Source organism: Neobacillus notoginsengisoli, from assembly GCF_003515685.1.
Taxonomy (GTDB): domain Bacteria; phylum Bacillota; class Bacilli; order Bacillales; family Cytobacillaceae; genus Bacillus_D; species Bacillus_D notoginsengisoli.
In genome coordinates, this window is the sequence record NZ_QWEG01000003.1 from 170,113 (window position 1) to 285,455 (window position 115,343).

Annotated in this window: 116 protein-coding genes, 1 tRNA gene, 2 pseudogenes and 1 riboswitch (1 of these 120 running past the window's edge); of the genes and pseudogenes, 64 read left to right on the top strand and 55 right to left on the bottom strand. The window is 44.4% G+C overall.

Features of this window, described 5'->3' with window-relative positions; genetic code table 11:
* Positions 1–130 precede the first annotated feature (130 nt).
* Complete coding sequence (locus D1B31_RS05445; protein WP_118919739.1) at positions 131–979, top strand: MBL fold metallo-hydrolase; 849 nt, start codon at positions 131–133, stop codon at positions 977–979.
* 42 nt (positions 980–1,021) lie between these two features.
* Here the strand turns inward: D1B31_RS05445 and D1B31_RS05450 are convergent, their stop codons facing one another.
* Positions 1,022–2,395: a dipeptidase gene (locus D1B31_RS05450; protein ID WP_118919740.1), complete on the bottom strand. Its 1,374-nt coding sequence runs from the start codon at positions 2,393–2,395 to the stop codon at positions 1,022–1,024.
* 218 nt (positions 2,396–2,613) lie between these two features.
* Here D1B31_RS05450 and D1B31_RS05455 point away from each other — a divergent pair, with 218 nt between their 5' ends.
* The gene (locus D1B31_RS05455; protein ID WP_118919741.1) at positions 2,614–6,066 is read left to right on the top strand and encodes a DUF2339 domain-containing protein; all 3,453 of its coding nucleotides are present in this window, start codon (positions 2,614–2,616) and stop codon (positions 6,064–6,066) included.
* Here the strand turns inward: D1B31_RS05455 and D1B31_RS24130 are convergent.
* A complete protein-coding gene (locus D1B31_RS24130) occupies positions 6,063–6,260 on the bottom strand; it encodes a hypothetical protein (protein WP_118919742.1) in 198 nt (65 codons plus the stop codon). The genes D1B31_RS05455 and D1B31_RS24130 overlap by 4 nt on opposite strands.
* A gap of 137 nt (positions 6,261–6,397) precedes the next feature.
* Between D1B31_RS24130 and D1B31_RS05465 the strand changes: the two genes are divergently transcribed.
* The 28 genes from D1B31_RS05465 to D1B31_RS05600 all read left to right on the top strand — a co-directional run bounded on the left by D1B31_RS05465 (position 6,398) and on the right by D1B31_RS05600 (position 33,612).
* On the top strand, positions 6,398–6,610 hold the full coding sequence (locus tag D1B31_RS05465) for a YkvA family protein (RefSeq protein ID WP_338036455.1): 213 nt from the start codon (positions 6,398–6,400) through the stop codon (positions 6,608–6,610).
* Positions 6,611–6,663: 53 nt separating this feature from the next.
* Entirely contained in the window at positions 6,664–7,335 is a 672-nt protein-coding gene (locus D1B31_RS05470; protein WP_118919744.1) for a TerC family protein, read from the top strand.
* Positions 7,336–8,047: 712 nt separating this feature from the next.
* Positions 8,048–9,001 (top strand): 1,2-phenylacetyl-CoA epoxidase subunit PaaA, encoded by a 954-nt coding sequence (gene paaA, locus D1B31_RS05475; protein ID WP_420846067.1) that lies wholly within the window; start codon positions 8,048–8,050, stop codon positions 8,999–9,001.
* Between the two features lie 41 nt (positions 9,002–9,042).
* Positions 9,043–9,417, top strand: a complete 375-nt coding sequence (gene paaB / locus D1B31_RS05480) for a 1,2-phenylacetyl-CoA epoxidase subunit PaaB (RefSeq protein WP_118919746.1) — start codon at positions 9,043–9,045, stop codon at positions 9,415–9,417.
* Entirely contained in the window at positions 9,386–10,207 is an 822-nt protein-coding gene (gene paaC / locus D1B31_RS05485) for a 1,2-phenylacetyl-CoA epoxidase subunit PaaC (RefSeq protein WP_240035181.1), read from the top strand. Before paaB ends, paaC begins: the two co-directional genes overlap by 32 nt.
* A 29-nt stretch (positions 10,208–10,236) precedes the next feature.
* Positions 10,237–10,743: a 1,2-phenylacetyl-CoA epoxidase subunit PaaD gene (gene paaD, locus D1B31_RS05490; protein WP_275670696.1), complete on the top strand. Its 507-nt coding sequence runs from the start codon at positions 10,237–10,239 to the stop codon at positions 10,741–10,743.
* Positions 10,744–11,063: 320 nt separating this feature from the next.
* Positions 11,064–11,372, top strand: a complete 309-nt coding sequence (locus D1B31_RS05495) for an EthD family reductase (protein WP_118919749.1) — start codon at positions 11,064–11,066, stop codon at positions 11,370–11,372.
* Positions 11,365–12,144 carry an enoyl-CoA hydratase/isomerase family protein gene (locus tag D1B31_RS05500; protein ID WP_118919750.1) on the top strand — a complete coding sequence of 260 codons (780 nt, stop codon included), beginning with the start codon at positions 11,365–11,367 and terminating at the stop codon, positions 12,142–12,144. Before D1B31_RS05495 ends, D1B31_RS05500 begins: the two co-directional genes overlap by 8 nt.
* Positions 12,145–12,157: 13 nt before the next feature.
* Positions 12,158–12,931: an enoyl-CoA hydratase-related protein gene (locus D1B31_RS05505; RefSeq protein ID WP_118919751.1), complete on the top strand. Its 774-nt coding sequence runs from the start codon at positions 12,158–12,160 to the stop codon at positions 12,929–12,931.
* A gap of 34 nt (positions 12,932–12,965) precedes the next feature.
* Complete coding sequence (locus tag D1B31_RS05510) at positions 12,966–14,483, top strand: aldehyde dehydrogenase family protein (protein ID WP_118919752.1); 1,518 nt, start codon at positions 12,966–12,968, stop codon at positions 14,481–14,483.
* A 93-nt stretch (positions 14,484–14,576) separates the two neighbouring features.
* A complete protein-coding gene (locus D1B31_RS05515) occupies positions 14,577–15,440 on the top strand; it encodes a 3-hydroxyacyl-CoA dehydrogenase (protein ID WP_118919976.1) in 864 nt (287 codons plus the stop codon).
* 15 nt (positions 15,441–15,455) lie between these two features.
* On the top strand, positions 15,456–16,664 hold the full coding sequence (locus D1B31_RS05520; protein ID WP_118919753.1) for a thiolase family protein: 1,209 nt from the start codon (positions 15,456–15,458) through the stop codon (positions 16,662–16,664).
* 45 nt (positions 16,665–16,709) lie between these two features.
* Positions 16,710–17,585, top strand: a complete 876-nt coding sequence (gene paaX, locus D1B31_RS05525; protein WP_118919754.1) for a phenylacetic acid degradation operon negative regulatory protein PaaX — start codon at positions 16,710–16,712, stop codon at positions 17,583–17,585.
* A 233-nt stretch (positions 17,586–17,818) separates the two neighbouring features.
* Entirely contained in the window at positions 17,819–18,778 is a 960-nt protein-coding gene (locus D1B31_RS05530; protein WP_118919755.1) for an NAD(P)H-dependent flavin oxidoreductase, read from the top strand.
* A 289-nt stretch (positions 18,779–19,067) separates the two neighbouring features.
* The gene (locus D1B31_RS05535; RefSeq protein WP_118919756.1) at positions 19,068–20,072 is read left to right on the top strand and encodes an ABC transporter substrate-binding protein; all 1,005 of its coding nucleotides are present in this window, start codon (positions 19,068–19,070) and stop codon (positions 20,070–20,072) included.
* Positions 20,073–20,164: 92 nt separating this feature from the next.
* Positions 20,165–21,196 (top strand): ABC transporter permease, encoded by a 1,032-nt coding sequence (locus D1B31_RS05540; RefSeq protein WP_118919977.1) that lies wholly within the window; start codon positions 20,165–20,167, stop codon positions 21,194–21,196.
* The gene (locus D1B31_RS05545; RefSeq protein WP_118919757.1) at positions 21,171–21,965 is read left to right on the top strand and encodes an ABC transporter ATP-binding protein; all 795 of its coding nucleotides are present in this window, start codon (positions 21,171–21,173) and stop codon (positions 21,963–21,965) included. The genes D1B31_RS05540 and D1B31_RS05545 overlap by 26 nt, the downstream gene beginning before the upstream one ends.
* A gap of 49 nt (positions 21,966–22,014) precedes the next feature.
* Positions 22,015–22,401, top strand: a complete 387-nt coding sequence (locus D1B31_RS05550; RefSeq protein ID WP_118919758.1) for a thioesterase family protein — start codon at positions 22,015–22,017, stop codon at positions 22,399–22,401.
* A 233-nt stretch (positions 22,402–22,634) separates the two neighbouring features.
* Complete coding sequence (locus D1B31_RS05555) at positions 22,635–23,741, top strand: Leu/Phe/Val dehydrogenase (protein ID WP_118919978.1); 1,107 nt, start codon at positions 22,635–22,637, stop codon at positions 23,739–23,741.
* A 26-nt stretch (positions 23,742–23,767) separates the two neighbouring features.
* Positions 23,768–24,835: a pyruvate dehydrogenase (acetyl-transferring) E1 component subunit alpha gene (pdhA, locus tag D1B31_RS05560; RefSeq protein ID WP_118919759.1), complete on the top strand. Its 1,068-nt coding sequence runs from the start codon at positions 23,768–23,770 to the stop codon at positions 24,833–24,835.
* Positions 24,836–24,862: 27 nt separating this feature from the next.
* The gene (locus D1B31_RS05565; RefSeq protein WP_192894741.1) at positions 24,863–25,831 is read left to right on the top strand and encodes an alpha-ketoacid dehydrogenase subunit beta; all 969 of its coding nucleotides are present in this window, start codon (positions 24,863–24,865) and stop codon (positions 25,829–25,831) included.
* Between the two features lie 13 nt (positions 25,832–25,844).
* Positions 25,845–27,083, top strand: coding sequence for a dihydrolipoamide acetyltransferase family protein (locus D1B31_RS05570; RefSeq protein ID WP_118919761.1), 1,239 nt, complete (start codon positions 25,845–25,847; stop codon positions 27,081–27,083).
* Entirely contained in the window at positions 27,084–28,520 is a 1,437-nt protein-coding gene (locus tag D1B31_RS05575; protein ID WP_118919762.1) for a dihydrolipoyl dehydrogenase family protein, read from the top strand. It begins immediately after the preceding gene.
* 97 nt (positions 28,521–28,617) lie between these two features.
* A complete protein-coding gene (hppD, locus tag D1B31_RS05580; RefSeq protein WP_118919763.1) occupies positions 28,618–29,733 on the top strand; it encodes a 4-hydroxyphenylpyruvate dioxygenase in 1,116 nt (371 codons plus the stop codon).
* Positions 29,734–29,796: 63 nt separating this feature from the next.
* Complete coding sequence (hisC, locus tag D1B31_RS05585; protein ID WP_118919764.1) at positions 29,797–30,906, top strand: histidinol-phosphate transaminase; 1,110 nt, start codon at positions 29,797–29,799, stop codon at positions 30,904–30,906.
* A gap of 3 nt (positions 30,907–30,909) precedes the next feature.
* A complete protein-coding gene (locus D1B31_RS05590) occupies positions 30,910–31,539 on the top strand; it encodes a flavin reductase family protein (protein WP_118919765.1) in 630 nt (209 codons plus the stop codon).
* Positions 31,536–32,462 carry a fumarylacetoacetate hydrolase family protein gene (locus D1B31_RS05595; RefSeq protein ID WP_118919766.1) on the top strand — a complete coding sequence of 309 codons (927 nt, stop codon included), beginning with the start codon at positions 31,536–31,538 and terminating at the stop codon, positions 32,460–32,462. Before D1B31_RS05590 ends, D1B31_RS05595 begins: the two co-directional genes overlap by 4 nt.
* Positions 32,463–32,466: 4 nt before the next feature.
* Entirely contained in the window at positions 32,467–33,612 is a 1,146-nt protein-coding gene (locus tag D1B31_RS05600; protein ID WP_118919767.1) for a homogentisate 1,2-dioxygenase, read from the top strand.
* Between the two features lie 65 nt (positions 33,613–33,677).
* On the opposite strand, the gene D1B31_RS05605 is transcribed toward D1B31_RS05600, so the two are convergent.
* Positions 33,678–34,532 carry a DegV family protein gene (locus D1B31_RS05605; protein WP_118919768.1) on the bottom strand — a complete coding sequence of 285 codons (855 nt, stop codon included), beginning with the start codon at positions 34,530–34,532 and terminating at the stop codon, positions 33,678–33,680.
* Positions 34,533–34,775: 243 nt separating this feature from the next.
* Between D1B31_RS05605 and D1B31_RS05610 the strand changes: the two genes are divergently transcribed.
* Both D1B31_RS05610 and D1B31_RS05615 read left to right on the top strand, forming a co-directional pair.
* The gene (locus D1B31_RS05610) at positions 34,776–35,183 is read left to right on the top strand and encodes a cytosolic protein (protein ID WP_118919769.1); all 408 of its coding nucleotides are present in this window, start codon (positions 34,776–34,778) and stop codon (positions 35,181–35,183) included.
* A gap of 157 nt (positions 35,184–35,340) precedes the next feature.
* Positions 35,341–35,988 (top strand): phosphatase PAP2 family protein, encoded by a 648-nt coding sequence (locus tag D1B31_RS05615; RefSeq protein ID WP_118919770.1) that lies wholly within the window; start codon positions 35,341–35,343, stop codon positions 35,986–35,988.
* A 41-nt stretch (positions 35,989–36,029) separates the two neighbouring features.
* Here D1B31_RS05615 and D1B31_RS05620 read toward each other — a convergent pair whose 3' ends face one another.
* Together D1B31_RS05620 and D1B31_RS05625 are read right to left on the bottom strand one after the other, a co-directional pair.
* Positions 36,030–36,329 (bottom strand): spore coat protein, encoded by a 300-nt coding sequence (locus D1B31_RS05620; RefSeq protein WP_118919771.1) that lies wholly within the window; start codon positions 36,327–36,329, stop codon positions 36,030–36,032.
* Positions 36,326–36,532 carry a hypothetical protein gene (locus D1B31_RS05625; protein WP_118919772.1) on the bottom strand — a complete coding sequence of 69 codons (207 nt, stop codon included), beginning with the start codon at positions 36,530–36,532 and terminating at the stop codon, positions 36,326–36,328. The genes D1B31_RS05620 and D1B31_RS05625 overlap by 4 nt, the downstream gene beginning before the upstream one ends.
* A 158-nt stretch (positions 36,533–36,690) precedes the next feature.
* On the opposite strand from D1B31_RS05625, the gene D1B31_RS05630 reads away from it, so the two are divergent.
* The 5 genes from D1B31_RS05630 (at position 36,691) to D1B31_RS05650 (ending at position 40,005) form a co-directional block, all read left to right on the top strand.
* Positions 36,691–36,915 (top strand): spore coat protein, encoded by a 225-nt coding sequence (locus D1B31_RS05630; protein ID WP_118919773.1) that lies wholly within the window; start codon positions 36,691–36,693, stop codon positions 36,913–36,915.
* Positions 36,915–37,277, top strand: a complete 363-nt coding sequence (locus D1B31_RS05635) for a spore coat protein (protein ID WP_118919774.1) — start codon at positions 36,915–36,917, stop codon at positions 37,275–37,277. Before D1B31_RS05630 ends, D1B31_RS05635 begins: the two co-directional genes overlap by 1 nt.
* 17 nt (positions 37,278–37,294) lie before the next feature.
* On the top strand, positions 37,295–38,434 hold the full coding sequence (locus D1B31_RS05640; RefSeq protein ID WP_118919775.1) for a zinc-dependent alcohol dehydrogenase: 1,140 nt from the start codon (positions 37,295–37,297) through the stop codon (positions 38,432–38,434).
* A gap of 138 nt (positions 38,435–38,572) precedes the next feature.
* The gene (locus tag D1B31_RS05645) at positions 38,573–39,628 is read left to right on the top strand and encodes a mechanosensitive ion channel family protein (RefSeq protein ID WP_118919776.1); all 1,056 of its coding nucleotides are present in this window, start codon (positions 38,573–38,575) and stop codon (positions 39,626–39,628) included.
* A 98-nt stretch (positions 39,629–39,726) separates the two neighbouring features.
* Positions 39,727–40,005 carry a DUF2188 domain-containing protein gene (locus D1B31_RS05650; RefSeq protein WP_118919777.1) on the top strand — a complete coding sequence of 93 codons (279 nt, stop codon included), beginning with the start codon at positions 39,727–39,729 and terminating at the stop codon, positions 40,003–40,005.
* A 252-nt stretch (positions 40,006–40,257) separates the two neighbouring features.
* Here the strand turns inward: D1B31_RS05650 and D1B31_RS05655 are convergent, their stop codons facing one another.
* The 3 genes from D1B31_RS05655 to D1B31_RS05665 all read right to left on the bottom strand — a co-directional run bounded on the left by D1B31_RS05655 (position 40,258) and on the right by D1B31_RS05665 (position 43,035).
* A complete protein-coding gene (locus tag D1B31_RS05655; RefSeq protein ID WP_118919778.1) occupies positions 40,258–40,584 on the bottom strand; it encodes a hypothetical protein in 327 nt (108 codons plus the stop codon).
* Between the two features lie 120 nt (positions 40,585–40,704).
* Positions 40,705–41,040 carry a hypothetical protein gene (locus D1B31_RS05660; protein WP_118919779.1) on the bottom strand — a complete coding sequence of 112 codons (336 nt, stop codon included), beginning with the start codon at positions 41,038–41,040 and terminating at the stop codon, positions 40,705–40,707.
* 825 nt (positions 41,041–41,865) lie between these two features.
* Positions 41,866–43,035 carry an MFS transporter gene (locus tag D1B31_RS05665; RefSeq protein ID WP_118919780.1) on the bottom strand — a complete coding sequence of 390 codons (1,170 nt, stop codon included), beginning with the start codon at positions 43,033–43,035 and terminating at the stop codon, positions 41,866–41,868.
* A gap of 271 nt (positions 43,036–43,306) precedes the next feature.
* Between D1B31_RS05665 and D1B31_RS05670 the strand changes: the two genes are divergently transcribed.
* Positions 43,307–43,867 carry a GNAT family N-acetyltransferase gene (locus D1B31_RS05670; protein ID WP_118919781.1) on the top strand — a complete coding sequence of 187 codons (561 nt, stop codon included), beginning with the start codon at positions 43,307–43,309 and terminating at the stop codon, positions 43,865–43,867.
* Positions 43,868–43,890: 23 nt separating this feature from the next.
* Here the strand turns inward: D1B31_RS05670 and D1B31_RS05675 are convergent, their stop codons facing one another.
* The 4 genes from D1B31_RS05675 to D1B31_RS05690 all read right to left on the bottom strand — a co-directional run bounded on the left by D1B31_RS05675 (position 43,891) and on the right by D1B31_RS05690 (position 48,945).
* The gene (locus D1B31_RS05675) at positions 43,891–45,531 is read right to left on the bottom strand and encodes a PhnE/PtxC family ABC transporter permease (protein ID WP_118919782.1); all 1,641 of its coding nucleotides are present in this window, start codon (positions 45,529–45,531) and stop codon (positions 43,891–43,893) included.
* Positions 45,524–46,285 (bottom strand): phosphonate ABC transporter ATP-binding protein, encoded by a 762-nt coding sequence (locus tag D1B31_RS05680; protein WP_118919783.1) that lies wholly within the window; start codon positions 46,283–46,285, stop codon positions 45,524–45,526. The genes D1B31_RS05675 and D1B31_RS05680 overlap by 8 nt, the downstream gene beginning before the upstream one ends.
* Before the next feature lie 14 nt (positions 46,286–46,299).
* A complete protein-coding gene (locus D1B31_RS05685; RefSeq protein ID WP_118919784.1) occupies positions 46,300–47,190 on the bottom strand; it encodes a putative selenate ABC transporter substrate-binding protein in 891 nt (296 codons plus the stop codon).
* A gap of 204 nt (positions 47,191–47,394) precedes the next feature.
* The gene (locus tag D1B31_RS05690; RefSeq protein ID WP_118919785.1) at positions 47,395–48,945 is read right to left on the bottom strand and encodes an ABC-F family ATP-binding cassette domain-containing protein; all 1,551 of its coding nucleotides are present in this window, start codon (positions 48,943–48,945) and stop codon (positions 47,395–47,397) included.
* 187 nt (positions 48,946–49,132) lie between these two features.
* Here D1B31_RS05690 and D1B31_RS05695 point away from each other — a divergent pair, with 187 nt between their 5' ends.
* Positions 49,133–49,438, top strand: a complete 306-nt coding sequence (locus tag D1B31_RS05695; RefSeq protein WP_118919786.1) for a hypothetical protein — start codon at positions 49,133–49,135, stop codon at positions 49,436–49,438.
* Complete coding sequence (locus D1B31_RS24135) at positions 49,423–49,578, top strand: N-acetyltransferase (RefSeq protein WP_158587472.1); 156 nt, start codon at positions 49,423–49,425, stop codon at positions 49,576–49,578. The genes D1B31_RS05695 and D1B31_RS24135 overlap by 16 nt, the downstream gene beginning before the upstream one ends.
* Before the next feature lie 173 nt (positions 49,579–49,751).
* On the opposite strand, the gene D1B31_RS05700 is transcribed toward D1B31_RS24135, so the two are convergent.
* Positions 49,752–50,327 (bottom strand): xanthine phosphoribosyltransferase, encoded by a 576-nt coding sequence (locus D1B31_RS05700; RefSeq protein WP_118919787.1) that lies wholly within the window; start codon positions 50,325–50,327, stop codon positions 49,752–49,754.
* A 118-nt stretch (positions 50,328–50,445) separates the two neighbouring features.
* Positions 50,446–50,547: riboswitch (purine riboswitch) on the bottom strand.
* Positions 50,548–50,829: 282 nt separating this feature from the next.
* On the opposite strand from D1B31_RS05700, the gene D1B31_RS05705 reads away from it, so the two are divergent.
* Together D1B31_RS05705 and D1B31_RS05710 are read left to right on the top strand one after the other, a co-directional pair.
* Positions 50,830–52,023, top strand: a complete 1,194-nt coding sequence (locus D1B31_RS05705) for a glycine C-acetyltransferase (RefSeq protein ID WP_118919788.1) — start codon at positions 50,830–50,832, stop codon at positions 52,021–52,023.
* Positions 52,024–52,076: 53 nt separating this feature from the next.
* Entirely contained in the window at positions 52,077–53,024 is a 948-nt protein-coding gene (locus D1B31_RS05710; RefSeq protein ID WP_118919789.1) for an L-threonine 3-dehydrogenase, read from the top strand.
* A 46-nt stretch (positions 53,025–53,070) separates the two neighbouring features.
* Here the strand turns inward: D1B31_RS05710 and selD are convergent, their stop codons facing one another.
* Positions 53,071–54,123: a selenide, water dikinase SelD gene (selD, locus tag D1B31_RS05715; RefSeq protein ID WP_118919790.1), complete on the bottom strand. Its 1,053-nt coding sequence runs from the start codon at positions 54,121–54,123 to the stop codon at positions 53,071–53,073.
* Positions 54,124–54,305: 182 nt separating this feature from the next.
* Here selD and D1B31_RS05720 point away from each other — a divergent pair.
* Together D1B31_RS05720 and selA are read left to right on the top strand one after the other, a co-directional pair.
* Positions 54,306–54,491 (top strand): annotated as a pseudogene (locus tag D1B31_RS05720) (Rdx family protein); the annotation flags it as partial.
* A gap of 118 nt (positions 54,492–54,609) precedes the next feature.
* Entirely contained in the window at positions 54,610–56,016 is a 1,407-nt protein-coding gene (selA, locus tag D1B31_RS05725) for an L-seryl-tRNA(Sec) selenium transferase (protein ID WP_118919792.1), read from the top strand.
* A 48-nt stretch (positions 56,017–56,064) separates the two neighbouring features.
* On the opposite strand, the gene D1B31_RS05735 is transcribed toward selA, so the two are convergent.
* Positions 56,065–56,199, bottom strand: a complete 135-nt coding sequence (locus tag D1B31_RS05735) for a small acid-soluble spore protein P (protein ID WP_118919793.1) — start codon at positions 56,197–56,199, stop codon at positions 56,065–56,067.
* 157 nt (positions 56,200–56,356) lie between these two features.
* On the opposite strand from D1B31_RS05735, the gene D1B31_RS05740 reads away from it, so the two are divergent.
* Positions 56,357–56,617 (top strand): hypothetical protein, encoded by a 261-nt coding sequence (locus D1B31_RS05740; RefSeq protein ID WP_118919794.1) that lies wholly within the window; start codon positions 56,357–56,359, stop codon positions 56,615–56,617.
* A 194-nt stretch (positions 56,618–56,811) separates the two neighbouring features.
* On the opposite strand, the gene sspO is transcribed toward D1B31_RS05740, so the two are convergent.
* Positions 56,812–56,961 carry a small acid-soluble spore protein O gene (sspO, locus tag D1B31_RS05745; protein ID WP_118919795.1) on the bottom strand — a complete coding sequence of 50 codons (150 nt, stop codon included), beginning with the start codon at positions 56,959–56,961 and terminating at the stop codon, positions 56,812–56,814.
* Positions 56,962–57,218: 257 nt separating this feature from the next.
* Between sspO and acnA the strand changes: the two genes are divergently transcribed.
* From acnA to D1B31_RS05780, 7 genes are all read left to right on the top strand, one after another.
* Positions 57,219–59,927, top strand: a complete 2,709-nt coding sequence (gene acnA, locus D1B31_RS05750; protein WP_118919796.1) for an aconitate hydratase AcnA — start codon at positions 57,219–57,221, stop codon at positions 59,925–59,927.
* A gap of 217 nt (positions 59,928–60,144) precedes the next feature.
* Positions 60,145–60,672 carry a redoxin domain-containing protein gene (locus D1B31_RS05755; RefSeq protein ID WP_118919797.1) on the top strand — a complete coding sequence of 176 codons (528 nt, stop codon included), beginning with the start codon at positions 60,145–60,147 and terminating at the stop codon, positions 60,670–60,672.
* Between the two features lie 189 nt (positions 60,673–60,861).
* Complete coding sequence (locus tag D1B31_RS05760; protein WP_118919798.1) at positions 60,862–60,993, top strand: FbpB family small basic protein; 132 nt, start codon at positions 60,862–60,864, stop codon at positions 60,991–60,993.
* 65 nt (positions 60,994–61,058) lie between these two features.
* Positions 61,059–61,202, top strand: a complete 144-nt coding sequence (locus D1B31_RS05765) for an acid-soluble spore protein N (protein WP_118919799.1) — start codon at positions 61,059–61,061, stop codon at positions 61,200–61,202.
* A gap of 153 nt (positions 61,203–61,355) precedes the next feature.
* Entirely contained in the window at positions 61,356–61,589 is a 234-nt protein-coding gene (tlp, locus tag D1B31_RS05770; protein WP_118919800.1) for a small acid-soluble spore protein Tlp, read from the top strand.
* 142 nt (positions 61,590–61,731) lie between these two features.
* A complete protein-coding gene (locus D1B31_RS05775; protein ID WP_118919801.1) occupies positions 61,732–62,157 on the top strand; it encodes an acyl-CoA thioesterase in 426 nt (141 codons plus the stop codon).
* Between the two features lie 15 nt (positions 62,158–62,172).
* Complete coding sequence (locus D1B31_RS05780) at positions 62,173–62,466, top strand: hypothetical protein (RefSeq protein WP_118919802.1); 294 nt, start codon at positions 62,173–62,175, stop codon at positions 62,464–62,466.
* A gap of 43 nt (positions 62,467–62,509) precedes the next feature.
* Here the strand turns inward: D1B31_RS05780 and D1B31_RS05785 are convergent, their stop codons facing one another.
* The 5 genes from D1B31_RS05785 to plsY form a co-directional block, all read right to left on the bottom strand.
* Entirely contained in the window at positions 62,510–62,797 is a 288-nt protein-coding gene (locus D1B31_RS05785; RefSeq protein WP_118919803.1) for a HesB/YadR/YfhF family protein, read from the bottom strand.
* Positions 62,798–63,015: 218 nt separating this feature from the next.
* Positions 63,016–64,158, bottom strand: a complete 1,143-nt coding sequence (locus D1B31_RS05790) for a CapA family protein (protein ID WP_118919804.1) — start codon at positions 64,156–64,158, stop codon at positions 63,016–63,018.
* Positions 64,159–64,621: 463 nt separating this feature from the next.
* Positions 64,622–64,837, bottom strand: coding sequence for a hypothetical protein (locus D1B31_RS05795; protein WP_118919805.1), 216 nt, complete (start codon positions 64,835–64,837; stop codon positions 64,622–64,624).
* 108 nt (positions 64,838–64,945) lie between these two features.
* A complete protein-coding gene (locus D1B31_RS05800) occupies positions 64,946–65,860 on the bottom strand; it encodes an ATP-binding protein (RefSeq protein WP_158587473.1) in 915 nt (304 codons plus the stop codon).
* Between the two features lie 440 nt (positions 65,861–66,300).
* Positions 66,301–66,894 carry a glycerol-3-phosphate 1-O-acyltransferase PlsY gene (plsY, locus tag D1B31_RS05805; protein ID WP_118919807.1) on the bottom strand — a complete coding sequence of 198 codons (594 nt, stop codon included), beginning with the start codon at positions 66,892–66,894 and terminating at the stop codon, positions 66,301–66,303.
* Between the two features lie 219 nt (positions 66,895–67,113).
* Between plsY and D1B31_RS05810 the strand changes: the two genes are divergently transcribed.
* The 6 genes from D1B31_RS05810 (at position 67,114) to D1B31_RS05835 (ending at position 75,931) form a co-directional block, all read left to right on the top strand.
* Complete coding sequence (locus D1B31_RS05810) at positions 67,114–67,524, top strand: CoA-binding protein (RefSeq protein ID WP_192894735.1); 411 nt, start codon at positions 67,114–67,116, stop codon at positions 67,522–67,524.
* Positions 67,525–67,986: 462 nt separating this feature from the next.
* Positions 67,987–69,975, top strand: a complete 1,989-nt coding sequence (gene parE, locus D1B31_RS05815) for a DNA topoisomerase IV subunit B (protein WP_118919808.1) — start codon at positions 67,987–67,989, stop codon at positions 69,973–69,975.
* The gene (parC, locus tag D1B31_RS05820) at positions 69,972–72,407 is read left to right on the top strand and encodes a DNA topoisomerase IV subunit A (RefSeq protein WP_118919809.1); all 2,436 of its coding nucleotides are present in this window, start codon (positions 69,972–69,974) and stop codon (positions 72,405–72,407) included. Before parE ends, parC begins: the two co-directional genes overlap by 4 nt.
* Positions 72,408–72,553: 146 nt before the next feature.
* Complete coding sequence (locus tag D1B31_RS05825; protein ID WP_118919810.1) at positions 72,554–73,246, top strand: RDD family protein; 693 nt, start codon at positions 72,554–72,556, stop codon at positions 73,244–73,246.
* Positions 73,247–73,389: 143 nt separating this feature from the next.
* Positions 73,390–73,860, top strand: a complete 471-nt coding sequence (locus D1B31_RS05830) for a staygreen family protein (protein WP_240035195.1) — start codon at positions 73,390–73,392, stop codon at positions 73,858–73,860.
* Positions 73,861–73,984: 124 nt separating this feature from the next.
* Positions 73,985–75,931, top strand: a complete 1,947-nt coding sequence (locus tag D1B31_RS05835; RefSeq protein ID WP_158587474.1) for a glycoside hydrolase family 15 protein — start codon at positions 73,985–73,987, stop codon at positions 75,929–75,931.
* Between the two features lie 178 nt (positions 75,932–76,109).
* On the opposite strand, the gene D1B31_RS05840 is transcribed toward D1B31_RS05835, so the two are convergent.
* Entirely contained in the window at positions 76,110–76,481 is a 372-nt protein-coding gene (locus D1B31_RS05840) for an rRNA methyltransferase (protein WP_118919813.1), read from the bottom strand.
* 32 nt (positions 76,482–76,513) lie between these two features.
* Positions 76,514–77,284 (bottom strand): LAGLIDADG family homing endonuclease, encoded by a 771-nt coding sequence (locus D1B31_RS05845; protein WP_118919814.1) that lies wholly within the window; start codon positions 77,282–77,284, stop codon positions 76,514–76,516.
* 262 nt (positions 77,285–77,546) lie between these two features.
* Here D1B31_RS05845 and gndA point away from each other — a divergent pair.
* Positions 77,547–78,956 (top strand): annotated as a pseudogene (gene gndA, locus D1B31_RS05850) (NADP-dependent phosphogluconate dehydrogenase).
* Between the two features lie 42 nt (positions 78,957–78,998).
* Here gndA and D1B31_RS05855 read toward each other — a convergent pair.
* From D1B31_RS05855 to D1B31_RS24145, 6 genes are all read right to left on the bottom strand, one after another.
* A complete protein-coding gene (locus D1B31_RS05855) occupies positions 78,999–79,664 on the bottom strand; it encodes a hypothetical protein (RefSeq protein WP_118919815.1) in 666 nt (221 codons plus the stop codon).
* Positions 79,665–79,808: 144 nt separating this feature from the next.
* Positions 79,809–81,173 carry an amino acid permease gene (locus D1B31_RS05860; RefSeq protein ID WP_118919816.1) on the bottom strand — a complete coding sequence of 455 codons (1,365 nt, stop codon included), beginning with the start codon at positions 81,171–81,173 and terminating at the stop codon, positions 79,809–79,811.
* A gap of 81 nt (positions 81,174–81,254) precedes the next feature.
* Positions 81,255–81,608: a hypothetical protein gene (locus D1B31_RS05865; RefSeq protein ID WP_118919817.1), complete on the bottom strand. Its 354-nt coding sequence runs from the start codon at positions 81,606–81,608 to the stop codon at positions 81,255–81,257.
* Between the two features lie 144 nt (positions 81,609–81,752).
* Positions 81,753–81,944: a YbxH family protein gene (locus D1B31_RS05870; protein ID WP_118919818.1), complete on the bottom strand. Its 192-nt coding sequence runs from the start codon at positions 81,942–81,944 to the stop codon at positions 81,753–81,755.
* Positions 81,945–81,957: 13 nt separating this feature from the next.
* Complete coding sequence (locus D1B31_RS24140; RefSeq protein ID WP_158587475.1) at positions 81,958–82,098, bottom strand: hypothetical protein; 141 nt, start codon at positions 82,096–82,098, stop codon at positions 81,958–81,960.
* A 20-nt stretch (positions 82,099–82,118) separates the two neighbouring features.
* Complete coding sequence (locus tag D1B31_RS24145) at positions 82,119–82,268, bottom strand: hypothetical protein (RefSeq protein WP_158587476.1); 150 nt, start codon at positions 82,266–82,268, stop codon at positions 82,119–82,121.
* Between the two features lie 163 nt (positions 82,269–82,431).
* Between D1B31_RS24145 and D1B31_RS24595 the strand changes: the two genes are divergently transcribed.
* Positions 82,432–82,587, top strand: coding sequence for a hypothetical protein (locus D1B31_RS24595; protein ID WP_192894736.1), 156 nt, complete (start codon positions 82,432–82,434; stop codon positions 82,585–82,587).
* A 47-nt stretch (positions 82,588–82,634) separates the two neighbouring features.
* Here D1B31_RS24595 and D1B31_RS24150 read toward each other — a convergent pair whose 3' ends face one another.
* A complete protein-coding gene (locus tag D1B31_RS24150) occupies positions 82,635–82,775 on the bottom strand; it encodes a hypothetical protein (RefSeq protein ID WP_158587477.1) in 141 nt (46 codons plus the stop codon).
* Between the two features lie 166 nt (positions 82,776–82,941).
* Here D1B31_RS24150 and D1B31_RS05875 point away from each other — a divergent pair, with 166 nt between their 5' ends.
* Positions 82,942–84,117, top strand: a complete 1,176-nt coding sequence (locus tag D1B31_RS05875) for a glycosyl hydrolase family 18 protein (RefSeq protein WP_240035183.1) — start codon at positions 82,942–82,944, stop codon at positions 84,115–84,117.
* A gap of 33 nt (positions 84,118–84,150) precedes the next feature.
* Here D1B31_RS05875 and D1B31_RS05880 read toward each other — a convergent pair whose 3' ends face one another.
* Together D1B31_RS05880 and D1B31_RS05885 are read right to left on the bottom strand one after the other, a co-directional pair.
* Complete coding sequence (locus tag D1B31_RS05880) at positions 84,151–84,429, bottom strand: DUF1292 domain-containing protein (protein ID WP_118919819.1); 279 nt, start codon at positions 84,427–84,429, stop codon at positions 84,151–84,153.
* A gap of 84 nt (positions 84,430–84,513) precedes the next feature.
* Complete coding sequence (locus D1B31_RS05885) at positions 84,514–84,774, bottom strand: hypothetical protein (RefSeq protein ID WP_118919820.1); 261 nt, start codon at positions 84,772–84,774, stop codon at positions 84,514–84,516.
* Between the two features lie 148 nt (positions 84,775–84,922).
* On the opposite strand from D1B31_RS05885, the gene D1B31_RS05890 reads away from it, so the two are divergent.
* A complete protein-coding gene (locus D1B31_RS05890) occupies positions 84,923–85,222 on the top strand; it encodes a hypothetical protein (protein WP_118919982.1) in 300 nt (99 codons plus the stop codon).
* A 50-nt stretch (positions 85,223–85,272) separates the two neighbouring features.
* Positions 85,273–85,357, top strand: a tRNA-Gly gene (locus D1B31_RS05895).
* Positions 85,358–85,452: 95 nt separating this feature from the next.
* Here D1B31_RS05895 and D1B31_RS05900 read toward each other — a convergent pair.
* The 17 genes from D1B31_RS05900 to glgB all read right to left on the bottom strand — a co-directional run bounded on the left by D1B31_RS05900 (position 85,453) and on the right by glgB (position 105,267).
* Positions 85,453–86,529 (bottom strand): tartrate dehydrogenase, encoded by a 1,077-nt coding sequence (locus D1B31_RS05900; RefSeq protein ID WP_118919821.1) that lies wholly within the window; start codon positions 86,527–86,529, stop codon positions 85,453–85,455.
* Between the two features lie 13 nt (positions 86,530–86,542).
* The gene (locus D1B31_RS05905) at positions 86,543–87,547 is read right to left on the bottom strand and encodes an NAD(P)-dependent oxidoreductase (RefSeq protein ID WP_240035184.1); all 1,005 of its coding nucleotides are present in this window, start codon (positions 87,545–87,547) and stop codon (positions 86,543–86,545) included.
* On the bottom strand, positions 87,544–88,746 hold the full coding sequence (locus tag D1B31_RS05910) for a thiolase family protein (RefSeq protein ID WP_118919823.1): 1,203 nt from the start codon (positions 88,744–88,746) through the stop codon (positions 87,544–87,546). Before D1B31_RS05910 ends, D1B31_RS05905 begins: the two co-directional genes overlap by 4 nt.
* A complete protein-coding gene (locus D1B31_RS05915) occupies positions 88,743–89,894 on the bottom strand; it encodes an acyl-CoA dehydrogenase family protein (protein ID WP_118919824.1) in 1,152 nt (383 codons plus the stop codon). The genes D1B31_RS05910 and D1B31_RS05915 overlap by 4 nt, the downstream gene beginning before the upstream one ends.
* Before the next feature lie 23 nt (positions 89,895–89,917).
* The gene (locus tag D1B31_RS05920) at positions 89,918–90,577 is read right to left on the bottom strand and encodes a 3-oxoacid CoA-transferase subunit B (protein WP_192894737.1); all 660 of its coding nucleotides are present in this window, start codon (positions 90,575–90,577) and stop codon (positions 89,918–89,920) included.
* A complete protein-coding gene (locus D1B31_RS05925; protein WP_275670697.1) occupies positions 90,561–91,268 on the bottom strand; it encodes a CoA transferase subunit A in 708 nt (235 codons plus the stop codon). Before D1B31_RS05925 ends, D1B31_RS05920 begins: the two co-directional genes overlap by 17 nt.
* Before the next feature lie 22 nt (positions 91,269–91,290).
* Complete coding sequence (locus tag D1B31_RS05930) at positions 91,291–92,775, bottom strand: aldehyde dehydrogenase family protein (protein WP_192894738.1); 1,485 nt, start codon at positions 92,773–92,775, stop codon at positions 91,291–91,293.
* Complete coding sequence (locus D1B31_RS05935; RefSeq protein WP_118919826.1) at positions 92,756–93,961, bottom strand: LL-diaminopimelate aminotransferase; 1,206 nt, start codon at positions 93,959–93,961, stop codon at positions 92,756–92,758. The genes D1B31_RS05930 and D1B31_RS05935 overlap by 20 nt, the downstream gene beginning before the upstream one ends.
* Positions 93,962–94,113: 152 nt before the next feature.
* The gene (locus D1B31_RS05940) at positions 94,114–94,968 is read right to left on the bottom strand and encodes a manganese catalase family protein (protein ID WP_118919827.1); all 855 of its coding nucleotides are present in this window, start codon (positions 94,966–94,968) and stop codon (positions 94,114–94,116) included.
* A gap of 117 nt (positions 94,969–95,085) precedes the next feature.
* The gene (locus D1B31_RS05945; RefSeq protein ID WP_118919828.1) at positions 95,086–96,078 is read right to left on the bottom strand and encodes a zinc-binding dehydrogenase; all 993 of its coding nucleotides are present in this window, start codon (positions 96,076–96,078) and stop codon (positions 95,086–95,088) included.
* 101 nt (positions 96,079–96,179) lie between these two features.
* A complete protein-coding gene (locus D1B31_RS05950) occupies positions 96,180–96,626 on the bottom strand; it encodes a DUF6376 family protein (protein ID WP_118919829.1) in 447 nt (148 codons plus the stop codon).
* 71 nt (positions 96,627–96,697) lie between these two features.
* The gene (locus tag D1B31_RS05955) at positions 96,698–97,279 is read right to left on the bottom strand and encodes a YdcF family protein (RefSeq protein ID WP_420846069.1); all 582 of its coding nucleotides are present in this window, start codon (positions 97,277–97,279) and stop codon (positions 96,698–96,700) included.
* Between the two features lie 83 nt (positions 97,280–97,362).
* Positions 97,363–99,762, bottom strand: a complete 2,400-nt coding sequence (locus tag D1B31_RS05960; protein WP_118919830.1) for a glycogen/starch/alpha-glucan phosphorylase — start codon at positions 99,760–99,762, stop codon at positions 97,363–97,365.
* Positions 99,752–101,203, bottom strand: a complete 1,452-nt coding sequence (gene glgA / locus D1B31_RS05965) for a glycogen synthase GlgA (protein ID WP_118919986.1) — start codon at positions 101,201–101,203, stop codon at positions 99,752–99,754. The genes D1B31_RS05960 and glgA overlap by 11 nt, the downstream gene beginning before the upstream one ends.
* Positions 101,200–102,228 carry a GlgC family sugar phosphate nucleotidyltransferase gene (locus D1B31_RS05970; protein ID WP_118919831.1) on the bottom strand — a complete coding sequence of 343 codons (1,029 nt, stop codon included), beginning with the start codon at positions 102,226–102,228 and terminating at the stop codon, positions 101,200–101,202. Before D1B31_RS05970 ends, glgA begins: the two co-directional genes overlap by 4 nt.
* A gap of 20 nt (positions 102,229–102,248) precedes the next feature.
* Positions 102,249–103,391: a glucose-1-phosphate adenylyltransferase gene (locus D1B31_RS05975; RefSeq protein WP_118919832.1), complete on the bottom strand. Its 1,143-nt coding sequence runs from the start codon at positions 103,389–103,391 to the stop codon at positions 102,249–102,251.
* Positions 103,309–105,267 carry a 1,4-alpha-glucan branching protein GlgB gene (gene glgB / locus D1B31_RS05980; RefSeq protein WP_118919833.1) on the bottom strand — a complete coding sequence of 653 codons (1,959 nt, stop codon included), beginning with the start codon at positions 105,265–105,267 and terminating at the stop codon, positions 103,309–103,311. Before glgB ends, D1B31_RS05975 begins: the two co-directional genes overlap by 83 nt.
* Before the next feature lie 355 nt (positions 105,268–105,622).
* Between glgB and D1B31_RS24155 the strand changes: the two genes are divergently transcribed.
* Entirely contained in the window at positions 105,623–105,772 is a 150-nt protein-coding gene (locus D1B31_RS24155) for a hypothetical protein (protein WP_158587478.1), read from the top strand.
* A gap of 416 nt (positions 105,773–106,188) precedes the next feature.
* On the opposite strand, the gene D1B31_RS05985 is transcribed toward D1B31_RS24155, so the two are convergent.
* The 6 genes from D1B31_RS05985 to D1B31_RS06010 form a co-directional block, all read right to left on the bottom strand.
* Positions 106,189–108,786, bottom strand: coding sequence for a helicase-related protein (locus tag D1B31_RS05985; RefSeq protein ID WP_118919834.1), 2,598 nt, complete (start codon positions 108,784–108,786; stop codon positions 106,189–106,191).
* A 105-nt stretch (positions 108,787–108,891) separates the two neighbouring features.
* Positions 108,892–109,560, bottom strand: coding sequence for a TerC family protein (locus D1B31_RS05990; RefSeq protein WP_118919835.1), 669 nt, complete (start codon positions 109,558–109,560; stop codon positions 108,892–108,894).
* Positions 109,561–109,896: 336 nt separating this feature from the next.
* Positions 109,897–112,566, bottom strand: a complete 2,670-nt coding sequence (gene ppdK / locus D1B31_RS05995; protein WP_118919836.1) for a pyruvate, phosphate dikinase — start codon at positions 112,564–112,566, stop codon at positions 109,897–109,899.
* Positions 112,563–113,384 carry a pyruvate, water dikinase regulatory protein gene (locus tag D1B31_RS06000; protein ID WP_118919837.1) on the bottom strand — a complete coding sequence of 274 codons (822 nt, stop codon included), beginning with the start codon at positions 113,382–113,384 and terminating at the stop codon, positions 112,563–112,565. The genes ppdK and D1B31_RS06000 overlap by 4 nt, the downstream gene beginning before the upstream one ends.
* Before the next feature lie 24 nt (positions 113,385–113,408).
* Positions 113,409–114,062, bottom strand: a complete 654-nt coding sequence (gene ccpN, locus D1B31_RS06005; RefSeq protein WP_275670698.1) for a transcriptional regulator CcpN — start codon at positions 114,060–114,062, stop codon at positions 113,409–113,411.
* 132 nt (positions 114,063–114,194) lie between these two features.
* Positions 114,195–115,343: the 3' portion of an FAD-binding domain-containing protein gene (locus D1B31_RS06010; RefSeq protein ID WP_118919839.1), read on the bottom strand. Its footprint extends 258 nt past the window's final position; 1,149 of the gene's 1,407 nt are visible here — the last part of the coding sequence; its start codon lies off the right edge, out of view; it ends in the stop codon at positions 114,195–114,197.

Sequence of the window (115,343 nt, forward strand, 5' to 3'; positions counted from 1 at the left end):
CCGGCATAGCAGAGCAAATAGCTTTTTCCATAATGGATAGAATATGAACAATCAAACAAACCTAAACCGTGAATGATGACAGGACAAGCTGGGTATTAGATAAAAAGAGTGAAGAATTGGAGGTTAGACAATGAAAAACAAAGCAGAAAACAGATTCATCCCAATGACGAGTATTGACAGCGGCATTGGCCAACAGGTGATAAGTGACTTGTATTACTTCCCCTTTCAGATTGTCAATGTCGTATTCTACGGCCAGCCTGGCGAAGGGAATGATTGGGTCTTGATTGATGCCGGTATGCCAAGATCCGGCGATAATATTATCAAAGAGGCCGAAGAGCGTTTTGGCAAAAACAATCCACCAAAAGCACTTATTCTCACACACGGTCATTTTGATCATATAGGCGGCATTACGGAATTAATAGAGAAGTGGAAAATGCCAGTTTACGCACACGAATTGGAATTGCCGTTCTTACAGGGTGAGCAGGATTATCCTGAGCCGGACCCAACGGTTGAAGGAGGGCTGCTCGCCAAAATTTCGCCGTATTATCCAAACGAAGCAATCGTTGTTGAGGGTGATCTTCGGGCTTTACCGATGGACGGTTCAGTTCCGTTTATGGAAGGCTGGAAGTGGATTCATACCCCTGGACATACTCAAGGCCATGTATCCCTTTATCGTGAGTCGGACGGTGCTCTAATCGCCGGGGATGCGTTTGTCACGGTAAAACAGGAATCCCTTTATAAAGTATTTACTCAAGAACAAGAAATTAGCGGACCGCCAAGGTATCTAACCCCAGATTGGGAAGCCGCCAGAACGTCGGTCGAAAAACTGGCGTCGCTGCATCCAACCATCGCCATTACCGGTCACGGCAGGCCAATGGAAGGGGAAACCTTGCGAGAAAATTTACAAATGCTCGTTGAAAAATTTGACGAAATCGCCATCCCTGACTACGGAAAATTCGTCGACGGGAAGAAGGATTAATAAAATGAGGCAGCCATCACTTCTATGGCTGCCTCTTCATATTCAAAGTCCGTTGCTAAGCTTAAACAAATAACGGATGATCACTTCCAACCCTTTGTCAAAATTCTCCAAGTTAAAGTGTTCATTTGGCGCGTGAAAATTTTCATTCGAAAGGCCAAAGCCCATCATGACCACCGGAATTGAAAGGATTTCGCTGAACGCGGCCACTATTGGAATCGAACCACCGCCTCGAACATATGCGGTCGGAACCCCATAAACTTCTTCATATGCTTGTCCCGCAGTCTGAATGGCGGGATGATCGAAAGGTGTAATGAAAGGAGCCCCTTTATCGAATTGGGAAACAGAAACCGTAACACCAGCCGGAGCCGCCTTTTTAACATGCTCCTCGAGGAGGTCGGCTATTTCCTGGGGATCCTGGTCGGGAACGAGCCGGCAGGTGATTTTGGCATGGGCTTCAGACGGAATGACCGTTTTGATTCCTTCGCCCTGGAATCCCCCATAAATGCCATTCACTTCAAGGGTAGGCCTTGCCCACATTCGTTCTAGTGCAGTAAAGCCTTCTTCACCATGGAGATCCGGAACGCCAAGTTGCGTTTTTAGATTTTCCTCACTTTGCCCCAAGCTTGCAAATTCTGCCCGTTCTTCTTCTGTCAATTTTCTCACCTTGTCATAAAATCCTTCAACAGTGATGACTCCGTTGTCCGCGCGCATTGTTGAGAGAATTTCTACAAGGGCATGAATCGGATTTTGCACAGCGCCTCCGTACAGTCCTGAGTGAAGGTCACTGGCCGCTCCCCTGACATCAATCTGAATGCCGCAAAGGCCGCGCAGCCCATAGACAATGGCAGGTTTCCCACGTTCAAGAAGGGTTGTATCGGAAATAACCAAAACATCCGCTTTAAGAAGCTCTTTATTTTTTTCAACAAATGAAGGAAGAGTCGGGCTTCCGATTTCCTCTTCTCCTTCAATAAGGAACTTGATGTTCACTGGCAACGTGTCGCGCGTTTTTAAAATGGTTTCAACAGCTTTCAAATGCATAAAAACCTGGCCCTTGTCATCACTGGCGCCGCGCGCATAAAGTTTATTATCGCGTATTTCAGCCTCAAAAGGAGGGCTCTCCCACAGCTCAACCGGATCCACTGGCTGCACATCATAGTGTCCATAAACGAGGACAGTCGGTTTGCCTTCTGCTTTCATCCATTCACCGTAGACGATGGGATGACCTTTCCCTGTAAAAATATCAACACGATCCAATCCAATGTCCTTCATCATTTCTGCAGTCCAATGTGCTGCCTTCCTCATTTCAACCTTATACGATGGCAGGGCGGAAATGCTTGGAATCGCTAAAAACTTTTTTAATTCAGTAAGTTGCTTCTCCCTGTTATGTAGTAAATAGTCCCGAAGCTGCTGATCCATGAATTCTCCCCCTTATGGTTCTTCAATTACTATTTCTATTCCGTAAACACTAATTCCTTTTTTCTTTCAAAATAACATCCTTTACACTTGCGAAGAAAAATTTTCTACAAAAAGATTGAGTCTTTTCTTACAAAAGTGTAAAATTACACTACAGGATGTAAATTTTGGAATTATTACCATCTTTACAATAAAATTAAGCTCTTATAGGGGGAAATGAAATGGAACCTCATTTCAGAAGTGAAGCCAGAAGGATCTTCAGGCGCGAACTATTTAATATGAAAGAGGAGGGATATTTACCTTCCGACGTTGTGGATGAAGTTGCGAAAGCGCATGTTCATTACCACCAGGATCTTCTCGCTGAGGACCGGAAAAGAGAGGCAGCCCGTGTGGCCGAACGGAAACAGCAAATTCCAATCCAAAACCCTCAAACTGTCAAGGCTGCCGCGCCAGTGCAAAGACCGCCAGTCCCAATTAAGCCAAAAAGGATATTAACAAGTGAACAAATCAGGGAGCGGAACATCTCCTGGCTGCTGAATATTGGGGTCATATTTCTTCTGATTGGCGGTTTGTTTGTTGCCACAAGCAATTGGGAAACAATGACGCCCGTAATGAAAAGCAGTTCAATCGCACTTGTTTCACTTCTGTTTTATGGCTTTGCGTACTTGTCTGTAAAAGTTCTTAAAATAGAAAAGACTGCTTTCGCCTTCATCGTGTTGGGGAGTTTATTCCTGCCAATTTACGTCCTTTCACTAGGCTGGTTTGGGCTGCTCGGCCCATACTTGTCAGTAAACGGGGAAGGCCGCTATTTACTCGGCTTTTCAGGGAGTATCCTGCCAGCGTGTGCATATGCTTTTTTTGCAAGTAAATTGAAATCTCGATTGTTCGTTTGGTTTACGTTTATTGCAACATCGGTTGGAACAGGGTTTTTATTAGCAGCCTTGGACATGCCAATTGATTATTTTTACCTCGGTATCATGGCCTATAATGCAGTGATCATTTTCCTATTCTTCAAAGTGAGGGGCCGGGAGCCGTTTCGATTATTTGCAAAAGAATTTCCTGTTTTCATCCAAGCGAATCTTGTCATTTCCACACTGCTACTGTTATTTTTCTTCGACAACCAACTTGTTTATAGCTTTAATTTGCTGCTTACAGCTGTCATTTATTTATCAATGATGTATGTTAGCGGAAGAAAGGAATACCACTTTATTTTTAGCGCAATGCTAGTGTATGGTGCATACCAGTTGATCGAAAATTCCTTCCTTGAATCGGGCAGTGCCATATTTTATGCTCTTCTCGCATTCGGGTTTGTGCTTGTTCCAAAAGCCTTAAAAGGTAATTTGCTGCTCGAACGGGCATTTCGTTTAACGAGCGCCGCCATATCGGTTCTAGCCTTTCTCTACATTACGATTGAGGGAATCTCGCTCCGTTCTGGTGAGCCATCATTTATCCTGGTTATTGCATACTTGATTATAGCTGGCAATTTCCTTTATTTAACTCATGCTGAAAAAGAGAGGCTGTTTCCGTATTTAAGCGCGCTTTTCCTTGGAACGGCCGTACACGAGGCAATTGCTTTATTCTCAAAACACGTTTATCCACTTAGTCAGCAGACCGCCATTTTTACGGCTGGCCTAATGGTATTCTTTCTCATTGGTTTTATGCGAGCAAATAGAACGATAGCTCCTTTAAAGAATCCTTCGAGAGACCTTGGGCTTGCGACAATGCTTCTGGCGGTCGTGTTGACACAAGGAGTACAAAATTGGTTCGAGCTTGGGATTATGCTGGCTATTCTCGCTGCCGCTGCCCTGGCCGTTACTTTTGCCGAAAAAAGATTTACACTTCAAAAAATGGCTGTGTGGGCAGTCCCGGTTTCGCTCGGGCTTTCAGTACTGGCATTTGGCCAAGAGGCTGGTTTAATTTGGCCTGTGATCTGGGAGAAATATAGCCATCCAGTCTATTTTTCGACAGGCGGCGTACTCCTGCTTGCTCTAACCGCCCTATGGAGGAAGCGGGGCAGCATGGAACTTACCGGATCATTTTTTTACACAGGGCAATTGTTCTATACTCTAGGATTGCTCTTATCCGCTATAGGAGAGTGTGACCCAGTCATCGTCCGGCCTGTACTTGTATTTGGGGCATTGGCTGTTTATTGGCTATTATATAGAACACACAGGCTGAATGCCGTTGCTTTTTTGCTAAGCGCCGTTTCACTAGGTTTTTATTATTCAATCATGTCTTCCGCATCCAACCTCATGCACCTAAGTGGTTTTGCAAAAACAATTCTTATTCCAGGAGGCGCTGCATTCCTTTTATTGCTCGCACTTGGTTTTAAAAGAAGGGACGGCCTTTTATTTCAGAGTTTTGCCTGGACTGGGCATACTGTTCTTCCGGCTGCATTGATGCTAGTATGGGCAGCCTATCCGGATTGGTGCATTTACAGCCTTGCAGTGGCCGTTGCCATTTACGGCGTAAGCAGCTCGATTGCCAAAGAGGATTGGAAGGAAATTGTGTTTATGTATGCTGCCTTTACTTCGGGTTATTTATCTTTAAGTAAAGGATTTGAACTTGCATGGTCGGAAATAACAGCCGTTTATGCGTTTCCGGTAACGAGCCTTATGGTCCTGATTGTTTGGTTCGCGTTAAAGGGAAATCTGAAAAAATGGGCTGCATATTATTTTACAGCTTTTTCAATGCTAGGCATCGCTTTCCTTACATTTACTTACCCTTTTACAATGTTTCCGTATGCAGTCACAATCCTATACGCCGCGGGAACCTTGGTCTTTTTGCATAAGATGAAATGGGATCTGCTCGGCATCGTTCCAATATCGTTTGTCATTTTTGCAACGATGGAATACTTGACAGGGGCTCGTTTCACGAAAGAAGCAGCTTTGGCACTGTATGGTACTCTTGGCCTTATCCATCTTTTCACTGGAAAATTTGTTTATCGCCAACTTGCAAAACTTACAAGCCAGATTGAGAACTCAATTATTGATTGGTATACCATTGCTTCGCTATTCTTTTTCGGCTCAATGTATGCTTTTAATGATTCATCCATTTGGTTTGCACCACTGCCGGGTTTGCTGCTATCGTTTGCAATTTGGCTTCAGCGTGACAGGGTTGGGACAAAGGCGGGGTTCTTTCTTCCAATCGGTGCAGGAGCGTTTCTGCTTCAACCATATTATGAAGTGATTGGACATCTGGATATTCCGTCCTTATTCGAGATGGAAGCAGTTGTTCTTCCATTCGTAGCACTTGTAATTTTTCTAAGGAAATCGTTGAAAGGACGCTACACGAATCTGACTGGAAAGCTTCAGTGGGCTGTACTCGTTTTTACAGCACTGGTCCTCATCCAGGACGGCCTACAGAGCAATACGATTTATGATGCTCTGCTACTTGGAACCCTTTCACTTATTTCAATGCTTGCTGGAATGTTCCTGCGCATAAAGTCTTATTTCTTCACTGGCGCTGGAGTCCTGTTGCTAAATCTCTTCCTGCAGACACGACCGTTCTGGGGCAATCTGCCTTGGTGGGGCTATCTTCTTGCCGTTGGGTCGCTTTTGATCGGAATCGCTAGCTATAACGAGTGGAAGAAAACAAACCAGGGAGAAGGGAAGGAACCACTCGGAACCCGCTTCAAACGAAAGTTGGAAGTCTGGCTCAAGGATTGGCATTAAAAATCCTTGACGAAACAAGGATCTTTTTCTAAAATTAACCCATAGTCCTTAAAGGGGAGTAGCTTGTACAGCAAAGTCGTCATGACGGGAACATTCCCCGGCTTTGCTGGCAACCAACTGTTGTTAGCGAGACCTTTACCGCCTGCGGTAAAGGTCTTTTGTTTTGGCTGTGTTAAACCAGCAATAATTGGCAATATATGCACTTTTAACCGAAGCGGATAACGGGAAATAGTCCAGTATATATTGCTGAAAAAAATTGAGGTGAATGAAAATGAGGAAATTTTGGAAACGAATAAGATTAGTCTTCCAAATAAAAAAGTTTGGTCCCTTTTTGTTAGATTTTTTTAAATCCTCTCACGTACCTGTCAAAAGAAAGATTCTTTCGGTTGGGTTATTCGCAGGATACCTGCTGTTTCCTTTTGATGCAATTCCTGATTTTCTGGTGGGATTCGGTCTGATAGATGATGCCGCGGTCCTGTTACTCGTTTTACAGCAGATCATTAAATTGGCACCTGCTTCCTTAAAGGATAAACACGGAATGTAGCAGGAATAGTTTTAAGGCTTAAGCCAAAAATAGTTGTATGGAGTGATTTGTGTATGGAGTTATTTTCACCTGAGTTTTGGTCGGCCTTATTTTCGCTCGTCATCATTGATCTTGTCCTGGCAGGGGATAATGCCATTGTAATAGGGCTCGCGGCAAGAAAGCTCCCGAAAAACCAGCAGAAAAAGGCAATTATCTGGGGAACGGTCGGTGCGATTTTTATCCGGGCGACAGCAACAATCTTCGTTGTATGGCTCCTTAAAATCCCTGGCTTGCACTTGATTGGCGGTATTTTGCTTGTCTGGATTGCGTACAAGCTTCTTACCGATGAAAGTGAACATAATTTAAAAGCTGGCACGAGCTTCTGGGCTGCAATTAAAACGATTATTATTGCAGATGCCATGATGGGCCTTGATAATGTGCTTGCTGTGGCCGGAGCGGCAAACGGGCATCCACTTTTGGTCATCATCGGACTTCTAATCTCTATACCGATTGTGGTCTGGGGAAGCACGATCATTCTTAAGTGGATGGAAAGGTACCCGATTATTATTACGTTCGGAGCTGGCGTCTTGGCCTTTACCGCATCCAGGATGATTACGCAAGAAAATTTCTTGGCCGGGTTTTTTGAGGACAACCCTATCCTTAAATGGGGATTCATCGCCATTGTCATAATCGGGGTGATCTTTGCCGGCAAGTTTAAGCAAAGAAGGCTGGCAGAGCAGCACTAAAAAACCGCAAATTCATGGATGGTATCTGCATCAAAAACTTAGTAGAGAAAAAACAGCAAAATTTTTTGCTGTTTTTTCTTTTACCCCCAAACAGGGGATAGCGCTTCCGAATCCTATGTCAAAAGAAAGTTTGGAGGTTTCGGCATGGATATCACTCCAGTAGATATTGACCGACTGCTTGATTCATATAATAAACCAGACGATCATCACATGGAATTTGATTTAGTCCATGTTGAACTTGACACATTTTTGGAAAACAATTAATTTCAATGCGTTTCTCACCCTCTTTCTATAAATTTCCGCCCTCTGCAAAAACTGTAGAGGGCATTTTTTTATTTTTAAGGCTTTGTTATACGTGGCTGTTGATTTCCTCTCCGGGCACACGCTTTCCGCGGGGCGTCAGTGGAGCCTCCTCGGCGCTAAAAGCGCCTGGGGGGTCTCCACCTTGCCGCTACATCCCGCCGGAGTCGGTGCCCTCCGCTCCAATCAACGCAGGTGAAAATCAAGTTTCGTCTTTAACACAGCCATTTTTAAAAGAGTATGAAGCATAGAGTAGATGTGATGGATGAAAGAAAAAGTAATATAATCAATTTTCAGAATTATCATTTGACTTTTCACTATGAAGGGGTTATTTTTGAAGTAATTATATAACACCATTACTCTATACCGGTAAAATACCGTTATATGAGGCAGACTGGAGGGGTTAAATTTGGTGACTGCTGGCCACTTGTCTGAAGAGAAAAAGCTTGAGAGGTTCATTGAGCGAATTAATGCCGGCGAGAAAATCGAGGCGGACGATTGGATGCCGGAAGAGTATCGGAAGACCTTGATTAAACTGATTTCGATGCATGGAATCAGTGAAATCATGGGAGCTCTTCCTGAAAAAGAATGGGTGCCTAAAGCACCTTCCCTGAAAAGAAAGCTGGGCATCATGGCAAAAGTCCAGGATGAAATGGGCCATGGACAGCTTTTGCTTCGGGTTGCCGAGGATTTGATGAAGCCTTATGGAAAAAACCGTGAGACAATCATGGAAGACTTGTTCAGCGGGGATCTTAAATTTCACAATGTTTTCCATATGGAAGCGCCGACATGGGCGGATGCGGGACTTATCGGATGGCTTGTCGACGGCGCCGCGATCATAACGCAAACGAATATGCTTGATGCTTCATATGGCCCTTATGCAAGGGCACTTAAAAGAATTTGCGCGGAGGAAGTTTTCCATGCGCAGCATGGTGAGTCGATTATCATTGCCCTTGCGGAAGGGACAAAAGAACAGCGGGCAATGATTCAGGATTCGCTTAACCGTTGGTGGGATTCACTACTGATGTTTTTCGGCCCGGGGGATGCATCGACAACAGGAACATCCAAGCAGGATACTACAATTAAATATAAAATCCGCACGAAAACAAATGAACAGCTGAGGCAGGATTTCTTTACGAAATACATTCCTAGAGTCCTTTCACTTGGCTTGACGCTGCCCGACGAAACGATACGGTTTGATGAAGAAACCGGAAAGTGGGTATACCTTCAGCCTGATTGGAGCCTATTTAAGCAGATTATTAAAAACAAAGGCCCTAAATCAGAAGAAAGGCTGAGGCTCAGAAAAATATCGTATGAAACGAACGCCTGGGTACGCGAGGCATTAGGATCTGAGGACGTCTCTTGAATGGTAATAGAAGTGATGGAACTGTGAGGGGAGTGGGTGCTTTGCCAGAAAACAATTTTTATCAGGAGTATGAGGTGTTTAGCAGAAGGTCGGATACTGCGCCGATGCAGTACCAGTTTTCCCTGCTGGCTCCCAACCAGGAACTGGCCCTCGTCATGGCGCAGGAAAATTTTATGCGCCGCGAGCCTGTCTCTGATATTTGGGTTGTAAAACGGACTGCAATCCGCAAGATGACCATTGAAGAAAAGGAAACGTTGAAAAGGCTGGATAACAAAGATTATAGGAATACAAAGGGATACGGATATTTAAAGAAAAAATGGCGCCAGTATGAACAGGAAATGCTGGATGAAAAGGAAATCATGTCATGGGGAGGCGGTGGATGCGGTGCAGATCAAAACACCAGAAGCGGCAGCTGAAAACTTGAATTACAAAGAAGCCTTGATCAATTTGTTATTCCAGTTGTCAGACGATGATTTCATTGTTGCTTACAGAGGCTCTGAGTGGCTCGGACTCGCGCCTCATATTGAAGAAGATGTTGCTTTTGCCTCAATCAGCCAGGATACGATGGGCCATGCAGCTATGTTTTATAAGCTGCTTGAGGATTTGGGAGTTGGTCCGGTTGACAGCCTTGCACACGCAAGGACTGCCGCGGAACGAAAAAATGCTGTTTTGCTTGAACTCGTGAACGGACCCGGAACCTATATTAAGGAGCCCCAATATGACTGGGCGTTTGCCGTCGTCCGCCACTATTTCTATACTATTGCAAAAAAAATAAAGATGGTGGCATTGATGAGTTCTTCCTATAGCCCGCTGGCCGAAGCAGCTGCACGGGTAAATATCGAACTCTATTATCACCACCTTCATTGGAAAACGTGGTTCAGCCAGCTCATGTCTGCTGGAGGCGAAGCGAGGACACGGATGGAAGCTGCCATTAAAAAAGCGTTTGACACAGCTGGCGACCTGTTTTCTTATGGAAATATGGCAGGAGACATCACGGGTTTCAATTTGATTGACGAAAGTTCGGCACTTCAGGAGAAATGGCTGGAACAGTTAAAAATGGTATTCGATTCTGTCGATTTTGCCTTGCCGGAGCAACTAGGAATCAAAATGGGCAATGGCCGAGATGGCCAGCACACGAAAGATCTGGAAGAGGCACTCTCTGTGTTAAGTGAAGTTTACAGATTTGATCCTGCGGCAGCATGGTAACGTAAATTTTTGCAAAAGGGATGACCGCTGTGGAAGCGAAAAAGGTGCCAGACAACCTGGCGAGGGACTTAGTTTTGAAAGCGCTTTATTCTGTCATGGACCCGGAAATTCCGTCTGTTTCGATTGTTGACCTCGGCATGCTCCATGACATCAGTATTGATGGGTCAAGGGTCGAGATTTCACTGATTCCAACCTTCCTAGGCTGCCCAGCGCTTGACATCATAAAGGGAAATACCGAAAAAGCGTTAATGGCACTAGGGGAATTTACAGAAGTGGATGTGCGCTTTATTTACAATCAAATTTGGACAACAGACCGGGTAACAGAGGAGGGACGGTTACGGTTAAAGGAATTTGGCATCGCCCCGCCGCCGAGGGAGCTTAAAGATGGCGGCTGGGAAGTTGATTGTCCGTTTTGCGGTTCGCCTTATACGACACTCGACAATATTTTCGGCCCGGCTGCCTGCAGAAGCATCCTATATTGCCGTTCCTGTAAAAATCCATTCGAGGCAATGAAACCAGTCTCGAATTTAATGTAAGGCTTCATCAATTCAAACTTCTAATCATGTTTTCACTAAGTTGATTGGAGTGAAGGGCACCGACTCCGGCGGGACGTGGCGGCAAGGTGGAGACCCCACAGGCGCCAAAGCGCCGAGGAGGCTCCACTGACGCCCCGCGGAAAGCGTGTGCCTCGTGACAGGCAAAAACCGCCTGTCCCTGCGATGACTATTCACAGGAGCCTTCCTTTGCGTAGCGGAAATCAACAGCATTTACAAATTGGAATGTAGATGTCCATTCGGCAGTAAGGGCGAAACCGAATACCTAGTTTGCCCTATAAATGATAAGGGAGAGAAGCTAAATGATAAAAATGATTGCGCTTTACAAGCATCCGGAGAACAAGGAAGCATTTGACGAACACTACTTTAAAACCCATGGACCGTTAACAGCAAAAATTCCAGGCCTAAAGAAAATGGACGTAACGAGGATTATTGGCAGCCCAATGGGCGGGGAAGGCAAGTATTATTTGATGTGTGAAATGTATTATGAAGATATGGCCTCATTTAAAGCTGCAATGAAAACCGATGAAGCGAGGGCATCCGGAAAAGATGTCATGAGTTTCGCCGGCGACCTTGTCACAATGATGATTGGTGAGGAAGTGAATGAGTAGTAAGCCAAGGTACATCGAAACGCGAACGGATGGCCCTGTAGGTTTTATCGAACTGAATCGCCCCGAAGTCCTGAATGCATTAAATAGAGTCATGGTTGCTGAAATCCTAGCCTCTATGGAGGAATTCGACAGGAATGACACAATCAAAGTCATTGTTCTGAGCGGAAAAGGACGCTGTTTTGCAGCGGGTGCGGACATCGATGAAATGGCTGAAGCCGATTCAGTGGAAATGGAGCTCCTCAATCAATTTACAGATTGGGACCGGCTTTCTTGGATTAAAAAACCTATAATTGGCGCTGTCCACGGGTTTGCCCTTGGCGGTGCTTTCGAGCTTGCTCTATGCTGTGATCTCCTTTTTGCTGCTGAGGATGCTGAATTCGGATTTCCTGAGGTGCTTCTCGGGATTATGCCTGGAGCAGGCGGAACCGTTAGGCTGACGAAACTTGCCGGAAAAACAAAAGCGATGGAATGGCTGTTTACCGGGAAACGGATTTTGGCAAAAGAAGCCCGTGATTTCGGGATTGTCAACCAGCTCTTTGCAAAGGAAGCGCTCATGGAGGAGACAGCGAGATACGCTCACCAGCTGGCAAAAATGCCTCCGCTCTCGGTTCGGTATATTAAGGAATCCGTGCTTAAAGCGGTTGACGCATCTATTTATGAAGGGATGCAATTCGAGCGAAAGAATTTCTCACTTTTATTTTCATCCGCTGACCAGAAGGAAGGCATGCGAGCTTTTATGGAAAAGAGAAAGGCGAATTTCAAAGGCCGATAAGGAGGTACATAGCGTGTTTGAAACAGTTATCTATGAAATGCGGGATTCCACAGCTTGGATTACGCTCAATCGGCCGGATAAACTGAATGCTTTCACAGCCCAGCTAAACAAAGATGTTGCAACAGCCGTCCGATCAGCCGCAAAGGACAAAGAGGTCCGGGCCATTGTAATTACCGGGGCTGGCAGGGCTTTTTGTTCCGGACAGGATTTAGGGGATGTAGATGAAACGACCGATTATGGCGATGTCCTTAGGAATCGGTACAATCCAATGATTATGGAAATTGAAAAATGTGAAAAACCGGTGATTGCAGCTGTCAATGGTGTTGCGGCAGGAGCCGGAATGAGTCTGGCCCTCGCATGCGATTTCAGGGTTTTATCAAATAAGGCAAGTTTTGTTCAGGCTTTCATTCACGTCGGGCTTGTGCCGGATGCCGGAAACCTGTATTACCTGCCAAAGCTCGTCGGCCACGCAAAAGCCCTGGAGCTTGCAGTTCTAGGCGAAAAAATTTCCGCTGAGGAATGTTTACGACTTGGATTGGCGACGAAGGTCGTAGCGGCTGAGTCCTTTTCTGATGAGGCAGAAGCATTTGCGGGCAGGCTGGCTGCGATGCCTACAAAAGCAATCGGTCTAATCAAAAGGAACCTTAAGTCGAGCTGGGAAACAGGGATGGCCGATTTCCTTGAAAGGGATGCCCAGAGCCAGCGGATTGCAAGCCAGTCCCATGATCACAAAGAAGGCGTCCAGGCCTTTATGGAAAAGAGAAAACCAGAATTCCAAGGATTTTAATCAGAATAATTTTGCCATAAAAGGAGCTGTTACTATGTCGACAATAAAAGAGCAAAAGCTTGAACCGCTTGAAATGAAGCGCGATTACTATCGTCTGATTATTAACGGGGAGAGGGTGGATAGCCAGTCGGGTGAAACGTATGCGGTTGTTAATCCCGCTACAGGTGAAGAGATTGCCAGAGTTGCAAAAGCGTCGATTGCCGATGCCGAGCGGGCCGTTGAAGCTGCTAGGCAGGCGTTCGACAACGGGAAATGGCGCAGATCCCCTGTCAATAAACGTTCACGTACGTTAAATAAAATTGCATCTATCATGCGCTCCAGATTTAATGAATTGGTAGAGTTGGAGATTCTTGATACAGGGAAATCACTTTCAGCCGCACAGGGGCAGGTGATGCAGGCAATTGAGGATTTCGAATTTTATGCGGGAGCGATTGTCAGCCATCGCGGCGCGGTGAACAGCATGCCGGGCGCTTTCCAAAATATAACCGAAAAAGAGCCGGTGGGCGTCTGTGCACAAATTATTCCGTGGAACTACCCTCTTATGATGGCGGCTTGGAAAATCGCCCCGGCGATCGCGGTTGGCTGTTCAATCGTCGTTAAGCCAGCGTCGCTTACGCCTTTAACTGCGATCGTTCTTGGAGAAATCTGTATTGAGGCAGGCGTATCGGAAGGAGTTGTCAATATACTACCAGGTGCCGGTTCTGAAGTCGGAAATTACCTCGTCGAGCATCCGAAAGTCAATAAAGTGGCATTCACAGGCTCCACACCGATTGGAAAAGATATTATGGCAAAAGCTTCGCAAACGCTGAAGCGTGTGACGCTAGAACTGGGCGGCAAGTCCCCGAACATTGTCTTTGAAGACGCGGATATTGATGCGGCGGTTGATGGTTCCCTGTTCGGCATTTTCTATAATAGCGGCCAATCGTGTGAAGCACGGTCTCGCCTTTATGTTCACGAAAGTATTTATGATGAGTTCATGGAAAAGTTTATTGGCAAAACGAAAAAGTTGAAGCTTGGCAATCCATTTGAGAAAGATACCCATGTAGGGGCGATTATCAACCGCTCACAGCTTGAAGTAATTGACGGTTATGTGCAATCCGCCATCCAGGACGGAGCAAAAGCAGAAGTTGGCGGAAAAGAAGCGGTTGTGGAAGGCTATGAAAATGGCTTCTGGTATGAACCTACCATTCTTACAAATGTACACCATGAAATGAAAGCTGTCAGAGAAGAGATATTCGGGCCGGTTGTTGTCGTGATGAAATTTTCGGACGAAAAGGAAGCAATTAAACTTGCAAATGACAGTGATTACGGCTTGGGCTCAGCTATTTGGACAAAGGATTACGGCAGGGCGACAAGGGTCTCCAAGCAAATCCAAGCAGGAATTGTCATGGTGAACTGCCCGTTTTCAGCGTTTCCGGGAACGCCTTTCGGAGGCTATAAGCAGTCAGGATTCGGAAGAGAGCTTTCAATTGAAACGCTTGACCTTTATACAGAAACGAAGAGTATCATTTCCTATTATGGTCCAAGACCATTAAACCCGCTTGGCGTGTAGGGATTTGTTTTCAATGAGGTAAGCAGCCGGCACTTTGCAAAAGGTGCCTGGCTGTGTTTTTCATAGTCTGCTAATGGGGAGTGGGACATGAGGATGGAACATGTGGTTGTCATTGGGTCGGGAGTCATGGGGCGCGGCATTGCTTATGTAAGCGCGGCGGGAGGCTTCACTGTTACACTTGTCGATATCCGCCAGGAACAGCTTGATACGGCGAAAGAGGAGATCATGGCAATTTTTGAAGGTGCCAGGAGGCGCGGGAAGCTTTCACAAACGGATATGGAAAATGGTATCCAGAGGTTATCCTACTCGATTGAACTTAGGACAGCAGTTGAAAAAGCTGATCTCGTTATTGAGGCTGTTCCGGAAGTGCTAGCAATAAAAAGAGACATATTTGAAAAAGTAGACCGGCATGCGCCAGATCATTGTTATTTTGCAACGAATACATCAACGATGAGCCCCACCGAAATCGGTTCATTTACGAACAGGCCTGAAAGAGTTATCGCGATGCATTTTTTTAACCCAGTCCATAAAATGAAGCTTGTTGAAATTGTCAGGGGACTTGAAACGAGTGATGAAACTGCCGCTGCAATCAGGGCGGCTGCCGAAAAGATGGGCAAAGAAACAGTAGTCGTCAATGAATTTCCAGGCTTTGTAACGAGCAGGATCAGCGCATTGGTCGGCAATGAGGCCTTTTATATGCTTCAGGAAGGAGTTGGCACCCCTGAAGAGATTGATAAGGCGATCAAGCTTGGTCTTAATTATCCAATGGGGCCGTTTGAGCTCGGTGATTTGGTCGGCCTTGATACGAGATTGAACAATTTAAACTATCTTCATGAAAAGCTTGGGGAAAAGTACAGGCCAGCCCCGCTTCTTGAGCAATATGTGAAAGCCGGCCGGCTCGGCAGGAAAAGCGGGCGCGGTGTGTATGATTACAGAAATGGAGATAAACTCCAATAAACGGGGGTTGCCGGTTTGAAACAAAGAGAAGCAGTCATTATTGATGCCGTACGGACACCGATTGGCAAATATAACGGCGCATTGAAACATGTCAGGCCAGATGATTTGGGAGCTGTGGTGATCCGAGAACTCATTGAAAGAAATCCAACAGTCGATTTAGAAGAAATTGAGGAAGTAGTGTTCGGAAATGCCAACCAGGCGGGTGAGGATAATCGGAATGTCGCGCGAATGTCGGCACTTCTGGCCGGTTTGCCGGTATCGGTTGCCGGAACGACAATCAATCGTCTCTGCGGTTCAGGGCTTGATGCCGTCAACTATGCTGCCAGGGCGATTATTGCAGGTGAAGGCGATATTTTTATCGCGGGCGGAACGGAAAGCATGACTCGTGCCCCGCTAGTGATAGCAAAACCTTCAGCAGGTTTTCCTAGAGGCAATATGGAACTGATCGACACAACGATCGGCTGGCGATTCATTAACAGGAAGCTTGACGAACAATACGGGACTGACAGCATGCCTGAAACAGCCGAAAATGTTGCCAGGGAATTTTCGATCAGCAGGCTGGAGCAGGATGAATTTTCATATCAGAGCCAAATGAAAGCAAAGGAAGCTGTTGAAAAAGGGATCTTTCTTGACGAACTGGTTCCGGTTCGATACCGTGACAGAAAAGGAAATGAGATCGTCGTAGGGAAAGACGAACATCCACGAAGTGACACTTCTCTGGAAAAGCTCGGTCAACTTCGGCCACTTTTTCCAGGTGGGACTGTAACCGCGGGCAATGCTTCGGGTGTGAATGACGGGGCCTCGGCGCTTCTGATTATGAGCGCTGAAAAAGCGGATGAGCTCGGTTTGAAGCCGCTCGCAAAATATGTGGTGTCGGCTGTTGCCGGACTTGAACCGAGAATAATGGGGATTGGGCCTATTTATGCCACCCGGAAGGCATTGCAAAGGGCGGGCCTTCAACCCGGTGATATTGGACTCTGTGAATTAAATGAAGCTTTTGCTTCTCAATCCATCGCCTGCATCAATGGAATGGGCATCGAGCGCGAGAAAATAAACGTCAATGGAGGCGCGATTGCCTTTGGGCATCCCCTTGGCGCCAGCGGCGCCCGCATTCTGACTACACTCGTCCATGAAATGAAAAGAAGGGACACCCGATACGGCTTGGCGACAATGTGTGTCGGCGTCGGACAGGGGATTACGACCATTATTGAAAGTATTAAATGAATTTTAATAAGACATAGGTGCGCTGACAGAAAAGGTGAATAGACAGTGAATACACGCTCAATGATTTTTACATTATACGGTGACTATATTTCCCATTACGGGAACAAAATTTGGATTGGCAGCTTAATCAGGCTTTTGGAGGAGTTTGGCCATAATAGCCAGTCTGTCCGCGCCGCCATTTCACGAATGAATAAACAAGGATGGGTACAGGCGGAAAAAGCAGGAAATAAAAGCTATTACTCTCTTACTCCCAGGGGAGTAAGACGGATAGAGGAAGCCGCGAAAAGGATTTTTAAGCTGAAACCGGAAGAGTGGGATGGAAAATGGCGGATTTTTATGTACTCCATTCCTGAGGAAATCCGCAGTGTTCGTGATGAACTCAGAAAGGAACTGATTTGGAGCGGTTTTGGCACCCTATCAACTAGTTCCTGGATCTCCGCCAACCCGCTTGAAAATGAAGTGTATGATTTGATAGACAAGTATGGCATCGAGGAGTATGTCGATTTCTTTATCGCTGAGTATAGCGGACCGAGGGAGAATATCCGTCTTGTGGAGAAATGCTGGGATCTCGAAGAAATTAATAAACGGTATCAGGAATTTATTACGGAGTACAGCCAGAAATATTTTATCGAGAAAAACAAGATTTCGAAAGGGCTGATGACAGACGCGGATTGTTTTGTTGAAAGGACGAAGCTTGTCCATGAATACCGTAAGTTTCTTTTCATTGACCCGGGGCTGCCGGAAGAGCTGTTGCAGGAAAAATGGCTGGGTGGGCATGCAGCTTCGTTATTTGCGGATTATTATAAGGAGCTTGCCACGCCGGCTTCCCGGTTTTTTGAAGCTGTCTTCATAGAAGGAAATGAGATTGAGGAACGAGATGAGGATTACGACTTCCTGGAGCATCCGTTTATTATCGAGTAGGCTGTTGATCTCCGCTGCGCAAAGGAAAGCTTCTGAGAATAATCATCGCAGGGACAGGCGGTGTTTGCCTGTCACGAAGGCGATTCCGCTTTTCATGGGGTCTCCACCTTGCCGCTTCATCCCGCCGGAGTCGGTGCCCTTCGCTTCAATCAACCAGTTTAAAACAACATACTTCTTAGCCTGCTATAGAATAAAATTATCTATCACGTTTTTTATACGGAAGGATGGAATTTGTGAATAGGCTTACAGATTTGCTCGGAATCCGTTATCCCATTATTCAGGGGGGGATGGGCAATATTAGCAATGCCCATTTAACCGCTGCGGTTTCTGAAGCGGGGGGGCTAGGCACAATAGGGGCGGGTACGATGGCGCCCGATGAAGTGGAGAGCATCATCCTCGAGACTAAAAAACAGACCACGAAACCGTTTGCTGTTAATGTGGCGCTCGGCGTTTCGCCTCATGTGAAAGAAATATTGGCAATGGTTTTAAAACATAGAGTTCCTGCGGTCTCCCTCTCCGCAGGTAATCCGGCACCATATATAAGCAAATTGCAAGAAGAGGGAATAAAGGTCCTTACTGTAACTGCCTCTGTTAAGCATGCGATGAAAGCAGAGGCGGCAGGGGCAAATGTGATTGTTGCCGAGGGTTATGAGGCGGCAGGGATTAACTCCCCCTTTGAAACGACCACCCTGGCCCTTATTCCACAGATAACTCGTGCTGTCGAGATCCCAGTTGTTGCAGCAGGGGGAATAGCCGATGGTAGGGGCCTGGCCGCGATGCTGACTATAGGTGCGAGCGGCATTCAGATGGGCACAAGGTTCATAGCAGTAAAGGAAGCTCCTTTTCATGAGGTCTATAAAAAGCTTATTATCGAAGCAACAGACACTTCCACCCTCGTTGTCGGAAGGAGTATCGGAATGGTCAGGAGGCTTCTTGCCATTTCTTATGCAAAAAAACTGCTTAATGAAGAGAAATCAGGGCTTTCGACACAAGAATTTATGGAAATGACAAGCGAGTATTATCACAAAAAAGGAGCCGTCTGCGGCAATATTGAAGAGGGGTTCCTCAATGCTGGCCAGATAGCGGGTTTGATTAAAGATATACCCTCTGCTCAGGAATTATTGGACAGGATGGTTGAAGAAGCCAGAATAGCCTTAGTAAACTCGCAAAAGCAAATAGAACAGTTAAGCTAAACCTAAAATTCTGGACTTTATCAGATTAACGGGTTGAAGCGTTAATTTTGCGAGAGATTAAAAAGTCTCTTGCTTTTTTTATTTTATAGCAATATAATTTTAATAATATTCTATATAATTAAATATTTAGAAAATTATTTGACTTTAAAAGATTGCGAATGTTAGTATAACGGTATAAATACGGTGTCAAAGTTATTTATCACATTCGCAACTTTTGGAGTTCACATAATTCACATTTTTTTCACTCATCTGAAGAAAGATGAGCCATTAAAACAAAGGGGGAAACGAGATGAGAAAGTACGCAAAAGCAATGTCTTTTGCACTTGCAGGCATGTTGCTGCTTGCTGGATGCGCAGACAAAGAGTCCGCTGGCGGGAAAACCGGCGGGGGAGAGGAAAAGGAAAAGAAGTACACAGTCGGTGTCTCCCAGTTTGCGCCGCACCCATCATTGGATGCCGCAACGGAAGGATTTAAAAAGGCACTCGAGGACAAAGGGCTCAAAGTTGAATTCATTGATCAAAATGCACAAGGAGATCAGAACAATACCCGGTCGATTGCCCAAAACTTTGTCGGGGATAAGGTTGATATGATTTTTGCCAACGCTACGCCAAGCGCCCAGGCGGCACTCAGCGTGACCAAGGATATTCCAATCCTGTTCACATCGGTCACCGATCCGGTAGGTGCGGGTTTGGTGAAATCATTTGATAAGCCTGGGGACAACATTACCGGAACAACGGATAATCACCCAGATGCAACAAAAAAGACGATTGATTTCATGACAAAAGAAGTTGGCGCAAAGAAAATCGGGATTGTTTACAACTCCGGGGAGCAAAACTCTGTGGTCCAGGTGGAAGCAGTCGAAAAGCTTGCTAAGGACAATGGAGCTTCGTTAGTAAAAGTATCTGTTTCCACATCGGCTGAAGTAAAGCAAGCCTCTGAATCACTTGTGGGACGTGTTGATGCAATCTATATTCCAACAGATAATACAGTTGTTTCTGCGCTTGAATCCGTAATATCAGTCGCCAACAGCAAAAAGATCCCTCTTTTTGTCGGCGAGCTTGATTCCATGAAAAAAGGCGCTGTTGCAGCGAGTGGTTTCAGCTACTATGACCTTGGATATGAAACCGGAGAGATGGCAGCTGAAATCTTGACTGGTAAGAAGAAGGCGTCGGAAATACCTGTTGCCCTGCCGCAAAGCCTGACTCTGATGATTAATAAAAAGGCCGCAGAGGCTCAAGGATTAACAGTAAAAGATGAGTGGAAGAATGCCGGCGAATTCTATGATGGCGAGTAAAGTCGGTTAGTTGGCTCTGCATTTAACGGCCGGATGGGGCGGGGGATTCAATCTCTCCCCCGGCCCCGGCATGTACAGGAAGGATGATCGATGTGTTTACAGCAATATTCGGGGCATTTGAATCAGGAGTTATTTACGCAATCATGGCACTGGGGGTCTATCTATCCTTCAGGATTCTTGACTTCCCGGACCTGACGGTAGATGGGAGCTTTGTTACCGGCGCTGCGATAGCTGCGACTATGATTGTGAATGGCCATAATCCGTTCATTGCGACTGCGGCAGCCGTTGTAGCAGGATTCGCCGCGGGATGCATCACAGGGGTCCTACATACTGCCGGGAAAATCAATGCTCTCCTTTCAGGAATCCTCGTCATGATTGCGCTTTACTCGATTAATCTCCGAATTATGGGGAGATCGAACGTCGCCCTGCTGAATAAGGATACTTCCCTAACAGCTGTAAGCAATGTTTCCGAAAAATCAGGGATTGATTCATTCATGAATGGTATCCTGTCTTCGATGGGCCTTGGAAATAGCCTTCCGTCAACGTGGGGCATCCTTCTGTTCATGATTGTGGCCACCTTGTTCATAAAATTATCTACTGATTGGTTTCTTAAAACCGAAATTGGGCTCGCAGTCCGTGCAACAGGCGATAATAAGAGGATGATCAGCAGCTTTTCAGCAAATACAAATCTGCTCATTATTCTTGCTCTAGGGATTTCTAATTCCATGGTGGCATTTTCAGGGGCAATGATTGCCCAACAGGCTGGTTTTGCAGATGTGGGAATGGGAATCGGGATGATCATCATTGGTCTCGCCTCCGTTATTATCGGTGAGGCTTTATTTGGCTCAAAAACAATTGCCAGGGCAACGCTCGCAGTATTGGGCGGAGCTATTGTCTACAGGCTCGTCGTTTCCATTGCATTAAGATTTGATTTCCTTGATCCGGGAGATATGAAGCTGATTACGGCGTTGATAGTCATTACTTCTCTTGTCGGTCCTAAAGTTCTTGCCGGCTACAAAGAAAGAAAACGCAAAGAAAGAAAGAGAGCGGAAAGGCTCACTCTCATGGAAAAAGTGAATGCCGGAAAGGGGAATGGCCATGCTGCGCTTAAATCAGATTCATAAAGTCTTCAATGAGGGCACCCCTGATGAAAAAATTGCGATTGACCATGTAGAACTTGAGCTGAAAAGCGGAGATTTTGTAACAGTGATTGGAAGTAACGGGGCCGGGAAATCGACTCTGATGAATATTATTTCTGGAGCGTTGCAACCTGATATCGGAGAAATCTATCTTGATGGCAAAAATGTCACTTCAATGACGGAATATAACCGTTCTAAATTAATTGGGCGCGTTTTCCAGGATCCGATGGCCGGAACGGCTCCAAGCATGACGATCGAAGAAAACTTGGCAATGGCTTATTCAAGGAACAAAACAAGGACGTTCCGCCAGGGCGTAACAAAAAAACGCAGGGAACTGTTTAAGGAAGTATTGGAAACATTGCACCTTGGCTTGGAAAATAGACTTAATGCCAAGGTCGGTCTCCTGTCCGGAGGCGAACGCCAGGCGCTGTCACTTCTGATGGCAACATTTACGGAACCTTGCGTCCTCTTGCTTGATGAGCATACGGCGGCCTTGGATCCGTCCCGCGCAGAATTGATTACGAATCTAACAAAGCAGATTATTAGTCAATATGGTTTGACAACCTTGATGGTCACCCACAACATGCAGCAGGCGATTGATCTTGGGAACCGGCTGATTATGATGGATAAGGGGCAGATTATTTTGGAGGTCAATGAAGAGGATAAGAAGAAGCTGACAATTGAAGGTTTGCTGGAGGAATTCCAGCGTATCCGGGGTACGCAGATGGCGAGCGACCGGGCGCTTCTTTCGTAGAATTTGGGCGAATGTTGATTTTCCCGACTCAAAGGCAGGTTGATAGACCGTGAAACCGGGTATGCGAATTGGCCATCAGGAATCCGTCCAGGTGACTGTGACGGAAGAAATGTTCGCTGAATTTGGTGGAGAGGTGGTCCACCCAGCCTACTCAACCGCCTGGATGGTTTATCATATGGAATGGGCTTCCAGGAACATCATCTTGCCTTACCTTGAAGATGAAGAGGAAGGAATGGGTGCCTCCGTTTCGGTCAAGCATGTAGCGCCAGGGCGGCTTGGCGATGAACTGACGGTCACAGCCGTTGTTACATCCATTTCCGAAAAAGCGATTGTAACTGAAGTAAAAGTGAATGGACCAAATGGTTTGATAGGAATAGGCGATGTTAAACAGGCAATTTTGCCAAAGTTGAAAATTCAGAGTATGCTAAAAACATAGACCGGACATCCAAGAATAAAAGCATCAGCGGGGACAGTAAAGAAACAACTCTTTTGGGGTTTGTTTCTTTCTTGCTGTTTAGGGGGTTAATTTGCTTTAAAGCGGTGAAGTGAATTAGTCTTTGTAGCAGCGGAAGGCACGAACTTTTTCAGGACTGCACATTTTCTTCAAGCGATCTGAAGGGAGAGGTAAAAATGAAAGCGTTGCCATTTGCGGAAGGAGACATCAAGAGCATGGATATTTTTACAAAAATTACTGAACATGAACAAATTGTCTTTTGCAACGATGAAACAACTCGCCTTAAAGCAATCATTGCCATACACAGTACGAAACTGGGGCCCGCACTGGGTGGATGCCGGATGCGGCCATACGCAAGCACGGATGAGGCACTGGAGGATGTTTTGCGGCTTTCCAGAGGTATGACATATAAATGCGCCGCAGCCGATGTCGATTTCGGCGGAGGAAAGGCAGTTATCATCGGTGACCCGATGAAGGATAAATCACCTGAATTATTCAGGGCTTTTGGCCAGTTCGTCGATTCCCTGAATGGGCGGTTTTATACAGGAACGGATATGGGAACAAACCCGGAGGATTTTGTCCATGCCTTGAAAGAAACAAGCTGTATCGTTGGTGTCGACGAAGCGTATGGGGGGAGCGGTGATTCTTCCATCCCTACTTCACAAGGAGTCCTATATGGGATTCAGGCAACGAATAAAGTCATCTGGGGAACGGATCAGTTTGCGGGAAGAACCTATGCAATACAGGGTCTTGGAAAGGTAGGGTATAAAGTTGCCGAACGGCTTCTTGAGGAAGGTGCCGATCTTTATGTAACGGATATTAACGAACAAGCAGTGGCAAGTCTTGCTGAGCGGGCACGGTCGCTTGGTACATCCATTAAAGCTGTGGCGAGCGACGAAATTTATGCACTGGAGGCGGATGTTTTTGTCCCTTGTGCGCTCGGTGGGATACTGAATGATGACACAATTCCCTTCCTCAAATGCCTTGCAGTAGCGGGTTCGGCCAATAATCAACTGGCTGAAGCGCGACACGGACAGGTGCTCCAGGAAAAAGGAATTCTTTACGCGCCAGATTACATCGTGAATGCGGGCGGCCTCATCCAGGTTGCTGACGAGCTTTATACGCCAAATAAAGAACGGGTCATGCAAAAAACAAGAGCCATTTATGATTCCTTGCTTGATATATACAGGCATGCAGCCGAGGAAGGGGTCACAACGGTGGAAGCGGCCGATCGTTTTTGTGAGGCGAGAATGGAAGCCAGGGTCAGGAGAAACAGCTTTTTCTCCCATCATAAACGGCCTAAATGGGCAGTGCGTTACTAATGTTCCTGTTAAGGAGGGCGATAGCAGTGAAAAAGGACTTTCCGATGATTCAGCTCATGGACGAACAAGGCAATGTGGCAAAGCCTTCCATAAGGGAAAAAATCACCCCAGAGCTGGCCATACAGTTTTACAAGGAAATGATCAGGATTAGGCAGTTTGACAGGAAAGCGGTCAGCCTGCAGCGGCAGGGAAGAATAGGGACTTATGCGCCGTATGAAGGACAGGAAGCTTCTCAAGTCGGCACCGCATTGGCGCTCGGGAAAGACGATTGGCTGTTCCCGACTTATCGGGACCATGGGGCGGCTTTTGTTTTCGGCCATTCACTCCGGAACATCCTTTTATTTTGGAACGGACGGAATGAAGGATGCGTTCCTCCCGATGGCAAAAAAATCTTCCCGCCTGGCATTCCGATCGCGACGCAAATTCCACACGCGGCCGGCGCGGCACTTGCCGAGAAAATGAAAGGAACAACTTGTGCGGCGATTGCCTATTTTGGCGATGGGGCAACATCAGAGGGTGACTTTCATGAGGGGCTTAATTTTGCCAGTGTAACGAAGGCACCGGTTGTGTTTTTTAATCAAAATAATGGGTACGCGATTTCTGTCCCGATTGAAAAACAGATGAACTCGGAAACGATTGCCCAAAAGGCTGTCGCCTATGGGATACAAGGAGTCCGGATTGATGGGAATGATGTGTTTGCCGTTTATTTCGAAACACTTAAAGCGCTTGAACGCGCGAGAAAAGGCGAAGGGCCGACTCTAATTGAGGCGGTTACGTGGAGATATGGCGCCCATACGACCGCAGATGACCCATCAAAGTACAGAGACCAGGAAGAAAGCCATGAAAAACGGAATACAATCGATCCGATTTTGCGGCTTGAAAGATTTTTGAAAAATGAAGGCTTATTTAATGAAAATGATCGGATTGTATTTGAAGAAGAAGCTGCTGCAGAAATTGACTATGCTGTAGAAGAAATGGAACAGTTTCCTGCTGCCAATCCGGCTGACATATTTGATTATGTATATGAAAAGCCTGTCTGGCCAATAGAAAAGCAGAAACAGGATTATCTTCAGCTGATTGGGGGCGGGAAGTAAGTGGAGACGGCAACGAAGACGAGAACGATGACAATGGTCCAGGCAATTAATGATGCAATGGATGTGATGCTTCGCGAACATAGCGAGGTGCTCCTGCTGGGTGAGGATATTGGCAAAAACGGAGGAGTGTTCCGGGTAACAGACGGGCTTCAGGAAAAGTACGGCGAGATGAGGGTGATGGACACCCCCTTGTCTGAAGCAGGTTTTATCGGCGCTGCTATCGGAATGGCAGCCGCCGGTTTCAAACCAGTCGCTGAAATTCAATTCCTCGGGTTTATTTATCCCGCTTACGAACAAATCATGACACATGCATCCAGGCTAAGGATGAGGACATATGGGCATTTCACCGTTCCGATGGTCATCCGCGCTCCTTATGGCGCAGGAGTCAGGGCACCTGAAATCCACTGTGACAGTACAGAGGCGATTTTTACACATATGCCGGGCATTAAAGTCGTCTGTCCATCAACGGCACACGACGCCAAAGGGCTTTTGATCGCATCGATACTTGATCCTGATCCTGTATTATTCCTTGAGCCGATGAGGCTGTACCGTTCCGTGAAAGACAAGGTTCCGGAAGGGGTTTACTCAGTCGAGATTGGAAAAGGGAATCTCCTTCTAGAAGGTGAAGATGTCACCGTCCTTTGCTGGGGAGCAATGGTCCCGATCGCAAAGAAGGCTGCCGAAACGATGGCAGGAAAGGGCGTCAGCTGTGATGTGATCGACTTAAGAACATTGTATCCACTCGATAAAGATATCATAGCGGAATCCGTCCAAAAAACGGGGCGAACGGTCATCGTCCATGAAGCGCATGCCACTGGCGGGGTTGGAAATGACATTCTTGCAATTATCAATGACACGTCGTTTTTGTATCAAAAAGCGCCAGCAGAAAGGGTTACAGGCTTTGACACGCCCGTCCCGTATTTCGGATTTGAGGACCATTATTTGCCGACCTCAAAACGGGTCGAAGCAGCAATTGAAAAAGTGATGCGTTTTTAGGAGGTGAACGAAAATGGAGGTTAAGCTCCATGATATTGGAGAAGGGATGGCAGAAGCTGAAATCAATTGTTTTCTCGTAAAACCAGGGGATTATGTGAAAGCCGATGACCCTTTAGTCGAAGTGCAGACAGATAAAATGACGGCGGAAATCCCTTCACCATCAACAGGGATTGTCAAGGAGTTTCTTGTAGCCCCCGGGGATACTGTTCCTGTAGGAACTACATTGATAATCCTGGAGACTGAAGGAAAGGGGTCTAGTGGGGAAATCCTGCGTGATAAGGTTATGGCCTCGCAGCCAGAACAGGCCTCGGTTGCGATTTTGCAAAAAGAAGAAACATACAGTCCGATATTCCCAAGAATCCTTGCATCTCCCTACACAAGGAAGATTGCGAGAGATAATTCCGTCAAAATCGAACATGTAACCGGGACAGGTCCGGCTGGGCGGATCCTCGATGAGGATGTCTACCAGTACATTGAACAGAGCCAGACCAAAACTAGGAAAACTTCTCAACTAGAACAGCCTCAAAAGGAAAAACAAACTGTACCGGCCGCTATACAAGGAAAAACAATTCCGTTCAGAGGCAGGCGGAAACAAATTGCGAAAAACCTTCTTACTTCCATCCAGACGATACCTCATTGCACCCATTTTGAAGAAGTAGACGTTACGAATCTGATTGAATTTAGAAAAGACTTAAAAGCTGCCGGAAAAAGTATTTCTGCATCCGCATTTTTCATCAAGGCCCTTTCAGTCTGCCTGAAGGAGTTTCCTATTTTCAATGCTGTTCTCGATGAACAAAAAGAGGAAATCGAGCTTTTGGAAGAGCATCATATCGGAACAGCAGTGGACACAGAAGATGGCTTAATTGTTCCTGTCATCAAATCAGTAGAAAAAAAATCACTGCCTGAAATCAACCGAGAAATGAAAGCGCTAACAGAAAAAGCACTTGCTAATGAATTGACCGTATCAGACATCCAGGGCGGAACGTTCACGGTCAGCAATGTCGGACCGCTTGGCGGAAGCATTGGTGCGACGCCTATCATCCAGCATCCGCAGGTTGCGCTCGTATCGTTCCATAAGACGAAGAGGATGCCTGTCGTGAACGATCAGGATGAGATTGAAATCCGATCAATCATGAATATCTCCATGTCATTTGACCATCGGGTAGCCGATGGCGCAACAGCGGTGAAGTTTACCAACCTCTTTGCCGGCTATATGAAAGACCCAAAAATGCTTTTGTTGGAGCTGGTCTAAATGGTTGTAGGGGAAATAGCACTCCAGGCGGATTTCATGGTCATTGGAGGCGGTCCGGGCGGCTATCATGCAGCGATCAGGGCGGCACAGCTCGGCAGGCAGGTTGTCTTAGTGGAAAAGGAAGAAATGGGCGGAATTTGCCTGAATAAAGGCTGCATTCCTTCTAAAATTTTAACGGCCGCGGCTGCGAAACTTGAAAGTTGCAAAAAAAGCTCTATCTTTGGCATAAAGGTCGGTCCTGCTGAAATGGATTTTGATAGTTTAAGAGATTATCAAAACAAAACAATTTCCGGGTTGCGGGCTGGGATTGAGGCCCTTTGCAAAGCGAATAAAGTGGAAATTGTAAAAGGAAATGCTTTTTTCCTTAGCGAATCAAGAATTGGTATAGAGGATGGCGATAAATACGAGATTTATGAATTTCAAAATGCCGTCATCGCAGCCGGCGTAAGTCCTGAAGAACCAAAGGATATTCCTATTGGAAGCCGGGCTTACAGCCAATGGGACATTTCTTTTCTTCATGACATTCCAGGGCATTTGGCGGTGTACGGATCTAGTGCGATCCATTTAGAGATGGCGATGGCTTTCCGCGCTTTGGGGGCTGAAGTGACTGTTCTTTTGCCAGGTGATGCCTTTCCCTTTGATTCATCTATTGCAAAGGAGCTAGCCAGGATTTTCAAAAAGGAAAGAATACAGCTTGTTAAAGATTGCAAGATTCATGGTGTGGTAGAAAAAGCAGATGGCATCGAGTTGTCCGTATTGACTCATTCTGGAGAAAAAGCAATTGAAGCGAGTCATTTATTTATGGAAGCGAATCAGCAGCCGAACAGCGGAAGTTTGGGAGTGTCACGGATTGGAATGGAAATGGATGAGGAAGGGTTTATTCTTGTCGATGAACAATGCCGGACGTCCATTCAAGGAATCTATGCGATTGGCGACATTACAGGCGGTACTTTCCTCGCCGCTAAAGCAATAAGGCAGGGCAAGGTCGCAGCCGAAGCGGCATGCGGACAAAACTCGGTTGCCGATTTCCGTTTCCTGCCCACGTACTCTTTCACAAGACCGCCAATTGCTGCCGCGGGGCTGACTGAGGAGCAGGCAACTGAAGAAAACATCGCGATAAAAACAAGCCAGTTCCCTTTGGCTGCAAACGGATTTAGCGGGTTGAATGGAAGCAAGGACGGATTTGTCAAAACCATTTCAGAAAAGGAGACGGATGTCCTGCTTGGTGTGCATATCATTGGAGAAGGGGCACATGAGCTTATTATAAGTGGCATCCTTGGCCTGGAAATGGCTGCCCGCGAAGAAGATATCCTGTTTCCTGCCTATCCGCATCCCGGAATAGGAGAAGCTTTGCTTGAAGCCGCAGAAGGATTGGGAGAAAAAGCAGTCCATATTATGCCGGCCAAGAAGAAAAACCGGCCAGTGGAAGCAAGGTGACACACTATCAAAATTGAAGCAGTGGAACCGTCCGCTTGCTTCCCCCTGCTTCACTTTGTGGAGTGGAAATCAAAAAACATATTCAGGAGGGATTTTTATGCAAGAGCAATCTGTTAAGGCGAATGAGTTAGTTGAGGATTTTTTCCCGGTCAGGGACGTGGATTATCTTGAAATTTTTACAGGGAATGCAAAGCAGGCCGCATACTTTTTCTGCCATGCTTTCGGATTCAGGACTGTTGCCTATTCCGGTCTGGAGACAGGCAATCGCGAAACAGTTTCGTATGTTCTGCAGCAGCGGAATATCAGGCTGGTCATTACAGGTTCGCTCGTGGAAAATAGTGAAGTTTCTTCTTTTGTCAAAAAACATGGAGATGGAGTAAAAGACGTCGCTCTTCTCGTTGATGATGTAGAACAAGCTTTTTCAGCCGCTGTAGACCGCGGGGCAATTGCTTTAATGGCACCGACGGATTTCAGCGATGATAACGGGACGATTAAAAAAGCAGTCATTGGTACGTATGGCGATACGATCCACACACTCGTTGAAAGGAAAAATTACCAAGGGGCTTTCATGCCGGGCTATGAAGCCTACACGCTATTCAATCAAGTGCCGGATACGGGCCTGATTGGCATCGACCATGTCGTTGGCAACGTGGAAAGCATGGACGAATGGGTGGAGTATTATGAAAAAGTCATGGGCTTTAAGGAAATGAAACACTTCTCAGATGAAGACATTTCAACCGAATATTCCGCTTTGATGTCCAAAGTCATGCATAACGGAGGCAGAATTAAATTTCCGATCAATGAACCTGCAAAAGGAAAGAGGAAATCGCAAATCCAGGAATATCTCGAATTTTACAATGGGGCCGGTGTCCAACATCTTGCCATCCTCACAGAGGACATTATCTCGACCGTCGCAGCCCTAAAAGACAATGGGGTTGAATTCCTGTCCACACCAGATACGTATTATGAGGAACTTGCTGAGAGGGTTGGGGAAATTGATGAAGAAATTTCAAAACTCCGAGAGCTGAGCATTCTTGTCGACCGGGATGATGAAGGATACCTCCTGCAAATTTTCACAAGGCCGATTGTTGACCGGCCGACGCTTTTTGTTGAAATTATCCAGCGAAAAGGCGCGCGAGGTTTTGGGGAAGGAAACTTTAAAGCTCTATTTGAATCGATTGAGCGTGAACAGGCAAGGCGCGGGAATCTTTAAAAACTCCTTCTGCAAAACAATATGCGAAGGAAATGAAACAACTTACGAAACTCGAAAGTGGGAATGGGTATGGCAATGATAAAAGCAAGGGATGAACTGGCAGCAGTCATCCCCTATCCCCTTGGCCCGCCTCCGGAGGCTATCCAAAAGGAATTGGGGTTTAAAAGAATCATCAGGATGGGGGATAACGAAAATCCGTATGGGGCTTCTCCGCTTGCCCTAGAAGCAGCAAAAAGGGCATTGGAGAACCGTTCATTTTATCCTGACGGGACGTATTCACTTCTTTATCAGGCACTCGGACGCTATCATGGCCTTCCCGAAGGGTATTTTGTTGCCGGGAATGGTTCGGATGAGGTAATCAGGCTGTTGACGAGAGCATTTATCAGCAGGGAAAATGAGGCGGTCATGGCTGATTGCACATTTCCGAGATATAAAACGAATGTTCTGATTGAAGGGGGCGTTCCCGTTGAGGTGCCGCTGAAAAATGGTATGCACGATTTAGAGGGAATGCTTGCCAAAATTACCTCAAAGACCAAAATGGTGTTTGTTTGCAATCCAAATAATCCAACAGGAACGATTGTCGATAAAAAGGACCTTATCGAGTTCTTCAAAAAAATACCCGAAAATGTCCTAATTGTCATTGATGAAGCGTATGTTGAATACGTCACGCACGGCGAAATGAATGATGCAAAGGTAATTCTTAGCCAGTATCAAAATGCTGTTATATTAAGGACATTTTCAAAAATACATGGTCTTGCCGGCTTGCGGGTTGGCTACGGGATGATGGACCCAAAAATAGGCAATGAATTGAAAAAAGTACGGGATGTCTTCAATGTGAACAGAATTGGAGCAGCTGCGGCAGCTGTTTCCGTGAATGATTCTGCGTTTATTGATCTATCCGTAAAGAAAAATAAAATCGAACGGGCGTTTGTGACAGAAAGGCTTGAGCAAATGGGTTACACTGTCCTGCCGTCGCAAGCAAACTTTGTGTTTGTTTTGCTCAAGGGGCCTGCTAAGCAGGCAGAAGCAGCTCTTGCGCAAAAAGGGATTTTTGTAAAAGGGATTGTGGCGCCAGGTTACCCAAGCGCGATGAGGGTAGCATTCGGAACGAGGGAAGAGAACGAGCTTTTATTGGAAGCAATCCGTGAATATTCTGTTGAAGGAGTGATGTAGAAGATGGACTTTACTCCTGAAACAATGCAGTGGAGGGATGCGTATAAACTACTCATTGGCTCTGTTTTGCCGCGGCCAATAGCCTTTGTCTCGACAATGAATAAAGCTGGGATTGCGAACGCCGCGCCTTTCAGTTTTTTCACCGTGATTAGTGCTGATCCGATGCTCGTCTGCTTTTCACCTATGAGGAGGGGAAGCGATGGCGCCAAAAAGGATACTTTGCTAAATATAGAAGAAACCCAAGAGTTTGTAATTAACATTGTCAGCGAAGGAATCGCGGAAAAAATGAACGTATGTGCGACTGAATTCCCTTCTGATGTTGACGAGTTTGAAGTTTCGGGTCTTACAAAAGAACCTTCTGCAAAAGTTCAGCCGCCAAGAATAAAAGAAGCCAAGGTTCATCTCGAATGCGAACTGTACGAAGTCCATCATTATGGAAATCAGCCTGGCTCAGGAAGCCTTGTCGTTGGAAAAGTTGTTCATATCCATGTTGATGACCACCTTTATGACCGGGGAAGAATCCTGACAGACCAACTTAATCCTATCGGGCGAATGGCCGGTAATATTTATACTAGACCGCTAGCTTCCATATTTGAAATAAAACGGATCGTTCAGCAGGGTGATGGAAAATGAGGTTTATTACCTTTCGAAAACAGAACGGACAGACCGCAGCCGGCTGGATTTTCGATGGCCGATTTGCCGTTGATATGCATGAGGCATCTAAAAGGGAATTACCTAAAACCATGCTTGAGTTTCTCGCTGATTCTGCCGTGAATCAGAAAAAAGCAAAATCACTTCAGCTTCACCCGGACTCACCTGGAGTGTACCCGCTAGAATCTGTCAGGCTGCTGGCACCATTGCCAAACCCGCTAAGTTTCAGGGATTTTTATGCATTCGAGCAGCATGTGAAAACAGCCCGAAAAAACAGGGGCTTGGATATGGTTCCAGAATGGTATGAGATGCCTGTTTTTTATTTCTCGAATCATCTTGCCTTTCGCGGACCTGGTGAAGAAATTGAACGGCCGCCCGGCTGCACGAAGCTTGACTACGAGCTTGAAATAGCATGCGTAATCGGGAAGAAAGGGAAAGATATCATCGCCGAGAAAGCAGAGAAGCATATTTTTGGCTATTGTATCCTTAATGACTGGAGCGCCCGTGATTTTCAGCAGAAGGAAATGAAAGTGGGTCTTGGCCCCGCGAAAGGAAAAGATTTTGCGACGTCGATTGGCCCATGGGTTCTGACTGCCGACGAGCTGGTTGGGCTGCAAACCGGAAAGGGCTATGACTTGAAAATGAGCGCTTCCGTGAACGGTAAGTTGATTTCAGAGGGGAATTTCAAGGATATTCATTTTTCATTTGCTGAAATGATTGAACGAGCATCGACAGGAACAACCCTTTACCCTGGCGAAATGATTGGGTCAGGAACGGTTGGGACCGGCTGTATCCTGGAGTTGGGGGAGGAAGTGCATCGCTGGCTCAGACCAGGTGATCTTGTTGAGCTCAAAATCGAAAATCTGGGAGTTTTGAAGAATAAAATTGTTGGTGAAAAGGGGTGAGGGAGTGTTTTACCGACAAATGGGGAAAATTCCCCAGAAAAGGCATACGATGTTTAAAAAAGTAGATGGATCGCTCTACAGGGAGCAGGTAATGGGGACAAAAGGCTTCTCGGGAACCCAGTCGATTCTATATCATGAACACATGCCAACTGAGGTAGTTAGAGCGAATAAAGTCATTCCGTTTCTGCCGGAGTACGAGGAACAGGGACCACTAAGGCACAGACATTTTTATACTCCGGAAATTATGAAAACGGGTGATGCCCTGACCAGCAGGGAATACTTAATGGGAAACAGTGATTTATTGATAGGAACGGCAAACGCGGATAAACCGATGGAAAGGTATTACCGGAATGGTGACGGCGATGAAATGCTCTATGTCCATTACGGCAGCGGTAAGCTTGAAACGATGTTCGGCACGCTTTCCTACCGGAGAGGTGACTACCTCGTCATCCCAATTGGCACAATATACAGGATAATCCCTGAATCTGAGACAAAAATTCTGTTTGTTGAGTCATTCTCTCAAATCACAACACCAAAGCGTTATCGAAATGAATATGGCCAACTGCTTGAGCATAGCCCGTTTTGCGAGCGTGACCTGAGAGGACCGGAGAAACTGGATACTTTTTCTGAAAAAGGGGAGTTCGAAGTCCTGACGAAGACGAGAGGGTATATGCACGAGCATATACTGGGGCATCATCCATTTGATGTTGTCGGTTGGGACGGCTACTTGTATCCGTGGGCATTCAACATTGAGGATTTTGAACCGATCACAGGCAGGATTCACCAGCCGCCGCCAGTCCACCAGACGTTTGAAGGGCACAATTTTGTTATCTGCTCCTTTGTCCCGCGGCTTTACGACTATCATCCGGAGGCCATTCCTGCTCCGTATTTTCATAGCAATGTGAACAGCGATGAAATGCTTTATTATGTGGAAGGGAATTTTATGAGCAGAAAAGGGATTAAAGAAGGATCGATCAGCCTTCATCCAAGCGGGATTCCTCATGGGCCCCATCCTGGCAAGACGGAAGCCAGCATAGGCAAAAAAGAGACACTTGAGTTGGCGGTCATGATTGATACGTTCCGCCCGCTGAAGGTTTTTAAAAAGGCTGCGGAAATAGAGGATAAAAATTATATGTATTCGTGGACTTGAGGATATTCCTTATCCAGTGCAAAAGAAGGTTTCCCTTAGGCGGAAACCTTCTTTTTTTCGAGCTATTAAGCCTCGTTTTGCCAAATGATTGCTAGTGTTCCTTCACCGGCATGGGCCGCAATAGTGGAACTGATTTCACCGATGGATGTTTTAAGCCCTGGGAACGCCGCTTTGAGGGCGGTTTCCATTTCCCTCGCCTTATCTGGCACGTTGCCATGCATCACCCACACTTCTTGAATCCGTTTTTGCGCGTATGCTTCGCCAAAGAGCTCAACAAGCCTGGCGGATGCCTTTTTTTCTGACCTGACCTTTTCAAAAAGCTCGAACTCACCATTTGTATTGATCCGAATAATCGGCTTTATTTTCAGGATGCTGCCAAGAAGATATTGCGTGCCGGACATCCTGCCTCCTTTGTAGAACTGATCCAAATTACCGAGAAGCATATAATTTTGCGAATTGCTTGCTTCATCTCTTAGATTCATAGCGATGTCAGTAGCACCAAGCCCTGACTTTTCAAGCTCAATTCCCTTTTCAATAAGAGCTGTGATTGCATAAGACAATGATTTTGAATCAACCGGTTCCAAAGGAAAACCGGCTAGTTCAGCACCTGCTATACAACTAGAAAGAGTGCCGCTAAGTTTGGAAGAAATATGGACGGCCACCGCATGATCGTAATTCTCTTTCAGTTTTTCGAAAAGAGCCGCGAACTTCCCTGATGATGGCTGGGAGGTTTTAGGAACGTTCTTTTCATTGTTAATACGATTATATAATTCATCAGTTTTCAGGGTAATACCATCCTCAAAAGCTTCATCGCCAAAAATGATTTCAAGCGGGACTACATAAACGTCGGGGCTGGCTTTTAGTTTGTCCGTTAAATATACTGTGCTGTCTGTAACCCAGGCAATCTTTTTTTTACTCATAGAATCGTAGTTCCTTTTCAGATTTTATTTTTAAATCTTTCCTATCATTTTACCATTTAAACCAGATTTAAGTAATTAATTTATTATTCTCCCAATAATTTTTTAACGGGGCTTAAGCCTGAGAATGTTTCCATTTCAATTAACCGATGTGGAGGCTGGGCAGAATTGTATGAATCCGGATAACATCTTCCTTTTAGGGGTATATTTACATGGTGAGATATGAATAAAAGGAGGAAATTTATTATGCAATCTTTTGTCGTTAGTTTCCATAAAGAGGACAACGTCGATACAATGCAAATACAAAAACTGAACGAAGCAGATTATCAAAAGGCGACCGAAGGAGGCACTAGGCATCTTTTCGAATTGGATACGAATATCGGCTTTTTTATATTTTTTGACGCCGAAGATGTAGACGGGACTGTTTCCCATCTCATTCTCCAATATGAAGAAGAGAGCGAAGATCCAAGTGCATGTTATTCTTTTGCAATGAAGGATTTTTATGAATTCATGGCGCTTTACTTGAATGATTTGGAATTCAACGAGGAAACTAGCGTAGAAGAAGAGGAAGAGGAAGAGACATACGGTCCAATCCATCATCTCGCACATCTCCTTTACCATATCGTCGAGGAAGGCCAGGCGATAGAGGAGTAACTTGACGAAAAGCAGCCAAACAGGTTGCTTTTTTTTCATTTTTAGTGGAAAATTACAACAATTAAGGGTATTTTATGTTATAATAATAACGCTTTATGATTGGGGACAAAGGGTAAGAAGGCATAAATAACAAATTGGGGGGAGCCCGTTTATCTTTATGAATACGTATATTAAGAAATCTCCATATTTGCTATTTTTGCTTGTCATGCCTTTACTCGGCATGGTTTACAAATTCCTGAATACTCATCCGCGGGAGGCGGTCCATATTTCGACTGCCGCAGACGGAATGATCCCATTTTTGCCTATTTTCATCATTCCCTATATCTTTTGGTATGGATATGTTTTTTTCTATCTTGTCTATTTTTGCTTTAAGGACACGAAAGTCTATTTGAAAACGTTAATCCTGATTGTAGTAGGGGAGATTATTTGCTTCCTGGTTTATTTCTTTTTCCAGACGATCGTTCCAAGGCCGCAGTTGCATGGCGACGGCTTTTTGATAGAAATGGTCAAGTTTATTTATGCAAACGACGAACCATACAATTGTTTTCCCAGTATACACGTCCTGACAACGTTCGCGATTATGCTTGGTTCCCGGCATATATATGATAAACATCCTATAAATACGATGTTTATCCATATAGCCGGCTCTCTCATCATCATATCGACACTGTTTGTCAAACAGCATGTTGTGCCGGACATGATTGCATCCATGTTCCTAGTATCGTTCCTGTACGGTATCCTGTTCGAGCTTTACGAGGTTGCTGTGAGCAAAAAGGCCGATACCGTTTTTGCCAAAAATAAATAAGGTGTTCTAACTGAAAGGAGGCTATTCATTTAGCCTCCTTTTTACTTTTCACCTAGTTGAATTGCTGTTTCAGCTGCGTTCAAATCAACGCTGAATTGTCCGTTCAGATCATTTGGAAGATAATATCCTTTTGCAATCATATAGTCACTGATTGCTGTGTGCGTACGGATCGCATCCTTCAATTGCTCTTTCAGTGCTGCCCTCAATTCCGGTGTTGCTGTTTCGGCTATGATTGCCGCCAAGTTTCTGACACCCGATTTTGTAGAGATTAAAAAATCGGAGGCAATAACTTGGTCTGTCATTCCGCTCATCCCTACCATTTTTTGAATGAATTGGTTCACTGCTGCATCCCCCTGTTCGCGATGAACTGCTGAAGTGTTTCGATATGGCGGACCCCCATCTCGGCATCTTGTTCCAATATCGTTTTCAATTCACCATCCTGAACAAGTTTACTCATTGTGGCCGATTTAGTAAGAGTAATATTTTTAAACACAAGGTATTCATGCAATTCCAGGGCTTCATGTGTTCCTAAATTCTTCGTCAAGTCTTTCCTCCTCCAAAAAAATCCTCCAATTTTGTTAACTCCATTTTATCTTGCGCATACTAAATATCATTATTCCTCTTTACGTTTATCCATCTTGCATATTTAGCAAGCCGCATTGAAAAACTAAATCTGATTAGGGAAACCTGGAGGTATTTACGGTGAATGAAAACAACTTGGCCAGGCATGAAACATTTGATACCCATGAGTTGATCAACTTCAAAACAATCTGTCTCGTACGTTCGAAGCTTATGCAGGGCATATGTTTTGATAATGAGTTAAAAGCATTGATGGAAAAGGATGTCCAGCAGTCCATTACGGCGCTGAATGAGTTAAAGTCCCTATATATCGGGGCCAGTAAAATTTCGAACGGGAGGAAGCATTAGTGAACCAGGATTATTTGGATCCAAAGTATGCAGAAGGGATGCCTAAAATGGCTGATGCATCCTTTGCGATGGATTTTTTGCTGACAGTTAAAACCGGGATACGAAATTACGGTTTTGCAATCACTGAGGCTTCCAGTCCGGAGCTTAAGGCGGTTATGGAAAGGCAGCTAATGGAAGCAATTGACTTGCACGAGGAACTTTCCAATTTAATGATGGCAAAAGGATGGCTTTATCCCTATGACCCGGGCAAGCAAGTGGAACTCGATATTAAATCGGTGGACATGGCTTTGGCAATCGGAGATATGAATCTTTATCCAACCGATACAGACAGGCTCGGAACCTTTGCCACGCCTAATTATTAATGGGAGGAGGGAACTAGATGAAAGCAGTCACTTATCAAGGTATTAAAGATGTTGAAGTAAAAGAGGTTTCCGACCCGATAATTGAAAAAGCAGATGATATTATTGTTAAGGTAACCACGTCAGCCATATGCGGATCGGACCTGCACCTTATTCACGGGATGATTCCGAATACGCCCGCCGATTATATTATTGGGCATGAACCGTTGGGAATTGTCGAGGAAACAGGCCCCGAAGTAACAAAAGTAAAAAAGGGGGACAGGGTCATTATTCCTTTCAACGTTGCCTGCGGCCATTGCTGGTTTTGCGAGCATGACTTGACTAGCCAATGTGATAATTCCAACCCCCATGGGGACGGCGGTGGATTTTTCGGTTATTCTGAAACCTTCGGCGGCCACCCCGGAGGCCAGGCTCAATATATGAAAGTTCCATTTGGCAACTTCACCCCATTTCGCATACCGGATAATTGTGAAGTCGAGGATGAAAAATTGGTTTTAATCGCTGATGCAATGGCAACAGCTTATTGGTCGGTCGACCATGCAGGTGTAAAGAAAGGCGACACCGTCGTTGTTCTGGGATGCGGTCCTGTAGGTTTACTCTCCCAAAAATTCGCCTGGATGAAAGGGGCCAAGCGGGTAATAGCCGTTGATTACATCGATTACAGGCTTGAGCATGCAAAAAGAACAAATAAAGTTGAAACAGTTAATTTTGAAAAATACGAGAACACAGGTGAGTATTTATACGAATTAACAAAGGGAGGGGCCGATGTAGTCATTGATGCGGTCGGAATGGACGGCAAGATGACACCAATGGAGTTTCTGGCAACTGGGCTTAAACTGCAGGGCGGAACACTTGGCCCGGTCATCATGGCTTCGCAGGCGGCGAGGAAGGGCGGAACTGTTCAGCTCACCGGTGCTTACGGCGCCAGATACAATGCATTTCCATTAGGAGATTTTTTCAACAAAAACATTGATATTAAAATGGGCCAGGCACCTGTTATTCCGTATATGCCTTATTTGTATGACCTGGTTGCGGCCGGTAAAGTTGACCCCGGAGATGTCGTGACCCATATTCTCCCGCTTGAAGAAGCAAAGAGAGGGTATGAGCTGTTCGACACGAAAATGGATGATTGTATAAAAGTTGTTTTAAAACCTCATTAAAAACGGGCGGGCTGGAATAACTGGCCTGTTTTTCTTTGTAAATTCAAGGTTTCTAGTTAAAGCAGTGATATCCGCCAAGGTTTAGCCGACACCCCTTATAGGTATAGGTTTGTATAATTGTCTTAATGGGTGGGTGCAATGAAAGAGATCGAGCTGCTTTTTAAGGATTTTACACTATGGAATATTTTGCTTTTCCTTTTCTATACAGGTTTGATTCTTTTTGTTAATTGGCTGATTAAAGGGATTGCTAAAGTGCTAGCTATTAAAAGGCCAAAGCTTAATAAAAGGTATATACCCGCTGTTAACTCCCTTATCAACTGGATAACCTTTTACTCCATCATTTTACTATTCATTACGTATTTCTCTGAAACGGATTGGATGTTTAAAACCCTTTACTCAAAAGGAGAAGTAAAAGTCACTTTTTTTCTAATTATTACCGCTTTCATGATTGTCAGTTTTGCTAATAGGATAGTGAAGCTATTTACCAAATATGTTCTTACAAACTTTTATGAGCATTACAACATTGACAGAGGGCTAGGATATACAATTAGCCAAATGATTTATTATGTTGTGATGATTGCTGCTCTCGCATTCAGTTTTACACGTGTAGGAATTGATTTGACAGCTCTTGGGGCAGTATTTGGCGTTTTAGGGATTGGAATCGGTTTCGGAATGAGGAACGTGGCCGGGAACTTTGTATCTGGAATCATCATGCTTTTTGAACGGCCGGTGGAAGTTGGCGAGGTCATTGAAATTGACGATAAAATTGGCAGAGTGGAGAAGATTCGCTTAAGGTCGACGCTTGTTCGAACGGCTAAGGAAGGCAACCTGATTATCCCTAACCAGTATTTTATCGAGCATATTATTAAGAACAGAACAACAGCGGAGATGAGGGCACTCGTAAAGGTAAGTGTCAGCTATGGGGAAGACTCCAAGATAGTTCAACGGCTGCTGGAGGAAGCGGTTGACTACGTGAATCAAAATTGTGCGGGGATTCTGGAATCGCCGCATCAAGAAATACGGTTTGTTGACTTCAGAAACAGCGCGATGGACTTTATGATTGAACTTCCGGTTACGAACTTTGAAATCAAAGAGAGAGTTGAAAGTGAACTGCGCCACTCAATTGCAAGCCTGTTAAATGAAAGGGGTATTAAGATGCCCGCAATTGTAACTGAGGCAGAAAAGGAAAGTTAGGCAGTTCAACCAGGTATTAACTTGAAGAAAAATATTCCTGTTTTTAATCCATTAAGAAAAGGGTAGAGCATAGTAAAGTAGATAGAGGAGGAAATGCATTGGCTAATAAAAAGAATGATCATATCCATTCTGAGGAACAAGCACAATTTTTTAAAGAACGCGCAGGGACGGACGAAGCCCGTTTTCATGTCGTCCCACATGATGAAGAAGGTTGGGCTGTAAAGCGGGAAGGCCAGGACGAGCCCGAGATGACGGCAGATTCGAGGTCAGAAGCAGTGAAAGAAGCGAAAAGGCTCGCTGAAGAAGCTGGCACAATGGTCTATATCCATAATGATGAAGGACGGATTGAAGAGCAGCACAATTACCAGGATAGATAACTTATAAACGTGGCATCCATATGTTCATGGATGCCTTTTTCTTTATATTGGAATAGTGAGGATAGAGGAAAGTATGGGGGATGATGATACTATGTAAAGTTGAGCGGCTTCGGAAAGCGTCTGCAGCTGGGATTCTATTAATCAATCACATCTCGTCAGCAACTATACCCGAAAGCTTAGGGAAACCGCTCTTCCCGACATGCAAGTCCGTTGAATCCACTTTACGAGAGTCCGGTTAATGTATACTCAATTCTAAATATAATGTGGATAATCATGGCTATTCCGGACTTTGGCGTTGGTATCCCTATGTCTGTTTAAATAAAAAGCGAGGCGCATACTCATATGTGTCACCAAACCTAAAAAGAGCCCATTGAATAATACCCCAAAAGCCTGGTTCATTTCACTTTTCACTGTCAAGATCCACCAGAGGCTTGAAATTCCGATGAAAGTAAAACTCAGGAAAAAGGCATGCAGGACAATTTCTCCTGGAGATGTTTCCAATTTTGATTGCCTAAAAACGTGAATCAATGAGCAAACCAATGCGGAAACTAACAAACTAAAATAAATCATCATTCTCATTGCTTATCGTTCACCTCCTCAATTGAGCCTCATTATTATTATTATAGCAAAATATATATAAAGGCCGCACTACTTTTTCAATAACCTTATAAAAAAAGGACAGCCACCCCAAGAAGTTCCCTAAGGTTCCAGTCCAAAAGCAGCATCCCTGTACTTAATTTCCTCTAATTTGGAGGTTGGTTTACTTTCAATAATCTTTCCTTCATTATCTTTTTTTACTTCATATTCTCTATATGTTTCGATGATCAAGCCGTTCCTTTGCTGTATGTCCTCTAGTTTCATTTCGTACTCAACAAGATTACGCACTGGCTTTTGAAGGAAAGCATTCGTTTGTCTTACCCCTTCTGTTTTATAATAATAGTCATTGTTGAGAATGGAATAGGGTGAATCCAGATAAGCAGAAGTCACGAGTACTAATCCCAGACCAACTAAAGATAAGCCTTTTAAACGGTCCATAAACATTCCTCCAGTTAGACATATTCTTTAAACTATATGCAGGAGGACAAGATTTAAGACAAGAACAAGGAATTCCTTCCCTTTTCAGGCGTTGAAGAAATACTCTACAAATTCAAACGTACAAAGAGAAAAAAGAATCTTTTATTGTATTGTCTCTAGAATAGTATACTGATCTGGCTCTTTCGCGACAGCAAAAGTATGGATGAGTGACAACTTTCAGGAAAAAACCAGTCTGGTTGTCACGCAAAGCACGGATGAGTGACAACTTACAGCAAAAAACCAGTCTGGTTGTCACGCAAAACACGGATGAGTGACAACTTACAGCAAAAAACCGGTCTGGTTGTCACGCAAAGCACGGATGAGTGACAACTTACAGCAAAAAACCAGTCCGATTGTCACGCAAAGCACGGATGAGTGACAACGTTCAGGAAAAGACCGGTCTGGTTGTCACGCAAAGCATGGATGAGTGACAACGTTCAGGAAAAAACCGGTCTGGTTGTCACGCAAAGCACGGATGAGTGATAACGTTCAGGAAAAAACCGGTCGAGTTGTCACGCAAAGCACGGATGAGTGACAACTTTCAGGAAAAAACCAGTCTGGTTGTCACGCAAAGCACGGATGAGTGACAACTAACAGCAAAAAACCAGTCCGATTGTCACGCAAAGCACGGATGAGTGACAACTTACAGGAAAAAACCAGTCCGATTGTCACGCAAAACTAGGGAATTAAGTATTTTATAGTTTAGCTAGACAATCAAATAGGCAGCCAGTTACGGCTGCCTATAATGAAGCATTCATTAAATTAGAAAGTCATTTTCGATAAAAATTAAGACAAAGCACTTTCCTTTAGTTTCCTGCTGTAGATGATATAAAAACCTAATGCAATTAGGGAAAGGATCGCGCCGCTAATATATGGTAGTCCTGCCGTAATTGAAAACAGAAATCCTCCAAGCGGAGGGCCAATAATCCTGCCGAGCGAGTCAAAAGAAGAGAGGAGCCCGGTGACACTCCCATGCCCAGAAGTGACTGTCTTTGTCAGTATCGACGAAATACTAGGACGAATGACACCATTACCAACACCGAATATTGTCAGGAAGATCGCCGCTGTCGTGAAATTATTAACGAGTAAGATGAGCGAAAATCCAATTGCTGAGACAATAATTCCTCCTTGGATGACTTTTCCTTCACCGAACTTTTTGGTCAATTTTCCGATCAGGCCGCCCTGGACAAATGCTCCCGCCAGCCCCATAATCATAAAAATATATCCAAGGCTTGCCGGATTCAACCCTGCCTTTTTAGCGGCAAAATAAGCAAATGTTGATTCCAGTCCTGCCAGTGACACGGAGATAAAGAACTGAAGGAAAAACAGCAAACCAGAAATGCCTTTTATCGCTTTAAGGAAAGGAGCCTTTTTCTGGACTGCAGAGGCACGGCTTTCTTTCGTTGAAGATTCTTTCAATAACATCGCTACAAGTAAAATAGTTACAACCGAAGAAATGCCTGCAATAATAAAGGGGAGGCTAAGGCTGTTCTTTGAAAAAACGCCCCCGATCGCAGGTCCAAACACAAAACCAAGGCCAACTGCCGCCCCAATCATGCCCATTCCTTTGCTTCGGTTTTCCGGGGTGGTTATATCCGCCACATACGCCATTGTCGTTGGCATATTCGCCGAAGATAAAAAGCCTCCGATAATCCTGGCTGCGAACAGCATCCAAAGTGAATCTGCAAAGGCCATCAAGAAAAAAGAAATGGCCAGACCTGTAATCCCCGCAAGCATGACAGGTTTTCTGCCAATCCTGTCTGAAACTCGGCCCCACATAGGCGCAAAGAGCAACTGCATCGATGAATAAACAGCCATTAGATAGCCAAGCTGCGTGGGACTGGCACCAAGCTTTTCAGCGTAGAAGGGGAGGACAGGAATAATAATTCCGAAGCCCACCATAACAAGAAACATGACGAGAAATAAGATCGGCAAAGCCTTTTTTGTATCAACCATTATGTATGCTCACTCCCAGAACCAAATACCTAATAGCCAGCGCATAAAAAGCTGGCAATCTTAATAGATAAGATAATCTTATATTTTATGAAAGAAAAGTCAACCTAAACGAATTTCTTTGAAACGCGTTTAAACGGTAAATGATTATAAAAAATTTGGCGGCTTGATTCCATATCTATTAAGATGAAGTAAGGGAGGATTCAAACATGAAGGATTATTTTGCAGGAGAGCGAATTAGCTCAGTACGAAAAAACACTTTTATGGAGAGGCTATGATTAGTGGAGAAAAAGTGCTTCTAAAACCATTTGCAAAAGATGACTTGCCAATATTGTGGGAATGGATTTATGGAGATGACAACCCGGAATGGAAGAAGTGGGACGCACCTTATTTCCCATTAAAGAAACGCGAAAAGGATGAATTTATCATCAGTATGGAAATCCTTTTAGAAGAAGGTCTCGAAACAAGATGGGGGATTTGGGCTGATGAACGGCTAATTGGAAGCGTTTCGTATTACTGGGAACACAAGCCTTCAAACTGGCTGGAAGTGGGCATTGTCATCTACGATCCTTCCTTTTGGAATGGGGGCTACGGATCCGAAGCATTCAGGCTGTGGGTCGGACATTTATTCGAATCACTCCCAATTCACCGGATTGGCTATACAACTTGGTCTGGAAACAAAAGAATGATACGGCTGGGGGAAAAGCTCGGAATGAAAATGGAAGCCCGAATTAGAAAGGCCAGGTTTTTCAACGGCCATCATTATGATTCTATAAAAATGGGGTTGCTGAGGGAAGAATGGGAAGAAAAGAATGATACCAAAAACCGCCATTGATTTTTGATCAACGGCGGTCTTTTTCATTTTACTGATTTTCTGGCAGTTTCAGATACGAGATCGGCAATGATTACGAGCAGCATGTAACAGATTAGCAGAAGAGTGAGTTCTGAATAGTGGAAGAAACTCATGCTCAGTTTGAATTGCTGGCCAAGCCCGCCCGCGCCTACAAAGCCGACGACAATCGTTGTCCTCATAATAACTTCCCATCTGTAGAGAATATAGGTCAGGAATTTTGGCATGACCGCGGGAACAACGCCGTAAAAGAGGCTTTGCCATTTCGAGGCACCGGCACTGGCCAGATTCCTTACCGGCCTTGAGTCCATGTCTTCAATTACTTCCGCCCAGAGCTTACCAATGATTCCAAAGTTATGGAGCGCCAGGGCGACCGCGCCCGGAAGAAGTCCCGGCTTTAAGATAAATACAATTAGCATTGCCCAAACTAGTTCGGGCACGGCTCTTGAAAAAATATAGGAAATGCGGACAATTCCAAACACAATCCAACTGTACCAATGCCTCTTTGCCGTCAGGCTTCCATCTGCGATATTCCTGGCTGCTGGAATAACCGTCAGGAAGGCGGCAATCGTGGCAAAACCAATTGCCATAATACTCATTTCAAGTGTTTCAAGTGTCATCCTGAGGGCATTTCCCCAGCTTTCAGCCTGAAAGAATGCGGGTGACTCTTCGCCAACTCCAAGCATCCCACCGAAAAATTTAGCACCATATAAAGCATTTTCTTTAGTAAATAGAGAAGCCAAGCTTGCGCCTTCCCATATATTGATGTAACACCAAGAGACGATCACGAGGACAGCAGCCACAAGGGCGGAAATCCTGCCGCTCACAAAAATTCGCTTTTTTCCTTTCTCAAGCATCGCGCTGCGGACAAGAGAGCTCCAGCCATCAATTAGAATGACTAATAGAATCAAAAAGAAAACATATGTCCAAACTTCATTGTATTTCAGGTCAGCCAGGGCCAATTGAATCTGATAGCCAAGGCCGCCAAGCCCTACAAAGCTCATGATGGCAGATGACCTTATTGCGCATTCATACCTGTACATCGTATAGCTGATAAAATCAGCCCGGACAAGGGGGAGATAGCCATAGAACAACAGCTGCAGCCTTGATGCACCGGACGTTTTAAGCGCCTCAATCGGCTGGCTTGGGAGGTCAGTTAGCATATCGGCAAATATTCTCCCGAGAATGCCGCCATATGGAATCGCTAAAGCAAATATCGCTGCAAAAGGGGAAAGTCCAATTGCGGCGACAAACAGCCAGGCCCAGACGAGTTCATGAATGGATCTTGTAAACCCAAGGATTCCCCTGAAAAATATTCTGCTGAAAAATTTCGCGCCTCTCCCATCGGACAGGATTCCCGAAGCAAGTACTCCTGCAATAAAAGCATAAACGATAGCGATGGCCATCCCAGCCGTTGCGTAAGTAAGCGTCAGCCAGGATGCTTTTAGTCCGAGCAGAAGCACATCGGGTGATAGGGAAGGGGAAATAAGACCCTTTGCAATTTCAATGATCATCACAACGCCGCCGGCATGGACCAGTTCAGGACTCCATTGAACAGAAAATAGGCTCCACGCAAAAACCAGTATTAAAATGGCTGTCAATGTAAACCGCTTATGTTTGCGAAGCGGAGAGATAACCGTTCTAACCATGGCCATCGGACCCCTCAAGTTTGTAAAGATCGTCTAATAGCTGATCCGTTACTTGGTCTGTCGGGAGGTCAAAAAAGACTTTACTATCCTTAAGCGCGATAATCCGGGTAAAATACTTCCTTGCATACTCGACTGAATGAAGGCTGGCAATGAGTGTCTGGTTTTCTTCTGTTACAATCGAAGAAAAAATCGCCAAGACATCCTCAGCGCGGGCAGGGTCAAGTGACGCCACTGGTTCGTCAGCCAGAACAATTTCCGGCTTTTGGACGAGGAGGCGGGCAAGCGCGACCCTTTGCTGTTCCCCACCCGAAAGAGTGGAAGTTTCCTCAACCATTTTATCTTCAAGACCGACTCGTTTCAGCGCGGCGACGGCCATTTCCTTGTCCCGTGGGAAGAGAAGGGAAAAGAGCGATTTAACTAGTCCCCATTCTGCAAGCCTTCCAGCCAGGACATTGTGGATCACTGCAAGCTGGCCGACGAGATCGAATTGCTGGCGGATCACGCCTACTTTTTTTGCAAAAGCTTTCCCGCTTTTGTAGTCCGTTCTCCGTTTACCTGCTACGATCCATTCGCCTGAATCCGGCTCCACAATACCGGCAATGGTATTGAGAAGCGTGGTTTTTCCAGCTCCGCTTGGGCCAATCAAAGCAACCTTCTCACCCTTATGAATAAAAAAAGAAAGGGAAGAAAGTGCTGTCTTCTTCCCGAAAGTTTTCGTAATCGTGTTCGCTTCTAAAATCGTAGTTCGTTCCATTTATCTCACACCTGTTACTTGATAATCTTCAGCTCTTTTGCCACTTCCTCGATTGCTTCGTAATTTCCATTTTTCGTTTCGATAAATCGATCGGTTGCAAACATATTTAGTCCTGATAGCTGTTCAGGAGTCATCGAAAGAAGGGCTGCCTTTACTTTTTCCTTTGTTTCCTTGTCTACTTTATTGATCGTCCAATGATAGTCGTAGTAGGCAGGAGTTGTGTAGAATACACGGACTTTATTCGTATCAACCTTTTTCTCTTTAACGGCTGTTTCCCACACAGCTTCATTTAGGGCACCAGCTTTAAATGCGCCAGATTCAATCAGCTTATAGGTTGTGTCATGGGAACCGGAGAAATTCGGCTGCCCGTCAAAATCCTTGGCAGGGTCAATGCCTTCCTTCATTAAATAATAACGGGGCATTAAATGTCCAGAGGTTGAACTTTCACTACCAAACGTGAATGATTTTCCTCTTACATCTGATAGGGATTGAATGTCCGAATCAGTCTGTGTAATAAATACCGAATGGAATTCCGCATCTCTCGGACGCTGGGCAATTGCTTCTGCTTCAGACACAAGATTCCTCGCCTGGACTCCTGTCAGCCCGCCAAAAAAGGCAAGCTGGATTTCCCCGCGTTGAAAAGCAGTGACAAGCGCCGCATAATCAACGGAAGGGACAAATTCTACTTTCATTCCTGTTTCTTCGGAAAGGTGCTTTGCAACGGCATCCATGCTCGTTTTCATTTCAGTGGCGCTTTGATCTGGTATTGCGCCGATTTTTAATACTTCATCACTCTTTTTTTTATCCTTTTGATCACCAGAATTTGAAGATTCATCTTTACTCCCGCATGCTGCCATAGACAGGACCAAAATTGCGGTAAGCAATAACGCCAACCATTTTTTCATTGAAGTTTCCCCCAGTTTCGTCTAGTAGTTTTACTGTTGTTAATTTTATAGTAAAAAGGGGAAAGTACAACGGAATTAACAATATAGACACCATTCAAAATATCGATAGGATAAATTTAAACCTATCTAGATTTTCGATAAACTCGTTTTTGGGCAAAAAAAACCCCGCTGTTTTTCCATCCAGCAGGGAATATTGTGGGCTTATTAAGCTTTAGCTGACCATTCTTCAACATTCCAAACCCTGGTCACCCAGCCTTCATAAAAATCAGGCTCGTGGCAGACAAGGACAACCGTGCCTTTGTAATTTTTTAATGCCCGCTGAAGTTCTGCCTTGGCGGTAACATCCAAATGGTTCGTAGGTTCGTCAAAAAGGATCCAGTTGCTTTCATGCATCATCAGCTTACAGAGGCGGACTTTGGCCTGCTCGCCGCCGCTTAGTTGGCTGAGTGGGCGGGAAATATGCTCGTTTTTCAATCCGCACCGTGCTAGGGCAGCCCTAACCTGATGCTGGTCAAGACTCGGAAACTCATTCCACACGTCATCAATCGGCGTGATTTCGATTGCTTTTACTTCCTGTTCAAAATAAGAAGGGAAGAGGAAATCACCTCGCTCGACTTTGCCGCCAAGCGGGTCGATTTTGCCAAGCATCGTTTTCAGCAAAGTCGATTTACCAACTCCATTACAGCCAGTAATCGCGATTTTTTCGCCCTTTTCAATGACCATGTCCATTTTTGGCAATAGGGGATTGGTATAGCCAATTTCCAAGTCCTTTGCTTCAAACACAAAGCGGCTGCTTGAGCGCGCTTCTTTAAATTCAAAAGTAGGCTTCAGTGCAGACTCGGGGCGGTCGATCCGCTCCATGCGATCCAGTTGTTTCTGGCGGCTTTTCGCTCTTCCTGTCGTTGAATAGCGTGCTTTGTTTTTTGCAATAAATTCTTCCTGCTTCTTAATAAATTCCTTCTGTTTTTCATAGGCGTTGATATGCTGGTTTTTATTTATTTCAGCGAGTTCCAGAAACTTCTCATAGGTCGCGGTATAACGCGTAAGCCTTGAAAACTCGAGATGAAAAATGGTATTTGAAACTGAGTTCATAAACTCCGTATCATGTGAAATTAACATAAATGCGTAAGGATATTCCTTTAAATACCCGGAGAGCCAACGGATATGCTCGACATCAAGAAAGTTTGTCGGTTCGTCCAGCAGAAGGACCTGCGGCTGCTCTAACAAAAGTTTTGCAAGCAGAACTTTCGTGCGCTGCCCGCCGCTAAGCGCCGCCACATCCCTGTCAAGGCCAATCGCATCAAGGCCTAGCCCACGCGCGGCTTCCTCTATTTTTATATCCAGTGTATAAAACCCTCCCGCATCAAGGGCATCTTGGATCTCTCCCATCCGTTCAAGCAAGGCTTCAAGTTCCTCGGGAGTCGCATCAGCCATTTTTGCCGTCACTTCGTTCAATTCCCGTTCCTTTTCAAAAAGAGGGAGGAACGCGTCCCGCAAAACATCGCGCATTGTCCGGCCTGCAGTCAGGACGGTGTGTTGGTCAAGATATCCATAATGAACACCAGATGTCCATTCAACTTTCCCGCTGTCATGAATCAGCTGGTTTGTCATAATATTCATTAATGTTGACTTACCGACTCCGTTCGCGCCAACAAGGCCAACATGATCTTCCGCCAAAAGCCGGAAGGAAACATCTTTAAAAAGGGTACGGTCCCCAAATGTATGACTTAAATTATCGACTGTTAAAAGCGCCATTTTAATCGAATTCCTCACTTTGTCTAAAAATACACCTATTTTCCTATCATACAAGATTTTAAGTGAATCGGCTATAACTCCATAGTGAAAATAATAAGGCCTACCATTCTTTTTGTTTCCTTTTAATCTTCCTGTAAAAGGAAAATAAAGAAGAATAAAGAATTAAATAAAAAAGGGGGAATTTAAAATGAATTTGAAACTCGTTAAACTAACAAGAGATAACTGGGAGGAATGCGCTGCCTTATCAGGACAGGACAATCAAAAGGGTTATATGGCTCCCAATCTTTATTCCATTGCCGAAGTTCAATTCCTCGAACATTTCGAAGCGTTGGGCATCCATGATGGAGAAAAGATGGTGGGTTTTGCATTGGCAGGACTGGATTCGGATGATCATAACTATTGGATTTACCGGTTTATGATTGATAAAGGCAGCCAGGGGAAGGGAAATGGGGAAATGGGAAAAAGGGACTCGTTGCATTGGTCGATAGGCTGAAACAGAAGGAAGGGTGCAAGCTAATTATGGTTTGCTACCATCCTGAGAATTCTGCAGCAGAAGCGCTGTACAAGTCCGCGGGGTTCAAGGATAGGGGAATGGCGCCTTGGGGAGAAAAGCTTTCTGGATTGAGTGTTTAAGGCACATCGGATGGATTGAACATTAATTCCTCTCAGGCTGAATTTATTTTCAGGTATATTGAAACTCCTTTCAAAATTTAGTGAAATAACTTTCATCAAACAGAACATTTGCTACATCCGCAAAATAAAACAGTGGAATCCTTTTTGAAAAGGTATTCCACTGTTTTCGTTGTCTATTCATTTATAAAAGTAACCTGGCCATTTCCCAGTGAGAGAATCCTGGCTAGCGATTCCACCCAGAAACCTTTTTTCTCAACGAGTTTTCTTCCCTCCTGGAACGACTTCTCGATGACAATTCCAAGCCCCGCCACCTTAGCTCCCGCCTCTTCAGCCAACTGAATCAGCGCGAGGGCTGCCTGGCCATTTGCCAAGAAATCATCAATAATTAGGACACAATCATCCGTATTCAGGTACTTTTTTGAAATGGATATCTCAGAGGTTTCCTGCTTTGTGAATGAGTAAACACTGGCAGTCAGTAGACCCTCTGTCATTGTCAAAGATTTCCTTTTTCTCGCAAAAATGACTGGCACGTTCATTTCAAGTCCCGCCATTACAGAGGGAGCAATTCCTGATGATTCAAGTGTGAGAATTTTTGTTATCCCTACGGAAGCGAATCGCTCAGCAAACTCCTTGCCAATCTCTTGCATGAAGGCCGGATCAATTTGATGATTTAGGAACGAATCCACCTTCAAAACTTGGTCAGATAGGACACGGCCTTCCTCCAGAATTTTTTTCTTTAAGCTTTTCATATATAGTTTCCCCCTTCGAATGAAATAAAAAAGCCCAACGGTCTCGCATCCTTAAAATTAAAGGAATTCGATAACCTTTGGGCAATTTACGAAAAGAAAAAGAAGAATGCGCACAATACGCCATCCGTCCATCGCCCATAGTCGGATTATTTACGGTAATCCGGTAGAAACTTGCAGGCCATATCCCTGCGATTATACGAGTGACTAGTAAAAATAAAGCTAATTATATCACGAGGGACGTTAAAAGCAACGAAAGGTTTCGTTCAATTTTGCCAATCTGAACGACTTTTTATGTAAGCGCATCCAAAAATACTTTAAATATGGTTAAAAAGAGTGTAAACTGTCCTTGTAGTATGAACATTTTTTAAACTGTGCTATAGTGAAAAAGGGATGAATCCCTTTGCAAACCTGGAATTTAAAGGTTTAAGATTGTCCGCTCCACAAAGACAACTGTCTACATACCGATTACTTTTTGAATAATGAAAACAAAGGAGAGATAAATATGTCCAGCAAAACACTGGAACAATTCTTGATTTCAAATCTGAACGAACTGAAAGAAAAAGGCCTTTATAATGTCATTGATCCGCTAGAAAGCCCAAACGGTCCTGTTATCAAAATCAAGGGCAGGGAACTAATCAACCTTTCCTCCAATAACTACCTTGGCCTCGCAACAGCTGATCGGCTAAAAAAAGCGGCTGAAAAGGCGATTGAACAATTTGGAGTCGGTGCAGGTGCGGTAAGGACAATCAACGGTACACTTGAACTTCATGTCAAATTAGAGGAAAAGCTCGCCGAGTTCAAGGGAACTGAAGCAGCTATTGCTTATCAGTCCGGATTCAATTGCAATATGGCGGCAATTTCGGCAGTCATGGATAAAAACGATGCCATCTTGTCTGATGAACTGAACCATGCATCCATTATCGACGGCTGCAGGTTGTCGCGCGCGAAAATCATCCGATTTAACCACTCGGATATGGATGATCTCCGCGCAAAAGCTAAAGAAGCCAGGGAATCGGGCTTATACAAAAAATTGATGGTCATTACCGATGGTGTCTTCTCGATGGATGGGGACATTGCCCTTCTTCCCGAAATCGTCGAAATTGCCGAAGAATACGACTTGATGACATATGTTGACGACGCACACGGTTCAGGTGTCCTTGGAAAAGGAGCAGGGACTGTTAAACACTTTGGGCTTCAGGATAAGATTGATTTCCAAATCGGCACACTATCGAAAGCCATCGGCGTTGTTGGTGGTTATGTTGCTGGTAAAAAGAATCTAATTGATTGGCTGAAGGTCCGCAGCCGGCCATTCTTGTTTTCGACTTCCCTGACACCCGCAGATGTGGCTGCTTCAATCGCATCCATTGAAGTTTTGACAGAAAGTACGGAGTTGGTTGAGCGTCTCTGGGAAAACGGCAACTACTTAAAAAAAGGCTTGAAGGATTTGGGCTTTAATATCGGAAACAGCGAAACTCCGATTACGCCATGCATAATCGGCGAAGAAAAGCTGACGCAGGAATTCAGCAAGCGACTGGATGAAGAAGGCGTTTACGCAAAATCGATTGTATTCCCGACAGTACCAGCCGGAACAGGCAGGGTACGGAATATGCCAACAGCTGCCCATACGAAGGAAATGCTTGACAAAGCCATTTCCATTTATGAAAAAGTAGGAAAAGAAATGGGCGTCATTAAATAATTTAAATGAACTTTGACTGAAACAGGCTTTGCATACGGGGGAGGAAAACGACAATGAAACGAATTCTAATAACAGGGGCGCTTGGCCAGATTGGTTCCGAGCTGACACTCCGGCTGCGTGAGATTTACGGAAATGATCATGTCATCGCAACAGACATTAAAGTAAATCCGCAAAAGGAAGCGGCAACAAGCGGCCCCTATGAAATTTTGGATGTTACCGACGGGAACAGAATGGTGGAAATCGCTAAGAAATATGAAGTCGATACCGTTATGCATCTCGCTGCGCTACTTTCTGCCACAGCTGAAGCAAATCCAGTTTTTGCTTGGAACTTAAACATGGGCGGCCTGATGAACGCTCTTGAAACAGCAAGAGAAATAGGAGCGCAGTTTTTTACTCCAAGCTCAATCGGAGCATTCGGCCCATCTACACCAAAGAATGGGACACCTCAAGATACGATCATGCGTCCTACAACAATGTATGGTGTCAATAAAGTAGCCGGTGAGCTTTTATCCGATTATTATTATCATAAATTTGGAGTTGATACACGCGGTTTACGTTTCCCCGGGCTGATTTCCTATGTTGCTCCTCCGGGCGGCGGTACGACCGACTATGCGGTAGAAATTTATTATGAAGCTGTTAAAAACAAAAAGTATAAATCTTTCATCGATAAAGGGACTTATATGGATATGATGTATATGCCTGACGCCTTGAATGCAATCGTCAACTTGATGGAAGCTGACCCTGCTAAGCTTGTTCACAGGAACTCCTTCAATGTAACCGCTATGAGCTTTGATCCGGAAGGTGTTGCGGCTGAAATCAGAAAGCATATCCCTGAATTTGAACTGTCCTATGCGGTTGATCCGATTCGGCAAAGAATAGCCGACAGCTGGCCGAATTCGCTTGATTCTTCAGCGGCTTCCGAAGAATGGGGCTTTAAGGCTGAATACGACCTTGTTTCCATGACAAAGGACATGCTTGATAAAATTAGCAAAAAAATATAAAGAAAGGAGCCTTCCGGCGTATCAAAAACCGGACAGGCTCCTTTTTTTACTTGCTGATATAGATAAGTTTTTCTTTCTGTTTTATCACTTTTCCAACGATAGAAGCTTCATGGAGACCTAATGTATGAAGGTCCGCCACATAATTCCCCGCTTGATCTGCTGGCATTGAAACGAGCAGACCTCCGGAAGTAATCGCATCACACACTAGAAGCTGCTCCTCAGTGGAAAGCCCGTTGTACTCAATATCTTCTTTTAACCAGGCGTGGTTGGACTTCGTTCCGCCCGGTACGACGCCATCCCTGGCTAGTTCCAGAGCGCCGTTCAAAAATGGCACGGCAGCAAAATCAAACTCAAAGCTCACGGAACTTCCGCGGGCAATTTCGCTTCCATGGCCGAGCAAGCCAAATCCGGTCACATCCGTAACGGCATGGGGATGATATTTTTTCAGCGCTTCTGCTGCTGTTTTATTAAGCATTGCCATTGTTTCAGTTACCTTTTCTTCCTGTTCCGGTGAAACTGCACCGCGTTTAATCCCAGTTGTCAGGATTCCCACACCGAGTGGTTTGGTTAATACAAGAGCATCCCCCGGCAAGGCACCGACATTCTTCCATACTTTATCCGGATGGACGATACCTGTGACGGACAAGCCGAATTTCGGTTCCTGGTCATCAATCGAATGGCCGCCGACTGTAAGAGCCCCAGCTTCTTTTACCTTATCTGCGGCACCGCGCAGTATTTCAGACAACATCTCGGCGCCAAGTTTTTTGATTGGATACCCTACGATATTGAGGACAGTTTTGGGCTCGCCGCCCATTGCGTAAACGTCGCTTAACGAATTGGCAGCGGCTATTTGGCCAAACATATAGGGATCATCAACGATTGGGGTAAAGTAATCAACCGTCTGGATTAAAGCAATTGTATCTGTTAACTTATAGACTCCCGCATCATCCGAAGTTTCATGTCCAACCAGAAGCTCAGGGACGGGGTCTTGCTTTGGCAAAAGACGCAAAACTTGCGCCAGGTCCTCAGGACCAATTTTGCAGCCTCAACCTGCTTTCGTTGATAAAGAGGTCAGGCGGATTTTTTCCTGTTCGCTCAATTTGTCCACCTCCAATCATTAGTATACCTTTAACAGTGGATTTCTGCATGCAGGCAGGCAGATGATTTGCGAATTATTTTAAGGATATACTACAATTATCATCAACTGACAATAATGGAGGTTTTTTTATGAAGACTTTTGAAGTTAAAGTCGAATTTTGCATGATGTGAAACTATGCGCCTAAAGCCGCGAGTGTCGCGGAAGAATTGTTTACACATTTTCGCCACAATATTAAGAAGATGGAGCTGGTACCGGCTTCCGGTGGTGTGTTTGAGGTAACAGTAAATGGAGAGAATCTTTACTCCAAAAATGAAACCGGCCTTTTTCCGAAGGCAGAAGAACTCATCAATAAAATGGAATCTTTATAAACAGCTTCCCGGCCTGTTCCCGGGGAGTTGTTTTTGTTTTTGCCCTAAGCTTCCATTTCCTTCTTATGAAAAATGGTATAATGGAAGCGCATAATTTTGTATGAAGGGGTTTTTCCTAATGAAACAGTTGCTTCGATCTATTCCGCCTGTCCATGAGCTTCAGCAGGACAGCCGCTTTAAAGAGTTGTTACTAAGAACGAATATTGATTCCACCCAGCTTGTCGCGCAAGTAAGAGTTATCGTTGATGAGGTAAGGGAAGCGATATTAGTGGGGAACTGGGTAGGACCGGAACCCGGCACAGCCGCATTTACAGATGCCTTATTCGACCAACTCGTTCAAAAAGTTGGAAAGGTGTATTCCTTTACCCTCAAAAGAGTTATTAATGCGACTGGGACTATTTTACATACAAATCTAGGAAGAGCCAGACTTAGCGAGGAAGCAATTCGGCATGCCGCAGAGGTTGCCGGGAATTATTCCAATCTCGAATACAAGTTGGAAGAAGGCGAGAGAGGGTCCAGGCACAGCCATATTGAATGCTTATTAAAGGATATTACCGGTGCCGAAGCGGCAATGGTGGTCAATAATAACGCTGCTGCTGTCTATTTGATTTTGCGGGCGCTCGCGAAAGAAATGGAAGTTATCGTCTCACGCGGTCAGCTTGTCGAGATTGGTGGTTCATTCAGGATTTCATCCATCATGGAAGAGAGCGGGGCAAAGCTCGTTGAAGTTGGTACGACAAATAAAACCCATCTTTATGATTATGAACAGGCTGTCACTGAACATACAGCGATGATTATGAAGGTCCACACAAGCAACTTTAAAACAATTGGTTTTACGAAAACAGTTGAAACCGATGAACTTGTCCAGCTTACATCCAGCCTTGACAATATTGTTTTTTATGAAGACCTCGGCAGCGGGGCACTTTACGATTTCAAAAGACATGGAATTGGCGAAGAACCCCATGTGAGGGAAGTCCTCAAAATAGGGGCTGATATCGTTTCTTTTAGCGGGGACAAGCTGCTGGGCGGCCCGCAGGCGGGGATTATTGCCGGTAAAAAGAAATTAATTGATACGTTAAAGAAACATCAACTGGCGAGGGTTGTCCGGGTTGATAAAATGACTTTGGCGGCACTCGAAGGGACATTGATCGACTATGCGAAGGGTGAGGCAGGGATAAGGAATATTCCTACTGTACGCAGCCTTTTGACAAGCCAGGATGAATTAAAAGAAAGGGCAGAACGCTTTATTCAAAACCTTATTGCAAAATCAAATAGGTATAAAGCAGCTGCCATTCCTTCAACTGGCCAAGTTGGCGGAGGAACGATGCCCGATGTTAGCCTTCCATCCTATTCTGTTTCTCTCACGCACGAAACCCTTTCTGCCGGACAGCTGGCGGATAAACTAAGGCTGGAAGCTGAGCTGCCAATCATTGCCCGTATCCACGATGGTGAAGTTATTCTCGATTTACGGACGGTTACCCGTGAAGAGGAGAACATCATTCTTACTTCGTTATCACAGTGGTAACAATGCTCGAAAAGCCCCTGCGTTTTTGAAACGTCAGGGGCTTTTTTATCACATATCATGATGGGAATTATGCTTTTGCCGTGAGTGCTGCCGGTTTTTCACCTTATGGGAACCGCTCATAGGTTCCGGCTGGCTAACATTTTGCACATCTTTTGCATTTTTTCGGTTATCTTTTTTCGCCATATCCATCCCTCCTGTTCATAGGATGTGATTCCAGCATGAATTTATCCATCAGGTACTGACATGGAGATTCCAAAAGGTTATTGGTTTTCGCCTGAATATTTCACATGATTTCGCACATTTTAACGGTACACGCTACCATCATGAAGGAGTGGACATCATGCCGTATCATAAAAACAAACAGCAGGCTTTTCAGGCTGCCCAGCAGGGAGTAGAGGAAGCAAGGGAGCTTTATTCCGAAATTGTCCGTGATAGCGCAAGCTACGGACATCAGCTGAAGCATTTAAAAAATGAAGTGAATGAAGCGTATCAGCAAATTGAAAACGCTTTGGAAGTCGCATCAGAACATCAGCGGGCAGAATTGGAAAGGTTCCAGCAGGATTTAAAGTCAATTGTGGAAGAGGTAAATCACTTTCAATGAATAAAAAGAACAGGCTAACGATCCTAGCCTGTTCTTTTTAAGTTTGTCTAGCTCCAGCGCCTAGCGCCTAGTGTACTTCGGTCCCCTCGCTACGATAAGTCAACATCGATTCGCTAACGCTCATCGTGTTTCCTTTATCTCCCTCGGAGCCCTCCAGTCCATACGGCGCTAAACAGGCGCTTCCGCTTTTATCCTTATTGATTCTTTTTTCTTTTTTTATTATTTTGCCTTTCCATTTCGGTTAGAGGGTCATTTCCTGCTTCTTCATTATATCCAGCGCCCATTCCTTGGGCTTTTGCCGCATTCATTCCCGGACGTACGTGGTTGGCTCTCCGTCTCGGCATTTCATCACCTCCCGTCATTAGTGTTTCCACTTTATGAAGAAGTTAATTTTGGCATGTGAAGATTCTGGTGATAAGAAAAACTTATGTTATAAGAAAAACTTATGTTATTTTATAATTATCAAGTCATTTACAGAGGGAACTTATTATACTACGATATAATTGTGAGAAAAGTCGTTTACATCCAATTAAATTCAAACTTTTCGACTTTTACAATTTTTTGATTTATCATTAAGGTATGGAAATAAGGGGGTAAGTATATGTCGAAAACTGATGTATTTAATGCCCGCTCTTCATTTGAAGCGAACGGTAAACGCTATCATTATTACCGTCTCGCCGCCCTTGAAGATGCAGGCGCAGGCAAAGTTACAAAGCTGCCATACTCTATTAAAGTTTTATTAGAGTCAGTCCTAAGGCAATATGATGGCCGCGTCATTACTAAAGAGCATGTTGAAAACTTGGCAAAATGGGGAACGAGCGAAGTAAAGGATGTTGATGTTCCTTTCAAACCGACCCGGGTCATCCTCCAGGATTTTACCGGGGTGCCTGTTGTTGTTGATCTTGCTTCATTACGTAAGGCAGTCGCTGACCTTGGCGGAGATCCCGATACGATTAATCCTGAAAAGACAGTGGATTTGGTCATTGACCACTCTGTCCAGGTTGACCAATACGGCAATCCGGGTTCTCTCGAAGCCAATATGCTACTTGAGTTTGAGAGAAATGCTGAGCGTTACCAGTTCCTGAACTGGGCACAAAAAGCCTTTAATAATTACCGCGCGGTTCCGCCGGCAACAGGGATTGTCCATCAGGTAAACCTTGAATTCCTTGCCGATGTTGTCCATGTCGCGAAAAACTCTGAAGGTGAACTGGAAACTTTCCCTGACACTCTCGTTGGGACAGATTCACATACAACCATGATCAATGGTCTCGGAGTCCTTGGATGGGGAGTAGGCGGGATTGAAGCTGAAGCAGGAATGCTGGGTCAGCCGTCCTATTTTCCTGTACCTGAAGTAGTCGGGGTAAAACTCACTGGCACGCTTCCTAACGGGGCAACCGCAACGGACCTTGCTTTAAAGGTTACCCAAGTTCTAAGAAGCAAGGGGGTCGTTGGAAAGTTCGTGGAATTCTACGGGCCTGGCGTTTCAGCCCTTCCGCTTGCTGACCGGGCAACAATCGCCAACATGGCACCAGAATATGGCGCTACATGCGGATTTTTCCCAATTGATGACGAGTCGCTTGATTATCTCCGTTTAACCGGCCGTGATGAGGAACAAATAAAAGTTGTTGAAGCATACTGCAAAGCAAATGGATTATTCTTCAATCCAGATGAAGAACCAGTTTACACAGATGTCGTTGAAATCGACCTCTCCACCATTGAAGCCAACCTATCCGGTCCGAAACGGCCACAGGATTTGATTCCGCTTTCCAAAATGAAGGAAGAGTTTGTAAAAGCGGTGAGCGCCCCACAGGGAAATCAGGGCTTTGGATTGAAAGAAAAAGAACTTGACAAAGAAGTAAAAGTTTCCTTCCATAACGGTGACCAAACCATTATGAAAACAGGAGCCGTCGCAATTGCAGCGATCACAAGCTGTACAAACACCTCCAATCCTTACGTCCTTGTAGGTGCTGGATTACTTGCTAAAAAAGCGGTTGAACTTGGAATGGAAGTACCTAAATTCGTTAAAACCTCCTTGGCGCCTGGATCTAAAGTCGTAACAGGCTATCTGCGCGACTCGGGACTGCTTCCTTATCTTGAGCAGCTAGGCTTTAACCTGGTCGGCTATGGATGTACGACATGTATCGGTAACTCCGGACCGCTACGGGAAGAAATTGAAAAAGCTGTAGCGGATAACGATATGCTTGTCACTTCAGTATTGTCCGGTAACCGTAACTTTGAAGGCCGCATCCATCCACTTGTAAAAGCGAATTACCTGGCTTCGCCGCCATTGGTTGTCGCTTATGCTCTTGCAGGAAATGTGAATATTGATTTCCGGACGGAACCAATTGGGAAAGATCGTGACGGGAACGATGTTTACTTTATGGATATTTGGCCGGCTACCGATGAAGTGAATGAAGTTGTTAAAAAGACGGTTACCCCTGAATTGTTCAGAAGGGAATACGAGAATGTTTTCAGTGATAACGAGCGCTGGAATGAAATTAAAACGAGCAATGAGCCTTTGTATTCCTGGGATCGTGATTCGACTTATATCCAAAACCCGCCTTATTTTGAAGGGCTTTCACCTGAGCCAGGCCAAGTTGAGCCACTCAACGGCCTCAGGGTAGTTGCCAAATTTGGCGATTCGGTTACGACAGACCATATTTCACCTGCAGGCGCAATTGGCAAAGATACACCTGCCGGCAAGTACTTGCGTGAAAAAGGTGTTGAGCCGCGTGATTTCAACTCTTACGGATCTCGCCGGGGCAACCATGAAGTCATGATGCGTGGAACATTTGCGAATATCAGGATCAGAAACCAAATTGCCCCTGGAACAGAAGGCGGTTTCACTACTTACTGGCCAACCGGGGAAGTAACAACCATTTATGATGCCTGTATGAAATATAAGGAAGCAGGAACCGGACTGGTCGTCATTGCCGGCAAGGATTATGGAATGGGCTCCTCACGTGACTGGGCTGCCAAAGGAACAAACCTACTCGGCATCAAAACAGTCATTGCTGAGAGCTTTGAACGGATTCACCGTTCCAATCTCGTCATGATGGGCGTTCTGCCGCTTCAGTTCAAAGAAGGAGAAAATGCCGAATCACTTGGACTGTCAGGGAAAGAAACATTTACTGTACAAGTTGATGAAAACGTACGCCCTCGAGACGTTGTCAAAGTGACTGCAGTTGACGAAAACGGTAAATCAACCGAGTTTGAAGTACTTGTTCGCTTCGATTCGGAAGTTGAAATTGATTATTACCGCCATGGAGGAATCTTGCCAATGGTTCTCCGTGAAAAGCTTAAAGCTTAATCAACCCAAAACACCATGCGGCATTTCGCATGGTGTTTTTTCTGCTGTCTTTATGTTCAGCTTTCCCCTTTTGAAAGAGAGTTGAGGTAGATTTAATCGTCAATTGCCATGAAGGAGAGAAATGTCACATTATCGGCATTTTTTTAGACGATAGGCATGTTATTTCCCCAGTCTGTATAGTGTAAAATCGAATTAGAGGATAAAAGGAGGGGCGCAAATGGCAAAAAAGTGGATTGCCGCCGGACTACTGATTGCATTGACCGCCATTGCGATATTCCAGGCAGTTGATAAAAAAGAAGAGACTGGGGTTAAAAGTGAGGCAATAGTAGATGGGCTTAAGCCAGGAGTCAAAGCACCGGATTTTGAGCTAAAAACATTGAAAGGCGATACAATCAAGCTATCTAGCCTTAAAGGGAAAAAAGTTATGTTGAATTTTTGGGCAACTTGGTGTGGCCCGTGTAAAGCAGAAATGCCAGCTATGCAGCAGCTATCTACTGAAGTGGGCGATGATGTCGTCATTCTTGCTGTTAATATAGATCCTCAGCTGGATGTACAAGGATTTGTCGATGAGAATGGAATTACCTTCCCGATCCCCTTGGATGTAGATGACAAAGTAAACGCACTTTATCAGATCATTGCTATACCGACAACCTATTTTATCGACAGTAATGGAATCATACAGGACGTGTTTAAAGGGGCCATGCCTCACGATGCCATGGTCCAATATGTAAACGATTTGAAATAAACATGAGCCGACCAGTGCAATGGTCGGTATTTTTTATATAACTGTCTATATCAATTGTTTCAAAAAATAAACACTTATTACTTTTCCTTATAAAATAAAACTTTCGATTAAATTTTCGAAAAGTTGTAATAATTGAAACCGTTTCCGGGCATAATTACTGTTAGAATAGTAATTAAGGAAGGTGATACTATGCGAAAGCCACGTAAACGCTCATTTGCTGAGCTTGTATCTGAGAATAAAAACCAAATTATGAAGGATGAGGCGTTAATGGAAAAAATCGAAAAGCGCCTTGAGGCAAAGCGAATCGAAAGAGCTGAATAGAAACATTGTTTTACCATATATGATTTTAGCTGTTCCTGGCAAAAATATTGTCAGGAGGGATGGCAATGGGAAATCCTAAAAAAGACAGCAAACATTTTACCCCAAAACACTTGGGCACACAGCCAAGGGGATTCAGCGGCAATAAAGGGAAGAAAATGCAAGACACTTCCGGTGAACACGCCCAGGTAATCCAGACAAAAGGGGAATAACTTCGCTTGCTTTGCCAGCTGGAATTTAACAGGTTATAAAGGATTAAACCCGGCCATGTAGCCGGGTTTATCTTTTGCTCGCATTGACCACTCATATTTTTTCACCTATTGATGAAAACTATGAAATGCATCAAAGAAATAGGAGGAATGAGAATGGCCGATCAAACAACCCCAAAACCAGATGACCGCAGCGATAATGTTGAAAAGCTGCAGGAAATGATTCACAACACAATTGAGAATATGGAAAGAGCTGAAGAAACTCTTGCCTTAAGTGACAGTGATGAAACGAAAAGGCAAGTTGAAGAAAAAAATGCCCGCAGGCGTGAAAGCATTGAAGCAATGAGAATGGAAGTCAAAGATGAAGCAAGGTATCAAGGACAAGATTAATCATTAAACGAGAGGACCTGTTTTTGCACGGGTCCTCTTGACTTTTATTTAAAGCAGGATTTTAGCGGGAGCCCGTTCAATATGGTACCATGGGGAAGAAAAACTGTATTGTGAAACGCTAAAAGGAAGTGGAATTTAGTATATGGTAATCAGTGAAGCAAAGGTCGACGTACGCTATGCCGAAACAGATCAAATGGGCGTTGTATACCATGCCAATTATCTAGTATGGATGGAAATAGGGAGGACCAGTTTTATTAAAGAACTGGGCTTCAGTTATGCGAAAATGGAAGAAGACGGCATCATCTCGCCAGTTATTGATATCCAGGCGTCCTATAAGAAACCATTAAGATATGGACAATCCGCTGTTGTAAGAACGTGGATTGAGGAATACGATGGATTCCGGGTGAAATATGGATATGAAATCCTCAACGAAGAGGGGGAACTGGCATTGACTGGCAGTTCAGTTCATGTGTGTGTAAAAAAAGAAAATTTCCGGCCGGTTTCTTTAAAGAGGAAATACCCCGACTGGCACAGCGCCTACGAGAAAGCCGCCGGAAAAGAGGATTAAGGAAGGGGAAAACGGGTGGCATTCGGAATTAAAAAGAAAGAGATAATTGAATGGAAACGAAAGATAGACCATGGAGAAATTGCTTTTTTAACTCACTACTGGCTGGATGACAGATTTCCTGGTTGTAAAACCGTCACGAAAGCAGGCTGTAAGGATCTGAAGCGATTGGCTGAATGGGGACGGAAATACGGGCTTCAAAAAGAATGGATTCACTACCGCCCAGATGGATATTCCCATTTTGACCTGATTGGAAAACGTCAAAAGGAAATTTTGAATGCCGAAGGGCTGCATGAACATATTTGGGAATGATGAAAAGCGGCCATTTAGGCCGCTTTTACTCGTTAAATTCGTCTTAATGATGGTTAAATATTGGTTCATTACTCTTTTTATCCAAAACAACTTCAACGTCTCTCTCGTCAAAATACCATAAATCTTTCTCTTCAATATAAAATATCAGTCCTTCTGATTCCGCTGTGACAGCTGGATCAACTGGTTCTTCAACAGAAACCCCTAGAGAAAATCCCGATTGGAGCTGGCTGAATCCCCCGTAGCGGACATAAAAACGGATGAAAGTTCCCGCTTTGAGTTCCATTTCTTCTTTATACCATTGAGCTGCCGTGTCGTTTACCTGTAAATTCATGTTGAATCCTCCTCGTGTAACCCTTTTGGCCAAAAATCCAAGGTTCGTTTTCCCTAAACCATATGTAGTTTCAGTTCCAAAGTAAGTGTATGTGTTCCTTTTCCCTTAACCTCCGCTTCGGAAACAAATCCAAAACTTAATACAGTTTCATCTATATTATTTCCTTTATCCATAACAAAATCAAAGAGAAGGCACAGCGAACAAAAAAAGCCCCGAATTTACCGGAGCCACTGAGTCATATGTTCGATTGTTTCCAATGTCATTTGTTCAGGGGTGGATATTCCATACGCACCCGTTTTTTCCATCGGCACAACCCTAAAATTGCGGCCATTTTTCCGGTATACGAATGTCGGATGGAAGGAGGGATTGGCCAGTTCAACCGTTGTACCCTTTTCACTAATCGTTTTTGTGATTTCCAGGGTGACTAGGCCGCCAATATCTTTATAATCACGTACTTGTGCGGAGATGAAATTCCCCAAAGAGTATACGACAAAAGTCTTTTTCCCATCAGACCGTTCAATCCACTCCATTGGCTGCAGCACATGGGGGTGGGACCCGAAAATAATATCGACGCCTTCACCGGCAAGGAATTTCGCCAAATCCTTTTGTTCATCAGTCGGATAGCGCTGATATTCGTTTCCCCAGTGCATGCTGGCTATAACCACATCACTTTCCTGGCGTGCCTTGGCAATATCCTTTTTCATTAACTCCCTGTCAATCAGATTGACAGAAAACGCCTTACCTTGCGGGATTGGGATACCATTTGTTCCGTAAGTGTAAGATAAAAAGGCAAGTCTGATCCCATTCTTCTTCAGCACAGTCACTTTGTCGCGGCCTTCTTGGCTGACGGCTGTCCCTACATAAGGCAGACTGATTTTTTCAAAATAAGCAATTTGTTTTTCAACGCCTCGATAGCCTTTATCAAGCGAGTGGTTATTGGCCGTAGAAACGATATCAACCCCGCTATTGATCACAGCTTCCGACAACTCGAAAGGGCTGTTGAATGATGGGTAGCTGGAAATACCCAGTTCTGTACCGCCAACAAGGCTTTCCTGATTTGCAGTCAGTATATCTGGAGCCTGCAGCAAATCTTTTACAGGTTCAAACATCGGATTAAAATTGTAGCCATCTGATGATTTTGCATCTTCATACACAAGGTCATGGATCAAAATGTCACCTATTGCCCCTATGGTTAATGATTCCTTTATTGATTTCCCTTGGACTTCAAACGGTCTGTCCGCATGAGATTTTGGTACGGGCCTTGATTCCGTTTCAGATCCATTCGTGCATGCAGCTAGGAGCGTAGTCAAAGACAATGCTCCAATTACTGCTATCGTTTTAAAAAGCGGGTATTCCTTCACATGGAATCCTCTCCTATAAGCAAAATATTTTTCCCGAGGGGCTTTATGTTTTATGATAAATGTTAGTTAATAACATTCCACCTATATTTTAACGTATAAACATGATTTTAAAAGAAAAATTTTCCCAATGAGGTGATTCTATGTTTAAGTTGACAGATGCTGCCTTCCGTGTACTATCTAAGGCGCTTGATAATGAAAAAAAAACCGACGGTGAACAATTGTATATCCGGCTGACTATGGGCATCGGCTGAGGCGGGCCACAGCTGAATCTGTCTCTGGAAGAGCAGAAGTTACCGAAAGACCAGGAATTTGAATTTGAAGGACTTAAGATTTTAATTCATGATCAGGATTTTGTTTATTTTAACGATACAAAACTTGATTATGTAAAAGACGTGTTCGGAAGCGGAAAGTTCCAGTTGCTGAAAGTATAAAAAATGGTGTCCCGATGAGGGACACCATTTTATTAGGAGTTAAATGCAGGGTTAGAGGCGTTCTCCAATTCTTCCATTTCCTCAATAAAGTCAATCAATTCCTCGAAATTCCTCGTTATTTTTATTGGTTTTCCATTGCATTCTAAATCGGGCGTACAGGGATAGAATTCTACAATAAACTCCTCTTTGGAAGGATTCGGTGTGACGGAGGTAGAAAAAACAAAGTCAAACTGTTTTGTTCCTGGCATTGGAAGTCTCCCTTCACTGTAAAGTGCTTACTACTATTGTAAAGGAAGACCCTCTTATCTAATTGTAATGATATTGAACGATTCGTGAAAATTGGGAAATTGCCATATTCACGTATTGGAGTTGGTAACAGAAATGCAGAAAACACTGCCTTTCCCAACATTGCTCTTTACTTTAATCGTCCCATTATGATCTTCAATGATTTTTTTACAAACATTCAGGCCAATCCCATTACCGTTCTGTTTAGTTGAGTAAAAAGGGGAGAACAATTGACTTAGTGTTTCAAGATCCATTCCGCAGCCACTATCTTCTATTGAAATTGAGAAACCATCGGCTGCTGTATTTGTATTAATCCTAATTTCGCGTCTATCTTTGTTTTCTGATGATTCAATCGCTTCCATAGCATTTTTTATTAGATTGACCAGTACTTGTTTCATGCGGCCTGAATCAAGTAAATAAACATTATCATTTTCATCATACCTGGAGACAAGTTTAATGTTTCGCAAAATTGATTCGCTTTCATAAAGCATAATGACTTCTCTGACCAGCCCATTGACAGAGGTTTCATTTTTTACCCTGGCTGACGGCTTTGTCGCATTCAAAAACTCGCCTATAATCATATTCGCACGATTAATTTCTTCAATGGCGACATTTGCATATTGCTCTTTCCCCATCTCCTTTAGCTCGGGTTTAAGCAACTGAATAAACCCCTTAACAGTCGTAAGAGGGTTCCTTATTTCATGCGCGATTCCAGCAGCCAGCTTACCTAAATCTTCAGAATAAACTTTTCCTGCCTTTAGTTCCTCTGCCTGTTTTTCCATATCTGCTTTTTGGCTCGCAAATTCAATGTTAAAAGCAAGAACTCTTTTTTCCAGCCGATCCATCGCCATCTTAAGCTCAGCAGCCCTATTAGAGATAGGAAAACAGTAGACGACTAAATTGCCATAGGAGTCCTTCGATTTATAGAATTGATAGTAATGTGAGGCTTCTTCTTCTTTCATTGCCACTTCTATTGAGCCTGACATTCTAGACGCAGAGAGGAATTGACTTGTTTTTAGCCTATATTCTTCTGCAATCAAGTGGAGAAATGTTGAGGTTTCTGAAAAGATTTCCTTAGCACAGAGCGAAGCGGATTCTATTTCAAAATGTTTATTTAAGATAAAACATGGAAAGGGCAAGTTTTTAAATGCTAATTCCATTTGTTTTTGACCCTTGGTAAATTATTTTTAAAAACCTCTCAAGTTAGTGGTTTAAGGCGTTAAATAAAGGGTATATAAACTAGTTACGCTTCAATCATACAAAAATTCCAATATTTTTACAAATTTATACCTAGCAATTTCTTCCTTACTTTTTGCTATTTTACGTCAAAAACCACCTACAAAAGAAAATATCATACCAGCATCGACAATATTCCCAATTTCAAAAAGCATTTTACGAAAAAAAAAGCTATGAAGGAAATGTCCCTTCATAGCCATTTTATTTTAGGTTCGGTCTTATTCAAGATTCTTTTAATATTTTCTCTGTGCCTGTAAAAAACAAAAGTAGTAAGAATAATGACAATGATAATCAACGGAATATCCCTTGGCTCTACTAAAATAGAGTAAGTAACAGCACTGATTCCGGCAACCATCGAAGATAGAGAAACATATTTAGTAAGGAACAAAGAAATGAAAAACATAGCGAATATAACCAAAAACATGATTGGAACATAAAACAGGAGAACTCCGCCGGATGTCGCAACCGCTTTTCCTCCCCGGAACCCCGCAAACACAGGATACATATGTCCAATAACCGCAATCATCCCTGGTATCAAAGCATTTATTTCCGCCACTCCTAATAATGCCGGAAGAGATGCTGCCAATGTCCCTTTCAGTATATCAGCCAAAGTAACCGCAATCCCGGCCTTGACTCCGAGAGTCCTGAATGTATTTGTTCCGCCAAGATTTCCACTGCCATACTGGCGGATATCTTTCTTATAAAAGACCTTACCGACAATCAAACCGGAAGGAATTGAGCCGATTAAATAGGCCAGGATACATAATAAAACCGTTTCAGCCATTCCAATTCTCCTTTTTCTAAATCTAATACTCAGCGTGTTTTGTTGGAAGTTACACTTTATTGTACCATTTTCTTTTGAAAACGCCATATTTCTATTGCTATTTTATCACGTGGCACTAGACATATATCTATTAAGATTTTGACCCCAAGGCAAATAAATGGGTATTTCAACCTTTCCAAGGTAAACTAGAACTAATAGGAGCTGAGGAGGGAACTAAATATGATCAAAAATCCCAGCCGGGAAGAAATGAAAGAAATTTTCGGGAAATCTAAACGAATTGCTGTTGTGGGACTGAGTGATAATCCTGCAAAAACCTCCTATATGGTCTCGGAGGTCATGCAAAAAGCCGGATATGAAATTATCCCGGTAAACCCTCAAATAGAGGAAGCCCTCGGAGTAAAGGCAGTTGCTTCACTGAAGGACATCGAAGGCCATGTTGATATTGTCAATGTGTTTCGCCGCTCAGAATATTTACCTGAGGTGGCAAGAGAGTTTGCAGAGATAGATGCAGATGTGTTCTGGGCTCAGCTAGGGCTTGCCAATGAGGAAGCGTATCAATTTTTGAAAGAAAAAGGGTATACGGTTGTTATGGATAAATGCATTAAAGTTGAACTTGCTATGATTCAATAGATCCCCTCTAAAACAGGCTGCCATCATCGGCAGCTTTTCTTATCTCATTGGCTTTGTAAAACGTTTGTTGATTTCCGCTCCAAAAAGGAAAGCTTCCCTGAACTTACATCGCACGAAATTATGCGATAGCATCATTGAGGATTTTCGAGGAGTCTACGCGCCTTCCGCTCTAATCAACTCTATAATAAATAATCAAAATTCCCTTTAAGACAGCAATTTTATTATTTAAAAAAGTATTTCATTCCTCACAAAATAGACATTTCTGCAGGTTTTTTTCTTTTTACGCATTTGCCAAAACGAAATAAATCGATACAATAAAGCATAGACGGCAGGGCAAGTTATGGTAAAATTAACTTACGAACACCTGTTCACTTGTGTGTTTTCCTTTAATTTTAATATAAAAAATGAATTTTGGAGAGAGCAGTATTTCTTTCTTTGGCATTTTATGAAAGGGGTATTTTAGTGGTAACAAACCAACAGGCTTTTAACTATGATGATGATGCCATCCACGTTCTTGAAGGGCTCGAAGCAGTCAGGAAACGACCCGGCATGTACATCGGAAGTACTGATGCCAGGGGTCTTCACCACCTGGTATATGAAATTGTCGACAACTCGATCGACGAAGCGCTTGCCGGTTACGGGAGCGAAATCACTGTTAAAATCCATAAAGATAATTCAATCAGTGTAAGTGATAAAGGTCGGGGTATGCCGACTGGAATGCATAAACTTGGCAAGCCTACGCCCGAAGTAATCTTGACAGTCCTCCATGCCGGCGGAAAATTTGGACAAGGCGGCTACAAAACAAGCGGCGGTTTGCATGGTGTCGGGGCATCTGTCGTGAACGCTTTATCCGAATGGCTGGTTGTGACGATAAAAAGAGATGGTTTCATTTACGAACAGCGTTTCCAAAACGGCGGAAAACCTGAAACAACTCTTGAAAAACTAGGCAAAACAAACCAAACTGGCACAACGATCCATTTTAAACCGGATCCGACTATCTTTTCCGTTACAGCATATAATTTTGAAACCTTGAGCGAGCGGCTAAGAGAATCTGCTTTCTTGTTAAAGGGAATGAAAATAAACATAGTCGATGACCGGAATGGAACCCAGGAGACATTCCATTATGAGAATGGAATAGAAGCGTTTGTTGAATATTTAAATGAAGGAAAAGAAGCTTTACATCCTGTCGTAAGCTTAGAAGGAATCCACAGCGATATAGAGGTTGAGTTTGCCTTCCAATTTAACGACGGATATTCCGAAAATGTCCTTTCCTTTGTCAACAACGTCCGTACAAAGGACGGAGGAACACATGAAGCAGGGTCAAAGACCGCGATGACACGAATTTTTAATGACTACGCCCGGAAGGTTTCCCTTTTGAAGGAAAGAGATAAAAATCTGGATGGCGCTGATATTCGCGAAGGGCTTTCAGCCATTATTTCTGTGCGGATTCCTGAAGGGATGCTTCAATTTGAAGGGCAGACGAAAAGCAAGCTCGGAACAAGTGAAGCAAGATCGGCAGTCGATTCGGTTGTATCCGAACATCTTTCTTATTTTCTCGAGGAAAATCCAGACATCAGTTCATTACTGATAAAAAAATCGATTAAAGCGTATCAGGCGAGGGAAGCTGCCCGAAAAGCCAGGGAAGATGCGAGAAGCGGCAAAAAGCGCAGGCGGACTGATGCTGTATTATCGGGCAAGCTTACCCCGGCACAATCTAGAAACCCACAAAAAAATGAACTATATCTTGTAGAGGGCGATTCGGCCGGCGGTTCAGCAAAACAAGGGCGCGATCGCCGTTTTCAAGCTGTCCTGCCTTTGAGGGGAAAGGTTATCAACACAGAAAAAGCCAAACTCCAGGATATCTTTAAAAACGAAGAAATCAACACGATTATCCATGCAATTGGCGGTGGAGTCGGAACAGATTTTAACATTGGCGATATCAATTACGACAAAGTCATTATCATGACAGATGCCGATACAGATGGAGCACACATCCAGGTTCTCCTGCTCACTTTCTTTTACCGGTATATGAAACCGCTTGTGGAAGAAGGAAAGATTTTTATCGCCCTTCCTCCCCTATACAAGGTCAGCAAGGGAGCCGGGAAAAAAGAAGTCATTGAATATGCTTGGAATGAGGATGAACTTCAGGCGGCTATGAAAAAGGTCGGAAAAGGCTATATGATCCAGCGTTATAAAGGGCTAGGTGAAATGAATGCCGACCAGCTGTGGGAAACGACAATGGACCCGGAAACGAGGACACTCATTCGGGTAAAAATAGATGACGTTGCCAGGGCCGAACGGAGAATCACCACTCTTATGGGTGACAAGGTAGAGCCGCGGCGAAAATGGATCGAGTCAAATGTCGCATTTGGATTGGAAGAAGAAGCGGAGCTAGACAGTATACTTGATAATGAAAATATTACAGTTACCGAGGAGGAGACCGGACTATGACCATGACAGAGAAATTCCGTGACCTTCCTCTTGAAGATGTCCTTGGCGACAGGTTTGGAAGATACAGTAAATATATTATCCAGGAAAGAGCCCTTCCGGATGCAAGGGACGGATTGAAACCTGTCCAACGGCGGATTTTATATGCCATGCATGTTGAGGGCAATACACACGAAAAAGGCTTCAGAAAAGCCGCGAAGACGGTCGGGAATGTAATCGGTAACTATCATCCGCATGGCGACACGTCTGTTTATGAAGCAATGGTCCGGATGAGCCAGGATTGGAAAGTTCGTAATGTACTTGTCGAAATGCATGGAAACAACGGCAGTGTCGACGGCGACCCTCCGGCAGCTATGCGTTATACAGAAGCGCGCTTGTCGGCGATTGCAACAGAGCTGCTAAGGGATATTGAAAAGCAGACAGTAGACTTCATTCCTAACTTCGATGATACATCGAGTGAGCCAACCGTTTTACCTGCCATGTTCCCGAACTTACTCGTCAATGGTTCAACAGGAATATCAGCTGGTTATGCCACTGATATTCCTCCTCATCATCTCGGAGAAGTCATTGATGCGGTCATAATGAGGATGGACAACCCTAATGTGACGGTCGATGAGTTGATGACTGTCATTAAAGGACCGGATTTTCCGACTGGCGGCATCATCCAGGGGATTGACGGAATCAAAAAGGCCTATGAAACTGGCCGGGGAAAAATTATCGTGCGAAGCAAAGCTGAAATTGAGGATATACGAGGCGGCAGACAGCAAATTGTCATCACTGAACTCCCTTATGACGTCAATAAGGCTAACCTTGTTAAAAAAATGGACGAATTCCGGCTGGACCGGAAGCTTGAAGGCATCTCGGAAATCCGTGATGAAACTGACCGGACCGGCCTCAGAATCGTGATTGAATTAAGAAAAGATGCGGATGCTTTAGGTATCCTAAATTATTTATACAAAAACAGCGATCTGCAGGTTTCTTATAACTTCAATATGGTGGCCATCCATAATAAGCGCCCTGTGCTGATGGGGTTAAGGGAACTGCTCGATGCCTATATTGGGCATCAGAAGGAAGTTGTGACAAGGCGGTCCAACTATGAACTAAAAAAAGCGAGGGAACGCCAGCATATCGTAGAAGGGTTGATGAAGGCACTTTCCATTCTTGACCAGGTTATTGCCACCATCAGGGCTTCAAAAGATAAGCGGAATGCGAAGGATAACCTTATTGCCAAGTTCGCCTTTACGGAGGCGCAGGCTGAAGCCATCGTTTCTTTACAGCTTTACCGCCTGACTAATACGGATATTACCGCCCTCCAGAAGGAAGCGGAAGAACTCGCAAAAAAAATAAATGATTTAACCTCCATTCTTGAAAGCGAAAAGAAGCTGAACTCTGTCATCAAAAAAGACTTGAAGGATGTAAAGAAACGTTTTGCCGACAGTCGCAAGTCCAGCATTGAAGCAGAGATTGAAGAACTGAAAATCAACCTCGAAGTGATGGTTCCTAGCGAGGATGTTATCGTGACGGTTACAAAGGAAGGCTATATCAAGAGGACAAGCCTCCGTTCATACTCCGCGTCAAATGGCCAGGATCTTGCCATGAAGGATTCCGACAGGCTTTTTGTCCAGCTTGATATGAATACAAAACATGTATTAATTCTGTTTACGAGCAAAGGGAACTATTTATACCTGCCTGTTCATGAGCTTCCTGATATCAGATGGAAGGACATGGGTCAGCATGTCGCGAATATCATTCCTATAGAACGTGACGAAGAAATCATTAAAGCTTTGCCTGTCCAATCGTTCGAGGTCGAATCCTTCCTCGTGTTTGTCACAAGGAATGGAATGGTTAAGAAAACAGAATTGAAGCTCTATCAGGCCCAGCGATATTCAAGACCACTAACAGCCATTAATCTTAGAGGCAACGACACAGTTATTGATGTCCATGTGACAGATGGCAAACAGGACCTGTTCCTTGTCTCCAATCTTGGATACGCCCTTTGGTTTAGTGAGGATGAGGTCAGCCCAATCGGGATCAGGGCAGCAGGGGTCAAAGGCATGAACCTGAAGGATGACGATCTCATTGCCGGCGGGAAGGTGGTAAACCCTGAAGGCAAGGAATCGATAGTGGTGGTCACCCAGCGGGGTGCCATTAAAAAAATGAGGCTGAGAGAGTTTGAAAAGGCTACGCGCGCAAAAAGAGGTGTGGTGGTCTTGAGGGAATTGAAAGCTAATCCCCACCGGGTTGCGGGCATTGAGACCGCATTGGAGTCAGATCTACTGTCCGTTTTGACAGAAAAAGGACAGATCGTAAATGTAAATACGAATACCCTTAAATATAACGACCGCTACTCTAATGGATCGTTTATTGTCGATGAAGGAGAAAGCGGGAGGGTTGTCGCTATTTGGAAGCAAGCCGCCACGCCGGTAAAAGAATAAGGATTGAAGCAGGCTGTCCATATCGGACAGCCTGCTTTTTATGTGCTATGACAATATGTGACAAAAAACCGACAAATTATTCTAGTAATATTTCTTTCTGTTTATTATACTATTAAGTAACAAGAGCGTTTTAAGGGGGTTATTCATTGTACTGTCCAAATTGCAATACACTAAATGATGATGCTGCCCGTTTTTGCAGCAAGTGCGGGGAATATCTCGAAAAACAAGCTCCCGAGGGCTGTCCGGATTGTGGAGCCGCACGTAAACCGGAGGAATCTTTCTGCTCCACCTGCGGCCACAAATTCAATGGTGCTTCCACTGAACCTATTTCAAGTCCACCCACGGTTGCTCCCGAGCAAAAAGCACCAGGAAACCATGGCCAGTATGGAGGGGGAGGGCATTCACCTCAATACGGTAGTCACGGATCTACTATTTATGCAAATGAACAGGTGCGTTTTGCCAACTTCGGCGAGCGTCTCGTTGCACTTATCATCGATTCTATCGTGTTGTCCATCGCGGGATATATCCTTGGTGCAATTTTAATGTTATCGAACGGCGATTTATTAAAGAGTTTCTTGTCATTCATCATCGGTATCGGCTATAAAGCTGGTCTTGAAGGTTCAACAAAACAGGCCACGCTTGGAAAAATGGTTATGGGAATTAAAGTAATCGGCCCGGATGGGGGACGAATTAGTTATGGGCGGGCCATTGGAAGGTATTTTGCCAATTTCCTTTCTGTTATTACACTCGGTATCGGTTATTTGATGGCACTTTTCACAAGAGAAAAACGCGCCCTGCATGACTATGTCGCTGGTACGTATGTAATAAGAAGTAAGTAAATAGTATGAAAACCCTTTTCTTCTTGAAAGGGTTTTTCTTTTGCCAACAAGTTTGCCTTCAAGTAGGCAATTGTCACGAATCGTAAAAGGACGCATACACTATATCAGCAGGTATAAAGGAAAGGAGTATGCGTGCCTTGAATGTGTTTAAGCCTTCCATGCTGACTGTAACATTTATAGCCCCCATTACCCCTTTCAGGCCACTCGAAAGCAGAAGATACACACTTGCCCACTCGGATACAACCGGAAAACTATTCTTGACTATAGGACCTGAGTACGGTTTTTCAACATCTGATCAAATCAAGGATGAAGTGAAAGCCGAATGGGTTCAAAGAATGGGCGAATATTCATTATCTGGAAAAGTTCATATTAGTGGCGGGGAATATGACGAACAATATTCCAAGGTTCGTTACATGATTTTCAAAAAAGAAATGGAATTGGCCTTAACAGCAATTGTGTATGGCGATCAAGTGTTCTACAGCTGTTTTCCATGGCTGCTGGATGCCCCGATTTATGTAACATTCGAGTCTATTTACCCGGAATTTCAGCAAACCGTCTATTACGGAACACCGAGAAAATATTTAACAGCCGCCCTTAGCCAGGCCGTAAAGTGACAGCGCTAATCATTAGCGCTGTCTTTGTTGTTTTTTTATGTATTTTTGCAAAAAAAAGTTTGTACATAGGGGGAGCGGGGATAGATAAAGTAGGTTCGTCCCAAGAGCTGATAGGAGGATGTGGATGAGGAAGAAACCATACTTGACTGATGCCATTATCGGGAATTCGAAAATGCTTGCCTCGATTACTAAAGATGGCCAGCTGCAGCGGCTTACTTGGCCTGCCATAGATTTCCCACAGCATGTGAACCGGTTTTATACGGGGGTACAACTTTCGGGGCCAGATTCCGAGACGGATTTTTTACATGAAAAAGGATGGGAATACAGGCAGGTATATGAGGAAAATACGAACATTCTTGTGACGAATGGATTTAACAGTGAACTTGGAATTGAAGTAACCCAAAAAGATTTCATTGTCCCTGGCAAGGATGTATTTGTGAGAGACTATTCCATTATGAATCACTCAGCTTCAGCTCGAAATCTATCTTTTGTTGTTTATTCCGACTTCATGGTAGACGACCGAAAACGCTATAATACGGTCCTCTATAATTTTTCAGAAGACTGTCTAATCCATTATTTTCGTCAGTATGCATTTGCGGTCGGAAGCAGCAGGGAGGCAGCACAATACCAATGCGGAAATGCATGGGAAGCTGCCAAAGTGAATCATTTGAATGGAAACCAGATTATGAATAAAACGGATGGAGCCTTATCATGGGACCTTGGACTGCTTCGGCCTGGTGAACAAGTTCATTTTCCGCTTTTTATCGCTGCCGGTGCAGACATTGGAGAAGCTGCTTCCGTGCTTTCTACTGCAAAAGAGGCAGGGGCAGAGGAGCTTTCCATGATTACAGCCAGCTACTGGGAAGATTTTTTGAAGCAGGCAAAAAAGATGAACATTGAAAATGAACAGGTAAAGAAAATATATAATAGATCATTGCTTACATTTAAACTATTGAACAATGAAGCGACTGGCGCCTTTATCGCAGGCCCGGAAGTGGATGAGGATTACGATTACTCGGGCGGTTATGCCTATTGCTGGGGCCGAGATGCAGCCTATATCGCCACTGCTGCAGACAAGGCAGGCTATCATGATCTCGTTTCAACATTCTATTATTCTACGGTGACCACGCAAAGGGAGGACGGAGCATGGGAGCACCGTTTTAATTCAGACGGAGTGCTGGCGCCAACATGGGGCATTCAAATTGATGAATGCGGCTCAATTCTTTGGGGAATCCATCATCACTACATGTTGACGAAGGATGAAGAGTTTCTAAAAACGATATGGCCAGCCGTCGAGAAAGGCGCGGATTTTTTGCACTCATATATTGATCCTGAAACAAATTTACCGTATCCTAGCAATGATTTATGGGAAAAACGGAATGGAGAACATACGTACTCATCTGCAGCAGTATATGGAGGACTGAAGGGAGCGGCAGAACTAGCCAGGATACGAAATAAAGGGACGTTAGCTGAAAAATGGGATGAAACAGCCAACTTAATCAAAAAAACAATAGAGGAAAGGTGCTGGAATGAAGAAACCGGCACTTATTTAAGAGCATTGAAACTGGCAGTAGACAAGGTAAAATACGAGGAAGCAAAATCCACGGGCAAAGCAGTTCTAATGGAAGAAAATCAAAAAGGCTATAAAACATTTAGGCTGATGGAAGATCCAGTCGTAGATATTTGCTTGCTCGGTCTATCTGTGCCGTTTAATATGATTGATGCGGAAGATGAGCGGATGGAGAAAACTGCGGAAACAATTGAAAAGTTGCTGACATCACCGGTTGTCGGCGGCATCGAGCGTTTTCCAGGAGATGTTTATATTGGCGGCAATCCGTGGATTTTAACGACATTATGGCTCGCTCAATACAATGTAATAATTGGTAAATTCGAAGAGGCTCGTGAATATCTTAATTGGGCTGTTAAACATGCAAATCATCTTGGATTATTGCCGGAACAAATCGATAAAAACACCGGTGAGCCTGCATGGGTCATGCCGCTGACATGGTCACATGCGATGTTCGTGTTAACTGTTATTGCACTTGATGAAGCTGGGGAACTAAATAAATAAATTAAACCATCAACAGCCGCAGATTGGGTGATTGCCGCAGTTGATGGTTTCTTAGTGAAAATTTCTATTTCGTCTCACTATCCAGAGTTTACTTGATTAACGAGACACTAAACCTCTCTTCGGATTTAAGTTCCTAGAATATATATTATGGTCGGGGCGTTGTTAATTAAACTAAGATTTATTCGATCCTATGTTTGTACCCTTCCCCCTTTGCCTTATTTACATCTATGTATCCGGCACTATACTCAATAACATCATTAATAAACAGATCATGGTCTTTTGCAAAAGCTTTCACTTGTTCAAGTAAATCCTTATCATAGGTCGTTTTATATTGAACTCTGTCCTTTGGTCTGTTTTCTTTAGTAAATGTTATAACACCTTCATTAAGAACAGCTTCTAAGCCTGTTTCCAAAAGATAATTAACGCGAGTATCATGTTGATTTGCAAGATCAGTTAGTTGATTCAAAAGACTTTTACTAATATTCGTTCTAAATTTCACCCTAGATTCATCGGTAATTTGAATGAGTCTTCCGTTAATATTTTTCCACATTTGTCATGCACCTTCCGATAAATTATTTTACATCATAAATATTGAGACATTCGTTCTCTTTTCTTAATGTTGCAATCATCCTTACACTGTTCGTAAATAATCCTCGCTAATTGAGCGACATCTTTTTTCCCTTTAACCCATACGCGGTAAATAATAGTGCCCTTTAAAGAGCTCTCTGTAGTGATTTCAGTGTTCAACTTCCATAATCGAAAAATAGTTTCTAACCCTTTGGCGAATTCTGGGCTAGCCGTAGTAATGTTCATTACATACCCTCGGTTTTGCACCCAGCCATCTCCATCAATAACTCCTCTGATAAACGATGGCAGGTAGACTTCCGGCACTGGTGGAAATAAAACATTGGATGACTTATTAGCTGAAATGCCTAATTGATTTAATTTTTTTCGGATCTTTGCCGAATGAATAAAAAGTGTCGGAGTTTTCCTAGTTTCATAGATTGCTCCAATATTATAATCTGTCCCCATATAGTTAGCTATTAGCTTCAAAATTCTTTCATCTTTTTGGGTAATTGTAATAGTAGAATAGTTTTTCATGGGTATATTGCCATCTGTAATAATAATTCCTAAAACCCATGCCATTTCGTGACTCCAAAAGTCAAAAAAATCTTCATTAACGCTGTGTTTTCTAGGTGGGCCCAATCGCTTTACATCAATACCTTTTTTGTAGAGAATATTCCTGATAGCCCTATCGGTAATGCCGATTATTTTACTCATTTGTTTATAAGGCATTCCATCTTTATACATTTCAACGACCATATCGTCAGTTATGCCAGCGTTTCTTGCCATAGTATCCTCACCCCCCAGTATTCCTTCACCAATACTATACAATTATCTACACATTACGTTCAAATTTTACTCTTGATTTTGGATCACTTTCAAAACATCCCTGGAGTGTACAGGTAGGGTGCAAATATGCATGCCCATAACCTTCCCTGATCAACCCAAGGCTTTAATTCGGTTACTTGTGGCAACCTTTGGTATACTAAGGACAGAGTGTCAAAATGTTCATCATGCGACAGATATCAACTGGGAAAGGAAGTTATTCAATATGGCAAAGCAACAAATTGGCATCATCGGTCTTGCTGTTATGGGCAAAAACCTTGCCTGGAATATGGAAAGTAAAGGATACAGTGTGGCTGTATTCAACCGCTCTTCTGAAAAAACAGATGAAATGGCAAGGGAATCAGAAGGAAAAAACATATTTCCGGCCTATTCAATTGAAGAATTTGTAAACTCGCTCGAAAAGCCGCGCAAAATCATGCTGATGGTCAAAGCGGGCGCCGCGACTGACGCAACCATCGATCAGCTATAGCCTTATCTTGAAAAAGGCGATATCTTAATTGACGGCGGAAACACATACTTCCCCGACACACAAAGGCGCAATAAAGAACTGAGCGAGCTTGGCCTCCATTTTATCGGTACAGGCGTCTCTGGCGGTGAGGAAGGCGCTTTGAAAGGCCCATCCCTCATGCCAGGCGGCCAGAAGGAAGCATATGAGCTTGTTGCCCCAATATTCAAAGACATCGCCGCAAAAGTGAATGGCGAACCTTGTACTACCTATATCGGGCCTGATGGCGCCGGCCACTATGTAAAAATGGTCCATAACGGCATTGAGTATGGGGATATGCAGCTTATTTCCGAGGCATACAACATACTTAAGAATGTAATGGGGATGAATGCCGATGAACTCCATGAAGTATTTTCAGAATGGAACAAAGGCGAGCTCGACAGCTACCTGATCGAAATTACAGCAGATATCTTTTCAAGGAAAGACGAAGAAACCGGCAAACCGCTCGTTGACTTGATCCTCGATACCGCCGGCCAAAAAGGGACTGGCAAATGGACAAGCCAAAGCGCATTGGATCTTGGTGTCCCCCTTCCGGTCATCACTGAATCAGTTTTTGCCCGGTTCATTTCAGCAATGAAAAATGAACGTACCGAGGCGAGCAAAATCCTTCGGGGCCCTGCCGCCAAGACGTTTACAGGTGATCGCCAGGCTTTCATTGAATCTGTCCGAAAGGCCTTGTATATGAGCAAAATCTGTTCCTATGCACAAGGGTTCGCCCAGCTGCGAGCCGCTTCCGAGGAATATGGCTGGGATCTCCGCTACGGGGACATCGCGATGATTTTCCGCGGCGGCTGTATAATCAGAGCGCAATTTTTGCAAAAAATCAAAGAGGCTTACGATCGTGAACCTGGCTTGAAAAACCTTCTCCTCGATCCTTACTTCAAGGAAATTGTTGAAGGTTACCAAGATGCATTAAGGGAAATCATTGGTGTCGCCGTTCAACACGGCATTCCTGTACCATGTTTCTCCGCCGCTGTCTCCTATTACGATAGCTACCGTTCGGAGACACTACCGGCCAACCTGCTTCAAGCGCAGCGCGACTACTTTGGAGCGCACACCTACCAAAGGATCGACAAGGAAGGAACCTTCCACACTGAGTGGATGAAATAAGAACATCGCAAAAACAACGGGAGCCCGCTTGGCTCCCGTTGTTTATTTAGTATGCCGTTGTTTAATCAGAAACTCATGGAATGGAGGATTATCCAGTTCAAAATATGGACTTGAAACATATTGGATATTTCCGTCCCTCCCATTTATATAAGTTGGTTCATCAAACACAATTAATTCTCTGATCGCGAGCTGTGCCATACTTGTCATCATAAAAACTTTATTGTAAAGAGGTTCATCTTTAAACAAGGCTTGTATGAGCATAGAAAATCGTTCCATAATATCTATTGGCTGAAAGTCATCGAATTCCCTTACCTCTGCAAAAAATCGTTTCGTGTGATTGTTATGAAGACCCAATAGGATGTACGGCTTTGTCGTAAAAAACGGTTTAATGATGACTTCAAAATCGTACTCTTCCGAATCCAACCTATTGTTCCCATCCCGATCCGGGAAAAAGCCCCTTTCAAATGAAATGGAAATGTTTAAAAAATCCGCTTCATCGTTTGCAAGGTAATCCTCTTCTGAGTATTCCTCGTCAGTACTTGTTTCATAAACTGTTTCCCCTATGTCGTCGTATACTTCCCAATCATCTTCAGCTTCCAGGTCTAGTTCCATTATTTGGCTCGACATATCGTTGACAATCATTGGCAGATAAGGATGAAGCAGACCAAGTACATGGTCATAAAATGGGAACTTGGTGTCAGTAGTCAATTAAACTCCTCCCTGCTTGGCATCTATATGCTCCATTTGGCAATAAACTTATCCTGTACCTTTAATCTACCCACTCTCATTAGAATCACACCTCTTTAGGAGAAATACAAAAAACGCTCACGTTGAGCGTTTTTAAATATCTGGTTAAACAGTCTTTTCTTTATTCCACACTTTGATTTGCATGATGAGCGTAACAAGAGCGATAACGGCCACAAAACCGATGCTCACAAAAAATCCAAATCTGATATTGCTTTCGAGAATCGTCCCGCTCACAGCCGCGGCCAAAAGGGCAATCCCAATAAATCCGAGTGCCTTCCCCCCTCTTTTTATTTCAAGGATTTTAAAGGAAGACATGATAATAAACGACCAATTGAATAAAATCAGGATTCCTGCTGCGGTGGTAATATATTCATAAATTTTTCCGGGAAGCAACAGTGCGGTGATAATCGATGCGATCAGCCCGGCGGTTGCAAGTCCAAGTGATGGGAGCGGCACACTTTTCCACTTGATTTTTTTTGCAAAAAGAGCCGGTGCATCTTTGCTCTCTGATAATGTCACCAGCAGGGTTGTCACGCCGAATAATGAAGCGGTCATAGTTGAAAAACCAGCCATGATGATGGCCGCATTGAATACATGTGGGAAAAATGGCAAGTTATAATGCTCCATAGCGGTGACGAACGGGCTTTCCTTTTCCGTAAATTCAGTATGATAAGCCATAATAACCGCAAATCCGACTGCCAGGACATAAATAACCGCCAGGACGATAAGCATAATTACCCCCGCTTTTGGAGCGTCTTCCTTCCTTTTCAGTCTTGTCGCCATCAAGCCGATTACCTCTATCCCTCCGTACGCATAGTAAGCGTATATTAAAGATGACCAAAAACCTGTCAGGCCTGCTGGAAAGAGTTTACCCATGGAAGAAGGGATACCCGGATGCTTCACATCTCCATGCAACACGCCGAACAATGCCAGTGCAGCAAGGATGATGAACATGACGATTGCCGATGTTTTTATTACAGCAAGCAAGTTTTCCACCTTGTCAAACCCTTTATTGCCGGTCAGCACTACAAGGATTGCCAGGACTGCATAGCCCGATGCAAAGAGCCATAGCGGAATACCAGGAAACCAAAATCTCGATAAAATGGACAAAGCCGTCAATTGACTTCCCATAATGAGGATATTTGAACTCCAATAGTTCCAGCCGCAGCTGAATCCCGCCCAACGCCCGAACGCCTTGCCCGCATAATAACAAAAGGAACCGTCCTGCGGGTCTTCAGCGGTCATTTTTGCTAGCAAATTATAGACGGTGTATGTGCCAAAGGCAGCTAACAAAAAAGAGAACACGATTGAAGGGCCCGTCGTTTTTATACCGATTGCCGAGCCAAGGAAAAAACCGGTGCCAATTGTACAGCCTATGCCAATCAGGGACAGCTGCCACCATTTTAAATTTCCTTTGTCCGAACCGCTGCTCATCTTGGCCGATTTTTCCGAGGGGATAAAAAAGTCCATGGTCTGCCTCCTAGAAAGATGATCGGTTACATGCTGTTCGGTCAGTTGTTATACTAGCTGCCAGAAAAATAATCCAGGAATTTAATCCTTTTCCTTCCCTTCCTTTTCTACCGGCTTTCCGCTGTTTCTTTTTACTTTCCTGAACATGGATGTTGACATGCTGCCCTGGACCATCATTTCCAAAAAGAATGGGGTGAAAATTTCTTTATATTCCTCATCATCGAACATCTTTTTGTTTTGAATCTCCATTTCTGCCAGTCCTTCATATTCAGATAAAAGGACATACGTATAATCAGGGCCGACGATTGGAGATAAAAGCTTGATATGATGGCTGTAATTTTCATTTCTGTACTGAACAATCTTTTCAAGGCTCTTAAATGCTTCGACGAATTTCTCTTGTTTTATATCAAATGTCTGATATACGTATACAGTCATGGCAACCTCCTGAAATATCACGATGGATCTTTCTGTTCTTTTGAAAAATAATCTTCCCAAGACAACTGTTTTTGATACGATGATCTTTCCGTCAACCTTATAAAAAAAAGGCCTCCCAGGCCCAAAAAGAATACTAGAGGTTGTTTAGATTCCTTTCTTATGGCAGTATTCATCAACAAGTTGTTCGATTTTATCCACTACAGGAAATTTCCCGTTGAAGGAAAACGTTATTTCTTCAACAAAATCGCCATTTTTGTATACATGAATCGCACCTTTTTGGCTTATGACACTAAACTCCGGTTCAAATCGGTAGCCGTGTTTGTCAATAGCACCCATGCCAACATCATCCTTACCGTTTTTCTTGATTCTTCTTCTGATCCACTTTCATGTTTAAGCTGCTTTTTTCAGGACTGGCTGGTACAAACCCGTATCCTGTAGGACTGCTTTCCATATCGTCCGCCGGTCCTTTTCTTCCTGTCTTTTCAAGCATAATTGTCCACTCCTAACCGATTACTGATCCTGTTTTTTATTATTGCCCCTTACGCCCTTTTTCGATGATTGCGGAGAATGATGGTTCTCACTGCCGCCATTTGGCGGGCCGTATACATGACTGTCTGAGGTGATCTTGGCCCCTTTTAAAAAATCATCCTTCGTTTTCATTTCTTATCCTCCTTTAAAGATCCGAGTGACTTTAGGATATGCCACAGGAAGGATTTCTATAAGGCGCGATTTTTTTCTATCTTCATTACGACACCCCTGGCTAAAACAAATGTTTTTGAGAAAAATAATTGGGAAACGTTAGAATCAGCAAGGAGTGTTTCATATGGAGAAAAAGCGCAGTCCTGAAAATGCCCCGACCATAGCACCGGGGCTTGACACGGATGCGAAGCTAAGCCAGTCAGCATCTGAACGGGAAAAAAGAGAAGGCGAGTCAACAAGGGTCACAATCGCATCATGGGATGAAGTTGATCCGAGTTAACACAAAAAAATCCGCCGGATTCAATTTCGGGCGGATTTTTTGGCGTTTTATTCCTTTAAGTCAGAATTCTCAGTTGTCGCAAATTCAACAGTTAGAAGGCTTTCGTCATGATCGAGGCCATATAAACCTTTTTGTTTGTCTTCTTTCATATCTTTATTTAGCTGCTTTCTCTCCTGCTTTTTTTCCATCTGTACCCCTCAATCCTATTTAGATTCTGTTAATCTGTTCCTTGCTGATAGTATTTACGCATTAAAGGCATATACAACCTCCATGCTATGTAGGGTTAAATTACCACCCCCTCCGCTCTCGCTTTTTTGCTAGACTTTTATGGTAAGAGACGAAGGAGGAACCAGATTGGCTCATATCAGAAAAATCATGACTGCTCTTATGATTATTATTATCTTCATGTCCGGTTTTATGACCGGATCATTTTATACATCACATATGAAAGATAAGAAAACAGTAATGAAACATCATTTGGCACCTGAATCAGAAAAATCTTTGCCTGGCAAAAAAATGCCTGAATCCGCTTCCTCTAAAGTTGTAATGGGATATGTACAAGACTTTCGAAATCCGGATCTAATAAATGTTCGAAATTTAACACATGTCATTTTTTCTTTCGCTCATCCCTCTGAGGACGGTGATGTGTTGCTGAACGGAGATATGGCCTGGGAGAACCTCCGCAAAACGGTAAGGCTGGCTCATGAAAACGGGAGCAAAGTAATCCTTTCTGTCGGTGGCTGGTACCATCTTAATGGCGAGGAATCTTATCCCTATTTTAAGAAAGCAATCAGTAATCTTGATTCACGAAAAAAACTTGTTGAGAGCCTTATTAATATTGCCGATCAGGAAAACCTTGACGGCATTGATATCGATTTTGAACACCCAAGGACAGAAGCAGATGCCGCGAATCTGGCTGCTTTTATGAAGGAGTTGAGTGTGAAACTTCATGGACAGAAAAAGGAACTGTCTGTTGCCGTAAATTCCAAAATCAATGCGATAACTGGAGCTGAAGTGGAATCGGTCATTTTTAAACCTGAAATGTTCCATTTTGCCGATTATGTAAATATTATGGCCTACGACGGCCAGTGGGACGGCGGCTATCATGCCGAGAATCTTGCTCCCTACCATTTTACTGAAAATGTGGTTCATTACTGGTCGAGGCTTTTTAATTCATTGGAAATTCCAAAAAGCAAACTAGTCCTAGGGGTACCACTATATGCACAGCCTGAAAATATAAATGCAAAACAAATTTCTTACGCAACAATTATTAGCAAAAACCCTGATTTTGCGAATAAGGATATGATTATCTTGAACGGTACTGCTTACTTTTATAATGGTCAAAAGACAGTGAGGAAAAAAACCGCACTTGCCCTGTCAAATGGTTTCGGCGGCATGATGCTATGGGAGGCTGGGCATGATGGCGAAGGAAATACTAGTATGGCCAAATCTATTCGGTCGGCCATAAACGATCATAGTCATAATTCTATAAACATTCATAGTCAAAAAAAGACCAGAAGGGAGCGCTGATCACTCCTTCCTGGTCTTTTCCCGCTCACAGTTTTAATCTTCAATCTCTTCCTGGTCCATCAATTCTTCAAAAGCTTCAGCGACCTTGTCGAATTCCTCATCCGTTTGAATTGCATCAAGATCACCTTCCTGATCCACTTTAAGGAAGAAAATATCAATGTCGTCGTCCGTTTCTTCCTGGAGGTCATCCAAAAAGCTGACGGCCACATATTCCGTGCCTTCAATATTCATTACAGCCAGAACTTCCACCTGCTGTTCCTGTTCGTTCTCGTCACTGATTGAAAAAATTTCGCCAACTTCAATTTTTTCCAACACTTTCCCCTCGCTTTTACTTTAATGGACGTACCTTCATTGTTTTCCCACAAATGGGATCAATAATGCACCTGAAATATACATTCATGTGTCAAATTCAATGATTTTTTCCAGCCTTTCAACTAACACCATACACCTTTTTTCACCGAGTTCAAAGATGTACATCGAATTTTCTTTTTCAACTAGCAATTTTCTGAATTGGATATCGCCGTTTATATGATTTTCTTCCATGAGTTCAAGCAATTTATTGTGGATTTGTTCTTTATTCGGCTCAATGGTTGAAGCAATTTTAATCGGCATAGGTATACCCGGAATTTTATAAGTTACTAAAATTACTGTCTCCAATGGCTTCACTCCTTACAAGAGCAATTCGACATGAATGGAAATATCCCTTCAAATTAAGGAAAGTTTTTATCACTCTTTCTTTTTACATGCCTTCATTCATTAAAAGCATTATACTATAAGGAGTCTTACATAGATGAAGGGGATACAAATGGATAATAAAGAGCTTCAGGATAAAATTATTGCAAATTACCAAGCTGATGAAAAAATGATGATTCTTGTCTTTGCCCAGTGGTGCATCAATAATGGGCTTGATCCCGAAGAGCTATACTTTAGGGCCTATCCCGGTCAGGGTTCCAACCAGGCATTAAAGGATGCACTTGAGCTCACAGTCCCAAAAGAGGAAGCCGGCGAAGTTCCAGACCAGACGTTGCTAGGCGTTTTGTCCTTATTCGGCAATGACGATCTTGCTTTTATTGTTACCGAAGAAATCAGCAATCGGAAGAAGTAATTTCTTTTGGATAGAATATTCTTCCTCTTCCTGGTTAAACTACTCCCAGAAGGCTTGTAGCTCAATGGAAGAGCAGCCTTCAGCCTGCCAGCCGGGCTGAAGTGCATCTTGCGGGTTCGAATCCCGCCGGGTCTTCTTAACCATTTCCATTTTAAAAAGGCATGCTATTTCAAGCACGCCTTTTTGCAAGAGTACATAACGGCCAATTTTCATGGCAAAAATCCCGCGGTTCAGCCTAATCGTTTGATTTTCCCGCAAACTTCCTCACCGAATTGCACTGTCGTTGCGGTCCCTCCTAAATCCGGAGTTACCATTCTGCCTTCCTCCAAAACCTGCTGAAGGGCTTCCATCAAGATGTTCGCAAGTGCATGTTCACCGAGATGTTCAAGCATCATCCCAGCGCACCAAATGGCGGCTGTCGGATTCGCTATGCCTTTTCCTGCGATGTCTGGCGCGGAACCATGTACCGGTTCAAACATCGAAGGGAATTTCCTATCTGGATTGATGTTCGCGGAAGGAGCAATCCCCATACCGCCTACAATCGCGGCACCCAAGTCTGTCAAAATATCGCCAAAAAGATTCGATGCGACAACAACATCGAAAACATCCGGCTTCGTCACAAAAAAAGCGGCCAATGCATCAATATGGGTAATCTCAGTTTCTACTTCAGGGTATTCCAGGTTGATTTTCCTTACATATTCATCCCAAAACGGCATCGTATGGTTGATTCCATTTGATTTGGTTGCTGCAGTCAGCCTTTTCGGTTTCCCTATCTTATTTGCCATAGAGTACGCATAGCGGAGCACCCTTTCAACACCATGCTTCGTAAAAACGGCACTTTGAATAGCCAAATCCATTTCTGTTCCCTCATACATCCTGCCGCCGATGCTTGAATATTCTCCTTCATTGTTTTCACGGATGACAGTAAAATCAAGATGCTCTGCAGTCCTCCCGGCTAAAGGGGATTGAATCCCCCGCAACAGCTTAACCGGCCGAAGATTGATATATTGCTCGAATTTCCTTCTTATTGGAAGTAGAAGCCCCCATAGTGATACATGATCGGGAACCCCGGGATAGCCAACAGCACCTAGATAGATGGAATCAACATCCTTTAATTCATCCAGCCCAGTTTCGGACATCATCCGGCCGGTTTTTAAATAATATTCACATCCCCAATCAAATGTTCGGTAATCCATTTTTATCCCGCCATCCAAGCTGCAAAGAGTATCCAGAACCTTCTTTCCTTCTTTAATGACATCAATCCCTATCCCATCTCCGGGTATAAGGGCAATTGAATAACTTCTCATCCGCTCACCGCCGTTAGTTTTTGAACACCTCGGGATTCCCGATATTATCCGGCCTCTCACCAGCCAATGCTTTTAGAATATTCTTGGCAACCGTTGTTGACATAATGTAATTACACTCAACGGTCGTGCCGCCTACGTGTGGCGTAACAATGACATTTGGCAGACTGAGAATTGGATCATCTGCAGGAGGCGGTTCAGGATTAAATACATCCAATGCGGCGCCGGCAATTTTTCCATCCTTTAAAACCTCAATTAGATCGTCCTGGTTGATGATGCCCCCCCTTGCTGTATTGATAAGATACGAGGTGGGTTTCATAAATGAAAGCAACTGCCTGTCAATGAATCCCTTTGTCGCATCGGTAAGCGGTATATGAAGGGATATAAAATCCGAAGTCTTAAATAAGGATTCCAGATCCTCGGTTACCTTAATCCCCCACTCCCTCGCTGCTCCGTGCTTTGCTTCATTATATTTGCGGACCCACACTTCCACGTCCATATCCAGGCCCAGCTTCAGCCTTTTGGCCGTTTCTTTTGCAATGCTTCCGAAACCGACTAAACCCGCTTTTTTTCCTTTCAGTTCGAACGATTTCAGAGAGGTTCGGGATTGATAGTTTCCGCCGCTCATTTCGTGATGGAATGATATAAGGTTCTTTCCTAGTGCCATCATCAGCATGACAGCATGTTCCGCTGTCGAGACAGCGTTGACGGCTGGAGCATGCAGGACGGGGATTTTTTTTGATGTGGCATAAGCAACATCAATATTATCTAAGCCTACGCCCGCCCCGCTAATGGCCTTTAGCTTTGGGGCTGCATCAATGATTTCCTTTGTTATCCTGGCCGGCGCTCGCAGGACGATGCCGTCCACATCAGCCGCAAGCTTGCAAATCGTTTCATTGTCAATTTTGACTGTCCGAATAACCTCTGCACCTTCAGTCAAAATTTTCTCGCCTTCCGAATGGTACATAGACAGAATTTGGAGGATTTTTGGTTTTTCCATTTTCCGATCCCTCTGCTTCATATTCGTAAGTTTTCGACTATCGCTGTCAGTCCCTGGCCGCCTCCTATACATAGGGACACAAGGCCGTACCGCTTGCCGCTTCGCTCTAACTCTTGAAGAAGTTTTACCATTAAAATCGCGCCTGTCGCGCCGATTGGATGTCCGAGGGCGATCGCCCCGCCATTTACATTCACCCTTTTCGGATCCAATTCAAGTTCTTTCATAACGGCAATCGATTGTGCGGCAAAAGCTTCATTCAATTCGATGAGGTCGATATCCTTTAAAGCCAGATTTGCGTTCTTCAATGCTTTTATTGTAGCAGGGACAGGACCAATACCCATAATATTAGGTGAAACACCGGCTGAAGCCTGGCCGATTATTTTTGCCCGTGGCTTAATTCCTCGCTTCATTGCTTCCTCTTCATTCATGACAAGGAGTGCTGCGGCGCCGTCATTCCGTCCGCTCGCATTACCGGCTGTCACTGTGCCTCCTTCCTTGAAAACGGGCTTTAGCTGAGCTAGTTTCTCAAGTGAGGTCAACCTTGGGTGTTCATCTTTTGCAAAATAGGAATCTCCCTTTTTCGTTTTTAGAGGGATGGGAATAATTTCATTAACAAATTTTCTCGCAGCAATCGCAGCGACCGCTTTTTCCTGGCTCCGATGGGCAAACTCGTCTTGTTCTCTCCGGCTTATATCATACTGGACGGCTAGGTTTTCTGCCGTCATCCCCATTGTAAGAGGCCCATATACCTCGATTGGCTGGGCGCGGGGCTGGCTTTCTGTATTCGGGTCGAGCAGCTCCCCGTTTCCTGCTCCATACCCGTAACGCGCCTTCCGTAAATAATAGGGTGCCGTGCTCATGCTCTCGGCGCCGCCGGCAATGGCAACAGTCATTAATCCGCACATGATTTCTTGGGAAGCATTCAAGAGAGCCTGCAGACCGGAAGCGCACTGGCGGTGAACTGTATAGCCGGGAACTTCCACAGGCAGGCCGGCCCTCAAGGCAGCCAGCCTTGCCAAATTTGGCGTGTCCGAACTTTGCTTTGCATGGCCCCAAACGACTTCGTGAATCTCTTTCCCGTCAGTCCCTGTTCTCGTCAGCAGCTCCTTGATGACCACTGCAGAAAGGCGGTCAGCTTCGACATCCTTCAAGGCTCCGCCCATCCGGCCGATGGGAGTCCGGACACCATCAATGATGACGGCACTTTTTAACCCGGTCATCCTTTCAAACCCCTTTTCAGTTCGGCTGCAATGATACTTTTCTGGATTTGGCTTGTACCTTCGTAAATTTTTGTAATCCGGGCGTCCCTGTAAAACCTTTCGATAGGATAATCCTTCATATAGCCGATGCCGCCATGGATCTGGACGGCCAGGTCGGCCACTCTGTTGTAAACTTCAGACCCGTAAAGCTTTGCAATCGCCGCTTCCTTTACAACTCGCATATTTTTATCACTCATCCAGGCGACCCTGTAAGTAATTGAGCGCAGCACTTCTATTTCCGCTGCCATCTCCGCAAGCATATGCTGGACGGCCTGCTGCTCAAAAATCGGCTTTCCGAATTGCTCCCTTTTCATTGCATAATCGAGGCTCATTTCCAACAGTTTTTCACAAGAACCCAGGTTCCTCGCCGCCAGTCCCGCCCGGCCATTCGCAAGGATCTTCAAGGCGTTGATATAGCCTTTGTTTTCCTCTCCAAGAACATTTTCAACCGGAACTTCCATCTCTTCAAAAAACAATTCGGCCGAATGCGAACCGCGCAGACCCATTTTCCTTTCCACTGCGCCAAGCACAAAGCCGGGAAAGGATTTTTCTACAATAAACGAAGTGATGCCTTTGGCGCCTTTTTCCGGATCCGTCACGGCCATGACCGTAAAAACATGGCCGCAGACAGCGTTTGTAATATAATGCTTGGAACCGTTCAAGATATAGCGGTCCCCTTTTTTCACTGCCCTGGTCTTTAGAGCCGCTGCATTGGACCCGGCGCTCGGTTCAGTCAGTGCAAAGGCGCCAACCCATTCACCGGAAGCCATTTTAGGCAAGTATTTTTTCTTTTGCGTTTCTGTCCCAAGCTCAACAATGCCAACCGAACCGATCCCTGTGTGTGCGCCAATCAAAGTCGTATAGCCATTATGCGTTTTGCCTAGCTCCTCATAAATAGCGCATTTGCCGACCATGTCAAGCCCAAGCCCGCCGTATTCCTCCGGGATACCGAGTCCAAAAAGCCCCATTTCCTTGGATAACCGGACGACTTTTTCTGGAATTTCATCGTTCTCTTCAATCTCCATTGCCACTTTTTCGACTTCTTCTTTCACGAAGTCCCGGACCGCGGCACGGAGGAGCTCTATCTCTTCCGGGAAAGTGAAATCCATTTAATTTCCCCCTTTTTGCAAAATCACCATCTTTTCAATGTTTCAGCAACTGTAAATACGGCATCAGTGGATGCCCTCAATTCGTCCAGTGTACAATCATTGGATATTTCCTCTAGCACTAGCTGCCTGCAGGAGACCGAAAAGACCCCGAGTTCTGTTACAATCAGCTTCGCGCACTGAATGCCTGTCGTCGGGTAGGTGAGCTTTCGGACAAGCTTTGGAGAACCGTCCTTCGCTGTATGAGTAAGAGCCGCAATAATTGTTTTTGCCCCCGGGACTAAATCCATCGCCCCGCCCACTCCAAGAATATCCGTGCCCGGTACAGCCCAGTTTGCGATTTCACCATTTTCACTCACCTGCAGTGCGCCTAGAACGACTACATCAATATGGCCGCCCCTAATCATCCCGAATGAATCGCTGCTCGAAAAAATCGCCGCACCTGGCTCTAGCGTGACAGGATGTTTGCTTGCGCTTATGCAATCCATATCGATTTCATTAGGAGGAGGGGGCGGCCCCATGCCAAGCATCCCATTTTCGGAGTGAAGAAAAACGCCGGAATTTGGGTCAAGGAATTCTGGAATAAGCGTCGGAATGCCAACGCCGAGATTGACAACCATTCCTTTTTTCAGTTTCTTTGCAATCCGCCTGGCAATTTTTTTTCGCGCTTCAACTATTTTTGACATAAACGCCACCAACCTTTTCATAGCTGCTCAGAACAAGAACATCAACAAAATGATGGGGAGTGACAATTTGTTCTGGGTCCAAACAGCCGGCAGGAACAATTTCATCAACTTCGGCAATGACCAAATCCGCCGCTGTAGCCATGGCCGGATTAAAATTTCGCGCGGACTTTGAGTAGATGAGATTGCCTAACGTATCCGCCTTCCATGCTTTGATTAGGGAAGCATTGGCGCGGATTGCCTCGATTAAAATATTCCTCTCCGCTCCGAACATCCGTTCCTCCTTGCCGTTAGCAAGCTCTGTTCCAACCCCGGTTTTCACATAAAATGCGGCAATCCCCGCTCCGCCCGCACGGATTGCTTCCACAAATGAGCCTTGGGGATACAGTTCAATTTCAAGCAGGCCATCTTTCCAGGCTTTGACGGCATCCCTGTTGGACGTAAAATACGACCCGACCGCTTTTTTGATTTGGCCGGACTGCAAAAGGATTCCGAGACCTTTGCCTGCTTCCCCGAGATTATTGCTAATAATGGTCAGATTCCTTATTGAAGGCTCATTTTGGATTGCATCAATTAGCGTAAATGGGGTTCCGCATAGGCCGAAGCCGCCAACCATGATAGAATTTCCTTCACGCAGCAGCCCAACCGCTTCCTCTGGCGACTGAAGTTTTTCCGATTTAGCGGCTACTCCCAAGCCAATGCCTCCTTTCCTTTGCCTATTTATTATCAATCTGCGCCCGCTGCAAGGTACCACTGAAATCAACGTAAACTGACTTCCATTCTGTATAAACATCAAGTGCCGCGACGCCCGAATCCCGATGTCCGTTCCCTGTGCCTTTCGTCCCGCCGAATGGAAGATGGATTTCCGCTCCCGTCGTTCCCGCATTGATATAAACAATTCCTGTATCAAAGTCACGCATCGCCTTGAACACTCGGTTAACGTCCTTAGTAAATACCGAACTCGACAGGCCGAACTCGACACTATTATTAACATCAATAGCTTCCTCGAGGCTTTTTACCGGGATAATCGATGTCACCGGCCCGAATATTTCCTTTTGGGCAATCGTCATATGTGGGGAAACATCTGTGAATATAGTAGGCTCGTAATAATGCCCTTTTGCAAAATCTTCTTCATTCAAAATAGAACCGCCGCATAATAATTTTGCACCTTCGCCAATGCCTGTTTGGACGTATTCATGAATCCGGTCAAGTGAGCCCTTATTTATAACAGGCCCTACATCAATCCGTTCATCAGCGCCGTTTCCTACCTTTAACGATTGTACGCGTTCCAAGAGCTTATGTTCCAACTCTTCCTTTACTGCTTCGTGGACGATAATTCTGCTGCAGGCGGTGCAACGTTGGCCGGCTGTTCCAAATGCGCTCCAGATAATACCGTCAACAGCAAGATCAAGATCCGCATCCTCGAGAACAGTGACGGCATTTTTCCCGCCCATTTCCAGGGATGTCCGTTTCAATAGCCTTCCTGCTTTCCCGTTAATGGCTCTTCCTACTTCATTTGAGCCTGTAAACGAAATAATATCGACATCAGGGTGCTCGACTAGGGCATTGCCAACTACACTTCCGCTGCCAAATACGACATTCATCAAACCTTTCGGAAGTCCCGCTTCTTCATAGACCTTCATAAATTCAGCCGCCATAAATGGTGTTTCGGAAGCTGGCTTCCAGACAACCGCGTTTCCGGCGACAAGAGCAGGCAGTGATTTCCACGAAGCAATCGCAATCGGGAAGTTCCAGGGGGTAATCAGCCCTGCAACACCAACTGGAACCCTGACACTCATCGCAAATTTATCCCGGAGTTCTGAAGGTACGGTTTCACCGAACAGACGCCGTCCCTCGCCGGCCATATAGTAGGCCATGTCGATTGCTTCCTGGACCTCGCCCCTTGCTTCCGCGATCACCTTTCCCATTTCGCTTGTCAAAATTTGCGCTAAATCCTCTTTCTTTTCCTTCAGAATCCTCGCAACTTCATACAAAACCTCCGCCCGCTCTGGAGCTGGGACGAGCCGCCAGGATTTTTGCGCTCTTTTCGCAGCCTTCACGGCTCTGTCGACATCGTGTGCTGATGAAACCGCCACTTCACCGAGTATCTCCCCTGTTGCGGGGTTAATATTTTGCACATTATGCCCCGTTTCTGATTGCGTCCATACACCATCAATATAGTTATCGTAGTGTTTCAACATCCTTATCCCTTCCGTCCCCTCTTAACTTATTTTGTTTTTTAATCCTGTTCGCCGCTTCCTCCAACCGATCACTTGGCACAGATAGAGACACCCTGAAAAACCCTTCACCCGAAGGCCCGAATGCACTGCCAGGCGTCACAATGACCCCTGCCTGTTCCAAAACCGCCGCAGAGAATTCCGCTGAGGAAAAGCCTGGCGGGACTGGCGCCCAAATAAAAAATGTTGCCTTTGGCTCCTCCGCGTCAATGCCGATTTCTCGAAGTGCGCCAACCATTCCTTTCATTCTGTTAAAATAGACCCTATTATAATCCTCGATGCATGTTTGATCGCCTCTTAAAGCATGGGCAGCCGCTAACTGTATAGGAGTGAATTGCCCTGTGTCCGTATTATTTTTATAGACTGCGAGTGCCCTGATCACCTCTTTATTCCCGACAACATAACCAATTCGCCAGCCGGTCATGCAATACGTTTTTGATAGTGAGCCAAATTCAACCGCAACATCCCTTGCCCCTTTTGCCTCTAGGATGCTTGGAGCTTTGTAATCTCCGAAAGTCACTTTGTTGTACGCTGAATCATGAGCGATAACGAGGCGGTTCTCTTTTGCAAAATCAACCGCTTCCTGAAAAAAGCTTCCATCCACCGAGGCTGCAGTCGGGTTGCCGGGATAATTCAAAAACATCAGGCGCGTTTTTGCCAGTACACCTTCTGGGATATCGGCAAAAATAGGCTTAAACCCAGTTTCTTTTTTCATCGGCATGTTATGGAAGCTTCCGCCTGCAAGCAGCACAGCCATCCTATATGGCGGATAGCACGGGTCAGGGACAAGCACGATCTCACCTGGATCAATCATGGACGGGACAAGATGGGCGATTCCCTCCTTGGAGCCAATCAGGGCCAACACTTCGGTCTCAGGGTCGAGCTCCACCTGGTATTCCCTCATATAAAATTCAGCAACCGCTTTTCTGAATTCCGGATGCCCCGAAAAATTCGGATACCGTAAATTTTCCGGTTTTCTCGCTTCCTCGCCAAGCTTATCCACGATATGGGCGGGAGTCGGCAAATCAGGGTCGCCAATTCCTAGATCAATGACATCGATCCCTGCTTTAATCATTGCCGCTTTCTTCTTTCCAAGTTCAGCAAACATATAAGGCGGGATTTGGTCCATTCTGGCTGATTGGTATCTCAAAAGCTTTCCCCCTTTTCAATAGGTGGTCCTAAAGAAAAAGTATGGGAAAATCGGCCGAGTATGCCTTTCAAATTAAAATTCATGGAAACAGAAGCGGTACTAATTAAAACCAGGATAAATAAAACCCCCGCATTCCTGCAGGGGAATTCCAACTATCTATTCAAGTCACTAATGCCTGGCGCGTGTTCATTCGGCAATTCTGGCAGCACAGGGACAGGATGGCCTTGTGGCGGCGGCACGACCTTCAGTTCTCCGCCGTTTCTGCTTGGCGATTGGCCGCTGAAAATTTCTCCGATTAAAGTGTCATCCAGCCTGAAGTTGAATTGGGCATTGTGAAAGCCCATATCTACATACTTCCGGCATTCAGGATACTTGTTAATATCATAATTCGGGACAGGAAAAAGCTTGCCCCACTCAACCCCTAATGTTTCCAATGCTTTGGCAAACGCATTTTGGTGGGCATTATCCCTGACGATCAGGAAAGCGAGTGTTTCTCTGAACGTTTTATTTGAGCTCATTTCATAAATCCTTGATTTTTGCAAAACGCCCGTGGATTCAAGAACAAGATTGTCGAGTAGATCGCCAATCAGATTGCCGTGGCTGTATACCCATGAGCCGTTCCATGGATTGCCGGCCGCATCCTCAGGGAGGGAAGCCTGCGCCCCCATAATATAATGGTGCGGGTTCGCATGAAGAACCGGCCTTTCCAATGGTGCGCCGCTGGGACTATCCGCTCCCGCCCCCGGTTCACCCGATTCGTTCAGTAATTGGTTGATGGTCGTCTGGACAAGCTCGACATGGCTGATTTCCTCTAGGAAAATCCCTCTAAGTAAATCCCGGTATTTTTTATCAGTCCCACGGAAATTCGAGCTTTGGAAGAAGAACTGCATCATCGTCCTCATTTCACCAAAGTGGCCGCCGAGGATTTCCTGCATAACCTTTGCCGCGGCAGGGTCGGGCTTGTCCGGTGTTATAATATTGATCAAATCTTCCCTGTAAAAATACATTCCTTTTACCCCTCTTTCTGCAATTGGAGCCAAAAGTGGCCATTACCCATAGATTGCTTAAAAAGGAAATATTTATACATAAAAAGAAGCCCTTCAGAAAAAGAGCTTCTTCTTTCACTAGTCGATGATAAAGCCTATTTTGCCTAATTGCTCTGCCCTGTTAAGCTTATCAAAAGCAGCTTGATAATCCTTCAATGGGAACATTCGGTCGATTACAGGGCGAATATTGTGTTCTTCGATAAACGATAACATCTCCCTAAGTTCTTCGCCGCTTCCCATTGTTGAGCCAAGTAAATTAAATTGACCGTAGAAAAATGCCCTTAGGTTCAGCTCCACTGTGTCACCTGCGGAAGCCCCAAACGTTACCAATGTACCGCCTGTCCTTAACTGGCTGAGCGATTTATTAAAAGTTGCCGCCCCCACTGATTCGATGACGACATCCATTTTTTTGCCGCCGAGCGCTTCAGCCCATTCTCCATTGCTATCAAAAGCCTGATTGGCTCCCATTTCGAGCGCTGCTTGGCGCTTTTCTTCAGAACGCGATGTCACATATACAATGGCCCCTACGGACTTTGCCATCTGAAGCATAAGCGTTGCAACTCCGCCGCCGATTCCCGGAATGAGGATTTTCATCCCTTCTTTCAGTTTTGCCCTCGTAAACAAAACCCTATAGGCAGTCAGGGCTCCGAGCGATAAAACCCCAGCTTCTTCCCAGGTCAAAAATGCCGGTTTTGGAAGCGCGTTTTCAGAAGGGATGACGACATACTCGGCGAAAGTACCGTGAAACGGATGCCCAAGAATTTCAAAGCCCTGCGGAGGGGCATCGGTATTTTCCCGCCAGCCGAGACCGGGATTGATAATCACCTCATCGCCAACTTTTGCATCTTCCACTCCTTCCCCAACCGCATCAATAATCCCGGCTCCATCCGAACCAAGGACGAGGGGAGGTTCCGAGCCTTTGTGGCGTTCAAGCACGATAAGGTCCCGGTGGTTCATGCCAGCGGTTTTCAAGCGGACTCTGACCTCACCTTTGCCAGGCTCCGCTTTTTCAAAATCCATAAATGACAATCCTTCCATACCGGTTATTCCCGCATGAACAAGTGCCTTCATTTCACTCACTCCTGTGCTTTAATATGTACCCTTTTATTTTGACTCATTTTTCAAATAATTGCATCCTTTTCGCCAAAAGAACAAACCGGCAGGCTGCCGGTTTATTTCCCTTTTTCCTTTAAATCCTCAAATGCTTCTTTCAATTCATCTATTGGTTCTTGAAAGTTCTCTTTTTTCAAGAAATCCTCATCCAATGTACCGTTTTCTATCCGTACCAGATAACGGTCGATTTTTTCTTCAAGCAATCCGCTTTTTTCAGTGATATTCTGGTGGAGGCCCTCAGCCATTTTTGGTGCTTCCGCTTGACTAAACTCATTGATTTCCTTTTTCATTTCGATCAATTTGCTTTTTAATTCCTCTTTAGCCTGTTCGTCATGAACAGCTTCCTCGGCCTTCAGGGATGCTTCCTTTGCAAAATTAGCCGCTTTTTCCAAATACTCAGAAGCCTGGGCGGCATATGAGCCTAAATCGCTTCCGTCACCACTTTCACTGCAGCCTCCCAGTATGACAGCTAATAGGGCAGCCAGTATAGCCAATCTTTTATTCATCTATAAAACCTCCCAATAGAATCAATGAAGAGTAGATAGGTCCTATGAGTCTATTACCCGTTTTACCATTCCTATAATACTGAGGTTAAATAGAATTTTGTAATTGCCAGATACTCACGGGCATAGGATTTCACGATCGCCATCCTTGGCGTTTCAGCCGGCAGGCCTCCTAAATCAAGCCCGTATTTCTTTGCAATCATTTTCGCCCGGTAAACATGAAAATCATTTGTCACAATGAGCCCCTTTTTCAATCCTTTTGGAATGAGCTTTTTTGAAAAAGAAATGTTTTCATAAGTACTAGTTGATTTGTCTTCAAGAATAATCCTGTTTCCTTCAACCCCAAGCCTTTCAAGTCCTTCCTTGATGGCAATGGCTTCAGTAATATTTTCTCCCGGGCCCTGGCCTCCCGAAGCAATGGCAATCGCCTTTGGGTTATTCCTAAGATAATCCGCCGCCGCTTCAATTCTCGCCTGAAGTGCGAGCGAAGGAACATATCCCTTCACCCTTGCTCCAAGGACGATTAAATACTCGGTATCCTTTGAATGAACTTCTTTACTGTGTTGAATTATTTTAATGTGAAGGAAACCGATATAAAGAATTCCGGCAATTCCCGCCAACAGCAGCCCCTTTTTCACTCCCGCAATCTTTAACATAGAAATAACTTCCCCTATTAGAAAATGATGATCTGAACAAAAAGAAAAGGAAACCTGCAAAAGATTTCCTTTCTAAGACAGACTTACTTAATGATAACGGGTTCCGCATGCCAGATATCATCCGCATATTCCAGAATCGTCCGGTCACTTGAAAAGAATCCCGATTTTGCAATATTGATCAGGCTCTTTTTATTCCACGCTGTTTGATCGCCGAACTGCCTGCCAATTTCCTCTTGGATATCAGCATAAGATGAAAAATCCCGGAAAACAAAATACTGGTCATTAGAGGCAAGCAGCGAATCATAAATTTCCGTAAACTCATTGTACGTATCAGGGAAAAATCCGTTCACAAGCTGATCGACCACTGTCCTGATTCTGCGGTCATAATGATAATATTCCTGGGCGTGATAGCCGCCGTTCCGTTGGTATTCCAGCACTTCCGCCGCACTTAGGCCGAAAAGGAATATGTTCTCTCGGCCAACGAGCTCTGTGATTTCTACGTTAGCGCCGTCAAGTGTTCCAACCGTCAGCGCACCGTTCATCATAAACTTCATATTTCCTGTACCAGAAGCTTCCTTGCTCGCCGTTGAAATTTGTTCACTCACATCCGCTGCCGGGAAGATTTCCTCCCCAAGTGAAACCCGGTAATTTTCCAAGAAGACGACTTTCATCTTTTTGTTAACCTCGGGATCATGATTGACCTTGTCCGCGACACTATTGATCAGTTTAATGACTTTTTTGGCAAAATAATAACCCGGTGAGGCTTTTGCGCCAAAAATAAACGTTCTTGGATACATGTCATAATGCGGATTTTCTTTTATTCTGTTATACAAATACATAATGTGAAGAACGTTCAGCAGCTGCCGTTTATAGGCATGAAGCCGCTTGACTTGGACATCAAAAATGGAATGCGGGTCAACAGCTATGCCTGTCTTTTCAAGAATTCGGGACGCCAGCCGCTCCTTATTGCCATGCTTGATTTCGGCCATCTTTTCGAGGAATGAACTGTCTCTGAACTGAAGGAGCTTCTCCAATTGCATTGTATCGTTAACCCAGTCTGGCCCGATCGAATCGGTAATCAAGTCCGTCAGCCGCGGGTTTGCTTTCATGAGCCAACGTCTATGTGTGATGCCATTTGTCTTATTATTGAATCGCTCCGGGAAGATTTGATAATAAAGATTCATCTCCCGCTCCTTCAATATATCCGTATGCAGCTTTGCCACACCGTTAATGCTATGGCTGCCGACAATCGAAAGGGGCGCCATCCTGACTTCATCATGAGCGATAATCGCCATGTTTTCTATTCTGTTCCAGTCGCCGGGGTACCTGTCCCAAAGCCCCTTGCAAAAGCGTTCGTTAATTTCCTCGACAATCATATAAATTCGCGGCAGCAATGTCTTAAATATACGAACCGGCCATCTTTCCAGCGCCTCTGAAAGGGTCGTGTGGTTCGTATAGGAAAGCGTGTTGACAGTTAAATGCCACGCCTCGTCCCAGCCAAGCCCTTCATCATCCATCAAGATCCTCATCAGTTCAGGAACTGCCAATGCCGGATGGGTATCATTGATGTGGATGCTTGTATGTTCATGGAGCTCGAGTATGCTTCGGTTTTTCTTCTTGAACGACTTGGTGATCGCTCGCAAGCTTGCAGCAACAAGAAGATATTGCTGTTTTAGGCGAAGAATTTTTCCTTCGTCATGCGTATCATCAGGATATAGAAACTCACAGATTGCTTCAGTCTCTTTTTTGTACTTAAGGATATCCGTGTTAGCCGTGAACTTCGACGGTTCCGCATCCCACAGCCTGAGCGTGTTGACAGTCTTATTATGGTGGCCGAGCACAGGCATATCATATGGCACCGCAGTCACGATTTCGGCATTGATATGTTTAAAGACAAGCCGGCCATTTTCAACTGTACTTTCAACTTCTCCCCAAAATGGGATTTCCTCAGCCTCATCCCCCTTGCGGACTTCCCATACGTGCCCATGCTTCAGCCATTGTTCAGGAAGCTCAACCTGGTAACCATCCACAATCGTTTGCTCAAAAAGGCCGTGCTTATAGCGGATGCCACAGCCATGGCCCGGAAGGCTCAGTGAGGCGAGCGAATCGAGAAAGCAAGCGGCAAGACGTCCGAGGCCGCCATTTCCGAGGCCCGCATCCGCCTCGAATTCCTCGAGGTCATCCAATTCAATGCCAAGTTCCTTCAGTCCCTTGCCGACAACATCCTCAACCCCGAGATTCATCAAATTATGGCGCAAGAGACGGCCGAGAAGAAATTCAATTGACAAATAATAAACTTGCTTTTTGCCGGAAGTCCGGTACATTTCATTCGTTTTTATCCAATTTTTACTGACATATTCCCTAATCAGAATGCCAAGTGTCTGGAACTGCTCCCTACGGCTACTTTCTTCAAAATTCGTTCCGTATGCCATTTCCAGTTTTCTTATATAAGCTTCTTTAAACTCTGGAACACTAGAAAACATGTGGATCACCTCTTCTTGGAAGCTCTTTGTACAATTGCTGGTAGCGCAATGCTGACTGTGTCCAGCTGAAGTCGAGTTCCATCATTTTGCTCACAAGGCGGCGCCATTCTTCCCCCCTCCTATAATAAGAGAGTGCTCTTTCAATCGTGAACAGCATGTCGTGGGCATTGAAATTCGTAAAGGTAAAACCATTGCCGCTGCCAGTTATTTCATTATAAGATTTAACCGTGTCATTCAGCCCTCCGGTTTCCCTTACAACCGGAACCGCCCCATACCGCATCGCGATCAACTGGCTCAGACCGCACGGTTCAAACTTCGAAGGCATTAAAAACAAATCCGCCCCGCCATAAATCCTGTGGGCAAAAGATTCATCGAAACCGATAAACGCTTTGCACTGGCCAGGATATTGGCTGCTCATATGGCTGAAGAAGTATTCAAACTCCCGATCCCCGGTACCAAGGACGATCAATTGGACACCGGTTGCCATAATCTCGTGGAAAACCCCTCTGACCAGCTCAAGGCCCTTTTGTTTCGTTAGCCTTGTCACCATTGCCATTAGAGGGACGCCGCTATCTTCAGGCAGGCCGAACTGTTTCTGGATTGCAAGTTTATTTTTCGCCCTTGCTTCAAGGTTCTCAGAAGAGAATGGAACATCTAGGAACAGATCCGTTTCCGGATTATAAAGCTCATTGTCGATTCCATTCACAATGCCTTCCAAATCCCGGCTCCTCATCCGAAGGACGCCGTCCAACCCTTCGCCAAAATACTCGGTCTTGATTTCTTCCCTGTATGTAGGGCTAACCGTTGTAATTTTGTCGGCGGAAATCAACGCGGCTTTCATAAAATTAATATTTCCGTAGTATTCCAGCTGATCTGGAGTAAAGTACCGATCATCCAGTTCCAATAAATCATTCATCACCACTTTTGGGAAAATCCCCTGGAACTGCAGATTATGGATCGTAAATACGGTCCTGATGTTTTTGTAGCCATCTCGATGCCTATACTGCTGGTTGAGAAGAAACGGAATCATTCCCGTATGCCAGTCATGGCAATGAATGATATCCGGAAAAAAGCCAAGCTGTCCGATACTTTCCAGGACAGCCCTGCAATAGTATGAAAACTTTTCCCCTTCATCATAGTCACCATACATTTGGCTCCGGAAAAAATAATACTGATTATCGACAAAATAATAGATGATTCCATCATGCTCCAACTCTTCAATTCCGCAGTATTGATTCCTCCAGCCAAGAGTTACCGTATGTTCGGCCACTTTTTTCATTTTAGATTTGTATTCCTCAGGAATAAGCGAATAGTTTGGGAGCATGACCCTTACATCAAAGCCCAGTTTCTTTAATTCCTTCGGCAACGACCCGGCAACATCCGCCAAGCCCCCTGATTTGATAAACGGTACACATTCTGATACTGCAAACAAAAGCTTCACGAGTGATTCCACACTCCCTGTACCCTTCCTTTGCGGATGACATTGGGGCTTTTCTCTGATGCGATCAATTCCACTCCGTCTTCAATTAGAACATCCTTATCCAAAATAACATGGTCCAGCACGGAGTTTTCACCGACTTTGGATTTTTGCATAATAATGCAATTCTTCACGACTGCTCCTTTGCCAATTGTCACTCCTCTTGCTATGATGCTGTTTTCCACAACCCCTTCTATATGGCAGCCATTCGCAATGATGGAATTCGTGACTGAGGAAGTTGATGTATACCTTGCTGGCGGTTCATCTTTCACTTTTGTCAAAATCGGCCTTTCCTTCGCGAATAACTCATTCCAAATAGCCGGGTTAAGAAGGCTTTTACTCGCTTCAAAATAACTCCGGATTGAATCAACCTGGATCGCGAAATTCTCATACTGATGATAATGGACGCTATATTGGCTGTTCAGGTCTGTCAAGGCGTCCCGAATTGTCTGATAGCCGGTAACCTCCCGTTTTTCAATCAATTCAATGAGAAGCTCCCTTTTAAGGAGGTAAATGCCCAGCGATGATCCGTTCTTCATAATCTCTGTAATATCTTTACCGGATTCGATATGCTCATCTAGAATCGGGCAAAAGTCCATGTTAAAAACGGTATAGGCATTCGCCACTATCGCATATGGCTGTCTGCTTCGGGTGAAAAAGTCGATATTCGCGGCAAAGTCTTCAAGCGGCCCAATTCCTGTCACCGGCTTGTCATGCAGAGTCGATGGGAAGAAGAATAAGCCATCCCTTTTTCTGTTTAAATCCCAATTTCTCCCAGAGCCAAGATGATCCATTAACGATCGGTAATGGTATTTTGAAAAAATCGCCACGCTCTGAATATCGGAATTCACCATATTTGACAAGATAAAGTCGATGAGGCGGTATCTGCCGCCAAATGGCATAGCTGCGACGGACCTATGGACCGTTAGTCCATCCAAGTCTTTATGGAATGTTGTTGCATCAATGACACCAAGCATATCTTTTTTCAATTGCTGCCCCTCCCTGCGGATTATTTGGACAAGAGTTGATCAATTGTATCCTCGGATACGAGAATGGCTTCACCGTCATACCCTTTTATGACCGCCCCATCCGGGATTGACATACCAGGCGATATAATCGCCCGCTCAATGACGCACTCCGAGCCAATCACTGCGTCCGGCATGATAACAGATTCTTTAATTGAAGCCCTTTTTTTAATCGAGACTCCCTGGAAAACGACTGTCTTCTCCACCTCGCCCTCAATCACACAACCTTCGTTTACTAGTGATTCTTTCAGCTTAGCCTCCGGGCAGATATATTGCGGCGGCTGATTAGGGTTGACGGAATAGATGCGCCAGTTCTGGTCAAAAAGGTTTAACTCTGAGTTTTCGTCCAGCAAATCCATGTTGGCTTCCCATAGGCTCTGGACAGTACCGACATCCTTCCAGTAGCCTTTAAACCGGTAGGCAACGAGTTTTTTGTTTTCATCCAGGAGAAGGGGGATAATATCCTTTCCGAAGTCATGGGATGATTCGGGATTCTCATTGTCTCTTTCCAAATAATCCTCAAGCATACGCCAATTGAATATATAGATACCCATTGATGCAAGGTTGCTTTTAGGTTCCTTTGGCTTTTCGGAGAACTCTATAATGCTATCGTTCTCATCCGTATTCATAATCCCAAATCTATCCGCTTCCTCCCAAGGAACTTCAATAACAGAAATTGTGACGTCAGCCTGGTGTTTTATGTGATGGTCAAGCATTTTCTCATAATCCATTTTATAAATATGGTCACCAGACAAGATCAGAACGTATTCAGGGTCATATTGCCTTAAATACGTCAGATTTTGATAGATGGCACTGGCTGTTCCTTCATACCATTTTACTTCGGAAGAGACACTGTAGGGCGGAAGAACTGTAACCCCTCCGTCCATCCTGTCAAGGTCCCAGGCGCTGCCAATGCCGATATAACTGTTCAGCACGAGCGGCTGATATTGTGTCAGCACCCCAACTGTATAAACACCCGAATTCGTACAATTGCTTAGAGGAAAATCAATGATTCTATATTTTCCGCCAAACGGGACCCCCGGTTTAGCCAGTTCTTTTGTCAATGAATTTAGCCTGCTCCCCTGTCCTCCTGCCAGAAGCATGGCTACCATCTTCTTCTTTTGCATTGGCATTTATCCCCTTTCTCTTTTTGACAGGCCTAAGAATAGAGATTCCATAAGGCGGCACATTCATGACTACTGAAAATGGCATGCCATGGAAACCCTCCTTTTCAGCCTTAATGACTTTTTTATTGATGACTCCTGAACCGCCGAATTCCAGGGAATCACTGTTCAAAATTTCCCGGTACCTTTCAAGTCCGGGAACTCCGATTCGGTAGCCTGTGTAGGCATGCCAAGTGAAGTTGCAGACAATGACGAGGAAATCGTCGTCATTGGTGCCTCTGCGCGCAAACGAAAAAACCGATTGCTGATGGTTGTTCGCATCAATCCATTCAAACCCTTCCGGCGTGGAATCGAGTTGGTACAAAGGCTTTGACCGTTTATAGAGCTTGTTTAACTCTTTTACGAATAAGTTCAGTTTTGCATGCATTTCGTAATCGGTGAGATGCCAGTCAAGCTCTTCCTTATCCTTCCACTCCGAAAATTGCCCTAATTCTGTTCCCATAAATGTCAGTTTTTTACCGGGATGTGCAATTTGGTAGCCTAAGAGCAGCCGGAGTTGGGCGAATTTTTGCCAATAATCGCCCGGCATTTTATCTAGAAGAGATTTCTTCCCATGCACAACCTCATCATGAGAAAAGGGGAGGATAAAATTCTCTGAGAAAGCGTACATCATTGAAAAAGTTACTTTATTATGATGGTATCTGCGGTGGTTCGGATCCGTTTCCATGTACTTCAGCATGTCGTTCATCCATCCCATATTCCACTTGTATGTAAACCCCAGGCCACCGTGCTTTGGCGTAGTGGTCACATTAGGCCAGTCCGTGGAATCCTCTGCAATCATCAGGATGTTGGGACGGATGGATCCTACCGCGGAATTCAGCTTTTTCAAAAAAGTAATGCCGTGCGGATTTACCTCGCTTTCAGAATTTGGACGGTAGATGATATTGGCAACGGCATCGACTCTGAATCCGTCAATATGGTACTTCTCGAGCCAGAAGATGGCACTTGAAATGAGGAAGCTGTTAACCTCTGTTTTTCCCAAATCAAAGTTGGCTGTACCCCAAACTCTGTTCTCACGCTCATGCTCGTTCAGGTAATCATACGCATAACCGCCATCAAAGTTATACAGCCCATGTGCATCTTTGCAAAAATGGCCGGGCACCCAGTCAAGGATCACGCCGATATTATTTTGGTGGCATTTATCCACAAAGTACATAAAATCATGTGGTGTCCCGTATCTGCTTGTCACGGAGAAATACCCGGTTGTCTGGTATCCCCAAGAAATATCGAGGGGATGCTCTGTCAAAGGGAGGAGTTCAACGTGTGTATATCCATGCTCGAGTACATAGGGCACAAGTTGATCGGCTAATTCCCTATAGTTTAGAAAAGAGCCATCTTCAGCCTTCTTCCAAGACCCGAGGTGCACCTCATAAATAGAGACAGGTTCGGATGTGGAATCTTTTTTATCACGTTTACGCATCCAGGAACGGTCATTCCATTTATATCCACCAAGTGAGTGGACGATAGAGGCGGTATTAGGCCTGATTTCTGAATAAAATGCATACGGATCAGCCTTTAGCTTCTTCTCCCCAGAAGAAGTGATAATTTCATACTTGTAGAGAGACCCAGTTAAATTCTGTTCGGCAACGAAAAGCCAAACCCCTTCCTTATTGACTTTTTCAAAATTGAACCCATTTCCTTCCCAGTCATTAAAATCTCCTGCGAGCCTTACCTCGGAGGCATGTGGAGCCCACACACAAAATCTTGTATATGTCCTGCCGCCTTCGCTTATGACATGGGCGCCAAATAATTCATGGCTCTTAAATAAAGCCCCTTCATGAAACAAATGAAGCTGGAACTCAGTTGGATGAAAAACCATCCTATTCACCTGCCTATCCTCAGTAATATTCTAGTTTCCGAAAATTTACCTGTATAAACATTCTCTAAAGCCTTTTCGACATTTGATGGGAGAAAACCTTTAAAAAACCTTAGTATTCTGATTTTTTTATGTAAAAAACGGTTGGTGGCGCTTACATAATCCAATTAATAAAAAGGTGGAAATTGAATATTGTTTTTTGTTTCAACATCCTTCGTATTTACTGCTTGAAAAAATAGATTGATAGAAAGGAATTCTTTTTTGGAGGGTTTGAGTAGGAAAATCAACAATTAGGTAAACAATTTTTAATGCAAACAAGAAATTGGGCAGTCCATTTAAGGGAAGCAGCGGAAAACGATTGCATGAAGGAATCATAGAAAAAGATGAAGGGGCATTTATGGGGTCACTTCTACAATTTATTGCTGAAGTGAAGAAAAAGTCCGGAAAAGAGCTTAGCTGGAATAAGGCAAATAAAGTGGAAGTGGAAGCTGAAGCCAGCCAGTTGTAAAATGAACAAACTTATCCAAAAAAGCCTATTTTCACCCCAAAAAATGCTCCACTATTTTCTTTTTGGCCAAAATCGGGTATAATGAACTAAATGAGACAATGAAAGTGCCGGCCATGTTGCAGCATGTCCGGCACTTGACCGACGGTTCCCCGGAAGTGGAATCGGGAATAAAGCAAAAACCCGCCTCTTATGCTTGCCGGCTCAAGGGTGGGTTATTTTTTTTGGTTTACAGACATTACTGCCACAATTAGGCTAGCGAACGAAATTGCGAGCATCATTCCTTGAAAAACCGTCATTAAGCATCACCCCCTTTCGCTGGGAGTGCTTATGTCCACCCTTGAAGAACCGCCGATTATCTTAATTATAACATATATTTCTACATTTTACGAACATAAGTTCGGTTTTGCTCATTATTTTTAGAGTTTGCCAGGCTTTCTTTTGTTCTGCCTAAAATGGTTTCTTCTTTTATTTTGCCGTGAATGGCAATCATCACATACTGAATACCGAAAGTCATTCCTTAATGTTTTTTTGCAAATCCGGCATTTTTTGCTATGGCTTTTCGTTACGTCCTTAAGTTCTTCATGAATACGATCACTTACTTGTTCCCGCAGCCTTTCCCAGTAAACTGCTTCAGTCCTCCGCGCAAGCTTGTACAAAAACAAGAGATGAAGGCCAATTGATTTGTACGCCAATTCCATTTCCTCAAGATTTCGATCTTTCAATTCCGGCTCAGGCAGTTCCCTTCCCTCGGAAATGGCTTCCATCGTTTGAAGCCATTGCTCTGTCAATTCAGGTTCTCTTGCTGAAAAAGGCAAATGAAGATAACCATATAACTCCATCATTGGGAACTTCGTTTCGATCATCGTTCCTTCGATGATTTCATAGCGGCTCCGCTCCTCGGTGAGTTCTGCCTTTTTGGTTCCCTCTGGGCTCGTGTATTTTTCCCATAATTCGAAAAAGTCTCCAAGGCTTCGGCTATATTTATGGAAACGCTCAAATACCGAAGTGGTAGGGGCAATCGCAAATACTTCGACAGGCTTATCTTCTGCTTCCAGCAATTTTTTCATTTTTGGTATTTCAGAAACAAACGCCACCCTGCCTTGGTCGTATATCCCTTTCCTCCCTGCCCTTCCGGCAATTTGTTTAACCTCTTGTGAAGTTAATCTCCTTCTGGAAGTTCCGTCAAATTTCTCGTTTTCCAGGAAGACGATCCTTCTGATGGGCAGATTCAAGCCCATGCCGATTGCATCGGTAGAAACAATCAATGATGTTTGGCCTGAGAGAAAAAGCTGCATCTGTTTTTTTCGGGTTTCCGGAGGCATACTTCCATAAATCATACTGACTTTATGGCCGTTGCTCTGCAGGATTGCCGCAGTCGCAAGAACCTGTCTACGGGAGAAGCAGACTAGGGCATCCCCTTTCCTCGCTTTTTTTAATGTGAATTCCTGTTCTTCAACCTTCAGCGGCACATCTCTCTTATATTCGATTAGCTCGTATTCGGAACTGCCGAGCAATTGAATGAGCATTTGCTTAATATTTTTACTGCCGATAATATGGACTTCTTTTGCATTGGCCTTCGTGATGGCCGTATACCAAGAAAAACCGCGATCCCTGTCCGCAATCATTTGTGCTTCGTCTATGACAGCAACTTCATATGCATCTTTTTCATGAAACATTTCAACTGTGCACGAAATATGGCTTGCGCCAGCTTCAAGCTTTTCTTCCTCCCCCGTCTTTAATGAACAAGGAACCCCTTCCCCATTCAACCTGTCATAAACTTCGAGGGCAAGCAGACGGAGGGGAGCCAAATAAATACCGCTTTCCGCTTTCTTCATGGCGGCAAGAGCCTGATGGGTTTTACCGGTATTGGTTTCACCAATATGAAGGACGTATTTGACTGCTTTATTGGCAGTTGGCTTATATTCTCTTCCAAACACATCTTCGAGCATTTTCTGCTCTTCCGCAGCCTTCCTTTCAGCCTCAGCCTTTTCAGCGGCAAGCTTTTTTTCTCTATCTGCCAAATCCGCCTCATAAATAGCTTGATGGGTTTCAATGTCAAATGGGACTGGCGCCAATTCAATCAAGTCGGACATATACTCCTCCTCAATTTTCCCCATGATAGAAATCGCCAACTCTTCTGCCTGATCGGCGATAAACAAGGACAGGAATTCATCCTTGTCAGCATCGCCATCAAATCGGAAATATTCGCTTTCGATCCCTTCAGGCAGATTTTCAGAAATCAGCTTGGAGGCATTTTTTAAAACAGTTACGCTAACCAAATGTTCATACGGAAAGTAATATGTTTCATATTCATAAAACCTTCGTCCATGATGACTGCTTTTATGGATGCTCCCAGTCAACTCTTTCAGAAAATCGCTGACACGGTAGTAATCCACGGGTTTAAAAGCCCCCAATTCCTGCAGCTTTTCTTCAAGCATAAACGTGTCAATTTGTTTGAACCTTTGCTTCGTCCTCATATCCTCTACAAGTTTTTTAGCAACTGCATGCCTTGTCTTTAAAAACAAAAGCCGTTCATGGTCCTGAAGCAGTCCCGCTGTCAAACAGGTAATTGAACCAAAAAGCTCCATTCGGGCATTCTCCAGTTTTTGGGCTTCTTCCCGCTCCTTTAATCGGGTTTTTGCCAACTCGTAAATTTCTGCCCATTTTTCAGGTTGTTCATGCATTTCTTCTAAAAACCAATCCACTGCGGCAAATGGCTTGTACGATCTCATCTCATTTCTGAAAAGGCGGTTGATTAATTTCCTATCAACACCTTCAGTAACAAATCCACGTTCCTGCAAATATTCCTTCTTAACCTTTTTCGGTACAGCAGCCGTTACTTTATTGAGCCATACATTTAACCATAAAGGCTCGATATAATGAGAACGATCTTTTAGATAATCCGCTAGAGCCGGTATGTCCTTCAATTGCTCCATATAGACGGCTATATCTTCCTTTATTTTATACTTTGTATTTTGAACTGCGTTTTCATAGGCATTCATGATTTCCTGCATAATGTATTACTCCTTACCTGATTTAAACGTGTTTGTTTTTAGATTACCCTCAAAAAAAGGAACCAATCTGTCCGAATGGCCCCTTCTTTCGCTGTTTCACTAAGCTTATTCAACATTTTTTCTCTTCGCATTAATCATTCTGCCGATCAAAATGACAGCCACAACAATTACAAGTTCAAATCCATATTTTATGAACGGATTGGCAAAATACTGTTTCAAAAATGGCTCACTTACAATCATTTTGGATGCTGTCCATCCAAGTATCGCCGCGCCGATCGTAATAATAACAGGGAACCGGTCTACCCATTTCAAGATTAATGTGCTTCCCCAAACAACGATCGGTATTGAAATCAGCAAGCCGAGGATGACAAGTACCCAGTCTCCTTGCGCGGCGCCCGCCACTGCGAGAACATTATCAAGTCCCATCAGCGCATCGGCTATAATGATTGTCCGAATGGCCGCCCAGAAACTTTCTCCTGCTTTTACTTCATGGCCCTTCTCTTCTGTTAGAAGCTTTATGGCAATCCAGATGAGCAAAACTCCACCGGTCAGTAACAGGCCTGGTATTTTTAACAGCCATACCACTATGAGAGTGGCTGCTGCCCTGATGGCGATTGCCCCGAATGTCCCCCAGATAATGACTTTTTTCTGCTGGTTTTTGGGCAATTTCCTGGCAGCTAGTCCGATAACAATCGCATTGTCCCCTGCCAGTACGAGATCAATCATGACAATTGCCATGAGGGCAGTCAAAAATTCCATTGAAAATAACTCCATCTTGTTCAGTTCCTCCTTGTTGACTCATGCAGTAATTTTTTCCTCTAGGTCTGCAAAGCTCATCTAGGCCTTCCTATACCCTATATGATACCCGCCAACCATTGATTGGCATTCACAAAGAAAGAGCCCCTGCCGTCCGGCAAAGGCTCTTTTGGAAAAAAGACCTTTACCTTTGACAGGTAAAGGTCTCGCTAACAACATCGCTGCTGCCAACAAAGCCGGGGGTTAGACCCCGTAATGACGACTTTGCTGTAAAAGCTACTCCCCTTTATACTAATCCTATAGGATAGGAAAATAATAAACTATCTTAGACTTAATTTCAAGCAGGAGGTTTTTTTAAGCATTGAAAACGGGTGATTCGACAACCTTTCCGTGACGAATTGTCGCTTGCGCTGCTGCAAGGCGCGCCAATGGAACTCTGAAAGGAGAGCAGCTTACATAATTAAGGCCCATCCGGAAAACAAAATCAATTGAACTCTTTTCGCCGCCATGCTCGCCGCAAATACCTGTTTTTAATCCCGGTTTTGTTTTACGGCCAAGCTTTACCGCCATCTCAACGAGTTTTCCGACACCGTTTTGGTCCAGGACTGCAAACGGATTATCAGGCAGCACTTTGTTTTCAATATACGCCTGAAGGAACTTGCCCTCAGCATCATCTCGGCTGTAGCCGAATGTCGTCTGGGTCAGATCATTTGTACCGAATGAGAAGAAATCCGCTTCTTCAGCAATTTCATCCGCGGTAAGAGCCGCTCTCGGAATTTCAATCATCGTGCCGATTGTATACTCGAATACCCTGCCTGTTTCAGCTTGGATTTGATCGGCTGCATCAATGACCAGCTGGCGCATTTGCCTTAATTCATGGACATGGCCGACAAGCGGAATCATAATTTCCGGCCTTACTTTAATCCCTTTTTCAGCTACCGAAGCGGCGGCATAGAAAATGGCTTTGACCTGCATCGCATAGATTTCTGGATTAATCATGCCAAGGCGGCACCCTCTGTGCCCAAGCATCGGGTTGAATTCCTCAAGCTGGCGAACCTTCTTTAGCAGGAGTTGCTTTTCTCTTAGTTCCGGTGCGTCAGGATCAAGGATTTGTAACTTAGTGATCTCAACGAGCAGTTCCTCTTTATCAGGCATAAACTCATGCAACGGCGGGTCAAGAAGGCGAATGGTGACAGGCAGTTCCTTGATTGTTTCGAAAATCCCTTCAAAATCCTCTTTTTGCATAGGAAGAAGTTTTTCCAGCGCCGCGCTTCTTTCTTCAAAGCTTTCAGACAAAATCATTTCCTGCACGACCGGTACCCTCTCAGCATCCATAAACATATGCTCCGTCCTTGTCAGCCCAATCCCTTCGGCGCCAAATTCAAGCGCCTTCATTGTATCCACCGGGTTATCCGCATTGGCTCTCACTGAGATCGTGCGAACTTCATCCGCCCAGGAAAGAAGCTCCTGAAATTCCTCTGACAATTCCGGCTCGATCATCGGGATATCACCAAGCATTAATTCCCCAGTTCCCCCATCAATCGTAATGACGTCATGGTGTTTTACAATCGTATCCCCTACCTGGAATAGCTTTTCCTTCAAGTCTATTTTTAACGCTTCACAGCCGCAAATACACGCCTTGCCCATACCACGGGCAACAACGGCAGCATGGCTCGTCATTCCGCCCCTGCTTGTGACAACAGCCTGTGCCGCAATGATTCCATGGATATCGTCCGGCGTCGTTTCAGGGCGGACAAGAATGACCTTTTTGCCTTCTTTATTCAGGGCTTCGGCTTCATCCGCATCAAAAACGACAATTCCTGTCGCTGCTCCGGGTGAAGCAGGCAGGCCTTTTGCCAGGCGAACCCGTTCGAACTTATCATCAATCCTACGGTGAAGCAGCTGGTTTAGTTGATCAGGTTCGACACGCATAAGGGCGTCGTGTTTTGAAATAAGCCCTTCTTCAACCATCTCGACTGCGATCCTGATGGCCGCCTGCGCAGTCCTCTTACCGGTCCGGGTTTGCAAGATAAATAGATTTCCGCGCTCAACCGTAAATTCGATGTCCTGCATTTCAAGGTAATGCTTCTCAAGCTTTTTGCATAATTCGGCAAATTGGTTGTAAACTTTAGGCATTTCTTCTTCTAGTGTCTTAATCGGCTGAGGGGTACGGATACCTGCTACGACATCTTCACCTTGGGCATTGATTAGGTACTCACCGTAGAGGACGTGTTCCCCAGTGGACGGATTTCTTGTAAAAGCAACTCCGGTTCCAGAATCGTTGCCCATATTGCCGAATACCATGCTTTGGATATTGACAGCAGTTCCAAGATGATCCGGAATTTTATTTAGGTTTCTATAGACAATTGCCCGCTGGTTGTTCCACGAATTGAAAACCGCATTGATAGAAAGGAACAATTGCTCAGTTGGATCCTGCGGGAATTGTTTTCTAGTATGCTTTTCAACTATTTTTTTGTAACCTTCGATTACCTCGGCCCAGTCTCCGGCTTTCATTTCCGGATCTGAAGCGTAGCCCTTTTCAGTTCTTTTTTCCTCAAGATATTGCTCAAAGAAAAACACATCAACGCCAAGTACGACATCACTGAACATTTGAATAAATCTTCTATAGGAATCATACACAAAACGCGGGTTGCCTGTCAGTAGCGCCATACCCTCAGCTGTTTCGTCATTCAGTCCGAGGTTTAGGATCGTGTCCATCATACCCGGCATCGAATGAACAGATCCGGAGCGGACAGAAACGAGCAGCGGATTGGCTGGATCACCAAGCTTCTTTCCTGTATTTTCCTCTAGTTTTCCCAATGCTCCAAGGACCTCTGATACTACATCGGCAGGAATTGTTTTTTCCGCCTCATAATAAGCATTGCAAGCCTCAGTGGAAATGGTAAAACCAAATGGGACAGGCAGGCCAATTCTGGTCATTTCAGCAAGATTCGCTCCCTTGCCCCCAAGCAATTCCTTCATTTGGCTGTTTCCTTCATTGAATAGGTAGACATACTTTTTCATCGGGTTGAACTCCTTTCAATTTTAAGAACATCTAAAATAAGGCTTGCGGTTTCTTCGACTGCTTTATTTGAGACATTGATGATTGGGCATCCGACTCGTTTCATGATTTTTTCAGCATAATCCAGTTCCTCAAGGATCCTCTCAAAACTGGCGTAATTTGCATGGGAAGTCAGTCCCAATGCCTTCAGGCGCTCTTTTCTAATTTCATTCAACTTGTCAGGGGTGATAATAAGCCCAACACATTTTCCTCTTTGGATAGAAAAAATTTCATCCGGAGGAGCCACTTCCGGGACAAGCGGAACATTAGCCACTTTGTAACGGTGATGGGCAAGGTACATTGATAATGGAGTCTTTGATGTACGCGAAACACCAATCAGGACAATATCCGCCTTCTCGACTCCCCTTGGATCCCTTCCATCATCGTACTTAACGGCAAATTCAATGGCGTCTACTTTCCTAAAATAGTCATCATCAAGCCTTCTCATCAGTCCTGGGCGGTGCTCGGGTTCCTTATTGAACTTTTTAATGAAAGCATCCATAAGGGGGCTGAGCAAATCAATCGCGGTAATGCCTTCTTCCTTTGTCCGTCTGTCCAAATATTCCTTTAGGGCAGGAACGACCAAAGTATAAGCAATGATGGAGTTTCCCTGCTTCGCCATCATAATGGCATCTTCAAGATCTTCTGTATCTTCAACATAAGAACTTCTGCGGATTGCAATATTCCCCCCGTTGAACTGGGTTGCAACTGCCTTGACAACAAATTCGGCCGTTTCGCCGACTGAATCGGATATGACATAAACTGTTTCCTTAGCTGCCACTTTTGCACTCACTCCTTAACAGGTTCATTGCCCGAGGATTTCCAAATAAGCTTTTGTGATGGTGGTTTTCGTTATCCTGCCAAGAACTGCATATGTATGGGTTCCTTTATCGATTTCCTTTACAACAGGCAGGGAGTCAACTTGAAAATCAATCATTTTCTTTGCAGCATCCAGTAATGTTTCCCCTTGCTCTATCATCACGATATTCGGCATCCGGGTCATGATAATGCTGATTGGCAGTTCTTCGTGGTTTTTATTGCCAAGAGTGGCTCTAAGCAGATCCTTTCGAGAAATGACTCCTGCAAGGTGCCCGTTCTCGTCCACGGCATAGATAGTCCCGACATCCTCAAGGAAGAGTTGGACGATCGCATCGTATACTGTAGCTGACTTCTGAATCACGATTGGGTGGGCTTTATATTCTGATACCTTTTGCCTGGCAGCCTGGACGGACTGGAAAGAGGTCCGCATGTCTTTATTAATGAAATAGCCTACCCTTGGTCTCGCTTCAAGATTTCCCGCCATCGTTAAAATAGCTAAATCCGGCCTTAAGGCCGCCCTAGATAACGAAAGTTGTTCGGCAATCCTTTTACCGGTAATCGGGCCGGACTTCCTGACGATTTCCATAATTGCCTCCTGCCGTTTTGACAGTTTAATTGAGCACACCTCCTCGTATTTCATGCAATTAGGATATACTTTAAAGTAAAACAACCTAATGTGTTACTATTTTTCTTAATTAGTATATTACATTAAGCCGAAAAAGGGAATAATAACGTGTATTAATTTTGTGGCAAAATCGTTAACAAGTTCTTCTTAGTCGGAAAACAAATCGAGAGAAAGCTGTTCATTTTTAGCTGCTGCGTTATTTCTCACTCTATTCGCATCTTCGTGACTATTAGTTTTTTTCGATTGATGAATAAGCGATTTATATAATTTTTCAGGATTGATTACCGGAGCGGGGTAATCCAATCGGAAAAAGCCTGGAAAAAGCCAGGGTTCATGCACATACTTACCAGGCAAGCCGGCCAATTCAGGTATATACCTTTTAATAAATGAACCGTCTTTATCCATTCTCTTGCCCGCTCTAACAATATGAAAATAGTTCGAGTTTTTTTCTAAAGATGCACATTCTTCAATCTCGAATTCATGAATCGAAGGGTCATAATCAAGCAGTAACGAACCGAGTAGAGAGGAAACAATATCTTTATTGAGACCAAGTCCGTTCGAGGCAAAAAAAGCGACAGTTTTCCGAAGAGCATATGGCAGCCAGCCTGTTTTCGTTAGGAAAATCATGGATGCATCAATGATTGGAATGCCAGTTTTGCCTGATTCCAAGGCTTCCTCTGCCCATTTCCCTTCCTTCGTTTCTTGCCTAGCTAACGACGAAATAACTGGTGTAGCTCCGAGGCTCGTTTCTGTAAAAAGAAACCGTTTAAATAAGTTTCGCAAAAAATGATCTAACGCTTTTTTATTAGCGGCAGCAGGGTCTTCTTCCAGTAATTTTAGTGTCATTAAAACAACAGATTTTAGAGAAATATTCCCCCAGGCTAAATATGGAGACAGACGGCTTGAATAGAATGAGGCTTTTATCGGGCTTTTCTTTCCCGCTAAATAATTTACATGCCTGTCCACAAGAAAAGACTCCATCGTCTCGATTGCGTTTCCTTCACCTCCAGCCTGCCCAAACCGGATTGGTTCACCGCTTAGATGAAAGAGTTCAAGTTTTCCGGTTGAGGAGAATAGCCATTCAGGGATTGTCTGCGCCATCTTTATTCGGACAGGTTGTAACTCTTCTAACATCGCAATTTTTTCAAGCCATTTTCTAAATGTGTATGTACTGTTTTCTTCAATTTCAATTGAAGGAAACACCTTGTAAGAAAAATCGTTTTGCTTTATCCAATTAAAAAAAGCAGGTCGATGAAATCCTTTCCCGCCGTAAAAAAACAAATGAACGTGACCTCG

Excerpts from the sequence above, each read along its gene's own strand:
- D1B31_RS05455 (WP_118919741.1), top strand. The coding sequence starts at position 2,614 with ATGGAACCTCATTTCAGAAGTGAAGCCAGAAGGATCTTCAGGCGCGAA.
- D1B31_RS05910 (WP_118919823.1), bottom strand. The coding sequence starts at position 88,746 with ATGACCGGGTTAAAAAGTGCCGTCATCATTGATGGTGTCCGGACTCCC.
- D1B31_RS05710 (WP_118919789.1), top strand. The coding sequence starts at position 52,077 with ATGAAACGAATTCTAATAACAGGGGCGCTTGGCCAGATTGGTTCCGAG.
- D1B31_RS05470 (WP_118919744.1), top strand. The coding sequence starts at position 6,664 with ATGGAGTTATTTTCACCTGAGTTTTGGTCGGCCTTATTTTCGCTCGTC.
- D1B31_RS24150 (WP_158587477.1), bottom strand. The coding sequence starts at position 82,775 with ATGGAAAAAAAGCAGGAGAGAAAGCAGCTAAATAAAGATATGAAAGAA.
- D1B31_RS05945 (WP_118919828.1), bottom strand. The coding sequence starts at position 96,078 with ATGAAGGCACTTGTTCATGCGGGAATAACCGGTATGGAAGGATTGTCA.
- D1B31_RS05795 (WP_118919805.1), bottom strand. The coding sequence starts at position 64,837 with ATGCCAGGAACAAAACAGTTTGACTTTGTTTTTTCTACCTCCGTCACA.
- D1B31_RS05680 (WP_118919783.1), bottom strand. The coding sequence starts at position 46,285 with ATGGAACGAACTACGATTTTAGAAGCGAACACGATTACGAAAACTTTC.
- D1B31_RS05800 (WP_158587473.1), bottom strand. The coding sequence starts at position 65,860 with ATGTCAGGCTCAATAGAAGTGGCAATGAAAGAAGAAGAAGCCTCACAT.
- D1B31_RS05920 (WP_192894737.1), bottom strand. The coding sequence starts at position 90,577 with ATGTCAAAAATAGTTGAAGCGCGAAAAAAAATTGCCAGGCGGATTGCA.
- ppdK (WP_118919836.1), bottom strand. The coding sequence starts at position 112,566 with ATGAAAAAGTATGTCTACCTATTCAATGAAGGAAACAGCCAAATGAAG.
- D1B31_RS05915 (WP_118919824.1), bottom strand. The coding sequence starts at position 89,894 with ATGGATTTCACTTTCCCGGAAGAGATAGAGCTCCTCCGTGCCGCGGTC.
- ccpN (WP_275670698.1), bottom strand. The coding sequence starts at position 114,062 with ATGAAATACGAGGAGGTGTGCTCAATTAAACTGTCAAAACGGCAGGAG.
- D1B31_RS05765 (WP_118919799.1), top strand. The coding sequence starts at position 61,059 with ATGGGAAATCCTAAAAAAGACAGCAAACATTTTACCCCAAAACACTTG.
- D1B31_RS05870 (WP_118919818.1), bottom strand. The coding sequence starts at position 81,944 with ATGGGTGCTATTGACAAACACGGCTACCGATTTGAACCGGAGTTTAGT.
- D1B31_RS05810 (WP_192894735.1), top strand. The coding sequence starts at position 67,114 with ATGATCAAAAATCCCAGCCGGGAAGAAATGAAAGAAATTTTCGGGAAA.
- D1B31_RS05860 (WP_118919816.1), bottom strand. The coding sequence starts at position 81,173 with ATGGACTTTTTTATCCCCTCGGAAAAATCGGCCAAGATGAGCAGCGGT.
- D1B31_RS05605 (WP_118919768.1), bottom strand. The coding sequence starts at position 34,532 with ATGAGTAAAAAAAAGATTGCCTGGGTTACAGACAGCACAGTATATTTA.
- D1B31_RS05955 (WP_420846069.1), bottom strand. The coding sequence starts at position 97,279 with ATGTTAAAGATTGCGGGAGTGAAAAAGGGGCTGCTGTTGGCGGGAATT.
- D1B31_RS05890 (WP_118919982.1), top strand. The coding sequence starts at position 84,923 with ATGGATAATAAAGAGCTTCAGGATAAAATTATTGCAAATTACCAAGCT.
- D1B31_RS05975 (WP_118919832.1), bottom strand. The coding sequence starts at position 103,391 with ATGCAAAAGAAGAAGATGGTAGCCATGCTTCTGGCAGGAGGACAGGGG.
- parC (WP_118919809.1), top strand. The coding sequence starts at position 69,972 with ATGACCATGACAGAGAAATTCCGTGACCTTCCTCTTGAAGATGTCCTT.
- D1B31_RS05695 (WP_118919786.1), top strand. The coding sequence starts at position 49,133 with ATGAATTTGAAACTCGTTAAACTAACAAGAGATAACTGGGAGGAATGC.
- hisC (WP_118919764.1), top strand. The coding sequence starts at position 29,797 with ATGGGTATGGCAATGATAAAAGCAAGGGATGAACTGGCAGCAGTCATC.
- D1B31_RS05545 (WP_118919757.1), top strand. The coding sequence starts at position 21,171 with ATGCTGCGCTTAAATCAGATTCATAAAGTCTTCAATGAGGGCACCCCT.
- hppD (WP_118919763.1), top strand. The coding sequence starts at position 28,618 with ATGCAAGAGCAATCTGTTAAGGCGAATGAGTTAGTTGAGGATTTTTTC.
- D1B31_RS05865 (WP_118919817.1), bottom strand. The coding sequence starts at position 81,608 with ATGACTGTATACGTATATCAGACATTTGATATAAAACAAGAGAAATTC.
- D1B31_RS05500 (WP_118919750.1), top strand. The coding sequence starts at position 11,365 with ATGAGTAGTAAGCCAAGGTACATCGAAACGCGAACGGATGGCCCTGTA.
- acnA (WP_118919796.1), top strand. The coding sequence starts at position 57,219 with ATGTCGAAAACTGATGTATTTAATGCCCGCTCTTCATTTGAAGCGAAC.
- D1B31_RS05760 (WP_118919798.1), top strand. The coding sequence starts at position 60,862 with ATGCGAAAGCCACGTAAACGCTCATTTGCTGAGCTTGTATCTGAGAAT.
- D1B31_RS05445 (WP_118919739.1), top strand. The coding sequence starts at position 131 with ATGAAAAACAAAGCAGAAAACAGATTCATCCCAATGACGAGTATTGAC.
- D1B31_RS05940 (WP_118919827.1), bottom strand. The coding sequence starts at position 94,968 with ATGTATTTTTACAGGGAAGATTTGATCAATATTATAACACCGGACAAG.
- D1B31_RS05845 (WP_118919814.1), bottom strand. The coding sequence starts at position 77,284 with ATGGCAAGAAACGCTGGCATAACTGACGATATGGTCGTTGAAATGTAT.
- D1B31_RS05690 (WP_118919785.1), bottom strand. The coding sequence starts at position 48,945 with ATGGCGCTTTTAACAGTCGATAATTTAAGTCATACATTTGGGGACCGT.
- sspO (WP_118919795.1), bottom strand. The coding sequence starts at position 56,961 with ATGCCGAGACGGAGAGCCAACCACGTACGTCCGGGAATGAATGCGGCA.
- plsY (WP_118919807.1), bottom strand. The coding sequence starts at position 66,894 with ATGGCTGAAACGGTTTTATTATGTATCCTGGCCTATTTAATCGGCTCA.
- D1B31_RS05590 (WP_118919765.1), top strand. The coding sequence starts at position 30,910 with ATGGACTTTACTCCTGAAACAATGCAGTGGAGGGATGCGTATAAACTA.
- D1B31_RS05930 (WP_192894738.1), bottom strand. The coding sequence starts at position 92,775 with ATGTTGAAACACTACGATAACTATATTGATGGTGTATGGACGCAATCA.
- D1B31_RS05835 (WP_158587474.1), top strand. The coding sequence starts at position 73,985 with ATGAGGAAGAAACCATACTTGACTGATGCCATTATCGGGAATTCGAAA.
- D1B31_RS05575 (WP_118919762.1), top strand. The coding sequence starts at position 27,084 with ATGGTTGTAGGGGAAATAGCACTCCAGGCGGATTTCATGGTCATTGGA.
- glgB (WP_118919833.1), bottom strand. The coding sequence starts at position 105,267 with ATGGTTTTTCATCCAACTGAGTTCCAGCTTCATTTGTTTCATGAAGGG.
- D1B31_RS05510 (WP_118919752.1), top strand. The coding sequence starts at position 12,966 with ATGTCGACAATAAAAGAGCAAAAGCTTGAACCGCTTGAAATGAAGCGC.
- D1B31_RS05900 (WP_118919821.1), bottom strand. The coding sequence starts at position 86,529 with ATGAGAAGTTATTCAATTGCCCTTATACCCGGAGATGGGATAGGGATT.
- D1B31_RS05985 (WP_118919834.1), bottom strand. The coding sequence starts at position 108,786 with ATGCAGGAAATCATGAATGCCTATGAAAACGCAGTTCAAAATACAAAG.
- D1B31_RS05950 (WP_118919829.1), bottom strand. The coding sequence starts at position 96,626 with ATGAATAAAAGATTGGCTATACTGGCTGCCCTATTAGCTGTCATACTG.
- D1B31_RS05740 (WP_118919794.1), top strand. The coding sequence starts at position 56,357 with ATGCCGTATCATAAAAACAAACAGCAGGCTTTTCAGGCTGCCCAGCAG.
- D1B31_RS05705 (WP_118919788.1), top strand. The coding sequence starts at position 50,830 with ATGTCCAGCAAAACACTGGAACAATTCTTGATTTCAAATCTGAACGAA.
- D1B31_RS05755 (WP_118919797.1), top strand. The coding sequence starts at position 60,145 with ATGGCAAAAAAGTGGATTGCCGCCGGACTACTGATTGCATTGACCGCC.
- D1B31_RS05670 (WP_118919781.1), top strand. The coding sequence starts at position 43,307 with ATGATTAGTGGAGAAAAAGTGCTTCTAAAACCATTTGCAAAAGATGAC.
- D1B31_RS05700 (WP_118919787.1), bottom strand. The coding sequence starts at position 50,327 with ATGAAAAGCTTAAAGAAAAAAATTCTGGAGGAAGGCCGTGTCCTATCT.
- D1B31_RS05905 (WP_240035184.1), bottom strand. The coding sequence starts at position 87,547 with ATGAAGCAGAGGGATCGGAAAATGGAAAAACCAAAAATCCTCCAAATT.
- D1B31_RS05960 (WP_118919830.1), bottom strand. The coding sequence starts at position 99,762 with ATGTTTTCTAGTGTTCCAGAGTTTAAAGAAGCTTATATAAGAAAACTG.
- D1B31_RS05735 (WP_118919793.1), bottom strand. The coding sequence starts at position 56,199 with ATGGCGAAAAAAGATAACCGAAAAAATGCAAAAGATGTGCAAAATGTT.
- D1B31_RS05675 (WP_118919782.1), bottom strand. The coding sequence starts at position 45,531 with ATGGTTAGAACGGTTATCTCTCCGCTTCGCAAACATAAGCGGTTTACA.
- selA (WP_118919792.1), top strand. The coding sequence starts at position 54,610 with ATGAAACAGTTGCTTCGATCTATTCCGCCTGTCCATGAGCTTCAGCAG.
- D1B31_RS05535 (WP_118919756.1), top strand. The coding sequence starts at position 19,068 with ATGAGAAAGTACGCAAAAGCAATGTCTTTTGCACTTGCAGGCATGTTG.
- D1B31_RS05595 (WP_118919766.1), top strand. The coding sequence starts at position 31,536 with ATGAGGTTTATTACCTTTCGAAAACAGAACGGACAGACCGCAGCCGGC.
- D1B31_RS05990 (WP_118919835.1), bottom strand. The coding sequence starts at position 109,560 with ATGGAGTTATTTTCAATGGAATTTTTGACTGCCCTCATGGCAATTGTC.
- D1B31_RS05785 (WP_118919803.1), bottom strand. The coding sequence starts at position 62,797 with ATGAATTTACAGGTAAACGACACGGCAGCTCAATGGTATAAAGAAGAA.
- D1B31_RS05610 (WP_118919769.1), top strand. The coding sequence starts at position 34,776 with ATGCAATCTTTTGTCGTTAGTTTCCATAAAGAGGACAACGTCGATACA.
- D1B31_RS05645 (WP_118919776.1), top strand. The coding sequence starts at position 38,573 with ATGAAAGAGATCGAGCTGCTTTTTAAGGATTTTACACTATGGAATATT.
- D1B31_RS05615 (WP_118919770.1), top strand. The coding sequence starts at position 35,341 with ATGAATACGTATATTAAGAAATCTCCATATTTGCTATTTTTGCTTGTC.
- D1B31_RS24145 (WP_158587476.1), bottom strand. The coding sequence starts at position 82,268 with ATGAAAACGAAGGATGATTTTTTAAAAGGGGCCAAGATCACCTCAGAC.
- tlp (WP_118919800.1), top strand. The coding sequence starts at position 61,356 with ATGGCCGATCAAACAACCCCAAAACCAGATGACCGCAGCGATAATGTT.
- D1B31_RS05775 (WP_118919801.1), top strand. The coding sequence starts at position 61,732 with ATGGTAATCAGTGAAGCAAAGGTCGACGTACGCTATGCCGAAACAGAT.
- D1B31_RS05555 (WP_118919978.1), top strand. The coding sequence starts at position 22,635 with ATGGATATTTTTACAAAAATTACTGAACATGAACAAATTGTCTTTTGC.
- D1B31_RS05495 (WP_118919749.1), top strand. The coding sequence starts at position 11,064 with ATGATAAAAATGATTGCGCTTTACAAGCATCCGGAGAACAAGGAAGCA.
- D1B31_RS05840 (WP_118919813.1), bottom strand. The coding sequence starts at position 76,481 with ATGTGGAAAAATATTAACGGAAGACTCATTCAAATTACCGATGAATCT.
- D1B31_RS05665 (WP_118919780.1), bottom strand. The coding sequence starts at position 43,035 with ATGGTTGATACAAAAAAGGCTTTGCCGATCTTATTTCTCGTCATGTTT.
- D1B31_RS05685 (WP_118919784.1), bottom strand. The coding sequence starts at position 47,190 with ATGAAAAAATGGTTGGCGTTATTGCTTACCGCAATTTTGGTCCTGTCT.
- D1B31_RS05655 (WP_118919778.1), bottom strand. The coding sequence starts at position 40,584 with ATGAGAATGATGATTTATTTTAGTTTGTTAGTTTCCGCATTGGTTTGC.
- D1B31_RS24140 (WP_158587475.1), bottom strand. The coding sequence starts at position 82,098 with ATGCTTGAAAAGACAGGAAGAAAAGGACCGGCGGACGATATGGAAAGC.
- D1B31_RS05570 (WP_118919761.1), top strand. The coding sequence starts at position 25,845 with ATGGAGGTTAAGCTCCATGATATTGGAGAAGGGATGGCAGAAGCTGAA.
- D1B31_RS05660 (WP_118919779.1), bottom strand. The coding sequence starts at position 41,040 with ATGGACCGTTTAAAAGGCTTATCTTTAGTTGGTCTGGGATTAGTACTC.
- D1B31_RS05640 (WP_118919775.1), top strand. The coding sequence starts at position 37,295 with ATGAAAGCAGTCACTTATCAAGGTATTAAAGATGTTGAAGTAAAAGAG.
- D1B31_RS05565 (WP_192894741.1), top strand. The coding sequence starts at position 24,863 with ATGACAATGGTCCAGGCAATTAATGATGCAATGGATGTGATGCTTCGC.
- D1B31_RS24595 (WP_192894736.1), top strand. The coding sequence starts at position 82,432 with ATGGAGAAAAAGCGCAGTCCTGAAAATGCCCCGACCATAGCACCGGGG.
- D1B31_RS05450 (WP_118919740.1), bottom strand. The coding sequence starts at position 2,395 with ATGGATCAGCAGCTTCGGGACTATTTACTACATAACAGGGAGAAGCAA.
- D1B31_RS05515 (WP_118919976.1), top strand. The coding sequence starts at position 14,577 with ATGGAACATGTGGTTGTCATTGGGTCGGGAGTCATGGGGCGCGGCATT.